Here is a 115343-nt window from a genome sequence, read left to right as displayed (position 1 = left end):
CTGATAATGCAATGAAAGAGCTTGTTAATCGTCCTTTTTCTCAGTTCGAAACAGTTGTTGTTAATGATGGCGTTGATTTTGGACAGGACGAACAGACTGGTGATGATCCGCTTGATGAAACTTCGGAAGATGCGACTGATGATGTTGAAGAAACTGTAGAGACATCTGTTGAGCAAAAAGAAGAGGAACAAGTTGAACAAAAAGATGAAGAGGTTGTTAAAACCAATGAAGATAATTCATCCGAGTCTTATGATAAAGAGATAGAAAAGCAAAAAATAAATAGCACGGTTAACGACGAAGTTAAGGATGTTGTAGATAGTATCGTTGGACAGAAAACTGAAGAAGCTATTGAACAGAACATAGAACTACCTGTTGAACCAGAAAAGGAAAGTGGAACTGTTGACATTAAAATAAAAGAAGTTACTCCTGAACCAGAGCCTGTTGTTGAAAGTGCTGCTGACAAGGTCTTAGAACATCATAATCAAAATGTGATTGAAACTTTAGAGGAAATTGACAGTAATGAAGAAAACTCTGATGAATCGGAACCTGTTAAGAATACCGCAGGGGTAAATAAACTTTTGATTATTTCAATATTTGCACTATTTATATTATCAGCTGGTGCATTGTGGTATATGTATAATGAAGTAACAGAACGCAACAGTCGTATTGAGAGTTTGATAAGTCGTTTAGAGGAACGCAAAGCTACGCCGAAAGCTAAACCTGTAAAATCTATGGCAGTTAAGCCTGCACCGGTTGTAAAGAAGTCAACGGAGAAAGCTAAGAGTCCTGATGTTATCACTAAAAATAATGTGAAGGTGGAGAGTAAACCTGCTGTCACAGATGAATATGCGGTAATGAATAATAGTGATGCACGTGTGCGCACTGGTGCATATAAAATAGTAGGAGTACAAAAGACACTAAAAGTAAAAGCAGGTCAGACATTGAGCTCTATCAGTAGATTGTATTTCGGTCCCGGAATGGAATGTTATATAGAGGTGATGAATGGCAAAAAGGAATTAAAGGAAGGTGAAATCATAAAGATTCCAGAACTTAAAAATAAACATTCCAGATAAAGTTACTGTAATTCGATGGCGGTAATATATTTCGATATATTAAAAAATTTGCTGAATTCGATTTTATATTGTAATTTTGTGCTCGATTTAAACATTTGAATATGATTCTTAAGAAGAAAAAATGGCATTGCCTGCCTGGTCAGCCAATTACTGAACTTGATAAGCAAGTGATGTCTTGGGAAAAAAAAGGCAAGGAAGTGCCTAGTCGTGATCTCATAAAAACTCCAGAGCAGATAGAAGGCATACGTAAAAGTGGTGTCATTAATACTGGTTGTCTTGATGAGGTAGCTAAGAATATTCATGTAGGTATGAATACGCAAGAGATTGATGATATTTGCATGGCTTATTGTAAGGAGCATGATGCCACACCTGCATGTTTGAATTATGAAGGCTATCCAAAAAGTGTTTGTACCAGCATAAATGAGGTAGTATGTCATGGTATTCCTAAAGAGGAGGATGTTCTTGAGGAAGGTGATATCATAAATGTAGACATGACGACGATTTTCAACGGATATTATGCTGATGCTAGCAGAATGTTTATCATAGGAAAGACTACTCCGGAAAAGGAACAGCTTGTAAGAGTTGCAAAAGAATGTCTTGAGATTGGTGCAGAAGCTGCAAAACCATATAGTTTTGTTGGTGATATTGGTCACGCAATACAAAAACATGCCGAAAAATATCATTATGGAGTCGTACGCGATTTATGCGGTCATGGTGTAGGGTTGGATATCCATGAGGAACCAGATGTAGTGCATTATGGACATAAAGGTTCTGGAATGTTACTTGTACCTGGTATGGTATTTACGATTGAACCAATGATTAATCAAGGCACATGGAAAGTCTTCCTTGATGCTGACGATCCTTATGAATGGGAGATTGTTACTGGCGATGAATTGCCAAGTGCTCAATGGGAACACACATTTGTTATGACAGAGCATGGAGTGGAAATCCTTACATACTAATAAATAATATAAATGAAATTCGAAATATATGGAGAATAAAGATATTTATATATTAGGTATTGAGTCTTCGTGCGATGATACCTCTGCTGCCGTGTTGAAAAATGGTGTGCTTCTTTCTAATGTTACTGCTTCACAGGATGTTCATAAAGCTTATGGTGGCGTAGTTCCTGAATTGGCTTCACGTGCACATCAGCAAAATGTAGTTCCTGTAGTTGATCAGGCTATAAAGCGTGCTGGTATTACAAAGGAAATGTTGAGTGCAATAGCTTTCACACGTGGTCCTGGATTGATGGGCTCTCTTCTTGTTGGTGTTAATTTCGCAAAAGGATTTGCACGGTCATTGGATATTCCTTTGATAGATGTTAATCATCTTCAAGGTCATGTTATGGCTCATTTTATTAAGGAAAGCGACGATGATATAACAGCTCCACCATTCCCATTTATCTGCCTATTGGTTTCTGGTGGTAATTCACAGATTGTTAAAGTAAATGCATATAATGATATGCAGGTTCTTGGACAAACTATTGATGATGCTGCTGGTGAGGCGATTGATAAATGCTCAAAGGTCATGGGACTTGGGTATCCTGGTGGTCCTATCATAGATAAGCTTGCTCGTCAGGGTAATCCTAAAGCATATAAATTTTCAGAACCTCATATTCCTGGATTGAATTATTCTTTTTCTGGATTGAAGACATCTTTTCTATATAACCTTCGTGAGTGGGTAAGTGAGGACCCTGATTTTGTAGAACATCATAAGCAAGATTTGGCTGCAAGTTTGGAATTTACAATTGTAGATATCCTTATGAAAAAATTGCGTAAGGCTGTAGAAGACACTAAAATCACTCATGTTGCAGTGGCTGGTGGAGTATCTGCCAACAATGGTCTTCGTAATGCTTTCCGTGAGCATGCCGATAAATATGGTTGGACAATATACATCCCTAAATTCAGCTATACAACTGATAATGCCGCTATGATAGCATGTGTAGGCAATTTTAAATATGAGGATAAGGATTTCGGCTCTATAGATATGCCGGCTTTCTCAAAAGTAACCTTTAAGTAAACGATATGGAATTAGAAAGTAAAGTATTAAGTAAAGAAATACAGCAATATTTGTATGATAATAACCTTACTCTCGGAACTGCTGAAAGTTGTACCGGTGGACGTATTGCAGAAGCTATAATCGCAGTACCAGGGGCTAGTAATTATTTCAAGGGAGGAATAATTAGTTATACAAACGAGATCAAAGAAAATCTATTGCATGTTTCTCATGATACATTGGAAGAGCAGACTGCTGTTTGTGAAGATGTTGCCAAGCAAATGGTTGCTGGAGCATGTGATGCACTGAATGTTGATTATGCTATTTCTGCAACAGGCGTAGCTGGACCAGCGGGAGGTACACCTTCCATACCAGTTGGTACTATATGGATAGGATATGGTTGCAAGGATGATATACGTACGTTTAAGTTGGAAGAAGACTTTGGACGAGATATAAATCTTGCTATTGCATCAAGAAAAGCTTTGAGATTATTTTTGGATTTTGTCAAAGAGAAAAATCCAAAAGAGTAACTCAAAACAAAAAAATACTTAAATAACAGTATTCTTTAGGGAAATATTTTGGAAAATTCAAAATTATTTGTAATTTTGCACCCTGTTTGGAATAAGTATCAAAAAACGAAAACAAAAATTAAAGATAGTAATGTCTAAGATTTGTCAGATTACAGGAAAGAAGGCACAGCTAGGTTGTAATGTGTCTCACTCAAAGCACCATACTAAGAGAAGCTTTGATGTTAACCTTTTCAACAAAAAATTCTACTATGTAGAAGAGAATTGTTGGATTAGCCTTAAGACCAGTGCTGCTGGTCTTCGTCTCATTAATAAAGTCGGTCTTGACGCTGCCTTGAAGCAGGCTGTTTCTAAGGGTTATTGCGAATGGAAAGACATTAAAGTAATAGGAGAATAATTATCATGGCAAAGAAAGCTAAAGGAAATAGAGTGCAGGTCGTTCTCGAGTGCACTGAAATGAAGAATAGCGGACTTCCAGGAACAAGCCGTTACGTAACAACAAAGAATCGTAAGAATTCTCCTGAGCGTCTTGAATTGAAGAAATTCAACCCAATCCTGAAGAAGATGACTCTTCATAAGGAGATTAAGTAATAACCCTTTTAAATTCATATAAGATATGGCAAAGAAAGCGGTCGCTACCCTCCATGAAGGTTCTTCGGAAGGTCGCGCATATTCAAAGGTAATAAAGATGGTAAAGAGCCCTAAGACTGGTGCTTATATATTTGATGAGCACATGGTTCCTAATGAGGCTGTTAAGGATTTCTTTAAGAAGTAATTCTATTAAGAACTAAATAAAAAAGGTTGTAAAGTTTAGCTTTACAACCTTTTTATTTTTGTATATTTTCATAAGTTGTTTATCAACTTATATATTCTAAAACCGCCACTTTCTGATGAAAGATAATAAGTCTCTCTTTTGATTAGCATTGCTATTTATATATAACTTGGCTGCTATTAATAGATAAGAACTTATAGCTTATGAATAGAACTAAATATAAGAATCAGCAAGTAAAATATTTGAAATATTTAAGTAGTTCCGGATAATCTACTAGTAATGATTATTTGAAAAACTTCGTATACTCGTTTTCAAAGTTTGGGGTGAAAATATTTTTGCCTATATTGGTTAATATTTCATCACGGCTCCAGAATTTTCCACCGTCTAATTCGTCTTTGCTTGGTTGTACCTTTCCATCGTATATTGTTTTGTGTACATAAACCAATTCTGTTTCACGCGCACTTTCAAAAATGTAGTGGCCCATATCCTGTGGTGTGAAATCTGTTATTCCTAGTTCTTCTCTTACTTCTCGTTTTAGTGCTGTTTTTACATCTTCTCCGAGATCTATATGTCCACCACATGCCGTATCCCATTTTGAAGGTTGGATATCTTTCCATGCAGGACGTTTCTGTAGGTAAAGATCTCCATTACTATTGAAAACATGCAGGTGTACTACAGGATGCAATTTTTTGCTTCCACTGTGTGCTTCTCCGCGACTTATTGCCCCGATAATGTTTCCTTGTTCATCGACAAGGGGAAACATCTCATTTTTATTATCTTTCATATTTATAATTTGGCTTTAAAAGTAAAGCAATCAGGGAACAGTCCTTCTAGTTCTTTAGGTTCCTCTTTGAACAGACCGTAAATAGAGCTTCCACTACCACTCATTTGAGCAAATACAGCGCCCTTATCATAAAGTTTGTTCTTGATGTTGCTTAGTTCAGGATGATTTGTGAATATTGATAATTCAAAATCATTAACCAACTGCTCTTTCCATGTATATATAGATTGGTGTACTATTTCTTTACAGCAAATTTTAGGAGTACGTGGTACAACGTTTGCATAAGCCTCTTTTGTAGAAACCGCTATATCTGGTTTAACTAGGAATATATAGTATCCATTAAGATTACCTTTCGGGTCGTCTGCTGGCATTAGCTCATCACCGATACCTGTAGCGTAAGATGGTTCGCAACCAATGAAGAATGCACAGTCAGCACCAAGTTTAGCTGCATATCTTTCCATTTCAGCATTACCTATGTTTAGTCTGAAACGTTCATCAAGAAGTTTAATCATGTGTGCTGCATCGCTAGATCCACCACCCAAACCAGCTTGTGAAGGTATGCGTTTATAAAGATGAGCATGTACTCGTGGAAGTTTATAATCTTCTGCTATTAAGTTGTAGGCTTTTACAACAAGATTATTGTTTTCATCACATTCGATAGCATTTCCGGTAACTTTTAAGTCGCAATCATTTTCAGATGGAAATTCCTCGTCCATATGTTTTATCTCCAAAGCATCATATAATGGAATAGGGTAGAATACCGTCTCCAAATTATGATAGCCATCGGAACGTTTGCTTACAATGTTCAGTCCAAGATTAATTTTGGCACATGGAAATATAATCATAGTTTTTTATTTTTAATTATGTACACAAAGATATTGCAAATGCGAGTATAATCATCAAACTTGTTTGAATGTTATGCTGAGTGCAGTTGTATCTTATTGCAAAAATACAAAAAATCTAATAACCATAATATTATATAAACAAAAAAATTATTACCTTTGTCACAAATCATTAATATATGGCAGAAAATAACAGTAATAATACTAAAAAACGTAAGACTTCTACCCCAATAGATACTACTTATGGTCATCTTCAACCACAGGCTACAGACATCGAAAGAGCGGTACTCGGTGCTTTAATGATAGACAAGGATGCATTTTCAATGATTTCAGAGATTATACGTCCTGAAACTTTCTACGAGCCAAGGAACCAAAAAATATATCAGGCTATTCAAAACCTGAACATGAGTGAGCGCCCTGTTGATATCATGACTGTTACCGAAGAACTGAAAAAGGAAGGTGCTATTGATGATATTGGTGGTCCTGGTTACGTGCTGGATATCAGTGCTCACGTGGCATCTTCTGCTAATGTGGAATATCACGCTCATATCTTAGCACAGAAATTTCTCGCTCGCCAGCTTATTCAGTTTGCTAGTAGGATTGAGGAAAAAGCTTTTGATGATACCGTTGACGTTGATGCATTGATGCAGGAGGCCGAAGGTACATTGTTTGAGATATCACAGAAGAATATGAAGCAGGACTATACTCAGATAGATCCTGTTATTCAACAGGCTATAGACATCTTGCAAAAGGCTTCAGCAAATACTGGTGGTTTGACTGGTGTTCCAACCGGATATACTCAGTTAGATGAAATGACAAGTGGATGGCAGAATAGTGACCTTGTAATTATAGCTGGACGTCCAGCCATGGGTAAGACTTCTTTCGCACTTAGTTTGGCAAAGAATATAGCTGTTGATTATAGAATTCCTATTGCGTTCTTCTCTCTGGAAATGAACAACGTTCAGCTTGTAAACCGTTTGATCTCTAATGCTTGTGAGATTGCGGGTAGTAAAATGCTGAACGGACAGCTTACTCCTGATGAATGGGAACGTCTTGACAAGAATCTTAGAAAGTTGACAGGTGCTCCAGTTTATGTGGATGATACCCCAGGTTTGTCAGTATTCGAACTCCGTACCAAAGCCCGTAGGTTAGCACGTGAAAAAGGGGTTAAGATTATTATGATTGACTACCTTCAGTTGATGAATGCTAACGGTATGAAGTTTGGTAGCCGTCAGGAGGAGGTTTCAACAATATCAAGATCATTAAAAGGATTAGCAAAGGAATTGAATATTCCAATTCTTGCACTTTCTCAGTTGAATCGTACGGTTGAAAATCGTGATGGACTTGAAGGTAAGCGTCCTCAGCTTAGTGACTTGCGTGAATCAGGAGCCATCGAGCAGGATGCCGATATGGTACTTTTCGTGCATCGTCCTGAATACTATCATATTTTCAATGATGAAAAGGGAAACGATCTTCGTGGAAAAGCTCAAATCATTATTGCAAAGCATAGAAAGGGTGCCACTGGTGACGTATTGCTTACATTTAAGGGTGAATATACTAGATTCCAGAATCCAGAAGAATCTTATGGCCTACCTCAGGGTGGTGGAGAGATTATTGGCTCGAAGATGAATAACGGTGATGCTGCTCCTCAAGACAATCCATTTGGTGATATGCCACCTATTCCTCAAGGCGATAACATGCCTTTCTAATTTGAAATTAATAATAAAAACGATTTAAAAAGTTACTAAAAGTAGCAATATGAAAGATTTTTAGATAAAAATGTTTTAATTCTTTTGTGTATTTAGAAAATATCATTACCTTTGCACCCATAAATACAAAATAGTATATGATTACATCTCTAAACATATTGAGCATTATTATTCGAATTCGACTTCAAAAAGTGAGTGGAAGTGGTAAGGTGCGCATATAGATGATGTAAAAAGATATTTAAAGCCTTTCTCACTTCCGTGTAAGTGTGAAAGGCTTTTTCATTGTGAAATAATTAAATATACAAATATATGAGTGACAGATTGTTTGTTTTTGATACCACTCTTAGAGATGGTGAACAGGTGCCAGGATGCCAGTTGAATACTGTTGAGAAAATACAGGTTGCTAAGGCTCTTGAGCAGTTGGGAGTAGATGTTATTGAGGCTGGTTTCCCTATATCATCTCCAGGTGATTTTAATTCTGTTGTTGAAATTTCCAAAGCTGTTACATGGCCAACAATATGTGCCTTGACAAGAGCTGTGCAAAAAGATATTGATTGTGCTGTTGATGCTCTAAAATATGCAAAACATAAGCGTATCCATACAGGAATAGGAACTAGTGATTCACACATCAAGTATAAATTCAACTCTAATAGAGAAGAGATAATTGAGCGTGCAGTTGCTGCTGTTAGCTATGCAAAAAAATACGTAGAAGATGTAGAGTTTTACGCAGAAGATGCAGGTAGAACAGATAATGAATATCTGGCAAGAGTGGTAGAGGCTGTTGTTAAAGCTGGTGCTACTGTTGTCAATATCCCTGACACAACAGGTTATTGCCTTCCTGATGAATATGGAAATAAGATTAAGTATCTTATGGAACATGTTAATGGTATTGATAAAGCTATACTTTCAACTCATTGTCATAACGATTTAGGTATGGCTACTGCAAATACACTTCAAGGAGTATTAAATGGTGCGCGTCAGGTAGAAGTAACAATAAATGGAATAGGAGAGCGTGCTGGTAACACTGCCCTTGAAGAAATTGCTATGATACTTAAGTGTCATAAGGGCATCAACATTGACACGAATATCAATACAAATAAGATTGTTCCAATGTCTAGAATGGTGTCTAGCTTGATGAATATGCCTGTGCAACCTAACAAGGCTATTGTTGGACGTAACGCATTTGCACATTCAAGTGGTATTCATCAAGATGGTATATTGAAGAATGTACAGACTTATGAAATAATCAATCCAAAGGATGTTGGTTTAGATGATAATTCAATAGTATTGACTGCTCGTTCAGGAAGAGCAGCTTTGAAATATCGTCTGCATGTAAATGGCATTGATATTGAAGACGAGGAAAAACTTGATAATTTATATAAGAAATTCTTACAGTTGGCTGATAAAAAGAAAGAGGTTAGCGATGAGGATGTTATGATGTTGGCTGGCGCAGACCAGACTGATTCTCATGGAGTTAAACTTGATTACTTACAGGTAACTACAGGTAAGGGCGTAAAGAGCGTTGCAAGCATTGGACTTGACTTATCTGGTCAGAAGTTTGAAGAAGCATCTTCTGGCAACGGTCCAGTAGATGCAGCTATCAAGGCTTTGAAGAAAATCATACAGAAGAAGATGACCCTGAAAGAGTTTACTATTCAGGCAATAGATAAGGGCTCTGATGATGTTGGTAAAGTTCACATGCAGGTAGAATACGACGGTCATGTATATTATGGTTTTGGTGCTGATACAGATATTGTAACTGCCAGTGTAGAGGCATACATAGATTGCATCAATAAGTTTAAGATTTGCTAATTTAGGTAATAATAATAAATACACATATTTATGAATACATTATTTGACAAGATTTGGGACAAACATGTTGTTCAGACCATTAAAGATGGTCCTACACAACTATATATAGATCGTCTTTATTGTCACGAAGTAACTTCACCACAGGCTTTTGCAGGAATGCGTGCAAGAGGATTGGAGTGCTTTAGATCTGACAAGATATATTGTATGCCAGACCATAATACACCTACTCATGATCAGGATAAACCTGTTGAAGATCCTATATCACGCAAACAACTTGACACGCTTGACAAGAACTGTGATGACTTTGGATTGAAAGAGTTTAAGATGAATACCAAAGATAATGGTATAATCCATGTGGTCGGTCCTGAGAAGGGACTCTCTTTGCCAGGAATGACAATCGTATGTGGTGATTCTCATACTTCAACTCATGGAGCAATGGGTGCTGTTGCTTTCGGTATTGGCACATCAGAGGTAGAAATGGTTATGGCTTCTCAATGTATTCTTCAGCAGAAGCCAAAGAGTATGAGGATAAACATCAATGGAAAACTCAGTCCTAATGTTGTAGCTAAGGATGTCGCTCTTTACTTGATGAGCAAACTTACTACTAGTGGGGCAACTGGTTATTTTGTAGAATATAGCGGTCATGTAGTGCGTGATATGTCTATGGAAGGTAGATTGACTTTATGCAATTTATCTATCGAGATGGGAGCACGTGGAGGTTTTGTCGCTCCTGATGAAAAGACTTTTGAATATATCAAAGGTCGTGAATATGCTCCAAAAGGAGAAGAATGGGACAAATCGTTAGCTTATTGGAAAACTTTAAAGAGCGGAGACGATGCTATATTTGATAAGGAATTGAATTTTAATGCTTCTGACATTGCACCACGTATAACTTATGGTACTAATCCTGGAATGGGTATTGCTATTGATGAAACAATACCGACTCTTGATACAATAGATGAGAAAGAGCAAGCTTCATTCATGAAGAGTCTTGACTATATGGGATTTGCTCCTGGTGAGAAACTTCTTGGTCATGCTATTGACTACGTTTTCCTTGGTGCATGTACCAATGGAAGAATTGAGGATTTCCGTGCCTTTGCGAATATTGTTAAAGGAAAGAAAAAGGCTGATAATGTAACGGCTTGGCTTGTTCCTGGTTCCTGGCTTGTTGATAAGCAAATTCGCGAAGAGGGTATTGACAAGATTGTTGAAGCTGCTGGCTTTGAAATTCGCCAACCTGGATGTTCTGCTTGCCTTGCAATGAATGATGATAAGATTCCTGCAGGAAAGTATTCTGTTTCGACAAGTAATCGTAACTTTGAAGGACGACAGGGACCTGGTTCACGTACAATACTTGCTTCTCCACTAATAGCTGCAGCTGCAGCTATAACGGGTAAAATAACAGATCCACGAACTCTTTAATATAATAATTATGAAACAGAAATTTAACGTTATAACATCAACTTGTATTCCATTGCCGTTAGAGAACGTGGATACTGACCAGATAATTCCGGCTCGTTTTTTAAAAGCAACAGATAAAGAAGGTTTTGGTGATAATTTATTTCGTGATTGGCGATATAATAAGGATGGTTCTATAAAGAAAGATTTTGTTTTAAACGATCCTAGATACAGTGGAGTCATACTTGTAGCTGGTAAGAACTTTGGTTCAGGTTCATCTCGTGAACATGCAGCTTGGGCTATTGCTGGATATGGATTCAGAGTCGTAATTAGTTCTTTTTTTGCTGATATTCATAAAAATAATGAACTTAACAATTTTGTGCTTCCTGTAGTTGTGTCAGAAGGCTTCCTTCAGGAACTTTTTGATAGCATAAACGAAGATAACAAAATGGAGGTGAAGGTAGATTTACCAAATCAGGTTGTTACTAATTTAAAAACAGGAAAGAGTGAGCGATTTGAAATAAACGGATATAAGAAACATTGTCTTATGAATGGTCTTGATGATGTAGACTTCCTTGTGGAGAATCGTGATAAGGTTGAATCATGGGAGAACGCAAACAAATAGAAATAATGGATTGCACGCTTCGTGATGGAGAACAGACCAACGGTGTGTCTTTTCTCCCTCATGAGAAGCTGATGATAGCTCGTGCTTTATTGTCTGATGTAAAAGTTGATCGTATAGAGATAGCTTCTGCAGGTGTGTCAGAAGGTGAAAAGGATGCTGTACGCATGATTTGCCGTTATGCCGAACTTAACGGTGTGCTCAATAAAGTTGAGGTTCTTGGTTTTGTTGATGGTAATAAGTCGGTTGATTGGATACATGATTGTGGTTGTCGTGTCATAAATCTTTTGGCTAAAGGTAGTTTGAAGCATTGCGAATTGCAGCTGAAGAAAACGATAGATGAACATGTTCATGATATAGTAGAAGTACTTGATTATGCCAAAAACTCTAATATGCAGGTAAATCTTTATCTTGAGGACTGGTCTTCAGGTATGAAGGATTCACCCGAATATGTTTTTAAGCTTATAGATTCTCTTCATGACAAGAATATATGTCGTTTTCTTTTGCCTGACACATTAGGAATATTGAGCCCTACTCAGACAATGGATTATATCAGTCAGGTAGTGGAACGTTATCCTGATGTGAATTTTGATTTCCATGCTCATAATGACTATGATCTGGCTGTTGCTAATTCACTTGCGGCAGTTAAGGCAGGAGTTAAAGGCTTGCATGTCACTGTAAATGGATTGGGTGAGAGATGTGGTAATGCTCCATTGTCGTCTGTGCATGTTGTATTGAAGGATATGTATGACTTCTCTACAAATATTGACGAGACATCCTTGGTGTATATTACTCATCTTGTAGAGGGATACAGTGGTATTGCTGTAGCACCAAATACTCCTATTGTTGGTGATAATGTTTTTACCCAGGTTGCTGGTGTTCATGCAGATGGTGACAATAAAGATAAACTATATTGTAATGATTTGGTTCCTGAAAGATTTGGACGTCATCGTGAATATGCCCTTGGTAAAAATTCTGGTAAAGCAAATATTACTCAGAATCTTAATGAACTAGGACTCGTGCTTACTCCGGAACAGACAAAGGCCGTGACTCAGCGCATAACTCAGCTTGGCGATAGAAAAGAATTAGTTACTCAGGAGGACTTGCCATATATTGTCTCTGATGTGTTGAAACATAGTATTCCTGATGAAAAAGTGAGATTGGTAAGTTACATGGTTTCAACTTCTTATGGCTTGCGGCCTATAGCAAGTCTTAAAGTGTCAATAAATGATGTTTGCTACGAAGCTGACTCTACTGGTGACGGACAATATGATGCATTTGTTAAGGCATTACGTAAAGTCTACAAGAATAATCTCAATAGAGATTTTCCGCTGCTGGATAACTATCAGGTAAGTATTCCTCCTGGCGGACGTACGGATGCTTTGGTGCAGACAATTATTACATGGATTAAAAGTGATGGTAAAATGTTCCGTACAAGAGGACTTGATGCCGATCAGACAGAGGCTGCCATTAAGGCAACTATAAAGATGCTCAATATGATTGAGAATCCAGAAAGTAGATAAATGAATTTTAAAATATAATATAATGAATTTAAAGATTGCAGTTTTGGCCGGTGATGGTATCGGACCGGAGATAATGAAACAAGGTGTTGCTGTATTAAATGAGGTAGCAGATAAGTTTAACCACAAGTTTACATATACTGAGGCTCTTTGCGGTGCTCATGCTATTGACGCAGTTGGAGATCCTTTTCCTGAAGATACGTTTAATGTTTGTATGGATGCTGATGCTGTTTTATTTGCTGCTGTAGGTGATCCTAAGTTTGACAATAATCCATCTGCTAAGGTTCGTCCAGAACAGGGTCTGCTTGCAATGCGTAAGAAGTTAGGCCTTTTTGCTAATGTGCGTCCTGTTGCTACTTTTGAGTGTCTTCTTCATAAGTCTCCTTTGAAGGATGAATTGTTGAAGGGGGCTGATTTTGTTGTAATTCGTGAACTTACTGGTGGTATGTATTTTGGTGAGAAGTATCAGGATAATGACAAGGCATATGATACAGACATCTATACACGCCCAGAAATTGAACGCATCTTGAAGGTTGCTTTTGATACAGCGATGAAGCGTAATAAGCACCTTACAGTTGTTGACAAGGCAAATGTTCTTGCTTCAAGTCGTCTTTGGAGATTGATTGCTAAGGAAATGGAAACATCTTATCCTGAAGTAAACACAGATTACATGTTCATAGATAATGCATCAATGCGTGTTCTTACAGAGCCTACTTTCTTTGACGTTATCGTAACCGAAAACACATTTGGTGACATTCTTACAGATGAAACAAGTTGTATTACTGGTTCTATGGGACTTCAGCCATCTGCAAGTCTTGGTGAGCATACTCCTTTGTTTGAACCTGTTCATGGAAGTTGGCCTCAGGCGACAGGCAAGAATATTGCTAATCCTATTGCTCAGATTCTTTCTGCTGCAATGCTTCTTGAGCACTTCGGACTTAACACAGAGGGACAACTTATCCGTAAGGCTGTAAATGCAAGTCTTGACGCAAATGTACGTACTCCTGAAATTCAGGTTGAAAATGGCAATACTTACGGAACTACAGAAGTTGGAAAATGGATAGCTGATTATATAAAGAATAATTAATAGATATATCTGTAAATATTTAATCGCCACAGTAGTGTAATAACTATTGTGGCGATTTGATTTTGTATATTTAGGCATTGTCCCTAGCGCTTTTCGCGTTTTTAGCTACGGAAAGCTCCGACATCTTTTATAAAGCCTTTAAACAGAGGGGGAAGGCGAGACATAGCTTGCAAAATTTAGCTTCGATGAGCTACGTCTTAGCCACGTCATCCATTTCTGCTTATATAATGTACGTGCACACACATTTCTTTGTTAGAATTAGGTTTGTTTGCACATTCAAAAAAGATAACTGTTGTGTGTGATAGTAGTTTCTATAAATATGATAACGTTAGAATTACATGTAAAAGATATGATATCCCATTATATAAAGCGCTAGATGAATTACTTTACAATGAAATAAAGTGATATTGGTAAACAGAAACTCGCTGATATTATTTCTTAATATATATTAGCGAGCTGTATTTTTTATTCATCATAAAGATGATATGTCTCATACGTATTCTTTATAGCGTATGCTTAGAGACAAACTTATTGAATTCACCTTTGTAGCCATTAAATACGTTTATATCGACCTTAGGATGTATTCCATTTACCTTTCCGTCAGGGCATAACTGCCAATATACCAAATGCACATCGGGTTTGTATTCTCCATATCTTGCTATCCATACAAGATAGTCCCTTTCTAAGTCTGGTGCTAATGGTAGGTATCTGTTTACAAATGATTGGCTTATGTATAGAATAGGTCTACTTCCTGTATTATGTTCTACAATTCTGAGCCATATCCTTATGTTCTTGAATAGTACACCTGCACCACCAATCTTATTTACCTGTGATGGTAAGGGTTCTACATCAAGTACCGGGGGAAGATCTCCCTTCCTAACATATGATCGTTTAAGAAAATTATATGCCTGTAGTCTTGCAGGTATACTAGGAGAAAAGTAATGGTAAGTTCCTGTATACAAGCCTCTAGCTTTGGCTGCATGATAATCTTTTTTGTAGTATGGATTGAAAAGTTTTTTCCCTTCTGTACTTTTTATATATATAAAGCTTATTGGGTAGTTGATTTTCCCCGTAATTCGCTTCTTACTTAAAGTCCCAAGACTCGTTATACGTAATTGGTTCCAGTTTATTTTATATCTTTTTCTGCCAACGATATGCTGGTATTTTGATATGTCGATTCCGTATATTCGTTCGCTTGTGTAGTAAGGACGCTCACCTTTGTATCTGTTGCTTTTCCATTCACCAATCTTTAGTTTGTTGTTGGAAAGTATAGCCATACCAAATCCATCTTTTTGGTCATCTTCCCAATGTCCTTCATATATGAAACCATCTTTAGACTTGTAAATACCATGTCCGGAAGCATTACCATTGGCATTAAGCTGTCCAATGTATATACCAGTTGAATCAATGCGGGTACCACTAGTTAATGTATCATTATGCCAGATACCAGTAAATGTTCGTTTAAGAGAATCCGTAAAGACTCCCTTACCATCTTTCTTACCTTTATTTATGATGCCCTTATATATAGAATGGTCTTGTTTAATGATTCCGTAACTAAACTTTTTACCAACATTCATTTCTCCACATGCAGCGCATAGTAGAGTAAATGACATCACTATATATATATGTAATTTTTTCAATTTTTATTTGTTATTAATAAAGGTATGTATTTGTTCTCTCCAAATAACGCCATTTGAAGTTTTTATTCCTGCAAATAATCCCTTGTGGAAGAGTGTCTCTGTATATATGGCAGAACCGTTATCAGCAATTTCTTCAGGACATGGAGTTTCGAATTTATAGCTTACAGCCATAATCTTTTTCTTCTTATCACTTTTCCATGGCATAATACTTACCGCATTTACGTCATGAGGCGTTGTCTGATTGTAATTACTTAACAACTGTATTCTGCTAGCTAAAGACTTCTTTATCAAATAGCAAACTTGCTTTATATTTTGTTTGTCCTTGTTTTTGTAAGTTGCTATATATTGATCTTTAATATATATCTTTATGTTATTAGATTTCTGTATTCCTTTAAGAATAGAGATTTCCTTGTTTATGGAGTCTTTATATGCGTGCATTCTTGTAGCATATTTAGCCACCATGTTGTAGCCTTCATCTTGAACTCCGTGAACTCTAAGATAGTATTTAAGTTCGCTTTGTTTCTGATTTATTTTTTTGTTCTCTTTAGTAAAATACTCGATCTGTCGCTCAACAATGCTCTTTGGGGCGATATCCTTTATTCTGATATCTGTTGTATCACTGATAGACGATATTATTTTTCCTTCGCATGAAGGATAGAGCCAGCTTTGATTTATCCAAAATCCTTCAGATTCGGTTTCGTTATTTATGATATTTCCTTTGTCCCATGTAAGTCCTTCCATAAGACTGTCTGCATTGATAAATGCAAAAAATAGACTGTGTCCATTTTTATCAGTTAAGACATAATGGCGCTTACAATCTATTTTAACCACTGAAGCCAATGAACTTTTATTATCATCTGGCCATATTCTTAAAATTGTCCATATAGCTAAAGCAGCCACAATGGCCGGCAAAGCTATATAGACAATAGTGCTTTTTATTTTCATTTTTATCTCAAGTCAATAATTTCAGCTTTTGGATAGTCCTTTGAATTGAAAGAGAATATATCGTCGCTCTGATTTCTTGCCTTAAAGTTTGTTATATTAATTATTGTCCAGTTCTTGCCTTGCAACATTCTAACATTACTAGGAGTATATGTTTTCTTGTTGATTGTAATGTAAAGTTCCTGAAGACTACGTTGCTTGTTTTGGGCAGTCATGTGTATTTGGTAAGAACCACCAACAGATTTCATGTTTAGATTATATCCAGTCTTATATATAGTAATGAACTTATATGGATTCATCTGAGCCTGTTTTGCTTCATTAGGATTTGTTACATTAACTTCGTTTGTTGTGTTCATGTATGTCCATTGTGTTTTTCCATTGAACCATACTGTGGTCTTTGGGGTGTGGGCATAAAACTTGTTACCTTTTATGGCAATAGTTCCTGATGCTGCGCCAAGGCTTTTGCCACTGACTGAAAAGTTAGCACTTGCGCCTCCTTTGCCTCCAACAACACTAGCTGTTTTGTCTAGTATTCTTGCTGCCTGAGCCGCGTTTTGAGCTGACACACATAAAGTGAGTAGCATCATTAATGAAATAAGAGCAATTTTTTTCATTACTTTTTTGTTTATTTTATGTTTTATGCAAAGGTATATAATATAAATAGGATTTAAATGATTCTGCAGAAATTTTATCTAACTTTTGAAACATTTAAATCCTATTTAATTTATTTATTCACTTCTTAGTTGAAGGAGTAGGGTGTTTAGTTGATTTTCGTCTTGGATTAAAACCTCACGAGGTTTACTTCCTTGAGCAGAACCGACAATTCCTACATGCTCAAGTTGATCCATCAATCGTCCTGCTCTGTTATATCCTATTGAGAAGCGTCTTTGTATCATACTTGTTGAACCTTGTTGGGAAAGTACAATCGCATGTGCTGCTTCCTCAAAATATGGATCTAGATTAGAAATATCAGTATTACCTGCGTTTATACTGCCATTATTACCGTCATCAACTGGCTCTGGCAATTCCATCGGTTCAACTGGACCAGGTTGTCCACATATGTACTCATTGATGTTCTCAATTTCAGGAGTGTCAACAAATGCACATTGCACACGAACAGGTTCGTTTCCATTAAGGAACAATAGGTCACCACGTCCTATAAGTTGGTTAGCTCCCGAACGGTCAAGGATGGTGCGTGAGTCAATTTGTGAACTTACACGGAAAGCCATACGTCCAGGGAAGTTGGCTTTGATATTACCAGTGATAATCTTTGTAGTAGGTCTCTGGGTTGCAATCACCATGTGGATACCTACTGCTCGAGCCAACTGTGCTATTCTGGCTATAGGAAGTTCTATTTCCTTTCCGGCTGTCATAATCAAATCGCCAAACTCATCAATGATCACAACTATATATGGCATGTACTCATGTCCCTTTGTGAGATCAAGCTTATGATTTACAAACTTAGCGTTGTATTCTTTTAAATTTTTTGCTCCGGCAATCTTTAGTAAATCATATCTGTGGTCCATAAGCCCACAGAGACTGTTAAGAGTCCTGACAACCTTCGTTACGTCAGTGATTATTGGCTCTTCGTCATTTTCAGGGAGACAAGCCATGAAATAGTCTGCTATCTTATGATATACACTGAATTCTACTTTCTTAGGATCCACAAGAACGAATTTAAGTTCGTTAGGATGCTTTTTATAGAGTAGGGAAGTAATGATGGCATTCAGACCAACAGACTTGCCTTGTCCAGTTGCACCAGCAACTAGTAAATGTGGTATCTTAGCCAAATCTACCATAAATACTTCGTTGGTAATAGTCTTACCAAGAGCAAGTGGTAATTCCATTTTCGTCTCCTTAAATTTCTTTGAATTCAGGATGCTTTCCATCGAAACTATCTGTGGCTTATTGTTTGGGACTTCAATACCAATAGTACCTTTTCCTGGAATTGGTGCAATTATACGGATTCCAAGCGCCGAAAGACTCAATGCTATATCATCTTCAAGATTTCTAATCTTTGATATTCTTACTCCTTCAGCAGGTGTTATCTCATACAATGTAATAGTAGGACCTACAGTTGCTTTAATCTCCTTTATAGAGACCCCGAAACTATTAAGAACTTCAACAATTCTTGCGTTGTTTGCCTTTATTTCTTCCATGTCAACATTTGGCTTGCCATCGTTGTCATATTTCTTTAGAAGATCAAGTGTAGGCTTCTTATATCTTGTGAAAGGCTCTAATGGGTCTATAGGTGTGCTTAATATTTGTTCAACATTGACTTCCTTTCCGTCAACTTTTTCTTCATCCTTAGCGATTTCAATTGTCAATTTGTTGGCACTGGCATCGTTATCATCTATTTTAGTAACTACAGCTGCTGGTGATACGCTTTCTGGCAAGTTGTCTGTCTTAGTACTTGTCACATTTCCAAAGTCTGTAAGATCAACAATAGGTGAAGGGATGTCCTCTGGCATATTTTCAGGTATGTCAATCGTATTTTGAGGCTCTTTTTCTACGTCAGCCTCATTATTACTTTCTGTGTCTATTTCTGTATTTTCAGTTTTAGGCTCGTGATTTGTTACAGTAAACTTAACTTTTGAAGTGAGATATTTCACCGGATTCATCGCTTTTCTTACCACTTGGATAGTCTCTGCACTAAGATATGTAAGGAAAGCAACTGCTGTAAAAAATAGTATTACAGTAAGTCCAGGAGGGCCCACAATATTTTCAAGATGCTGCACACAATAAAGTCCATGATTTCCACCAGGGTTGAAAACGAAATTACCCATAATAGGAGTCAAGAACTTAGCAAAAGTCACTGAACTCCAAATCATTACAAGCATTGTTCCGAAGAACCATTTCCATAGATTGATTTTATATATAGACATCATCTTCAATCCTGCAAGTATTATAAATGCAGGTATCAGAAAAGAAGGCAATCCAAAGTTAACATACATCAGCTCGTATGCTAAAATTGCACCTATGGAACTTCCATAATTTGCAAACTCTTTGTTTGTGTTAATCCATTCACCTGGACGCAAATTATCTAACAAGCTTTGATCGGCTTGACCAGTCGACAAATATGATACCATCACAATAATAGTATATATTGCCAATAACAACAAAACCAGGCCTAAAAGGAAGTCTGTTTTTTCACTGTTAAAAATATTTCTAAAGCCAACTGCTTCTCCTATGTTTTTTGGTTTGCGGTCAGATTTTTTTCTTGCCATGTGCTTTTATTATTGAATTTAATGCAAAATTAGCTGAAAAATCCGAGAAACGGCATGCTTTTCATAACTTTTTTTTAATTTTGCACTTAGATACGTATTTAAAGATGAAAAAAACTATTTATAGTAAATTTGACAAGAAACTTATATCTGATCTTCCTGCTGTTTTTTTTACTGGTAGGATAGTCACTATTATAAGTGAGGCTGATGCCGATAAAGCGGTGGATTACTTGCTCTCGTGCGATATTCTAGGTGTGGATACTGAAACTCGTCCAACATTTCGTAAGGGCGATCAACATAAAGTTGCCCTTCTTCAGGTGTCATCAAAAGACACTTGTTTTCTTTTCAGATTGAATTGTATTGGATTGACACCTTCAATCATTCGGTTATTAGAAGATAAAACGGTACCCAAAATTGGACTTTCATGGCATGATGATATACTTTCGTTGCATCGTAGAGCTAATTTTAATCCAGGATATTTTATTGATTTGCAGAATATTGTGGGTAAGGTTGGAGTCAAAGATTTAAGTTTGCAAAAGCTTTACGCAAATCTGTTCCATCAGAAAATCAGTAAGAGACAAAGACTCACAAACTGGGAAGCTGATGTGCTCAACGACAAGCAAAAACAATATGCAGCAACTGATGCGTGGACATGTATTAATCTGTATGAGGAGATTGTAAGATTGCATGTTTCTAAGGAATATGAGCTTGTTACTTTGGAAGAACCTGAGCCTGAAAATATTGCACAGGGCTTGGAAGTCGCATCAATGTAATTAAATTTAATTATACATATCGTGTAGCTTATTTTGCTTCATGTATATGTTTATTTATTAAAATAATAATAATATGTATAAATCAATATACCTTAAAAAAGGTAAGGAAGAGTCGCTGAAACGCTTTCATCCTTGGATTTTCTCAGGAGCCATTCATCACATGGATGATGGCATAAATGAGGGAGAAATAGTAAGAGTTATTACTGTTTCTGGTGATTTTATAGCTGTAGGACACTATCAGATAGGCTCTATTGCTGTGAGAGTGCTTTCTTTTAAAGATATAGAAATCAATCATGAATTCTGGTGTTCAAGACTGAAAAGTGCATTTGAGACACGAAAGGGCATAAGTATTGCTGATAATCCTTCAAATAATACTTATAGACTGGTTTATGGCGAAGGTGACAACTTGCCAGGATTGATTATAGATTGCTATGGAGAAACTGCTGTTATGCAGGCTCACAGTGTAGGAATGCATTTGAGCCGCAATGAAGTGTCAAAGGCGCTTATTGAAGTTATTGGCGATAGAATTAAAAATATTTATTATAAGAGTGAAACTACGCTTCCGTTTAAGGCGGATTTAGGACAGGAAAATGGATTTATCTACGGTTCCACCGATAATGATATAGCAGTTGAGAATGGATTGAAGTTCCATGTTGATTGGCTTCGTGGGCAGAAAACGGGATTCTTTGTTGATCAAAGAGAAAATAGAAGCTTATTGGAGAAATACGCAAAAGGGCGTAGTGTTCTTAATATGTTTTGTTACACAGGTGGTTTTTCTGTTTATGCTATGCGTGGTGAAGCTAAGTTGGTGCATTCTGTAGATAGCAGTGCAAAGGCGATAGAGCTTACAAATAATAATATAGAACTTAATTTTCCTGGTGACACCCGCCATGAGGCTTTTTGTGAGGATGCATTTAAGTATTTGGAGAATAATGATGATAAATATGATCTTATTATTCTTGACCCTCCAGCTTTTGCAAAGCATCGTGCTGCATTGCATAATGCATTAAAGGGATATACTAGATTGAATGTAAAAGGTTTCCAAAAAATCAAGCATGGTGGTATTCTTTTCACTTTTAGTTGTTCACAGGTCGTTACTAAAGATAACTTCCGTAATGCTGTGTTTACTGCCGCTGCACAAGCAGGACGTAAGGTTAGAATTTTGCATCAACTTCACCAACCGGCTGATCATCCAATTAATATTTATCACCCAGAAGGCGAGTACCTTAAAGGGCTAGTGCTATATGTTGAATAAATTTGCCCTGCGTGTTAAGCGATATGTCGAGATAAATCATTTACTTAGTGCTAATGGTCGTTATCTTGTAGCCCTGAGCGGTGGGAGTGACAGTGTAGCTCTTCTTCGTGTCATGATTGACTTGGGATATAGTGTTGAAGCCATGCATTGCAACTTTCATCTTCGTGGTGAGGAATCGGATAGAGATGAGAAGTTTTGTGAGAACTTATGTAATGAACAAAATATTCCATTTCATCGTGTTCATTTTGATACAAAGTCTTATGCTTCATTGCATAAGGTAAGTATTGAAATGGCAGCGCGTGAATTAAGATATGATTATTTTGAGAAGTTGCGTACAGATTTATCTGCTGATGCAATATTAGTAGCGCATCATCGTGATGATAGTGTAGAGACATTACTTATAAATCTTATTCGTGGAACAGGATTGCATGGACTACAGGGAATTTCATCTAAGAATGGCTATATTATAAGGCCACTCCTAGATGTTAGTCGCAACGATATTATTGATTACTTAAATTCTATTCAACAAAACTATGTTACCGATAGTTCCAATAATGTTGATGATGTTACGCGCAACAAGATAAGGCTTAATATAATTCCTCAATTGAATCAAATTAATCCTTCTGCAAGTGCTGATATTGCAAAAACAGCAAATAGAATTAGGCAAGCTGCCTGCATATTTGATGAAGCTATAAAGAAATGTGTCGATGAGGTCGTTGTGAAAAAAACAAGCTTGTGCATATATATAGATATAGATAGATTGAAATCAATGATTTCATCGGAGTATATTTTATATTCTATTATTCACAAGTTTTCATTTACTCCATCGCAAATCGAACAGATTTCTGAAAATCTAGATGCTCCATCAGGTAAAATCTGGACGTCAAAATCGCATAACTTGTTGATAGATAGAGGATTGATTATTATTAATAGTATAAATGTTGATGATAGTCAGAATAAGATTATGACGATTCCAGAGACGGGAAACTATTATTATAATGAAAACTTAGAATTTCGTTTTAGTGTTTCTGAAATTAATTCAGACTTTAAGCCAAGTAAAATAGCGGAAGTTGTTACATTAGATGCTGATAAAGTAAACTTTCCACTTGTTATTCGTCATATAAAAAATGCCGATAGATTCGTGCCTTTTGGAATGAAAGGTAGTAAATTACTTAGTGATTTCCTAACTGATAATAAGTTTACGCTTTTTGATAAGCAGAAACAGCTTGTTATAGAAGATAACGAAGGTAATATAGTTTGGGTTGCTGGACTTAGAACGGACAATAGATGTAGAATAATTAAAGGATCATTAAATTGTCTTAAGATAGAAATGCGTAGACATATTTGAATTTAAGCTATAGCATGCTGAGCTTAAATGTACAATAAAAAATAGTAGAAATATAAATCCCCATCATTTTAAATGATGGGGATCTTTTTATAAAGCTTCATCTTCAGGTTTCTGAATAGAAGTTTTCTTTATTTTCGTAAATTGCTTTTTCTTAAGCCATATTGCTTTCCGCTCTTCATAGTCGCGGCGCTTTCGCTCAAGATAATTGTCTGCCATAAGTGAATCTGTTATTTGAATTTACTGTATACAACAGTTAGTTTTATAGGTGTACTTCCTCCTACTAATTTAGTACTTTTAATTGACATGTCATGATAAATACCTGTAAGATATGTATTACTACTTATTGTCATTGTAGAAGTCGTAACAGGAATTATAACAACTTTATTCCAATTATCAGATATATTTCCACTTTGCTTGTTATCAGACATAGTCTTTATCATAGAACCTATGTTGTTGAAAGTATATGCATTTGAACTTAGGCTAGCTAAATATGAATTCTTGTTGTCAGCAACATCGTGATTCTTGAAGAAAGATGTGATGCTATCAGCTGGGATCATAAGCAATTGACTAGGTGCTCCCAAAGCATATTCGTTAGGATTCTCGTTGTTAATTCTCTGTAATGTTACCTTTGCTGTATTTATAGTATAGTTCTCTTTGCCTTTTACTATATCATCAACAGGAATTGTCATTTCTGTAAAAATTCCAGCAGGTGTCTTTACGTAGGTACAACTGTTGTCTTCAGCCATCTTCTTTATTGTGGCAGCATCGTTTTTAATGCTTGTTGTCTGCATTACTTCCTCTGTACCTCCAAATGTAGCCGCTACATTATATGTAGAATCGTTTGATGTGTATCTGAAGTGTACGTACATAATTGCATTATAGATGTTAGCCATAGCTCCAATTCCACTTGTTGATTTAAAGTAGAATCCTGGTGCAACATTATGTATGAAAGTATATGAGTTCTTAAAGTTATTTGGATTCTCATAATACTTGCGCATAATATATGTACCGTAGTTCTTATAAGTTTTTCCGTCTTTATCAGTATATTCTTTATTTAACGGAATGCGAATAGAGGCGTTATAATCGCTTGAAGAACGTTGAGCAATACTATAATTCAAATCTGCTAGGGTATAGGTCTTGTCTACTACAAGTCCATTCTGGCGTACATATCCTTCTTTTTCTGGATCAAAGTTTGAATAGTAATCCTCATCTTCTACTGGTTTCCCTAGTTCATAAGCTTGTAGCTTCATTGGTGCAAGAGAGTCTCCTATTGTATTTGAATGATATAGGCGAATTTCGCATGAGTCAGCATAAGCCAGACCGTCATTTTTGCTTATTATACTGTCAATTTTTGGAAAAGTGTAGTTTTCAAGTACACTAAATTGAGTCATAAAGTTGCTAGTAATATATGCACCAGTCTCAGGATCACGGAATTTTCCTAGGTATCCTGTAGTGTTGCGTGACAGTACAGAATCTGCTACAACGGATTTAGTACTAACAAAGAATGTGTCAGTGCTGATATCCAAGTTATCTCTGTTGTCGGTAAGTGATGTTCCAATGCCGTCAGTGGTATCATCACAAGAAATTATAGTGAATGATGCAAGTATAATGCATGCAAGACCAAGACTTTTAAGTTTCATATTGCTTTATAAGGGATAAAATTATTATTTCATTCTTCTGTTGGGCATATCTTTTCGTAAAGCTCATTATAAGCTCCAATGAAATCTTCACCTGGATAATCAAGAACAGGAATGCTCTTGTTGTTTGCATATTTCAGGAGTTCATTGTTTACATTCTTATTTGCCTCAATAACGCAGTCACTGTAGTCAAGTGCTAACTTACCTAATTCTATGAAATCAAACTTTTCGTTATAGCATTTCATAAGTTCAGGCTTGGCATCTCTAAAAGCTACGATATCACGGAATTTACTGCCGAGTTCGCCTTTTGGTTGTTCGTCAAATAGTGATGTTATAACCTTTGTCTTTGCAAAAGAAGGCTCATCGTGATAAGCTGTCTTTATATAAAGAGGTACAACAGCGCTCATCCATCCTTGACAATGTATAATGTCGGGAACCCAGCGCAGTTTCTTAACTGTCTCCAAGACTCCGCGTGCAAAGAAAATGGCGCGTTCACCGTTATCAGCATATTCATTACCTTCTTCATCAATTGTCATCTGACGCTTGGTGAAATAATCGTCGTTATCAATAAAGTAAACTTGAATTCTTGATTGAGGAATAGAAGCAACTTTGATAATCAGTGGATGATCAGTGTCATCGATAATAAGATTCATTCCCGAGAGACGTATTACTTCGTGAAGTTGTCCGCGACGCTCATTAATGTTTCCCCATTTTGGCATAAAAGTACGAATCTCTAATCCGGCTTCTTGTGCTTTTTGTGGTAGTTCTTTGCCCATAGTAGACATATTTGTCTCTGGTACGAACGGTGTAATCTCTTGGTTGATGAATAATACTTTCTTTGCCATGTTTATTTTCAAATTGAATAGTGCAAAGGTACAAAAAAACTATTGAAAATAAGCCATAAATGTAATAAAACAAATAAATATGGTCGTTTATTCGCATAATTTTATAATAATTCTTTCTTATTTAAGAAAAAAGTTGTTATTTTGCACACCAATTGGAATTAAAGAATAATGAAAGTTTTTAATAAGGTCGTAGATTTGCAGAATGAGCTATTTTATGCTCGTAAACAAGGTAAGAGTTTTGGCTTAGTGCCAACAATGGGTGCATTGCACGAGGGGCACGCTTCATTAGTGGAGCGTAGCGTTAAAGACAACGATATAACAGTCGTATCTATTTTCTTAAATCCAACACAATTTAATGACAAAGGAGATTTGGATCGATATCCAAGAACTTTGGATGATGATTGCAAGTTAATAGAAAAATGTGGTGCAGATTATGTATTTGCTCCGTCTGTTAAGGAGATGTATCCGTTAGGGGATAAACGCCATTTTGAATTTCCTCCTGTTTCTACCGTTATGGAGGGTGCTCGTCGTCCAGGACATTTCAATGGTGTCTGTCAGGTTGTTAGTAGACTATTCTATATAACACGCCCTAATTGTGCATATTTTGGAGAAAAAGATTGGCAGCAGATTGCTGTAATAAAACAACTAGTGAAATATATTGGAAGTGATGTAAAAATTATAGAATGTCCAATAGTTCGAGAAAGTGACGGACTTGCAAAAAGCAGTCGTAACGCTCTCTTAGCTACTGACGAGAAAGCTATTGCTCCTACTATTTTCAAATCTCTTAGTGCTAGTGTTGAATATGCTATGAGTCATAGTGTTTCTGATACTCGTGATAGGGTCATGAAGGAAATAAACGCAGTAGAAGGATTAAATGTTGAATATTTCGAAATAGTTGATGGTAATACTCTCCAGAATGTGAATGATTGGAATGACAGCGACTATGTAGTCGGTTGTATAACTGTCAATTGCGGAAAGACTCCTATTCGTTTGATAGATCATATTAAATATAAAGAACACAAGATTTGACGATGTATATTGAAGTATTAAAAAGTAAATTACATTGCGCTAAGGTTACAGAAGCCAATCTTAATTATATGGGCAGCATTACAATAGATGAAGATCTGTTGGATGCAGCAAATATGATTGCTGGTGAAAAGGTGCAGATTGTAAATAATAACAATGGTGAACGTTTTGAAACCTATATTATAAAAGGCGAAAGAGGTTCAGGGTGCATCTGTCTTAATGGAGCTGCAGCAAGGAAAGCATTGGTAGGTGACGTTGTGATAATTATATCTTATGCGTTAATGGATTTTGAAGAGGCTAAAACATTTGAACCTAAAGTCATCTTCCCAAAAGAAGGAAACAAACTCTAAAATATTATAGCCGTATTGTGCATAATTGTAATATGAAGCTTGAACTAAAAATAAAATACTCAAAAAAGCTTTGTTTTGTGCAATAATTGAGCTAACTTTGTAGGAAATTTCAAGATAGCTAATATGAAACAAACGAAAATTGTAGCCTCGATAAGTGATCGCAGATGTGATCAAGATTTCATCAGAAAATTATTTTTTGCTGGTATGAATGTTGTTCGTATGAACACTGCTCATGCCACGGAGGAAGGTATACGTACTATTGTAAAAAATGTAAGGGCTGTATCTCCTCATATTGGTATTATGATTGATACCAAAGGACCAGAAGTAAGAACAACAGGCGTTGATGAACCGCTTGAATATAAAACAGGCGATGTAGTTAAAATTTTTGGTCGCCCTGAAATGGATAGTTCTCATGATATTGTAAACGTTTCATATTCAGACATCACTAAGGATGTTAAGGTTGGCGATGATATCTTGTTTGACGACGGAGAATTAGATATGCAGGTCATTGAGAACGTTGGTCCAATGCTTATTGCAAAGGTTCAGAATGACGGAACTCTTGGCTCACATAAAAGTGTTAATATTCCTGGGGAGCATATTGATCTTCCTGCATTGACAGATCGTGATCGACATAATATACTTCTAGCTATTGAGTTAGATATTGATTTTATTGCTCATTCTTTTGTTAGAAATGCTGCTGATGTTATGGAGGTTCAGAAAATTTTGGACGAGCATAATAGTGATATCAAGATTATTTCGAAAATAGAGAATCAGGAAGGTGTAGATAATATTGAAGAAATTATTGACGCTTCTTATGGTATTATGGTTGCTCGTGGCGACCTAGGTATAGAAGTGCCTATTGAGAAAATTCCTGGTATTCAGCGTTCTATAATCCGCAGTTGTATTCAAAAGAAGAGACCTGTTATTGTAGCTACGCAAATGTTGCATACTATGATAAACAACCCTCGTCCTACACGTGCTGAAGTAACTGATATTGCAAATGCAATTTATTATAGAACTGATGCTCTGATGCTCAGTGGTGAAACTGCTAGTGGAAAGTATCCTTTGGAAGCTGTTCAGACAATGGCTCGTATTGCAGAACAAGCTGAAAAAGATAAATTGCGTGATAATGATATAGAAGTTTCAACTGATGGAGATTGTGATCTAAGAGAATTTTTGGCACATGCAGCTATTGAATCAACAAAGAGAGCTGGTGTAGCTGGAATAATTACTGATAGTGAAACTGGAAGAACTGCTCGTAATCTTGCCGCATTCCGCGGCCCAGTTCCTGTATTGGCTATATGCTATAAGGAAAAAACTCAACGATGGCTCAATCTTAGTTATGGAGTAACCCCAATATATCAGAGAGAGCAGGTTAGTTCTCAATATATGTTTTTTGCTGCATTGAGAATGCTTCGTCAAAAAGGATATATTAAGGATGAAAATAAGATAGCATACCTTAGTGGAAGCTTTGGTGAAGGTGGTGGCACAACTTTCCTTGAAATCAACAAGGTTAAGGAAGTCTTTGATAGAAGTTATCAATTCCATCTACCAGGAAGTACGAAAGTTGATGTAGACGAATAATATTTTTATTATATAATGGAATATGGGATAGCAAATAGCTTTCCCATATTTTTTTTGTATTAGTCCAAGCATGGATAAAATGAAAAAAGGAAGAAGACAATGTTGTCTTCTTCCTTTTTGTTTTCCTTATATCTATCTAAAGTTGAAAGGTTTTGAATAATGATTATTCAATAACAACCAAAGGATCCTCTTCAAGAACACTTTGACCAACTTTTACGCAGATAGCAGTAATCTTACCATCTTTTTCAGCCTCAATGTTGTTAGCCATTTTCATAGCCTCGAGAACAACAACGGCGTCACCAGCTTTAACTTCTTGACCAACTTCAACATTGATTGCTGTAATTGTGCCAGGTAGTGGTGCTTTAACAGCATTGTTTGTATTTACATTGGCTGCAGGAGTTGCCTCATCATCATTAGAGTTGTCGACAGGTTTGCCTAATACAACCTTCTTCTTCTCAGGCTCAGCTTCTTTTTCCATCTGAACGTTGTAGTCTTCTCCGTTTACACTAATACTAGCAACATTGTTCTCATCTATTTCGCCAATGGTAACGTTATATTCTTTACCATCGATAGTATATTTAAACTCTTTCATATCTTTTTATGGTTTCTTTGTTAATGATAGGAATTTAGCGTTCCAAAGTGTATGCTTTGGCTTAATCGTAATGATGCCCGGTTCCTTATCGTGAGCATTGTTGCCTGCAAACTCATAGAGAGCCATGGCAATTGCTGCATATACATTTTTGTCCATTTTATATAATGTTTAAATGTTTTACATTGGCATACATCCGTGCTTCTTGGCAGGAAGACTGTCGCGTTTTGTAGCTAGTTGAGCCAAACCACGGCATATGCGGAAACGAGTATTGCGAGGTTCTATGATATCATCAATATATCCGAATTGCGCTGCCTGATATGGGTTAGCGAATTTATCGGTGTATTCTTCTTCTTTCTCGGCAAGGAATACCTTAACATCTTCTCCTGCTTCTTTTTTAGCTTTTGCTTCTTTTGCACAAAGTATTGCAACAGCACCGCTTCCTCCCATAACTGCAATCTCTGCAGATGGCCATGCGAAGTTCAAGTCTGAACGAAGTTGTTTACATCCCATCACGATATGAGAACCACCGTAACTCTTACGAAGAGTTATTGTAATCTTTGGAACAGTTGCTTCACCGTATGCATAAAGTAACTGTGCACCATGCTGAATTACAGCATTATACTCCTGACCTGTTCCTGGAAGGAATCCTGGTACGTCAACAAGGCTGACGATAGGAATATTGAATGCATCGCAGAATCTAACGAATCTAGCTGCCTTGCGGCTAGCGTTTACGTCAAGTACACCTGCGTAAGCTGCTGGTTGATTGGCAACAACACCAACACTCTGACCATTGAAACGTGCAAAACCAGTAATAATGTTCTTTGCAAATTTAGGTTGAACCTCAAAGAATTCTCCGTTATCAGTTACTGCTGCAATCACCTTATACATATCATAAGCCTGATTTGGATCTTCAGGAATGATTTCGTTAAGAAGATCTTCCTTGCGGTCGATAGGGTCGTTGCATTCAGTTCTTGGAGCTTCCTCTGTATTGTTAGAAGGAATATAAGATAGAAGAGTCTTTATCAGTTCCATGCACTCTTCTTCACTTTTAGCTGTGAAATGAGTAACACCGCTCTTGCTTGCGTGTACGCTGGCACCACCAAGATGTTCAGCATCAATATCTTCACCAGTTACAGTCTTTACAACCTTAGGACCTGTAAGGAACATATAAGATGTGCCTTCTGTCATAAAGATGAAGTCTGTCAATGCAGGTGAATATACAGCACCACCGGCACAAGGGCCCATTATTGCACTAATCTGTGGTATAACACCACTTGCTAGAATGTTGCGTTCGAAAATTTCACCATAGCCAGCGAGAGAAGAAATACCCTCCTGAATACGTGCACCACCAGAGTCGTTCATGCAAATGAATGGAGCGCCCATCTTCATGGCCATATCCATAACTTTACATATTTTCTGAGCCATTGTTTCAGAAAGAGAACCTCCGTTTACAGTGAAGTCTTGAGCATATAGATATACGAGTCTGCCACAGATAGTTGCAGAACCAGCAACAACTCCATCACCGAGGTATTGCTTTTTTTCCATACCAAAATTGTGGCAACGATGTAGTTTGAACATATCATATTCCTCAAAGCTATCTTTATCCACCAACATTTCAATACGTTCGCGAGCTGTGTATTTGCCACGTGCATGCTGCTTGTCGATAGCCTTTTCACCACCACCAAGATAAGCCTGTTCGCGCTTTGCAATCAGCTCCTTGATTTTTTCTACTTGCTTACTCATAATTTATTTATTAATTTTGTTGTCTGTTTATTTCTGAATTAATGTATAATTCCACTTTTCAGCATGCAAAGATACTAATAAATATCGAAAACATAAAACTACTTATTGTAAATTATGTTATTAGTAAGTGAAAACAACAAGTATGTTTACTGATATTCGCCTTTTTGTATCTAATAACTTTTGATTCGTAGTCTTAAATATAAAATGGGTTGACAGCTTAACTGTCAACCCATTTTAGTTGTGTTATATTTGCTTCTTAATTTACAAATCTCTTAACGCAGCAAGTAAATCCTGATTTTCCGATTTTGTACCAATTGTTATGCGAAGACAATTTCCGCAAAGACTTATTCTTGTGCGGTTTCTTACGATTATACCTTTGTCAACAAGGTAGTCGTATGTTTTCTGGGCATCTTTCATTTTTGCCAAAAAGAAGTTGGCATCTGTGTTATAAACCTTTTCGCATATAGGTAAGTCTTTGAATGCTTGAATCATACGTAAACGTTCTTGCAATATTATTTTTACCCACTTGTCTACTTCATACGGATCCTTTAATGCTTCTAGAGCTTGCTTTTGCGTAAGGCTGTTAACATTATAAGGATATTTTACCTTGTTAAATATTGAGATAATATCTTTACTTGCAAAAGCCATTCCAAGACGTATGGCTGCGCATCCCCATGCTTTACTGAAAGTATTCAGTACAATCATATTAGGATGTCTGTCAAGTTCATCTCTCAAAGGCTTTTGCGAAGAGAAGTCAGAATAAGCCTCATCAACTATAACTAATCCATCGAAAGAATCAATCAGTTTTATAATCTCATCGCGGTTTATATTGTTACCTGTTGGGTTATTTGGTGAACATATCCATATAAATTTGGTATTTTCATCAGTAGCCTTTAATAGCTTTTCTGCTGTTATTTGATAGTTTTCATCAAGTAATACAGGTCTATATTCCACATCATTGATGTCAGCACACACCTTATACATACCATAAGTCGGTTCTATCGCTACGACATTGTCAATTCCTGGACGGCAAAAACAGCGATAGGGTAGATCTATTGCTTCATCACTACCATTGCCAAGAAAAATCTGCTCAGGGCTAACGCGTTTCACAACAGATAGCTTAGCTTTTACATCTTCTTGCAGAGGGTCTGGATAGCGATTGAGTGGCTTATTGTATGGATTTTCATTTGCATCAAGAAACACGTGCGCAGCATGACCGCTATACTCGTTTCTTGCACTACTATATGGAGCTAATGACCAAATATTTGGTCTTGTCAATTCTTCTAATGATTTCATTCTGCCTTATTTTTTAATGCTTGTAGACGAACTGTCATTGCATTTTTGTGAGCTATTAGTTGTTCGTTTTCAGCCATTATCTCTACAGCGGGTCCTATATTCTTTACACCTTCTTTCGTGAGGTGTTGGAATGTAACCTTACGGTTATAGCTGTCTAGATTTACGCCATTATATGCTAGTGCATAGCCATGCGTAGGTAGAGTATGATTTGTTCCGCTAGCATAGTCACCAGCACTTTCACATGCATATTGACCTAAGAATACACTACCGGCATTAATTACCATTTCTGATAATTCTTCATAATCATTTGTAGATATAATAAGATGTTCTGGAGCATAAGTATTACTTAACTCCATAGCTTCTTTTTTGTCTTTTACCAAAATAAATTTACTATTGTCTAAAGCTTTAGATGCTATTTCTTTACGTGGTAATTGCTTAAGTTGAACTTTAACCTCATCGTTGACTTTATTTAGGAAGCTTTCTGATGTTGTAATGAGAATAACTTGTGAGTCTGTACCATGTTCAGCTTGCGACAGTAGGTCGGCTGCTACAAAAACAGCATTACTTGTTTCGTCTGCAATAACGCAAACTTCCGAAGGACCTGCTGGCATATCTATTGCCACGTCATGTAGTGAAACCTGTTGCTTTGCAGCCATTACATATTGGTTACCTGGACCGAATATCTTGTAAACCTTTGGCACTGATTCTGTTCCGTAAGCCATAGCTCCGATAGCCTGAACGCCACCAGCTTTATAAATTTTGTTTACTCCAGCAATTTTTGCGGCAACCAATATTGCAGGATTAACTTTTCCTTCACGGTTGGGTGGGGTACATAGTATTATGTCGTCACACCCTGCAATCTTTGCAGGAGTAGCAAGCATTAATACTGTGCTGAATAGTGGTGCCGTTCCTCCAGGAATGTATAATCCCACTTTCTGTATTGGAACAGATTTCTGCCAGCATGTAACACCAGGTTGTGTTTCGATTTTAGAACCATCAAATTTCTGAGATACGTGAAATTTAGCAATGTTATGATGTGCTAGAACCAATGCATGATGAAGTTCGTCACTAATAAGTCTTTCAGCTTCGTCCATTTCTTCTTTTGAAACGACCAAAGATTGTAGATTAACATGATCGAACTTTGATTCAAACTCTATAACAGCAGCATCGCCTTCGCTCTTGATTTTTTCAAGTACGCTTTGCACGGTAACATTAAGTTGTGATACATCCAAATGCGGACGCTCCACAATAATACTCCATTCACTCCTCTTCGGATATTTGATAATGTTCATTTTCTTATAATATCATTTTTTCTATTGGAGTAACCAAAATTCCTTGTGCACCAAGTTCTTTTAGCTTTCCTATTATTTCCCAAAAACATTTTTCATCAAGCACAGTGTGTATTGAGCACCAGTTTTCATCAGCTAGCGGTATGATGGTAGGACTCTTGATGCCTGGTAATACAGCTGTGATTTCCTTAATCTTATCTTTAGGAGCATTCATCATGACATATTTCTTGTCTTGAGCAGAACGCACAGCTTCAAATCTGAACAGCATCTCGTTAAGAACTTTATGTTTCTCTTCATTCATGTTCCAATTACCAACAAGCAAAGCCTCGCTCTTCATCACTAGTTCTACCTCATGAAGGTTGTTGCTTACTAAAGTACTCCCAGAACTGACAATATCAAAGATACCATCTGCCAAGCCTATACCAGGACTAATTTCAACGCTGCCAGTTATTACATGAACCTCAGCATTTATGTTATGCTGTTTCATAAACTTGCGAAGAATACCTGGATAAGAAGTAGCAATTTTCTTTCCATTAAACCATTCCAGACCGGTATAGTTTATTTCTTTTGGAATTGCAAGTGACAGTCTGCATTTGCTAAATCCTAGTCTACTAATAATTTGAGCATTCTCATCACGCTCAACAAATTCATTCTCACCAACGATACCGATGTCAGCAACACCGCTAGCTACACTTTGTGGTATATCGTCATCCCTTAGATAAAGAATCTCCAATGGGAAGTTTGACGATTGCACCAATAACGTGCGCTTGCTGGCACTAACTTTGATGTCTGCCTCGGCAAGTAAGTTCATTGTGTCATCAAATAGACGACCCTTTGATTGTACAGCTATACGTAACATATAATTCTAATTTTCTTAAAAATGCAATGCAAAAATACTCTTTTTTAAGGATATCTGCAAATAATGTTGTAATTTTGTGACCCAAAGGCATATATGCCTCATAATTATAAAGAATTCACATTCGTATTATGCGATATTTATACATCCTTATATATATAATGTTCATGGGAGCTTGTGTTACTTCATGTAGTGATAAGAAGAAAGTCGAAATCACACCATGGGGAGAAGAAATCGGTAACGATTCTATTCAAGAAAATAAGAGTTTTACATTGAACGATATTGTCTCTAATGGTGAACTTATCATGCTTACAATGTCTGGACCAGAGACTTATTATGACTATCATGGTCATGGTATGGGGTTGCAATATATGCTGGCTGAGAAATTTGCTCAAAAGTTAGGAGTGTCTTTGCGTGTTGAAGTGTGTAAGGATACATTAGAAATGGTTAACCGATTGAAGGCGGGAGATGCTGATATTATAGCATTTCCACTTCCTAGAGGATATAAAGATATTGAATATTGTGGTATGAAGGCTGATTCTTTGCATGCTCAGTGGGCAGTGAAAGAAGGTAACAACGAATTGGCTGACTCGTTAAACAATTGGTTTAGACCAGGAATGATAGCCGCAATAAAGAAGGAAGAAAACTTTTTGCTCTCTACGAATAGTGTTGTCCGCCATGTATATTCTCCAATGCTGAGTAGGTCTGGTGGTGTAATATCTCGTTACGATAACCACTTTAAGACTTATGCACCTTTGGCTATGTTTGATTGGCGTTTGTTTGCAGCACAATGTTATCAAGAATCAACTTTTGATTCAGGTGCTCATTCTTGGGCGGGTGCATGTGGATTGATGCAGATTATGCCTGGAACTGCAGATCATATAGGACTTCCTCGTTCAGACATGTATGATCCTGAAAAAAATATAGCTGCTGCTGCAAAATATATTCGTGAACTCCATTCGCATTTTAGAGATATACCAAATCCTTTGGAGCGAAGTTATTTTGTTCTGGCTAGTTATAATGGTGGTTTTTTTCATGTTCGTGATGCAATGGCACTTGCACGTAAATTTGGTAAGAATCCATATCGTTGGGCAGATGTACAAGAATTTGTATTAAGATTGCGTGTTCCAGCATATTATAATGATCCAGTTGTAAAGCATGGCTATATGCGTGGTGACGAAACTGTGGATTATGTGGCTCGTATTTGTAATCGATGGGCACAGTATCGTGGTTTTGCACATTCTTTTGGTGGTGGATTCAGCGGTGGCTTTAGTGGCGGTTTTGAAAATATGACACCGTCAAGAGCAAAGCATAAAAACAGGTTTAAAATATAGGGATAAAAAAAGCGATGACCTTCTCAGGCAACCGCTCCAAATCTTCAATAGGTATTAGTTTCTTTTAAGGTAAAAAGATTGTTTTCAGGATAACGTTTGCAAAGATATAAGCAATTTTTTAAATTACCAAATAATTTGCAAACTTTTTTTAAAAATATCATTTGTGTGGGCACACACATCAAAAATAGTTCATTTTTTCTTATAATGCATGTCTTTTGTTTCTATTTGATAATTATCTTTTTCTTGTTTATAATATAAATACCCCTTTGAAGTGATGAATATGAATCCCCAACATACCGTCCATCAATAGTATAAATACGTGTTGTTTTATTGTTATCATCCGTATATATATTATTGATGTTTGTTGTGAAGTCGTTTATGTAATCGAATGTTATGACTCCATCTTTTTCCGTAATGTTTTTGATAGCTTTGTTCACCTTATAATATTTAGTATTAAATGTCGCTTTTTCACTACTTGTATCTTGCGTGTACCAATAAAAGTTTGGTAATCCAAGTGTATCATTTAGTACTGTTATATTGCTTGTTCCTGGAAATAAGTCACCTTTATGTTGATCTTCATAGGCAATTTCACTTGTTTTTAGATATGAAGACATTGAATTTCCGTCAGCAGGAACTATTCCCATACCAGGTTCTCCTAGTGTGTTGTTTAGATGTGTATTTATATATATGTAATTTTGATCATTGACATGATATATTTGCAGACCATGATACATGGCTCCAGAATTCCAACCTGTCTGTTGTATGTTTTCGATTAGGAAATATTCATTTGCATTTTTACTATTTGGTATTTTGTATGCTGGACCGCCTTCCTCTGTAGTCTTGTCCATAGTTATAGTTTTGTTGTCGTTAAGATTAATGATGTTTACATTCCAACCTATTTGCTTCTTTTCCCATGCAGTGTAGGGGGTAGGGGTATAGCTATTATTAGCATATTCACCACCGTCCATCAGATCCCATAATTCCATTTCCTGATTATCCGCTATCGCATTACTTGCAGTTGGGTATATATCTGGTAGTCCTAGAGCATGGGAAAATTCGTGGCAAGCTACTCCTATGCCGTTTATCTGTGCTATTTTCTGTGTTGCATTTACGTATGCTGGATATAACTCTGAAGACAGGCTGAACCAGCCAACATTTTTTCCACCGAAAGTTCCGCTGGTATTTCCTGTGCATGCCCATACGCAATTACCATTTCCACCATTGTTTTGTCCAAGATATGCAGATATAATACAGACGCAGTCAATATATCCGTCACCATCGGAGTCGTATTGGGATGCGTCTTTTATCGAATCGCTTAACTGTGCCAATGCATCTTTTACTAATTTGTCAATGTCTTCATCGCTATTAGAAGTAGTGTTGCTTCCTCCATAAACCTTCATTGAATCAGGTAGATTTATTGGACCGTGAACGTCAAATATAGGCGAAAAAGAATTCGAACTCATTTTTTCAAAATACTGTTTAATGCTTCCGTAATTCTGTTTATTGCCATTACCATAATCAGTAAACCCGTTTTCGCTATTAAAAAATTCGTTAAATGCTTTCTTTGGATAGTTTACGCTAAATGCTTTATCCTTAAAGTTTGCCAGTATAACTAGTATTTTAGGACTTCCATTATGGGGGGTATATGCTGGATTTGAATTTCCAATAGCTCTAGTATGAACATCGTAATACGAGTTTTTACGTGGCATAATTGAGTTAGCTTCAATGCTTCCATATACAGGCATTGGTATCATTTTTCCGTTACTTCCCATTATGGAGTCATTATCATGAGCCATTGTACTACATGCAATCATGGCTAATAAAGCAACGATAAAAAGCTTTTTCATATATTCTTTTCTATTTAAAAAAATATTGTCCCTTGCCACTTGTCCTTTTACCATATTCTATAGCATGTTTTGGGCAGTGATGATAGCAGGCAAAGCATGTCAGACACATATCGTTGTGTTTCCATTGTGGAATTTTTCCAAATCCACCATTTATATCATTTACGGGACATACGTTTGAACAAATGCCACATTTCACACATTTATCAGTGTCAACATGAAATGGCTTGTCTGTAATTAGCCATTTAACGAATATTTCGCCTAAAATCTTACTGTTTATCCATGGCCAGTGACTATGGTGCAATATGTTTATTCTACGTTCTCGATCATATATTTTTTCAGCAAAATCTTGTAGCATAATTGTTGCTTCTCTTTTCTTTTCAATCTCTTTTTCTTTAGGATCAACATCCATAAAAGGCAACCCAACATAGCTTTCGGGCATTTTTAGTGAGAAAGTGGAGTGGGTGCATAGTTCCTTTTCAGCAAGATCTTTGTTAAGGTATTCCATTGTCATTCCTATATCGTCTCCTGTAGTACACAATGCATAGCAATAATGCGATTGAAGATTATTGGATTGTATGGTCATCTTCTTTATAAATTCTCTTACTATTTTTGGTGGTCTCCAACCATGAACAGGAAAAACAAATCCAATCCTTTCATCTTCATGAATTGTATATTTGCATTCTCCGTTTATTTCAGTTGGTATAGAAAAACACATGTCACCAGTTATATTGGCAATTTTTCTCATTGCCCATAATGTGTTACCAGTACCTGAAAAATAGAATATCATATATTATAATTTTATATGTTGCTGAAATGTAGAACTTTGCAAAGATTATACCGTATGTGGCATCTATGAAAACCTTGCTTATGCAAAGATACTATATTTTTTCTATTGTTGCTTGATTTGATTAACAAAATTGACATAATAAGTTTAATATATTGATGTTTTAACGTCGTTAATTTTGATTATAATGTATCCTACAAACAATCAGCCAAATTCTATTAAATATATATATACCTTAATAAAAGTAGATTAATTATTTTCATATTCTTTCAAATTGTATTACCTTTGCAGAAAGAAAGTAGTGCTCCGGCTCTGCCGCTGGCATTTTATGCGAGAGGAAAGTCCGGGCAGCATAGAGCACTTCACTTCCGAAAATAGAAGCTATTGGTGACAGTAGGTGTTGACAGAAGAAAATAACCGCCTTTTTTGAAACTTGCAAGTCTCGACTTGTAATGTCGTTAAGGTAAGGGTGAGAAGGTGGTGTAAGAGACCACCAGATGGCGGGTGATCGTCATGCTGTGTCATCTGGAGGCTGCAAGTTCATGTATACCGCAGGCAAAGAGCTGCTCGCTCGATTAACTTTGGTTTACTGCGGAGGGTAGAACGCTTGAGCCATGAGGTGACTCATGGACTAGATAAATGACAGAGCTTCATATTTTTGTATGAATACGGAACCCGGCTTATCAGAGCACTACTTTCCTTTTATATAAATACCGAAAAATTAAAAATCTAAACAATATGGCATTTACTCTAAATGAAATGAATCGTGAAGTTGACGATTTACAGCAGATGGTATTTCGAAGAATAGAGATATGGGGCAATAATGTTGATTTTCCCCAAATGAATGACTATGGAATAAGCAAGGAGTCTCTTACGGACTATCTTTTTGACAAGCAAGCTATTATTGATACTATAGGTAGTGAGAGATTTCAATACACACTTTTAGGATTCTTTGTTGTTATTCCTATATTTATAGTTGCATGTTTCCCTGATTCAAAATTGCCATGGGGGATTAATACTGCATGGATAGCTGGTGCTGGTGGGGTAGTGCTATTTGGAATTTATCGGTTGATTATGAAAACGATAATCAATATTCGACTAAAGAAGATATATGATTCAAAGCATGAAAGCTACATCAACAAGGTGCTTTCATACAGATTATAATACATTTATTTTAATTTTACAGTATGGAACTACCTGATTTTTTATCTTACAAAGATAAGTTCTCAACCTCAGGATTTATCGAGAAAATTTCGAGAATAGCTAAAAGAGCTGGTGTAAAACTGGTATATTCAGCCTTTATTTTATATTATACTCTTCAGAGTGATAAAGTTAGTACTAAAGACAAGGCTATTATTATTGGTGCGCTTGGTTACCTTATCAGTCCTCTTGATCTTGTTCCTGATGCTATACCAATAGCTGGATTGAGCGATGATATGGCTGTCATATTTTATGTGATACATAAAGTGTGGGGGAATGTAAGCGAAGATGTTAAGTTGAAAGCTAAAGAAAAACTGTCAAAATGGTTTGATAATGATGAAATAGAGGCAATAAATCATTTATTTGACGAGGATCCAACTGATACTCCTGTGTAATATAAAATAAACATTATAAAAAAGAAAAAGGTTGAGAAATAAATCTCAACCTTTCTTTTGAGGTACCTAGCAGAGTCGAACTGCTCTGCACGGTTTTGCAGACCGTTACCTAACCGATCGGCCAAGGTACCATGCTTTTGTTTAGCGAGTGCAAAGGTAAGACAAAAAAATTATACCACCAAATTTTTCTTTTACTTTTTTTGCTTATTTCTGCATTTATCATAGAATGCGCAACCAGCGCATTTATAATCTTTGCATTTTATATTGTCATTAACCGATTTATAACTTCGCAGCACAGCATACAGTATTGCAGCGAAAATAACTATTCCTATTATAATGTATTGTAATATCATATGTTTTATTTCTTTGATATGTATAACACTGCAAATGATAGACAAGTATAATCAAATTTGATTGAATATCTCGTTGTATGCAGCTATCTTTTACAAAGATAAAAATAAAATTCCCAATAAAGAAACTATTATTAAAAAAGTTATAGATTTCTTTACCTGTAAGATTACATATTTTTAGCTACATTGCTCTACGCTTATTATCTGAAATGTTACTATTTAAAAGGCTATAGCGAAATAATATATATATTTCTAGCTACATCTTTCTACGTTATAATAGATGGTTTTAAGCAAAATAATAGGTGATTTTGTAACAAACAAGATGCACGAACATAAAAATGTAGTATTTCCTATATATAATGTACGCATGCACGCGCACTACAGGTTTTTCGTCTTTTTTAGTGTCTAAGTGTCGACGCACTGACTATCAGTTAATTAGAAACGGTTTCCGATGATGACTAGTTACGTGCAAGTGTTGGTAAAACTTGTGTTTCTACGATGAAATGCAAATGATGATTTGTTTTATAGCTGATTTTATTATAGGTGACATTTATTCGACACTGTAAAAGTATAAAAAAGCATTATAACTTACTGATAATCATGATAGAGTCACTTAGACGCTTGTATTTTCGAAAAACCTATGTAGGGAATTAATTATTATAGTTATATAGATATGTAATTATTCATAATGTCCTAGTAAATAAATAATAAGTTTTGTTTGTTTAAATGCCAATATTTTAAGACATATAATTTGTATTATCAATTCGGGAATGCGTTTCTACGATACAAAGTTTGCGCTTCATCGATCAAACGTTTGCGTTTCTACGATACAAATTTTACGTTTCATCGATCAAACGTTTGCGTTTTATCGTTATAAAGTTATTTTAATATTAAAGGTACTTTATATTTAAGCATAATAATGCTAATTTTGTTGTAGCTAGAACGCATATTTTGTCGCAGCTAAAATTATATTTATTTCTCCGTGGGCCCTTAAGATAGAGACTTTGCATATTCAAACGTAGCTACTAGCTAAAAACTGATGAATCAGTATTGGACACCAGTGTTTATTCTGTCTGGTAATTCCTTATAAAAATAAATATAATCAGGATTATGATAAATAGATATTATTATTATGTTTATCTTAATCTATTTCAAGCTCTTCTTGTTTTAAAAATACCTGCTATGGATGCATTCTGAGGGTAATGTTTGGTTGTACCCTCACTTGTGCAATGCTGAACTTATTACATTGCTATACTTTATAAGTCGCATATTATGTTGGGTAGCTTTTAAAGATAAATATAATATATCCTATTTACATGATAAACAAAATTATCTCAATATGCTTAAAAATAAATTAGTAAAATGATTGGATTCAAATGCTTATCATGAGATTTATAAATGCTCAAAGCCGATTAAAATAAGAATATTGTTAATGACCTAAGCATTATAAATTGGCTACATCTATTAACAAAAAAAATTGATTGTCTCACGACAACCAATCTTTTCTTAACCTTAATAATCTAATACCATGAAAAACACGATGCAAAGGTAATAATTGTTTTGTTACCTGCAAATATTCGCATGATATTTATAATGATTTCGGTGTATATTTAACACTTTTAGTGTTCCATTTTAATGTTGTTAACGATTTTGCCGCATTTTTATCATCATTTTCTTCAATAAATACCTTTGGTTGTAATTGTATTACTAAAATATCAGATGATGAAATTTGTTGTTGCAAGACGATGTTTTTATTATTATTTTGAATAGGCAGATCAACGTCTATTTTTATAGGTTCCCATTTGGAATTAAAGAAACATATACTACTCTCTTTTTCATTACCGGCTGTATATGTGCGAACCATGCAAATCAGACTATCGTTGTCATCAACTGGCAATTTTTTAATTGTTAGTTTCATCGCAGAACTCAGTGTGGCTGATATAAAATCGTTGGTTATAGTATCAACAGTTGATGTCTCACCTAGCATATTTTTAACGTCACTTTTTACTTTCATCTCTAGATAATCCAAAGATTCTATGCGACTGTTCTTATCCATATATCCGATAACAGAGTCAGGCATGTTTATCCACAGACTGCGCATGCTTTGTGCATTGATATTATCAAAGATAGATAACATCAAAAGTAAACATATTGTAGTTTTTCTTATCATAATAGTTGCAATATTACCTATTTTTTTCCAAATGTGCAAATGGGTGAAGGATGTTTTTAATATTTAACTAGATTTTATGGGTTTTATCTTTAATGTATCAAATATTATTGTTATTTTTGCATAAGGATATAATAAATTAAATCAAAATAAAGAATATGGCATTATCAAAACAAGACATCAGTCAAATTGAAGCTCACGGAATTAGCGAAGAACAGGTTTATTTTCAGCTTAAACAGATAGAAAAAGGTTTCCCTTTTCTTAAATTGGAATCTGCTGCGTCAATAGATAAAGGAATTATAGCTCCAAAAGAAGATGAACAGGATAAATATGTAAATATATGGAATGATTATAAAAACGAAGGCCATAAAATAGTTAAATTCGTTCCTGCCAGTGGTGCTGCAAGCCGTATGTTTAAGAATATGTTTGCTTTTCTTAGTGCAACATATAATGTTCCTACAACAGATTTTGAAAAGGAATTTTTTGATAATATTAAGAAGTTTGCATTTAAAAAAGAACTTTGTGATAAATGCAAGGCTAATGATGATCATTGTATTACTAAGTTAATGGAAGAAGGCAAATATAAGAATATTGTTGCCAATATGCTTAATGAGAATGGACTTAACTATGGTAGTTTACCAAAAGGACTACTACTCTTCCATAATTACGAAGACGGTCCTAGAACTCCAATGGAAGAACATCTTGTTGAAGCTGCTTTATATGCAAGCAGTAAGGGTAAGGCAAATGTACATTTCACAGTAAGTCATAGTCACTTAGAATTGTTTAAGGCTAAAGTTGCTGAAAATATAAACAAGTATTCTGAGAAATTCGGAGTTGAATATAATATTACTTTCTCTGAACAAAAGCCAAGTACAGATACTATTGCTGCAAATCCTGATAATACACCTTTCAGAAATGAGGATGGTAGTTTGTTGTTCAGACCAGGTGGCCACGGCGCATTAATCGAAAATCTTAATGAGATAGATGCCGATATAGTTTTTGTTAAGAATATCGACAATGTTGTTCCTGATAGATTAAAGGATGAAACGGTGAAATATAAGCAGATATTGGCTGGAATATTAGTTGATTTGCAAAATAAGACATTTGAATATCTCAGACTACTTGATTCTGGAAAGTACAATCATACTAAACTTGAAGAAATTATAAGATTTGTACAACGTGATCTATGCTGCAGAAAGCAGGATATAAAGGATTTGGAAGATGCTGATTTGGTTATTTATTTAAGAAAGAAATTAAATAGACCAATGCGTGCTTGCGGCGTTGTAAAAAATGTAGGTGAACCAGGTGGCGGTCCATTCCTGACATATAATCAAGATGGTACTGTAAGTCTACAGATATTGGAAAGTTGCCAGATTGATACAAATAATGCAGAATACATGGATATGTTCAAGAATGGTACACATTTCAATCCTGTTGACTTAGTATGTGCAATTAAAGATTATAAGGGAAATGATTTCAATCTTCCTGAATATGTTGACAGAAATACTGGTTTCATAAGCAGCAAGAGTAAGAATGGAAAAGATCTTAAAGCTTTGGAATTGCCAGGATTATGGAATGGAGCAATGAGTGATTGGAATACCGTTTTTGTAGAAGTTCCTTTGGAAACATTTAATCCTGTAAAGACCGTTAACGACTTGCTCAGAGATCAACACCAATAAATTATATATAATAAATTGGTGGCTCGGTTTAGTTGTTACGCAAAATATGAAATCGAATAATGGCAGAAAAATTTGAATTTACACAATCAGAGCTGGATGAGACACGAGACATCATGTCTCATCTGAGGGAAACAATAGGCGACACTTTGAAATCTGATGACGAAGATAAAATTATAAAGCATCTAAAAAAAGCAATATATGATAACCAGATACAAAGAGACGTATTTGGCTTAAATCCTATATTGCATGCTTTAAGAACAGCACAGATTGCTGTTGATGAAATCGGACTAAAAAGAGACGGAGTGCTTGCTACCCTACTTTATACACTTGTCGTAAACAATTACTCTACAATAGAGGAAATGCAAGATAAGTTTGGAGAGAGTGTAGCTCATGTAATACGCGGATTGGTAAGAATACAAGATTTGTATAAACGAAATCCAATTATCGAAAGTGATAATTTCAGAAATTTACTTATTTCGTTTTCTGAAGATATGCGCGTAATACTTATCATGATTGCCGACAGGGTGAATCTGATGAGACAAATTCGTGACACCAATGCTGTTGATGAAAAGCATCAGGTGAGTGAGGAAGCCAGTTATCTGTATGCCCCACTCGCCCATAAACTTGGATTGTACAAGTTAAAGAGTGAGCTTGAAGACTTGAGTCTGAAATATCTTGAGCACGATGCTTATTATATGATTAAGGAATCGCTTAACGCAACAAAAGCAGCTCGTGACGCATACATTAAGAGATTTGTTGGACCTATAAACGAAAAACTTACATCTAGCGGATTGAAATATCATCTTAAAAGTCGTACTAAAAGTATTCATTCCATCTGGCAAAAGATGAAAAAGCAAAAGTGTGGTTTTGATGGTATATATGATTTGTTCGCAATAAGAATTATAGTTGATACTCCTATTGAAAAGGAAAAAATGCAATGCTGGCAGGTCTATTCAATAATCACAGATATGTATCAGCCTAATCCTAAGCGACTACGTGACTGGTTAAGTGTACCTAAAAGCAATGGTTATGAAAGTTTGCATATAACAGTTCTTGGACCAGAAAACAAATGGGTAGAAATCCAGATCAGAACTGAGCGTATGGATGAAATAGCCGAACATGGACTTGCTGCTCACTGGCGTTATAAAGGCGTAAAAAGTGAAGGCGGAATTGACGATTGGTTGGCAAACATAAGAGCTGCATTGGAAAACAATGATGACCTGCAACTGATGGATCAGTTTAGGATGGATTTGTATGAGGATGAAGTCTATGTGTTTACTCCTAAAGGTGATTTGCTTAAATTCCCTAAAGGTGCGACTATTCTTGATTTTGCTTATTACATACATTCAAACATAGGTAATACCTGTGTGGGTGGAAAAATAAATAGTAAGGTTGTTAGTTTCAGACAGGTTTTGCATTCTGGAGATACAGTTGAAATACTTACACAGAGCAACCAAAAGCCAAAAAGGGATTGGTTGAATATTGTGAAAAGTTCTAAGGCTAAGGCGAAAATACGCCTTGCATTGAAGGAAACACAAGCTAAAGATGGCTTATATGCCAAGGAACTGATAGAGAGAAGATTTAAGAATAAGAAAATAGAAATCGAAGAAAGTATAATGTCTCATGTGATTAAAAAGATGGGATATAAGGAAAATTCTGATTTCTATAAGGATATTGCTGACGAGAAACTTGACCCGAATGTTGTAATAGACAAATATATAAAGACTCGTGATCATGATCAAAATGTAAATACTGCCAAATCTACGGAAAGTGCAGAAAACTTCGCTTTTGAAAATCCAAACGAAGAACTTGCATATAAAAATGATGACGTACTTGTAATTGATAGAGACCTGAAAGGTATTGATTATAAGTTAGCGCAATGCTGTCATCCTATTTATGGTGATGATATATTTGGATTTGTTACAGTTACTGGTGGAATAACTATTCACAGAAAATCATGTCCGAATGCACCTGAACTTAGAAAAAGGTTTGGATATAGAATAGTAAATGCTAAATGGAGCGGAAAAGGTTCTAATCAATACATTATAACATTACGCGTAATCGGTAATGATGATATAGGTATAGTAAGCAACATAACTAACATTATTTCTAAAGAAGATAAACTTACGATGAGATCTATAAATATAGACTCTCACGATGGTTTGTTTAGCGGAAATCTTGTCTTGATGATTGAAGATACTGGTAAACTTAATTCGCTTATCAAAAAGCTAAAGACCGTAAAAGGTGTCAAACAAATTATAAGAATATAAGTATTATGAAAAAAGTTGTCGTTGGTTTGTTCTTGCTTCTTTTTGCTTGCCAATTAAATGCTGTAAGTTATACGAAGGCTGATAGCATAAAAGTAACAAAATTGCTAGCTGAAGGATTACGCCAAAATAAGAACACCAACATGATGATTTATTTTGCACGTAGACTAAAAGGAGTGCCTTATGTAGCAAAGACTTTGGAAGTAAATCCTACAGAACAGTTGATTATAAACTTGCGTCAGTTGGATTGTACTACCTATGTGGAAAATGTATTGGCATTGACACAATGTGTAAAGAAATCATCGACTAGTTTTAAAGACTTTTGTCGAAATCTTCAAAAAATAAGATATGAGAGGGGCAATGTGGAATATACCTCTCGCCTACATTATTTTTCTAATTGGATCGCTAATAATACAAGAAATGGTTTCGTCATGGAAATTCAAAAGAATAGTTCGCCTTTTACTGCTATTCAGATAGTGAATACAAACTATATGACAAATCATGTTGGAAGTTATCCTATGCTGATGGAACATCCTGAATGGAGAGGAAGCATAAGTGCTATGGAAAAAGAACTTTCTGGTAAAAAATATAGATATATTCCTAAGAACATGATTTCTAGCACAAATTTGTGTAGAAGTACAATTAAGGATGGTGATATCATCGCCATATTAACATCAAAGGCTGGACTTGATACAAGTCATATAGGCATTGCGGTATGGCATAATGATGGACTGCATCTGCTAAATGCGAGTCAGATTAGAAAAAATGTAGTTGAAGAATCAATGACGCTGCATGATTATATGAAAAAGCATCCATTGCAAATAGGAATAAGAGTTATAAGAGTAAGGTAAGTGTTAGCTTTTCTTGTGACCAAAGTTGAATCCTATATAAAAATTCAGACTTCCAAATACGGTGTTTGTGTAGAAATTTGATTTATGGTAGTTATATGCATGTAGGATGGCACTTGATCCAATATACCATTTAGTATTATTCCAAACGATTCCAAAACGTGATACTCCATCAATATTGAAATTATCAAAATTGAAATCATGGAAAGTAAAATTCCTATGGTCAGAATCTCCACTTGAATGTTTATATGCCAAAGCCAATGAGAGTGATGCATTAAAAAGACAGTTTCTTGCAAAAACCCAATTATATCCATATCCAACTTGCAATGCCAAATCATCGTAATTCACTTCTCCTTTAACAAGTGAGCTATCGAAAACAGTTTCTGTCAATTCTTTACCAAGATATTTATTCATTGTTTCTGCTAAAGCCCCCCAATCAACACTAAGTTTTTGACTCGTAAATCCAATACCGAAAAGTAGTGAACCAGCACTGATACGCTGACATGTGCTTTGGCTATATGCTGCTGGATATGAGAACTTATGATGATTCGTTATATAATAAAGATTAAATCCTCTTATACTTGATTTCAGACCACTAAAAGGTGCACCATCAATATTTCTTGTATTATCTTTTTTATCGAGGGTCAAATTACTAATGTGATAGTCGTTTCCTGATGTTCTATAAAATACATCTAATCCTATTTGATTACTATAAAGGCTTACGTCAAATTCGTGTTTGTTGTTTGAGCCGCCTATATGTGATACGTCTAGAGTATAACCAAGGAAAATCCAACGCCATCCAAAATATGGTCCAAACTTTACACTCAAATCAGGCTTAAACGTCACCGTCATATTTCTACCAGTTTGTAACCTATATATCTCATAGGTGTTGGTGTTTTGGAGCATGAAGGCATAGTTATAATGTTGCGGTTCAATATAATTAGTGTCAATACGAGAAAAATCTTTTGCTATATCATAAAGGCGATCAAGAAAACTATTCTTTAAATGCTTTCCACATCTTTTTTCAGGCAGTTGTGTACTGTCTGAAAAAATAGAGTCAGGAATGTTATGCCCGTTGTTGTCGGCATAAATTTGCTGGACTTGCAGAATGAAGAAAGCAAATATAAATATATATTTTCTCAAAGCCAAAATATGGTTTAAAGTTTTCCTAATATTCTATCCATAACCCAATTAACAGGAGTAGCACTCACACTTGTACATGTGCACGCCCCAAAACCTTGAAGATCTTCTATGACAGATTTGATAATAGGTAATTGAACATAGGGAGGATTTGGAACAACGATATTCATGTTTCCTTCACTTGTTACTAATCTTATTGGATCATAGTTGAATACTGAAAAAGATACAGACCCTTTGTCTCCTATTATTTCAATACAGTCTTCTTTGGCACTTTGATGCCCTACGAAACACCATGATCCACTACCTGGCAGACCGCTCTCAAACAAGAAGCATGCACTGATCGTATCTTCAGCTTTGTATAAATGCGCACGATTAGCACAATAACCATGCGCACGGATAATTACTCCGAATAACTCTTGGAGAATATCCAATTGATGAGGAGCTAAGTCATAAAAGTATCCACCTCCTGCAATATCAGGCTGTAAACGCCAAGGAAGTGACTCATGACTATTATAGTCTAAATAGCGTGGTGGAACAGAAAACCTAACCTGTACATTCGTTACTTCACCTATTATGCCATTGTTGACAATATCTCTTACGCGTTGAAAATATGGTAAATAGCGACGATAATATGCTACGAAACATGGCACTCCTGTCTGCTCACTGATTCTGTTTATACGTGCACAGTCCTCATAACTCGCAGCAAGTGGCTTTTCTACATATACAGGTTTGCCTGCTTTCATGGCCATAATAGCAAATGTAGCATGACTTGAAGGAGGTGTAGCAATATAGATTGCATTGATGTTCGGGTCATCCACCAGCTCCTGTGCATCAGTATACCATTTTGGTATATTATGTCTTTCTGCATAAGAACGAGCTTTTGACTCACTGCGACTCATAACAGCTTCGACATGTGAACCTTCAACTTCATTGAAAGCTGGTCCCGATTTTTTCTCGGTAACCTCACCACAACCAATAAATCCCCAACTTATTAACTTCATATATAATGCTATTTAAGATGCAAAGATAATATTTTTTATTATCTTTGCAAACAAAAAAGAACCCCAATATGGAAATAAAGAAAGCAGAATTCGTAATATCAGCACCATTAGTGAGCAAATGTCCTAAAGATGATAAGCCTGAATACGCATTTATCGGAAGATCGAATGTCGGAAAATCAAGCCTCATAAACATGCTTTGCAATAACAAAAAGCTTGCTAAGACGTCATCTACTCCAGGTAAGACATTGTTGATAAACCATTTTATTATCAATAATGAATGGTATATTGTTGACCTGCCAGGTTATGGATTTGCAAAACATTCAAAATCGATAACGCAGAGATTGGAGAAAATGATTTCGTCATATATATTGCAACGTGAACAATTGGTAACTGTTTTTGTACTTATTGATATAAGGCACGAACAGCAAAAAATTGATCGTGAGTTTATTGATTGGCTTGGTGAAAGTAATGTGCCTTTTACTATAATATTTACAAAGGCAGATAAGTTGGGGCCAGGAAAGGCAAGACAGAACGCACAGGATTGGATGAACAAGTTGACAGACAGATGGGAAACTCTTCCGCCATATTTCATAACATCTTCTGAAAAGAAAAATGGAAGAGATGAAGTACTTGATTACATTGACGGAATAAATAAAAATCTATAAATGGCACAAATACCATATCTTGACGTACAGAACTTGACTAAGAGTTTTGGTTCGCAAGTGTTGTTTGATAATATATCATTTTCTGTAAGCGAGGGTCAGAAGGTTGGACTTGTTGCAAAAAACGGAACTGGCAAGTCTACCCTATTGTCAATATTGACGGATAAAGAAGGTAAGGATAATGGAAGTATAATCTACAGGAATGATCTTAAGATTGGTTATCTGGAGCAGAGTCCTAAATTCAATAATGATGAGAGTGTAATTGAAGCTTGTTTTAATCATGAAAATTCTGAAGAAAAGATAATTAAATACAAGCAGATTCTTACGCAATTAAAGATTAAGAATTTTGAGCAACCGATGGGACAGCTTAGTGGAGGACAACAAAAACGTGTTGCCTTAGCTAACGTGCTCATCACAGAACCGAATTTCATTATAATGGACGAACCAACTAACCATTTGGATCTTGAAATGATTGAATGGTTGGAGGGATATTTGAACAGAGGCAATAAAACTTTGTTAATGGTTACCCATGACCGATTTTTCCTTGACAGAGTATGTAATACGATATTGGAATTAGATAATCAGCAGATTTACGTATATCGCGGAAATTATAGCTATTATCTTGAAAAAAGACAAGAGAGAATAGATAATACAAGGAGCGAAATAGCCAGAGCCAATAATCTTTATAAAAGTGAGTTGGAATGGATGAGAAGGATGCCACAGGCTCGTGGGCATAAAGCGAAATATCGTGAGGATGCTTTCGATGATTTGCAGGCTAAGGCTAAACAGCGTATTGAAGAGCGTCAAATAAGATTGAAAGCTGGCAATGTCTACATAGGCTCAAAGATTTTTGAATGTCAATATGTAAGTAAGGCATGGAATGAGAATGAAGTAATTCTAAAGGACTTCTATTATAATTTCGCACGATTTGAAAAAATGGGAATTGTCGGTAATAATGGTACAGGCAAATCTACATTTATTAAGATGCTTCTTGGTGAAGTCAAACCTGATAGTGGAAAATTTGATATTGGTGAGACTGTGAGATTTGGATATTTCTCGCAACAAGGAATGGTATTTGATGATCAGCAAAAAGTAATTGACGTCATCACAGATATAGCTGAAGATATAGATCTAGGTAAAGGCCGTCACATGACTGCGAGCCAATTCTTGCAATATTTCATGTTTACACCCGAACAGCAACATAATTATGTGTATAAGCTTAGTGGTGGTGAAAGACGAAAACTGTATTTGTGTGAGGTGCTTATGACAAATCCAAACTTCTTGGTGTTGGATGAGCCAACAAATGATCTTGATATTCAGACTTTGCAAATATTTGAAGAATATCTTCAAGACTTTCCTGGATGTGTTATCGTTGTAAGTCATGATAGATACTTTATGGACAAGGCTGTCGATCATTTACTAGTTTTTAAAGGCAATGGCGTGGTTAAGGATTTTCCAGGAAATTATACTCAATATAGAGAATGGGAAAGTCTGAAAGCTAAAGAAGATGATAAGTCTGAAAGCAAAAATAAAGAGCAAAAATCAGATTATCACAATGTTACTAAGCGTAAAATGAGTTTCAAGGAAAATATGGAATTCAAATGTCTTGGCGAAGAGATTGAACAGTTGGAGAATGAACAAAAACAATTGGAAGAAGAACTTTGTTCAGGTACTCTTAGCGTGGACGAACTAACAGAAAAGAGTAAGCGTTTACCAATCATAAAAGATGATCTTGATGAAAAAGGAATGCGCTGGCTTGAATTGTCAGAACTCAGCTAAAAAATACAAATAAAATAGAATAATATAATTGAGCGGCGAGAATATAGATTATATATATTGGAGCCGCTTTTTTTATGCCTTCACACATAACCGTAAATAGGCCTGAAATAGAAGTAATTCGTCCTACGGATATTGAATATGTTGCAGATATTACTAATATTGCGAATGATATATACGATATCATGCATATAAGAAAGTTAGTGCTTAATATATGTCCGTCAATGTTTAATAGCACAGCATGTGGAACTATTGTCAAAAGTAATATGGCGACTATAAAAATGATAACCTCTAATGATGCAAGACGTATAGCCAACCTTTGTCGTATATCCATATGTAGCTTGATGCCCAGCAGTCCTGATGTAACCAAGCATCCATAAGCAATGCTGGCTACAGTAATCAAAGCTAAGATTGGTGATGCAATGTTATATGTGAATTGTCCCATAAACCATCTTATGCCTTCACTGCTTAATAGAGAATGCATATTTAAATCTGGTATCGCAGCCGTTATGAACCACGAAACCAGAATGAGTAATAACTGACATGATGCCAATACTACTGCAGAATAACTTGTTATTTTTAGTAATCGATTATTCCTCATCAGGGTGAATATTGTCTATATCTATAATTCTTAATTCGATAGCACGAACAACAAGGCGAGTTGCATTCACTCCAACCCTACCATTGCCATTAGGAAATAATTTCTGCACTAATTCGTTTTGACGTTTTTCCAAACTTTTCACTCCAAAAGGCATTCCATGTAAGTTGGTTATCTGTTCTTTAGTATATCCAAGTGCAAGGTGGCGTAGAAAACGTTCATCGTATTCGTCAATTTCATAATCAACAAATGCTTCTTGTCTCATGATTTGATTTTTCACACTTTCCATGAATTTTGAAACAATCTTTTCAAGTATTGGCTGATTAAAAACGAGTTTTTTGCCATTCATTACGCTAGCTACGTCTCCCCTAGTAAGAAGTTCGCCACTTTTTAGGATAATTCCATCGCATCCTGCGTCTAGAACGTCAACCCATAGCTTTTCGTTAAGTATTTCACCTGTGAAAATAAGGACCTTTATGTTCGGATAAGTTTCTTTTGTGTGTCGGCAAATTTCAACTCCAACAGTTGTACTTCCACCTAATCCTAGATCCAAAAGAACCAAATCAGGAATTTGTACTTTAAGAAGCTTCCAATAAGTTGCCTCATTTTCAGCCGTACCAATAATCTGAGCCTCAGGAATATCATTACGAATAATACCTTCTGTACCTTTTAGTTCAAGAGGCACATCCTCAACAATTATGATTTTAAAATTATCCATATTTTTTTATATAATGTTCAGTTTAGATGGGAGTTCTAACTCTATATCTACTCCACCAGACACGCTATTAGAAGCCTGTATTCCACAACCGCGCAAATTGCTTGCTTCTCCAATTTCTCTGACAATCTGTCGGCATATCATGTATTCAATATTAACAGATGCTGGAGTAAACAATTCTGCACATTGTTTAGCGTCAAGCTGCAAAGATAGCAATGTGATTTTTATACTAACGTAGTTTTTGTCCCTACTTGATATATTTTTTTCAAATGTTTTTTCACCACTAAGTTTTTTTAACAGATCGAACAGATATTTTATTAGTGCTTCATCAATTTTAATATTAGCATCAATCTGCCTCATGGCTTGTAAACTAAGCAGAGTATATAACTGTCTGTAATAGTTTGCTGTCTCACTTATAGCATTGAGATTGTCTTCTTGAGAGTCTACAAGTTGCCTTATTCTGGAAGGGTAATACATCGTTTCATGTTTCAAGGTTGAAAGACAGTTATCAAGAACATTATTACTGATATGCAAACGTTCATTCTCGTACTCTAACTTGCGTAGTTCGTCAACAGCGGCCTCAGTACTAACAGTCTGTTTTTTGTCTTCCTCAAGACTTGTTAGTAATGCGCTTTCTATCTTTTTAACAACATCATTCAACTGCGAATCAGAAGTCTTCAAAAGTTTATTTGCGTCATTCCATATCTTAATGATCTTTTCTAGTTTATTCGAAGAATCTATATCAGAAAGCAGAACATTATTTATATTATTGACTTTCTCTAGACATAATCGATAGTAAAGCCGATGCCGATAATACAGAAAATAATAAGCAGGGAATATAGATATGAGCATTATTATAAGTAATATTATCGCAACATTTTTGTTGTTTTCTGATTTTTGCATCACTATTACATATTCTCCTAAAGTGTTGTCTGCGGAGCGTTCTCTGAATAGTTGTGTATATAATCTATTGTTATAATGATATACATCCCATAAATGCAAAGCTAAAGCTGCAACAGCCGTTTCGTTTCTTATATCTAGAATCACGTCATAGTTAGTCTTAAGATGTGAGCGAAACCATGCTATTTCTGCAGGAATGGTCTCACTACCAATATATTTCATGGTATCTTTTCCGTTGATATATTTCGATTTGTAATATTTGTTTAAGTAATGCCTACATAAGTTAGAATATATCAATGTTTTGGTATAAGTCCTTTTTATGTTACTATAATAGGCACTGTCAGCATATTTTTCAGCAACAGCTAGATTTGCGTTTTTAGCCGCGAAAGAAGATAGAGAACCAAAGCATATACAGATTAGTAATAATGTGCGCATCATGCCTTTAGGTAGTCTAAATGCGAAGCGGCTCCCCTGCCCTTTCTTGCTCTCTGCGTAAATGGAACAAACAGAAAATATTTGACTAATTTTGTAATACCGTTCAATTATACCTTTGCAATTCATCAATCCAAAACCATGCGACATTTCTGCTTTTTGACTATCGTCCAATTTCTCATCAATAATTGTTTTGTGTTCAAAAATTTTAGCAGTCTCCTCCTCTGTCATACCTTCCCCTGTATCGAGTATTGATATTTCTACATATTCATCATGCTCTTCACCAGCTATAATAACCTTACCAGTTGGCGGTGTAAATTTTCTAGCATTATCGGCAAGAGTGTTAATCATAAACAAAGTTAGAATTTTGTCTGCTTTAACAACAGCTTCTGTAGGCTTGATAATTAAATCAATGCCTTTAAGATTGAATCCCATACTTCCGTTACTCACAATATCAAATAACGACTGCAGTCTAAAACTTTCAATATGCATGCTAAGTTGACCTTGGCGGAGTTGTATCCAATGTGTAAGGATATTATTGTAGTCAATAATTTTATCTGTTAATTCGCTGATATATGAATATCTATATTTACGTATTTCTTCAGACTCTTCACGAGATTCAAGGCATTTTATCTCATTTATTATTCTGTTGATGAATGGTAAAATGCTGTTTACCAATGATACTTTTGCGCGCTGTTCAAGATTACGTTTAATATTGTTTGAAAGGTGTAAATTTTCAATTTGAATTTTTTCTGAGATATCCTCATAGTCCTCTTTTCGTTGTCTGATACTTTGTTCTTCATCATATTGCCATTGACGTAATGGCTTAAGCAGGCTATCAATAGAAAAATTCTTATCAGTTTTTTGACGCATCCTGTCAAATATAAATAATAGAACTAGTACAAGAATAATCATCATTACAACGGCTAAAATCATTATATTCAGGGTTGAAGACGATTTATCAAGTTGCTCAGCGCGAGCTTCTAATAGCCTATCTTGGCGTGTCTTTTCTTGTATGTCAAGGTATATGTTTCTGTTATAATCACTTAATGGCTTATTATCAATAGCTGAATATGCTAGAGACAATTGTTCTCTGATAGATGATACTAAATCCGGGGCTCTTTCAATAATAGGGTTTATATACAATGCATTATTTAGGCATGTAATGGCCGAATTATAATCTTTTATTTGCCAATAACATTGAGCTAATGTCCTATATGAACCGGCAATTTGGTAAACATCACCATATTTAGAAAAAATGTTTAGAGAACGTTGTGCCAAATTTCCTGCTAAAAGAGAATCTGACATGTAATCTGTATTGACGAATTTAATATCTGGAAGATTATTTGCAATAAGATAATCTCTTGTTTTAGACTCTTGTAGATGCTCACTTATTGCTTGCATAGAGTTTGCTTCCCAAAATGGATAATGATATCTTTTTGATAGGATATAACAGCGCATTAAGTAGTCAAATTCTTCTTGACTGATGTCTTTGCTAGTACCTTTTGTTATAATTCCTCCTGATCCAATATTATAAAAATATGATAATAATTGTGCGGTATCTTTTTGTATCGGACCGAATGGATCTATTTTCTTCAGAGCATCTGCAGATTGATTTTTTAATCCTACATAGTAGAAGTAAGTTGAATTGATAATATGAAATTCTGTTGTGGCATAAGTAAGACGCATAATCTGGCGATCTGTCAATTCTTTCTTTTCTTCCTCAATTCGCCCCATTTTGCGCAATGCACTTTCGCGATATGAATAAAAATCCTTATTACGTGACTGTCTTTGACAAAGGCGCATGCATTGAACATCTGCAACTAGTAACTCTATTTGATTGTCTGTATAACCTGCTATGTTTTTTAGTAGTTTGTACGCTCCGCTGTAATTCATACGGATCGTACTAACGAAAGCTAAATTATTCAAAGCTTCAGCTTTACCTTCAGGATAACCGTCTGAAAGTAAAAAAGCTTTTCGTGCGTAAGTATATGTTGAGTCTAGATTTCTGTAATGAAATGCGTAAGATTTTGCATTCAGCATATCTACCTCGTCCTTATTTGACGGTGAACATGCTGAAAAACAGAAAAGGCTTCCTATGCATATAAGCATTAAGAAGCCTTTTACAATGTTATATTTAATTTCTTGCCTTTGCAATATATCCTAATGATTCTTTACATTTGTCTGTTATGGCTTGCCAGTTTCCTGATGCTATGGTTTCTTTTGGGAACAATTTAGAGCCCATACCCACACAAAGCACACCAGCTTTAATCCATGATGTCAGATTTTCCTCATCTGGAGATACAGCACCTGTAACCATGATATTGCTCCAACGTAGTGGACCAAGTACATTCTTTACAAATGAAGGACCACCAACATTACCTGCTGGAAATACCTTTGTTACATCACATCCTGCAGCTTGAGCATTACTCATTTCGCTTACGCTTCCGCAACCAGGAGAATAAGGAACTAGGCGACGGTTACATACTGGTGCTATTTCTGGATTGAAATTTGGTCCAACAATGAAGTTTGCACCAAGTTGCATATATAATGCTGCTGTTGCTGCATCAAGAATGGTGCCAGCACCAAGGATAAGTTTTGGACAATCTTTTGATGCCCATTTTACTAACTCACCAAATATCTCATGTGCGAAGTCACCACGATTAGTGAATTCGAAAACACGAACACCACCTTCGTAACAAGCCTTTATTACGTTTTTACATATATTAATATCACTATTATAGAATACTGGAACCATACCAGTTTCTTTCATAGCGCAAATAACTTGTACTTTATTAAATCTTGCCATTATATTTTTTGTTATAAGTTCTTAGTTTAGCGTTGAACACGACCGTTAGCATTTCCACCGGCAAGACTTTCTACTTCTGCCAAAGATACCTGATTAAAATCTCCAGGTATAGTATGCTTCAGTGCACTTGCAGCAACTGCGAATTCCAAGGCTTTAGCTTGATCCTTATATGTTAGCATTCCATGAATTAAACCACCAGAGAACGAGTCACCACCGCCAACACGATCTATAATAGGATTAATATCATAATGTTTGCTTTGGTAGAATTCTTTTCCGTCGTAAATCAAAGCTTTCCAACCATTATGTGTAGCAGACAGACTTTCACGAAGTGTTGAAACAACATACTTGAATCCAAATTCTTTCATCATTCCCTTGAAAATGCCATAGTATCCCTCAGCATCAGTCTTTCCACCTTCTACGTCTGCATCTGGTTTGAAACCAAGACAAAGTTGTGCATCCTCTTCATTGCCAATACAAACATCGACATATTTCATAAGAGGTTTCATTACTGATATCGCCTTTTCAGAAGTCCATAATTTCTTTCTGAAGTTCAAGTCTACAGATACGGTTACATTATGACGCTTAGCAGCTTCACATGCTAATTTAGTTAGTTCTGCAGCTTTGTCACTTATTGCTGGTGTTATACCACTCCAATGAAACCAATCTGCACCTTCCATAATAGCATCAAAATCAAAATCAGATGTTTCTGCTTCAGCAATAGCACTGTTGGCTCTGTCGTAAATGACTTTAGAAGGGCGCATGCTAGCTCCTGTTTCTGCGTAATAAAGACCTACTCTATCACCACCTCTTGCAATAAAATCAGTATTAACTCCATAGCGACGAAGTGCGTTTACTGCAATCTGACCGATTTCGTGTTTTGGAAGTTTTGATACGAAATATGTATCATGACCGTAATTAGCTAAACTAACGGCAACATTGGCCTCACCGCCTCCAGGTATAATTCTGAAAGAATCAGTCTGGACGAAACGATAATTGCCTTCAGGTGAAAGGCGAAGCATAATCTCACCTAATGTAACGATTTTACCCATTTTAATCTTTAATTTAATTGTTTGTTATAGATTAATTATAACTTGTTTGTCATCGCAAAAATAACTATAATTTTGCAATTTAGAAAATAAAATGAAAAAAAAATGAGGTTTTAGCTAAAATAAATGGTTGTGCGCACGCACAATTCAATATTTATTACTATATTTGCCAACAATAACACCTACTCGTGGGCGCACACAGCCCTTATTATATAAGGTATAATGCGTTTGCGGTTATTACTTAAGACTATGACTGAAAAAATAAGAATTAAAGACATCGCCGAAATGGCGGGAGTTTCTGTCGGGACAGTAGACCGTGTTCTGCACAATCGTCCTAATGTGTCACCTCCAGCTAGAGAAAAAGTGGAGAAAGCTCTCAAGGAGATGAACTATCAGCCTAATATGTATGCTAGTGCATTAGCATACAACAAGTCGTATACCTTCTATCTTTTCATTCCAAATCATGAACAGGAAACGTATTGGGAAGAAATAGAAGAAGGTGCCAACAAGGCTATGGAGTCAAGACGTGACTTCAATATTGATGTCAGAATAATGTATTATGAAAGATTTAGCGATGAGTCTTTTACTGAAAAAAGCGAAGAATGTCTGGCTAATAATCCTGATGGTGTTATTGTTGTTCCTGCGGAACTAGATATAACTCGTCTGTTTACAGATAAGTTGCATGAGTCTAATATTCCTTTTATAATGCTTGACTCTTATATGCCAGACCTATTGCCGCTTTCATTCTATGGTCAGGATTCTTTCAGCAGTGGATATTTTGCTGCAAAAATTATGATGATGGTTGCTGCAAATGATACTGAAATTATGATTATGAAACAGATGAAATCAGGTAGGGTTGTTAGTAAGCAGCAGGCTAACCGTGAAGTTGGTTTCAGACATTATATGAGAGATCACTTCCCTGATATAAAAATATTAGAGGTTAACTTGTCACTTGATAACAGCAAGACAGAATATGATACTATACTTGATGATTTCTTTAATGAGCATCCACAATTGCATCATTGCATAACGCTTAATTCAAAAGCTCATATTGTTGGTGAGTTCTTGCTTAGAACAAATCGACGTGATGTTCAAATTATGGGATATGATATGGTCGGAAAAAATGCAGAGTGCCTAAGACAAGGTAGTATTTCGTTCCTTATAGCACAGCATGCATACCAACAAGGATATAGTTGTGTTGAAGCTCTTTTTAAAGCTATTGTGCTGAAGAAAAAAGTTCAACCTGTAAATTATATGCCTATAGAATTACTATTGAAAGAAAATGTTGACTTCTATCGTAGAACTCAATTATAAATACTACATAACAAATGAAACAAACTACTGTACTGAAAATTAATAAGGCTGACTCTGTTGTTGTCTGTCTTAGACCTCTTCAAAAAGGAGAGATTATTAATGTTGATGGTGAGGATATCACTATATTGCAAGATACTCCATCTGGTCATAAAATCCTAATTCATGATACAGAAGAGGGTGTTGATATCATTAAATACGGTTACCCTATTGGTCATGCTAAAGTCAATTTAAAAGCTGGAGAATGGGTAAACGAAAATAACTTGAAGACGAATTTAGCTGGTACTTTAGAATATACATATTCGCCTGTCAATGAAGAACTTAATGTAAAAAATGAGAACAAAAAGTTTAAGGGGTATATACGTAAGAACGGTGAAGTAGGAACACGAAATGAAATATGGATTGTACCTACTGTAGGATGTGTAAATGGAGTCGCTGAAAAATTGGTCGAAAAATTAAAACAAGAGACTAAATTGGAAGGCGTTGATGCTATACACGCATGGCATCACAATTATGGTTGCTCGCAGTTAAGTGGCGATCATGAGAATACTCGTAAGATATTACGTGATATTTGTCTGCATCCAAACACTGGTGGTGTATTGGTTCTTTCTTTAGGCTGTGAAAACAACCAACCTGACGCGTTCATGGAAATGCTTGGCGATTATGATAAAGACCGCATCAAGCTTCTTGTTACCCAAAAGGTAAAAGGCGATGAAATTGAAGAGGGTATGAAAATATTGAGAGACCTCTACTCTTTGGCTAAGGATGATAAACGCGAGGATGTACCACTTAGTAAGTTGCGAATTGGACTAAAATGCGGAGGAAGTGATGGCTTTAGTGGTATAACAGCAAATCCACTTGTTGGAGAATTGTCTGACTGGTTGGTCGCACAGGGAGGAACAAGTGTTCTGACAGAGGTTCCTGAAATGTTTGGAGCTGAGACAATTTTGATGAACAGATGCAAAACTCCTGAGTTGTTTAGCAAGACGGTTAGTTTAATTAATAACTTTAAGGAATACTTTATCAGTCATGGTGAACCAGTTGGCGAAAACCCTTCACCAGGAAATAAGGCTGGTGGAATTTCAACATTGGAAGATAAGGCTTTGGGATGTACACAGAAATGTGGTCGTGCTAAAGTAAACGGAGTCTTGGAATACGGTGATCGTTTATGCGATGAAGGACTAAACTTACTTTCAGCTCCAGGAAATGACTTAGTCGCATCTACAGCTTTAGCTTCAGCTGGTTGCCAATTAGTGCTATTTACAACTGGACGTGGCACGCCATTTGGTACATTCGTTCCAACAATGAAGATAAGCACAAACTCTACCCTATTTAACAACAAGCCAAATTGGATTGATTTCAATGCTGGCGAACTTATTGAAGGTAGCGATATGAAAGATGTTCTTAATAAGTTTATTGACAAAGTCATTTCTGTGGCTAGTGGAGAACTTGTTAGAAATGAAATTAATGAATACAGAGAAATCTCTATATTTAAGAATGGTGTTACTTTATAAATAAAAATAACAATTGAGCAATAAAAAAGGATTACTGGCCCTATCGCCTTTATTTGTTTTGATAGTATTCATAGTCATGTTTACTATTTATTCAGTAAATAAGACAGACAAAGAACCAAATCTGTCACTAAGTGTAGCTTTTATGATTTCAAGCATTTATGCTGTAATTATTTCAGGCGGTATCCCTGTAAAAAAGAGGATAGATACATTTAGTAAAGGTGCTGGTGCTAGCAATCTAATGCTCATGCTTTGGATATATGTACTAGCGGGGGCATTTGCGGCTTCTGCAAAAAGTATGGGAGCTATTGATGCTACAGTTAATATGGCTCTCAATTTTTTACCGGCAAGTTTAGTCTTGCCAGGTTTATTTTTGGCAGCATGCTTTATCTCTATTTCTATAGGTACAAGTGTTGGAACAGTTGTTGCATTGGTGCCAATAGCTGCTGGAATTGCCCATTCCACTGGTTCAAATGTTCCGCTAATTACTGCAATTGTTGTTGGTGGAGCATACTTTGGTGATAATCTTTCATTTATTTCTGATACTACTGTTGTGGCGACGCAGACTCAGAATTGCAATATGTCAGACAAGTTCAAGGTTAATGCTATTATTGTGGCACCAGCGGCAATAATAGTTTTGGCTATATATGCTTTTATGGGAGCTGATTTCAATGCGCCGGCACATGTTGGGCAAGTTGAATACTTGAAGGTAATACCATATATAGCTGTTTTGATAACAGCTGTAATGGGTATTAACGTCATGGGCGTTTTAACAATAGGCTTATTTCTATGTGGCATTATAGGCATTTTTGATGGTGATTATAATCTTTATGGTTGGTTTGGTTCAATGGGTAATGGAATCTTGAGTATGGGAGAGCTTGTTATAATAGCGATGTTGGCTGGTGGTATGCTTGAAATCATAAAAGCAAATGGCGGAATCGATTATATTATAGAAAAGATAACCAACAAGATATCTGGTAAAAGAGGTGCTGAATTTTCTATTGCAGCGTTAGTCTCTTTCGTGAATTTATGTACAGCCAATAATACAGTTGCTATATTAACTGTGGGAGGAATATCTAAGAAAATTGGTGATCGCTTTGGCGTTGATAACCGAAAAGCTGCAAGTATATTGGATACTTTTTCTTGTTGTGTTCAAGGCATCATCCCATATGGTGTTCAGATGCTTCTTGCTGCTGGATTGGCAAATCTTAATCCTATGCAAATAGTGCCATATCTATACTACCCTATAGCAATTGGATTGGCAGCTACATTGGCGATTATTTTCAGATATCCTAAAAAGTATTCTTAATAAATTATAGTTATGAACATTATACACCGGAATCTATTTGCTAAATTGAGAATTGATAACTTCTCTACAAAAGAATCTCTTGAACCTATGTCTAAGTTTAAGATGAAGAAACTAATGGGCTTGATGAAAAATATTGCAGAAATGCCTGCTGGAGAAGTTACAATGTCAAATCCTATTTTGAAAGCAAGATTAAAGAAAATTCAGGAGGAAGAACGTCATGCTATTGATACATCTGTAGAAACAATCTACTTATTAAGAATTATTGCAAGTAATGTAAACGCAACAATGAATCATGGTATTCCTGTCAGGGGCATCATCCAATTAGGACAATACCTAAGAACACGAGGTAATAGTGTTGATTTTGTAAAACTTGACAATTGGTTATCAAAATTGCATATTTCAAGATTTGCACAGCTTCAAGGAAGCATTTTGATAAGTTTGTTTGGATTTGAAGCGAAAGAACTTCCTTTTGTAAAGCAACAGGAGAAGAGTGCTGTGCTTTACACACTAAGGTCAATAGAAAATGTTGAAAAAGACACAGAAGATTGGCATTTTAGGCAGGGAAATCGCGTTTTTGTGCACAATAATCAAAAAGTACTTAGAAAGAATTTGCGTCGTAGCCTTAGATATGTTGATTACGCCCCAATAGAAACGACGAGTAATTTCATATCTAATTTCTCCCATAGCCTGTCTGAAATAGAAGAATAAGCAAAATAACATTAATTTATTTTGCAGTTAAAGTCTTTTACTGTACTTTTGCATTTATGGAAATGTTTAAAAAAATATATCTATACTTGTTATTATCAATATCTACAACCGGTGGTGTTAATGCTCAAAACTATGTTCAATGTGAAGATACATGCACACATGTACATGGCATAGATTTAAGTCATTATCAGGGAAATGTATTTTGGGAGACAGTTGGTGATAATTCTAAAATGGCTTATGTCTACCTGAAGGCAACTGAAGGTGGAAATAAAATAGATGATAAATATGAGCGAAATGTTGAACTAGCTCACAAATACGGATTAAAAGTAGGATCATATCATTTTTTCAGACCAAAGGCAGACTTGAATAGTCAGTTATTGAATTTTATGACTCAATGTAGGCCTTCTGAACAGGATTTGATTCCAATGATTGATATTGAAACCAAAAGTGGAATGGGAACAGAAGAGTTTTGTGATTCTTTGTTCAAATTTCTAGATATGGTAGAGAAAGCTTACAGACAGAAACCTTTATTATACACTTTTGCAAGTTTCTATGATCATTGTTTGCTAGGAAATGTAAATGGCTACAAACTTATGATTGCTCAATATACAAAACGTGAACCTGTATTAAGTGATGATCGTGACTTCATAATGTGGCAATATACTGGTAAAGGTAGAATAAATGGTGTAAATGGATTTGTGGACAAGAGTCGTTTCATGGGACGACATGGTCTGCGAGAGATAAAATTCAGACATTAAAACAAACTTTAAATATATTATTTTATGGCTATTATAAAATGTCCAGAATGTGGGCACCCTGTCAGTGACAAAGCACCGACATGCCCTAACTGTGGAGTTGAAATCGCTGGTAAGGTAGACCTCAATGTACCACAGCAAAATATCAAGGAAAATACCAATACTCCTAAAAGTGAAAATCCAAAACCAAAACCAAAGAAGGGAATAAATAGAGTTCTTATCGTAAGTTTTGTTATTGCTTTGATTACATGTGGTGTTGTATTCTATTTTTATCATGATGCACAGACAAGTAAGGAACAAGAAGCTTATGAATATGCAATGAAGAGTACAGACCCTGCGGTTCTTCAATCATATCTTGATACTTATACAGATGCCCCTGAGGCTCATATTGATAGCATTCAAGCCCATCTTAATAGCTTTCAACAAGTTGATAAAGATTGGACCAATGCACTTGTAAGTAATTCAAAGTCTGCTTTACAGGATTATTTGGATAAGCATCCAGACTCTCCTTATAAGGCTGTTGCTGAACATAAAATTGATTCAATTGATTGGACACTTGTTTCTACAACAAATACAAATGATGCTTATAATAAGTATCTTGAAGATCATCCTAACGGAGAGCATGTAGATGAAGCTAAAGATGGAATAAAGAATCTTAACGCAAATACAGTACAACCTGAAGAGCGCGTTATAATTAATGGTCTATTCCGCAATTTCTTCCAAAGCATTAACTCTCGTGATGAACAAGCTCTTATGAGTACATGTGAGGGATTACTTACTTCTTTCCTTGGAAAGAATGATGCCACAAAGAGTGATGTTGTAACTTTCTTGAATAAAATCTGGAAAGACGATATGACAAACATGAATTGGCATATTAATAACGATTACAAAATAGATAAGAAAGAAGTTGGTGATGGTGAATACGAATACACCGTAACATTCTCTGCCATTCAAAGTAAGGAGTTTAATGATGCTTCAAAGAACGGCAAGTCTAAATTCCGTATAAGTGCAAAAGTTAGTCCTAATGACAGAATCAGTTCATTCAATATGACTAAGATCATTGAATAGTATTTTTTTAGTGATGCTTTTACGTCCAACTACCTAGGAAGAATTAGTAGTTGTGAATTAAATAAAATAATGGAGGTGAAATTTCACCTCCATTATTGTTTATATAAACTAATGCCAATCTTTTGTTGTTTGGTTTATACAAAATGAAAAACTTGTTATGTTTAGAAATCCAGATTAAGCATCTTTCATTTGTCTCAATAGTTCTTTTTGTCTCTGACTTAAGCCTGTTGGCAATTTTACATTATAGACAATAATCAAATCACCATAAGTTCCATCACCACGGCTGTAGCCTCTACCTCGCACTCTGACTTTTGTGCCATTTTGCGTTTCTGGTTTTACTTTAAGTTTAATCTTTTGATTATTGTTTAGTTGGATGATAATCTCTCCACCTAACAATGCAGTATAAATATCAATGCTAACCTTAGCTTCCATCTGTCCACTGTCCTGATGTCTACCGGCAGAACTAAATTTATCCGCATTGCGGAATCCACCACCGCCAAATAAGTCCTTGAAGAAACTAGAGAATCCTCCTCCTTGTCCAAAGCTGCCGAAATCAAAGCCTTCAAACGGATTTCCGTTAGACTGGAATCCACTACCGGCGCTATTATATTGGTCAGCTTGTTTCCACTGTTCCCCAAATTTATCATATTTAGCTCTTTTATCGCTATCTCCAATCACATCGTATGCCTCATTTAAAGCCTGAAACTTAGCTTTAGCTTTCGGGTCATTGGGATGTAAGTCTGGGTGAAAGAGTTTTGCGCGCTTCCTGTAAGCTGCGCGTACATCTTTTTGAGGTATATTCCTATCAACACCTAAAATCTTGTAATAATCTATAAATGCCATAAAATGTCCTCCAATTATATATTGTTTTTTGTAAAACTAATATGCAAAAATCATGCCGAATATGTTTGCTCTCTTATTTTTTTGGCACGCACTTTGCACTATATCCGCAAAAAGAAATATAGTTGAAGTCTTAAATTATAATTTCTCTGTTTGTTACAATATAATATTGTTGTAAAAGTTTTGAGATTAGCCACAAAACAATTACATTTGCAATAGGGGAGTTAATTAAAGGATAAAAGGAGATTTAAATATGACAAGTCAATTTTCACCAAAGGTTTCCGAAATACTGGCATTCAGCCGGGAGGAAGCGACACGCCTCGCAAGTCGATATGTAGGTCCAGAACATCTGGTGCTTGGCATATTGCGTGAAAAGGAAAATCCGTTGCAGAATTTGTTTAAACGAATGAATATTGACGAGCAAAACGTAAAGTTTGAGCTTGAGAAGAAAGTTCGTGAAGATGAACTCTCTGAACCGATAATCACTTCAGAACTGGTACTGAATGAGCAAGCAAGTAACATATTGAAACTTGCTGTGCTTGAGGCTAGATTGCAACATACACAGATGGTTGACGTGCAACATTTAATATTGGCGATTTTGCATGATCAAGTTAACAATGGTGCCAAGGAAATATTAGAATTAAACAACATGAATTACGAAGATACACTATCATACTTGCAGGTTCAGAGAAGTAATTCACCCGTGCAGAATGGGCTTGAACTACCTGATGAGGATGATGAAGATGAGTTTGATGCCAAACCTTCAGGAGGGCGTCAGGCAGAATCATTAAAAGTAAAGAATAACAGTAGTAAAACACCGATACTTGATAATTTTTCAACAGATCTTACGCAAGCTGCTCTTGACGGTAAACTAGATGTAGTTGTTGGACGTGAGAAGGAAATACAGCGAGTGACAGAAATACTTTGTCGTCGCAAGAAAAATAATCCTATTTTGATAGGTGAACCAGGCGTTGGCAAAAGTGCAATTGTAGAGGGGCTTGCTCAACTTATAGTTCAGCACAAGACATCGCCACTACTTTTTAACAAGCGGGTGGTAAATCTCAATATGACAGCTATTGTTGCTGGAACAAAGTATCGCGGACAGTTTGAGGAACGTATACGTGATCTCATAAAAGAACTTGAGCGAAACAGCGATATTATTGTATTTATTGATGAAATACATACAATAATCGGTGCAGGAAGTACACCTGGAAGTATGGATGCTGCAAATATAATGAAACCAGCTTTGGCTAGAGGTGCTATTCAATGTGTTGGAGCAACGACTCTTGATGAATACAGACAGAGTATTGAAAAAGACGGCGCCCTTGAACGCAGATTTCAGAAAGTATTGGTTGAAGCCACTTCTGCAGATGAAACATTGTCTATATTGAATAATATCAAAGACAGATATGAAGAGCATCACCATGTGACATACACTGACGAAGCTTTAAAGGCATGTGTCAATCTGACAGAAAGATATATCACTGATAGATGTTTTCCAGATAAGGCTATTGACGCTCTTGATGAGGTCGGTTCACACATCCATTTGCAGCATGCAGAAGTTCCAACAGAAATCACTGAGAAGCAGAAAGAACTCGAGGAAACTATAACTAAGAAGAATGTTGCTGTTAAAAATCAGAACTTTGAACTTGCTGCAGGATACCGTGACTATCAGTCAAAACTGGAAGCTGAGATAAAAGATCTTAATGAAAAATGGAGCAAGGGTGAGAATGGAGACAGACACATTGTCACTGATACAGATGTCGCTGATGTTGTTTCTACAATGGCAGGTATACCTGTGCAAAGAATTGCGGAAAAAGAAAATATACGATTGAAGAATATGGCTAAAGTGCTGACTGAAAATGTTATTGCACAGGATAAGGCTATAGAAAAAATGGTAAAAGCCATTCAGAGAAATCGTGTTGGAATAAAAGATCCAAATCATCCGATCGGAGTTTTCATGTTTCTAGGGCCTACTGGTGTCGGCAAAACATATTTGGCAAAACAGTTGGCAAATTACATGTTTGGTTCTTCTGATGCATTGATACGTATAGATATGAGTGAATATTCCGAAAGTTTCAACACGTCTCGTCTTGTTGGAGCCCCTCCGGGATATGTAGGATATGAGGAAGGCGGACAGTTAACTGAAAAAGTGCGTAGACATCCCTACTCTATTGTATTGCTAGATGAAATCGAGAAGGCTCACGGTAACGTGTTTAACATGTTACTTCAAGTCCTAGACGAAGGTAGACTCACTGATGGCAACGGTCGTTTAGTTGATTTCAGAAACACTGTTATCATAATGACATCCAATTCAGGAACTCGCCAATTAAAAGAATTTGGTCGTGGTGTTGGTTTTAATGCTGGTGGAACTCTAGGTTTAAGCATTAATGACAAGGATAAGGAATATGCACGTAGCATCATTCAAAAAAGTCTTAGCAAACAGTTTGCTCCTGAATTCCTTAACCGTCTTGATGAGATTGTAACATTCGATCAGTTGGACCTAACTGCAATAAAAAAGATCATAGATATAGAGCTCAAAGAACTTTTTGCTCGCATTGAGTCTTTAGGTTATAAATTGTCTATAACAGATAAGGCTAAGGAATTTGTTGCTACCAAAGGATACGATGTGCAATTTGGTGCCCGTCCATTGAAGCGTGCCATTCAAAACTATATTGAAGACGGTGTATGTGAACGTATTCTAAGCGGTGATATTAAGGAGGGGGGCACTATAAATATCGGCAAAAATCCAAACAAGGATGAGTTGACATTCAAATAGTCTTTGTAGAAATGCAAACTCCACTTTGCAAAGCGTATTTATAATGCGTTATCGATAAAGTACTGAATAAAAAAAACATTAAATGAGGAAAAAGCATACCAAGAAATAGGTATTTTTCCTCATTTTTTTGTAATTTTGCGGTCAAACTCAATAGAAATTCTATTATACATATTTAATAATCAATTTAGTGAATATGATTTATTCTAAAGAAGTCGACAACATGTGTGTTGTTGCAAAGGGCCCAAATCATGGTCCAGCCCCAATTCCTGAAGAAGGAAAATGGATTCAGGCTAAAGAGATTAAAGACATCTCTGGTTATACTCACGGTGTGGGTTGGTGTGCTCCTCAGCAGGGTGCTTGTAAGCTATCTTTGAATATCAAGGATGGTATTATTCAGGAAGCTCTTGTTGAGACAATAGGTTGTACAGGTATGACTCACTCTGCTGCTATGGCATCAGAAATCCTTCCTGGAAAGACTATTCTTGAAGCTCTTAATACCGACTTGGTTTGTGATGCTATCAACACAGCAATGCGTGAACTTTTCTTGCAGATTGTATACGGTCGTAGTCAGAGTGCATTCTCTGAGGGCGGTCTTGTTATCGGTGCAGGTCTTGAGGATCTTGGTAAAGGTCTTCGTAGCCAGACAGGTACACTTTACGGTACAGTAGCTAAGGGTACTCGTTACCTTGAGTTGACTGAAGGCTATATCACAAAGCAGTTCCTTGATAAGGACAGTCAAGTTTGTGGTTATGAGTATGTTCAACTTGGCAAGATGATGGAAGCTATCAAGAATGGCGTGGACGCTAACGAAGCAGTTAAGAAGTTCACAGGTTCTTATGGTCGTACTACTGCTGAGCAGGGTATTGTTAAAGCTATTGATCCACGTAAAGAATAAGGAGATACAGATATGATAAGAAAAGTAATTTTTGAAAGCCAAGAGCGCCGTATAGACAAAGTGCTTGCAACTCTTAAGGAAAACGGTATTAATAGTATCGAAGAGGCTAATGAAATTTGCGATAAAGCTGGTGTTGATCCTTATTTGATGTGTGAGGATACACAGCGTATCTGCTTCGAGAATGCGAAGTGGGCTTACGTTTGTGGTACAGCTATCGCTGTAAAGAAAGGTGTAAAGAATGCTGCTGAGGCTGCTGAGGCTATTGGTCTTGGTCTTCAGAGTTTCTGTATCCCTGGTTCTGTTGCTGACGATCGTAAGGTTGGTCTTGGCCATGGTAACCTTGCTGCTCGTCTTCTTCGTGAAGAGACAGAATGTTTCGCATTCTTGGCTGGTCACGAGTCTTTCGCAGCAGCTGAAGGTGCTATCAAGATTGCAGAAATGGCAAACAAGGTTCGTGTAAAGCCTTTGCGTGTCATTCTTAACGGTCTTGGTAAAGATGCAGCTATGATCATCAGCCGTGTTAATGGTTTCACATACGTACAGACAAAGTTCGATTACTATACTAGTGAAGTAAAGGTAGTTAAGGAAATCGCTTATTCTGATGGTGCTCGTGCTAAGGTTAAGTGCTATGGTGCTGACGATGTACGCGAAGGTGTTGCTATCCTTTGGAAAGAGAACGTTGATGTTTCTATCACCGGTAACTCTACAAACCCAACACGTTTCCAGCATCCAGTAGCCGGAACTTACAAGAAAGAGCGCCTTGCTGCAGGCAAGCCTTATTTCTCAGTAGCTTCAGGTGGTGGTACAGGTCGTACTCTTCACCCAGACAACATGGCAGCAGGTCCTGCTTCTTATGGTATGACAGATACTATGGGTCGTATGCACTCTGATGCTCAGTTCGCAGGCTCTTCATCAGTTCCAGCTCACGTTGAGATGATGGGATTCCTCGGTATGGGTAACAACCCAATGGTTGGTGCAACTGTAGCTATTGCTGTTGCTCTTGACCTTGCTATGAATAAGAAGTAATTCTAGAATTAGCAATATATATGCTCCTGTAACTCAAAAGGTTACAGGAGTTTTTTTATTCAATAATAGTATACATGGCATATAACATGATAAATGATATCATTGTGCCGAATATTACTTTTATTGAAGGTTTATATCCAAATGCATAATGCGTATAAACAGTGACGAAAAGTAATTCCATGAAAGCTGAAATCGAAGTTCCGATACCAAGTCCAATTAAACCATCAATATGATAACCCAATATTGAACTTGTTAAGAGTAATATTGCTGAAACAGATTCCTGAAATAAATATAATAAAGATTTACCTTGAGCTAAAGCGACATATTCTATTGGTAAATATACTGCTCTTGCGATTACCCCAAACAATGCTACTTTCACGAATGGTATTGCTCCCATGAACTTATGGCTAAACAATATCGGTAATATATGTGAAACCAATGGCATAAAAACTAGTAATAATGGCAAAGCGATAAACAAATTCGATATTATTTGTCTGTTGATAAGCCCCATCATGCTCCCCATTGTATTATTTCTTGCAAGTTGAGGAAAATAATCAGCCTCCAAAGCAGAAAAAGCTACGCCTGAATAAGTCATAGTTATCATAAATCCAGCATTGTATAGTCCAACAATCTCCAATGATGCATTCGTACTTAGAAATGAACGTATGATATATTCTGTTCCGCTGCCAGCCAAGCATGCTAAAGAAAAAGCAATACCTAACTTTAATAATGACATATCGCTCTTTAAGCAATTTAATATATCATATATTGATGGTAAATTACTAAAACGCATACCTGTTGCGTGGCAGCATAACAAGTATGTGAAAAGTGTTGATAAAACTAAAGAAGGAACAATAGCCTTTGCTCCAAAAGCATAAAGCAGAGGAATGCTCACTATCAATGAAATTACAGTCCCCGCAATCATTAGCTTTGCCAGTTTTGATTGCTTTCCTGTACCTTTAAGTATTGCAATTTCGCCTCCAGAAAGAGTTGTCAGCGACACTGCAAAAGGAATGAAAATCAATTCAAATAAATGGTTACCAGATTTGCCAAATGATATGTAATTAAATAGTGGTGACATTACTAATGTAATTATAAAACCACATAAGGCTGCAAAAAGGCTCCATGACCTTACCGATATTATAGATTTAGCTAGTTTTTCATTGTCTTGTTCGTAGAAGTTGGATATTTTTTTCACTCCTGAAGTTTGTATCCCCAATCCAGTAATATCACCAGCCATTCTTGCTATTGAATTATAAATGGAAAACATACCGAAACCATTAGTACCCAATAATAAAGCTACAAATTTCGTCTTTAACAGACCTATGATGATGTTTATTATTTGTACACCACCAAAAAGACCTGCTGATTTTATGTTTCTAATGTATGTACCACGTCTGGAATTCATAGTTTGCAAAGATAAGCAAACTTTTCATCTTACCAAAGAAAAAGGAATATCAAATTGGATGTTGTATATTTTGATACAAATCGTGCTAATGATATTTGTAGGTCATTCAAACTTTCCGTACCTTTGCATCATATTATTTTCACAGGTGATGGTCAAAAAGAGAAAAAAGAAAAACAAAAGCGGAAACAGATTATTGAAATTGATTATTATATCATGCAGTATTCTGTTTTTGCTATGGTATTATATGCCATGGCAGATGCATAATACTGCAAATTATGATAAGAATTGGCCATATAAAGATATTGATGCACCGTTTTCTGGTGACTATGATGGAATTGATATTTCTAAACATCAGGGAAAGATACATTGGGACATCCTTTCTAAAAACAAGCATATTAAATTTATCTATATAAAAGCTACCGAGGGAATATACAATGAAGATCCATGCTATGAACGCAATGTTTCTGAAGCTAAGAAACATGGTCTTTTAATTGGCTCTTATCATTTCCTTTCTAAAAATTTTTCAGGTAGAAGGCAGTTCAATCATTTTAATGATGTTGTTGATAAGGAGCAACAAGATTTATTGCCAGTAGTAGATGTAGAGGATGATGGAACTCTTGGTTGGAGCAAAGAAAAAATACAGACTGAATTAAACGATTTCATTGATGCATGCAAAGAAGAATATGGAAAGGCTCCAATAATATATTGCAGTGAGTCATATTTTAAAGATAATCTTTCACCAGAGTTTGATAACTATATCTTGTTTATCGCTAACTATACAGGTACACCATTATTGCCTGGTAAACCAGTATATGATATGTGGCAATTCAGTAAAAAAGGGCATGTACCAGGAATTTGGAATTGGGTTGATTTAGACAAACTATCGCCAAATGCAAGTATTGATAACTTAAAGTTACCTAGCAATACTGACTAAAACATTTATAGTCGTCACTAAGAAGTAATTCGTCAAGGGTAACGCCTTTGTTGTCGTTCATGTAGCTTTCAACAGCATCAATAAATTTAGTAGTGAACACTTTATATCCCATAATCTTGTTAACAGCATACATAACTTTTCCCATGTGCAAATCCTTTTCTTGTTGGCTGCGGTGGTCGAAGTTAGACATCTGATAAATACTCAAAAGATAAAAACTCAGACAGTCTGGAACAATATATTCCCTAGACATTGTCTTGCATTGATTCTTTGAATAATATTTTGTATATAAAGGGTAATCTTCACCTAGATATTTATCAAGACAAATACCTACAGTCTTATCTCCTACTATGATACTTTGGTCAAGAGCACCTATCTGTGCATAAACTTTCGGAGTCTTAAAACGTGAGAATTTTTTTTCTGCTTTACCGAATGCAGCTGATAGCTTTTTGTTGATATCGTCAATACTTGCGTATTGCGTTTCTGCATCTGTAATAAGTGTTTGTAGTGTTGTATCTTGATAGAAATTAAGGAAACGACTGTTAATGTCGGGTTCGTAAACAGCTCCTAATTTTAGTACATTTTCAACTAATGTTCGAGTTTCTATCGGGTACTCAGTATTCATTTCTTGAAGAGCTGAAAAATCGCCCGTTGTAAGATATCTGCTCTCGATACGATCATAGCGCAATATCTCAACGTGGCTCTCCATGTCACTGTTTGGCTTTAATTTTAATTCACAAGCCACACAGAGTAACATTACAGCAAATAATATGTAATAAATCTTCTTCAAATGAATAGTCTCCCTTAAAATTCAACAACGCAAAAGTACTAAAAAATATTTTTTAATGCAAGTATTTTGCTAAAAAAATTAAATTTTATGGTCAAATATAACACTTTTAACTCAAAATTAGTAAAAAACTCCAATGAAAATAAAAAATATTTATTAAGCCGAACATTTATAATTATATTTGCATTAACAAACTGAAATATAAACAATGATTAAAACAAGTTTTATTACATTTGCGCTATTTTTAGCTGCAAATAATTGTGTGGCTCAAAATTCACTGAGTGTTGATGTCACTAATCCTAATAACATCGAGATGAGTGATGCTCCTATCGTCATCAGTCTAAAGAATTACCCTTTAACAACGTCATCTATTGTAACATGTAATGGAGTTGAAATTCCTTCTCAGGTTGACGATCTTGATGGCGATGGAAATAGCGATGAGTTATGCTTTATGACAGATATCAAGGCTAAAGGAGTAAAAACATTCAAAATATTGCTTGATAATAAGTCGGACCAAAAGCAATATAAGAACCTTACATTTGCAGAACTGTTATTGAGAAATCCAAGTGTGAAGGATAAAAATAAGCACAATTTGTATTTATCACAGATTGCAGCTACTGATGAAATGAAAGATCAGTATCACCTACTTCATCACCACGGTGTGGCTTTTGAAAACGAACTGATATGCATGAGATTTTATTTTGATGAGCGACAGACTCTTGATTTATATGGTAAATTCCAAAAAAGACTGGAACTTAAGGATACTCAGTTCTATACTTCTAAGGAACAAAAGTTGAATGGATATGGCGATGACGTTCTTTGGGTAGGAGACACTTTCGGCTTCGGTGCTCTTCGTGGTTGGAACGGTAGTGCTTCTACAATGATGAGTGACGTTAAGTCTAGAGGACAACGCATAGTTTGTTATGGTCCTGTTCGCACAATCGTTGAACTTACCGATAACGGATGGAGATATAAGGAAGGATTACCGCGTATTTCTTTAACAGAACGATATACATTATATGCAAATCATCGTGATGTTGATGTAGAGGCATGGACTAACCGTGATTCAAAGAATATGAACTTCTCTACAGGGTTGATAAATATGAAGAACTCTTTGGAGTATTCAGATCATAATGGTCTTCGAGGACTTTGGGGAACAGATTGGCCTGCAGGTAACGATACTATAAACTGGAAGCGTGAGACAATTGGAATGGGTATATATATTCCACAGAATTATCGTATCAAGGAATTGCCTGCTGATAAAGATAATTATGGTTATGTAATTCGTATGGTCGACGGAAAGCTTAATTATAAAATTACATATTCAAGCGCTGATGAGTCTTTTGGATATCACGACTCAAAGTCATGGTTTGAATATCTCAAGGAATGGAAGAAAAATATTAACCTACGCCCGATTATTAAAATCAAGCGTGGTTAATAATATTAGTGAATGTCTTCCTGCCGTGAACATAATATTGCCATAGCAGGGAGATATTTATTCTATCATTTTTGCATCTGTCTACCCTATTCTTCTGTATTAAGTCTCGGTCTGGCTTAAAGTCTTTTCGCCATTTTTTGAATGCTCGGCGAGCTTTGTATATAGCCTTAAAGTCACCAATATTTTTATCAACGATTAAGGTCTTCCATGCTGCTGTATAGTCAAGTATCCATCTTAAACGCATAGCAGACTTCAATTCTTCTTCAGGAAGATTCTTATATAGCATTGTAAGGTTATTGCGAAAGTTAAGATAAGTTTTCATCGGATTGCTCTTTGGTAATGTACCGCCTCCAACATGATAAACTTTGCTTTCTGGAATGCATACAATCTTATGACCGTACAGATTAAGTCGCCAACATAAATCTATTTCTTCGTTATGCGCAAAAAAACGACCGTCTAAGGCTCCGACGTTCCAATAGTCTTTAGAGCGAATCATCAAGCAAGCACCTGTTGCCCATGAAACCTCAGTAACATCATCATATTGTCCTTTGTCTTTTTCTACGGTGTTGAAAACTCGTCCACGGCAGAAAGGATATCCTAGCTTGTCGATAAATCCACCTGAAGCACCAGCGTATTCAAACGAGTCTTTATCGAATATGGATAAAAGTTTCGGTTGACATGCTGCTACATCTTGATGTTTATCCATGTATTTCAATAGTGGTTTCAGCCAATTTTCAGTAACTTCCACGTCAGAATTCAATAGCAGATAATATTCGCTATCTACTTGTTTTAGAGCTTGATTATAACCTTCGGCAAATCCATAGTTCTTGTCAAGTGTGATAATCTCAACCTCGGGAAAGTCCTTCTTCAGCATTTCAATTGAATCGTCAGATGACGCATTATCTGCAACGATAACTTTTGCATCTTTTTGGGAATGTTTAATCACCGTTGGCAGATATTTCTTCATCATATCACTGCCGTTCCAATTCAGTATTACTATTGAAAGTTTCATATATCTCAAATTATTTCCGCTTTGAGTGCTGATCCGTCATGATTAAAATCACCCAACTTTACGCGGATAATCTCATTGTCATACTCAATGCGAGCACTTGAAGCCGGAAGTTCTACACGGATATAATTATCTGTAAATCCATGCATTGCTTTTCCTCGTGGAGCTTTTTCAAAAAGCACATCCATTTCCTCACCTATATATTTGGCATAGAAGTCATGTGTTTTTTGATCGCTAAGTTCAAGCAGTCTCTTTGAACGCTTTTTCTTTTCCTTCTCTTCAACAACGTAAGGTATTGAGAGAGCACTAGTTCCTGGGCGCTCACTATATGGGAATACGTGTAACTGTGTAACAGGTAGTGATTTCAAGAAGTCGTAACATTCTTGAAAACATTCAGGTTTCTCACCACGGCATCCCACCATAACGTCAACACCAATGAAAGCGTCAGGCATTTTCTCTTTTATAAGATTTATCTTATGTGCGAACAGGGCACTGTCATATCGTCTGTGCATCAACTTCAACACTTCATCACTTCCACTTTGCAATGGTATGTGAAAATGAGGCATGAATGCACGGCTATGTGAACAATAATCTATCAGTTCGTCTTCCAACAAATCAGGTTCCAAACTGCTAATTCGGAATCTTTCTATACCCTTGACATTGTCAAGAGCTTTCACTAAATCTATAAATTTTTCGTGTGTAGTTTCGCCAAAGTCACCAATATTTACACCTGTAAGAACAATCTCTTTGCCACCCTCTGCAGCAGCTTGCTCAGCCTGCTCAACAAGTGAGGCTATTGATGGATTTCTAGAGAATCCACGTGCGTAAGGTATCGTGCAATATGTGCAGAAGTAGTTACATCCGTCTTGCACTTTAAGGAAATATCTTGTCCTATTTCCTCTTGAACAAGATGGTTGGAAAGTCTTGATATCCTTTGTTTTAACAGAATGGAACTGATGCAATGCTTCCTTGTCATCACCTTCTGTAAAGGCATTACTTAAATATTGAATAAGGTTAGCCTTTTCGTTAGAACCAAGTACGAGGTCTACCCCATCAATCTTACTAACCATTTCAGCTTCAAGCTGTGCATAGCAACCAGTAACGACAATAAAAGCACCTGGATTTTCACGTGTCATTCTGTGTATAGCCTGTCTGCATTTATGATCTGCTACTTCTGTAACAGAACATGTGTTTATAATGCATATATCAGCTTTCTCACCTTTTTCAGCTGTTACAACACCCATTTCGGAAAGCATTTTTCCGAAAGTGGATGTTTCTGAGAAATTGAGTTTGCACCCTAATGTATAATAAGCCGCTTTCTTACCTTGAAAAGCTGAACTATCTATCATATATATTTATTGAATCTTTAATTATTTACAGACCAAGAATCTTGCAGATCTTATCAATTATACCGTCTGTACTGTCAGCAGCCTGATTGAGTTTCTCGCTAAGTTTCTTGTCTACTTTATCCTGAACTTTCTTGCTTACTTTATCTACGATCTTATTAGCAGCCTTGTCTAAAGCATCATCAGAATTATCTTTTGAATCTTTGGCATCCTTTGAATCGTCTTTTGCAGATTCGCTCTGGCTGTCTTCACTATCATCGTCGTCGTTTACTTCCTCTTTATTAGAAGAACTATTCATCGTATTCTCATAGCATCTCACGATATCATCAGCATTAACTGTATATACATGTCCCAAGAAACCATAAGAAACATTATGTTCACGGCCATCAAACTTTACATCACTTACAGAATAAATAATGTAGCTATGATAATTAAGCATATTGTCTAGAGTAGAATCTACAGTATTGTCATCCAATATCTTTGTGATAATGCTCAATCCCATAGACAGCAAATCATCGCTATGACCATCTTTCTCATTAATCTTGTCCATAGCCTCAGTAAGTTCTTTCTTGATAGCATTCTTATGGCTATCCTTACTTGGGTTTGCTATTGCTAATATAATAATGATGGCTACAGCAACAATTGCGACAGTCTTCCAAATAGGTTTCTTTTCTTTCTTTTCTTCTTCTTTTGGTTCTGTCTCCTGATTATTTGCATTGTTAAGATATGGAGGAACAGGAGGAGGAGTTTGTTGTACTTGTGTATTAGCCTGTAACATTATTCTCAACTCTTCAACTTGCCATGCTGGTGTCCAATCTGCAAAACCGTCAGCCCAAACAAGAGTTTCTGCTGTTATATTCTTATTCTTTACAAGAATTTCGGCACTAAAAGGTCCTACCTGTAGGCCGTTTTCGATAATAAAATAATTCATATAGTCTAATTTATTTTGAAATATGCATGCAAAGTTAGAAAAAGTTTTGATAAAATTTGCATATATCGGAAGAAAAGATTACTTTTGCACCCGATTTAAAGATCAATGGTTCCGTAGCTCAGTTGGATTAGAGCAACAGCCTTCTAAGCTGTGGGTCCTGGGTTCGAATCCCAGCGGAATCACTTAGAATCAGAAAAAGGGACATTTTTATGTCCCTTTTTTGTTTTATATCTCCTAATAATATTTTAATCTATAAATTATACATTTTATTTATCAATTCTTTTACTCTATTAAGTAATGTAATTCATAGAGTATACATACACAATAATATATATGGGTTCTTCGTCAATTTAGGGGGGATAAATGGACTTGTATAGTCAACCAGAAAAATTTATTTTAATGTCACTGATGTCATAATGTCACAAACCCTTTGTTTATAAGGGCTGAGCGAGTGACATTATCGGTATAAAAGTGACATTATCCCCTCGAGTACACCTGTTTTTAGCGTTTATTTTGCAATTATGCTATATGCAAAATAGTTATTTTTACTGATGAAGCTCCTTCAAACGTATTGGTATAATAGGGACTCCAGTAAGTATATCCTTAAGAAGTAGCACAGTGGCATCATCAACCGCTTAAGTTATTGAATAATAATTCGTTACAAAGAAAGTGGAGGACATTTCAATAATTACACAATAATAATAATTCTTTATCAATTTAGGGGATGATAGAAATGCATAGTGATAAGACCCTTATCACTCCACGTTGTTTCGTAAACTACAGAGTAATAAGGGCCTTATCACTCTGTAGTATTTCATGATAGTTTGAATACTTTGTTTTCAAATATATTTGCATACCTTCTAATACACTGACTGTTAATCTGCCGCATGCACCTGTTTGCACTTTCCACTAAATTCAGTGAAGTCAATGCGTATAATGTTTACTCTATGAAATGACTTTTGAGAGTACTTAGCACCAAGTTCCTTGAAATCCGACGATAACTTATCTACTAGTGTTAGCAAAGCAGCCATGCGCTCTTCTGGGGTCAAGTTAATATGTGCAACGCCTTTTAAAAGTACACTCTCATACTCTGTTGTGAATTTATCTGGTAGAAGATTTACATTACCGACAATGCAAAAACTCACGTTGGGATATTTCTCAAGACCATTGAGCTTATGTCCCTCGGGGGCGCAATGAATATATATAGAACTGTTACCATCCCATACATAGTTTAGTGGTATTCCATATGGTAAGCCATTCTCATCTATCATGCTTAAGACGCCATATTCACTATTTTTGAGTAGTTCCATTGCCCTATCCTCATCCATGAGTCTATCTCTACGGCGCACATTGTCATTATTATAGGTCATAATCTAATCTGTTATATTTTATTTAGTGCAAATATAATATATTTTGATATTATGCTTGTATCAAATATCAAGATTCCTAGTTAAATTAACAAAATAAGGCGACTGAATTACAGTCGCCTTCCAATATTATTTGTTGCTATTTCTTCTTCTCTGGAATTACCAATGAAAGCCCTATACTTAAAGTGATAACAGCTAAAATAAACACCAATGATGCTATCGTCCCGATTTCAACATATTTATGTATAAGAAGTTTCACGCCAATAAACACAAGAAGTACACATACTCCAGGTTTGAGATAGCGGAAACGATCAGCAACACCAGCTAAAAGGAAGAACATTGCTCTCAATCCTAATATCGCAAATATGTTCGAGAAGAACACAACATAAGGATCTAATGACACGGAGAACACAGCAGGAATACTATCAAAAGCAAATATTAAGTCGCTGAACTCAATAAATATCACAGTAACCATTAACGGCGAAATGAATGGGAAATATTTCCTAAGCAGTTTTACTATCGGGTGATGCTCAACATCAACATGACTTTCATCTTTGTTTCTGTCGATAAACATTTTCACACCACTATAAAGTAAGAAACCACCAAAAACTATTAGTATCCAGTCGAATTGTCTTATTACTGCAGCACCTAAGAATATGAAGATAAATCTCATGACTATTGCACCAAGAATACCCCAGTTCAATACCCTTTGATAATCCTTCTTTTTTACTCCGAATGATGTAAATATCATCATCATAACAAACAGATTATCAAAAGAAAGAGTCTTCTCTATTAAATAACCAGTTATATATGAAATTGTCATGTGCTGGCGGTACATCTGCACAGAACCTTCAAAATCATTAGGGTTGATTTTCATATGATCTGCATATCTGGAAACAACCAGTTGTAGATCAGACATGTTGTGTATGCCATGCACTAAATCGCCATGAAACCACAAAAAAGCAGAAAAAGCCAACGCTAAGGTTATCCATACAGCGGTCCAAGTTCCAGCCTCTTTCATCGAAACTTCATGAGCTTCTTTGTCGATAATCAGAAGATCGAGCAATAGAATACCGACAATGAATGCTATAAAACATCCAAAAAATATTATCTCTGAATAATGCATTATTAATTTGTATTTTAGATAAAATGCGAGTAAGATACAAAACTAAGCATATCTATATGAATAAAAAAATAATATCAGTTACAATTTCGTTACAACACGAATAATCATAATCTATAAAATCGCTTTTTGCTTAACGACAATCACTCGTATCTTTTGATCATTTCCAGGATTGTTTACCTTTGCGATGTGCCAGTCTCTAGGAAAGAAAATAAAGAATTCATCAGGCTTACTGTCATAAAAACGTGTACGATCTGCTTTGTAATTATAATGTATGACATCTTTGCGAGCGTCATATTTACAATTAGGAGTACTTGTGTAATGGTCTAAAATGCCAAATCTCTCTACTCCACTTACAACATACTGAAAATCAATATGATGATAATGGCTTTCACTGTTTTGTTTCTCCAAAGGTCTGTTTTCGCTGTCCTCTACACTTACAACTAAATCAGTACCCTCAATTTCATGTCTGCCGGCAGGAATGGCTAGTAAATCATGAGTAGCCAACCAGCGGAACATAGCTTGCCATGCTTTAGGATTGCGCTGATACTGCTGGTAGAAGTCGATAACGTTAACACTGCTGTGAGGAGCTGCACCATTAAAACCTTGTCTCCACTCTCCTGATTCTACCCATGTTTTTGCTTGCTTCAATAGTTCGGGGTTATTATAGTATTGCGTATAATAACCATTATGCTGACCATGCGCACATAAAGTGCACATGAGCAGCATCAATAGAATAATTTTTTTCATCGAAAATATAATGTTGTTGTCTTTATTGTTTGTTTAATTGCTTCATCGTTTGTCAATTGGCTGATATTCTTTCTGCCCTTGTATATTCTTATATGCTGGACGAATGATTCTTCTTCCATCATAATTCAATTCTTCGATGCGGTGAGCTGTCCATCCAACTATGCGCGCCATCGCAAATATTGGTGTGTATATTTCTTGTGGCAGACCAATCATCTCATAGATAAATCCACTGTAGAAATCAAGGTTTGCGCAAATAGGTTTCTTAGTCTTTCTGAATGCTGAAACGCTTTTAACACCTTCTTGTTCAAGCAAACACAAGAAATCATATTCTTCTCTACGCCCCTTCTCTGTAGCTAATTCACCTGCAAGTCTCTTTAATTCAACAGCACGAGGATCACTCATTGTATAAACAGCGTGGCCGATACCGTAGATAAGTCCTGTATTATCATACGCTTCCTTATTAAGCATACGGTTCAGATATGTGTCTATTTCATCCGTATTTTTCCAATCCTTTATATGTTCTTTCAAGTGGTGGAACATGTTGATAACCTTGATGTTAGCACCACCATGCAACGGACCTTTCAAAGAACCAATACCCGCAGCAATACTTGAATAGGTATCTGTACGAGTTGATGATGTCACACGAACTGTGAATGTAGAGTTGTTACCACCACCATGTTCTGCCTGAATGATCAACAGAAGGTCAAGTGTTCGCGCATCTAGTTCTGTATACTGATTATGCTTCAGCATAAATAAGAAATTCTCTGCAATACTAAGATTCTCCTTCGGGTAACGTATATGCAAGCTTTGTCCCTGAACGCTATGTCTGTATATATTATATGCGTAAGCTATAATTGTAGGGAATTTAGCAATAAGTTCAATGCTCTGTCGCATAAGGTTATCACGGCTTATGTCATCAGGATTTGGGTCAAATGTGTACATTTCTAACACGCATCTTGCCAATATATTCATGATATTTGATCCTTCAAGATCAATGATATGAACTATTGTACGATGATCAAGTGGCATGTTGTCATTCAGCAGTTCACGGAATGCTGCCAATTCTTCCTTATCAGGCAATTCACCAGAAAGTAATAGAAAGGCTATTTCCTCAAAACCGAATCTCTTTTCTTTTAAAAGCGGAGATACCAAGTCGTCAACTTCATAGCCACGATAGAACAGTTTTCCTGCACATGGCTGGAGTTTGCCGTCTTTATCACGATCATATCCCACAACATTACCTATATTGGTAAGTCCAACAAGGACACCGGAACCGTCTTCGTTGCGAAGTCCTCTTTTCACGCCATATTCCTGGAAAGTTTCCTGTGGAATCTTGCACGTGTTCTTAACTGCATCAGACAGTTTGTAAATTAAATATTCCTTCTTCATAATCAATAAAGTAAAAAAAGTAAAGAGATAAAAAGTAAAATCCTTAGATTAATTACCCTAATCTTATTTGTTTAATCTTGCATAATTAAGAGCGCTTCCGGCTTTAAACCATGCTATTTGCGTATCATTATAAGTGTGTTCAACCTCTATCTCATCTGTCAAACCGTCATTGTGTTTCAATATCACAGTCAGATGTTTGCCTGGTGCGAAACCAGTCAACCCAGAAATAGAAATGCGATCATCTTCTTGCACCTTGTCATAATCATCTTTGTTTACGAAGGTAAGCGCTAGCATACCTTGCTTTTTAAGATTCGTCTCATGTATACGTGCGAAACTCTTTGCCAATATAACCTTTACATTTAGGAAACGTGGTTCCATTGCTGCATGTTCGCGGCTTGAACCTTCTCCATAATTGTCTTCAGCAATGACGATAGAGTCTATATTATTCTGCTTATAGTCTTTAGCAGCACTGGATACTTCCTTATATTCTCCGTCTAGTTGGTCTTTCACACAATTACTTTCATCATTGAAAGCATTAACTGCGCCCATAAGAAGATTATCAGATATGTTTTGCAGATGTCCACGGAATTTAAGCCATGGTCCTGCCATAGATATATGGTCAGTTGTGCATTTTCCTTTCGTCTTTATGAGTAAAGGCATATCTTTGTAATCTTTACCACTCCATTCTGCAAACGGTTCCAACTTTTGGAGTCGATCAGATTGTTCTGATATAATTATTTCTATATCACTGTTGCTTTCTGACGGTGCGATAAATCCATTATCCTCTACTGTGAATCCCTTTGGAGGAAATGTATATCCTGTTGGCTCATCAAGCTTCACATAGTTTCCGTCTTTATCGCAAACCATATCTGTTGCTGGATTAAAGTCTAGCCTGCCAGATATTGCTATCGCCGTTGTGAGTTCTGGACCGGCAATAAAAGCGTATGTATTTGGATTACCGTCTGCACGGCGTCGGAAGTTACGATTAAATGATGTGACTATGGCGTTCTTACGATTGTTATCATTAGTATGACGTTTCCATTGGCCTATACATGGTCCGCAAGCATTTGTCATTATCACGGCTCCGATTTTCTTCAAGTCGTCAAGAATACCATCACGTTCTGCAGTACATCTAATCTGTTCTGATCCTGGATTTATAATTAGTTGTGCCTTAACTGGAATATTTTGTTTATATGCCTGTCGGGCAACACTTGCGGCACGTGCCAAATCCTGATAGCTGGAGTTGGTGCAACTTCCTATCAAAGCCACCTCTACATCCATTGGATAGTCATTGGCTGGTCCCTTAACCTTCATCTGTGATATAGGTGTCGCTGCATCAGGAGTGAATGGTCCATTAAGATGTGGCTCAACTTCATTCAGGTTGATATCAACAATCAGGTCGTAATACTTTTCTGGTGTAGCATAGACCTCATCGTCTGCACGAAGATTCTTTATATTGTTTTTTGCGAAAATTGCAACTTCTTCACGTCCTGTATTTCTAAGATATTCATCGGCATTATTGTCATAAGGAAATATAGAGCATGTAGCTCCCAATTCAGCTCCCATATTACAGATAGTGGCTTTGCCTGTTGTTGAGATAGATTCAAGTCCGTCACCAAAGTATTCCAATATAGAATTTGTACCCCCCTTTACAGTAAGTATACCCAATATCTTCAAAATAACGTCTTTAGGACTAGCCCATCCTGATAATTTGCCGTGAAGTCTAACTCCAATAAGTTTAGGCATCTTTAGTTCCCATGGTTGTGCTGTAAGCACATCCACAGCATCAGCACCTCCTACACCCACAGCAACCATACCCAAGCCACCGGCATTAGGAGTATGAGAGTCTGTTCCGACCATCATGCCACCAGGGAACGCATAGTTCTCTAATACAACCTGATGAATGATACCAGCTCCAGGACCCCAAAAACCAATATGATATTTTTTAGATACAGACTTTAAGAAATCATAAACTTCTTTATTTGTAGCAGTGGCTGAAGGTAAATCTTTCTCTACACCAATATCAGCACGGATAAGATGATCACAATGCACTGAAGCCGGAACAGCAACTTTATCTTTTCCTGCATTCATAAACTGCAACAAAGCCATCTGTGCTGTCGCGTCTTGCATTGCTACTCTGTCAGGACGAAAATTCACATAATCAACACCCCTTTTAAATGGTTTAAGATCTGAATTTTCATACATGTGTGCAAAAAGCACTTTCTCGGCATACGTGAGCGGGCGCTTGATCGTTTCTTTAGCTTTATCTACGCTTTCTGAATATGAAGCATAAAAACTTCGTAACATTTCTGTATCCAGTATCATATCTTATTTTACCTTTAATGTATTAACTTGCATGCAAATATACTAAATAATTGCGCAACTGTAACATTTTCGAGCGGTTATTTGTCTATTTGCAACTATTTTTTAATAAAATAGTTATTTATGGTGTAAATAAATTGCATAAAAGGATAAATAACTGCATAATAATTTAAAAGTCGGAGCTAAATATGAATTATCATTCAAGTGAAGGGTCTGCTTCAGGGATTGGAAGATTAGCACTTTCTTTTGCTCCCAACAGCTTCAAGTCGTTTGCTTTTTGCACGATGCTCTGTCTTCCAGTATGAGCCTTTTTATATGCCTCGTCGTAATCTTTGTGTATGGTTTCTATATCCTTTCCAACCTTATCAAATCGCTTAATGAATTCCCCTACTCGTTTAAGTAGTTCGTCAGCCATGTCGAATACACGTTTCTGATTTTCAGACTGTGTGTACTGTCTCCATGCAATCTGTATGATCTTTAGTATAGCCATAAGGTTTTGCTGGCTAGTGATAAACACGTGTTTTTCAAATGCATCATGCCACAATTTAGGATCAGATGCTAAAGCCAGTTGCAAAGCTCCCTCATAAGGAATATACATAATGACAAAGTCGATGGCACACCTAGGAGCTTTCACATAAGCACTGTAATCCTTCTTTGAAAGTTGCGTGAACTGAGTGCGTATGCTCTTAACAACATCATCGGTATACTTCTTCTTTGCAATTTCGTCTTCTGCATTCATGTAATTAGCATAGGCATCAATCGTCATCTTTGAATCGATAATGACATCTTCGTTGTTTGGATAATGCAGTACAACGTCGGGAATCATTTTCTTTCCGCTTTCATCATTGATAACAGCATTACCTTTTTCGTCAGTTATAGTCTGCTGCACATCATAATCTATTCCGAGTCGGAGCCCTTGACTGTCAAGAAGATTCATCAATGCAAGTTCTCCCCAATTACCCTGTACTTTATTTGCACCACGCATCACATTTGTAAGTCTTGTAGCTGATTGGTTAATCTTATCAGTCTGCGCGGCCATCGTCTTTAGTTGTTCAGATAGTGATGCTGTATTCTTTGCAGTCTCATTATTTGTTTTACTAATGGCATCTTGGAGTTGAACAATATTCTGTTTCAGTGGTTTGGTAATATTGTCTATCGATTCAATATTATCAGTCTTTAGTTTAGCTGTAGTCTGTTCCAATACTCGTGTTGCAAGATTTTGGAATTGTTCCTTGATTGTATTAAGTTGTTCGTTGAATTGTTGCTGGCGCATTGCATTCTCTTTAGAATTCTGCTCATTACGCAGTTCCAGTTCGTGTTCGTATTTATCCTTTAATGCATTAACATCATTCTCATGCAATCTCTTTTCGGCATTGAGTTGTGTTTCCAAACTTCCATAAGCAACTTTGGCCTGTGTCAGTTTACCATTTAAAAACATATAGGCACCACCACCACCGAGTATTAAGCCTACCAAAACATATAATATAATCATAATTGAACTATTTTAGATTTTACCTTATTTAATAATGTTTGTTGAATAACTCCACGCATCAATAAAAATAATATGAAAGCTATCCATAATGCATGATTTCCAAATCTAGACTCCAAGGAAAAATACACCGAATAGAAACATATTGTAGCTATGAATGATGAAATCAACATATATTGCGTGGCAGTAGAACCGATGTAGATGCCATCGAAAACAAATGCCATAAATCCACATATTGGTATGAGTATTGCCCATAACATATAAGGTGAAGCGGCGGCGATAACATCTTTATTATTGGTTATTAACGTCAAAAAATTATTTCCACCACATATGTATAATAATGTAAATGCGATTGCCATATATAATCCCCAACGCATGAGTCGGCTTACAGTAAGACTAAATTTAGCTTTATCTTGTTCGCCGTATGCTTTACCACATAATGCTTCGGCAGCAAATGCAAAGCCGTCCATGATATATGAAAATATAGTGAAGAAGGTCATTAATAACGTGTTTACAGAAAGTATTATATCGCCATGACGAGCTCCGACTGCAATAAACGAGAGATTCACCGAAACCAAAAATAATGTTCTTATAAATATGTCACGGTTTACACTAAATATATCCATCCATTTCAGGGCTATATGTGTCTTGCCGAAACCTTTAATGAATTTAACCCGCTTGATAACAAAGAACATAGCTATAGCCCACCCGCTCCATTGTGCAATCAATGCGCCATAGGCAACACCCTCTATTTTCATTTTGAAAACCAAAACAAACAACAGGCTGAAAATTACATTGATTATATTCTGCAAAATAGCTACATACATTGGTATCTTTGTATTCTGCATACCGATAAACCATCCATTCAAACCATATAAGGATAATACAGCAGGCGCACCCCATATACAGATATTAAAATATACAGCTGCAAGAGATATTACATCTTTAGACGGACCGATTGCCCAGATAGCCAATTCACGTAACGGATGCTGCAATATAATCAGTGCTAATCCTATAGAAACAGCAATTATCATAGAGCGCACTAGAAGTTGTCTTAAAGTTTTATTATCCCTACGTCCTAATGCCTGTGATGCCATACCACTATTACCCATTCTCAAAAATCCGAACATCCAATATATGACATTGAATATCATTGTTCCAACAGAAATAGCACCGATATATGATGCTGATCCTATATGTCCAATTATCGTTAGATCTACCAGTCCGATAAGCGGTACGGTAATATTTGATATTATCGAAGGTATTGCAAGCTTTAGTATGTTTTTATCTATAGGAATCATTAATGCAAAGATAATGCAAGACTGACGTAATTCAAAATAAAAACTTGTTTTTTTATTATATTGTCGTTTGAAATTCATGTTCACCTATCTATTATAGTATATATCTATACTCATAGAAATCTTTTGAGGCGTACTAATCATAAATGTAAAAGGAGCAATCGTGCATATCAAATACAGACATAATAAATTAACTATTGTTTTTACAACTCTTGTATTATAATTAAGAATAAGGAATTATCTATTTTTGGTTTTTTATCAATAATCATTTAAACTGGTCATTAATAAGTTTAAAAAATATATTTAGCACGTTTAAGAGCCGTTAAAGTGTTAAATATAAGTGTTAAAATCGAATAAAGGATTAAACAAAAATACTTCTTTTACGATTATTGCTTATATATTTGCAACCAATTGATAATTGAAAGTATAAACTAGAAAAATATTAGATTATGAAAAATTACGGTAATCGTGTTTATGTCACCGCGTGCATAATTGCACTTGGTCTCTCAGCGGGTACATTTGTAAGTGCAAATGCTGCACCTGCTATTATGAATGCTGCTCCGGCTCAGCCTGTAGACTTGACTTATGCAGCCGAGAAAGCTGTTCCTGCCGTTGTACATATTAAATACGTACAGAACTCAAAGGTACAGACCGTTGATGCAGGAGAAGGCGATCCTTTTGATTTCTTCGATCCATTTGGATTCTTCGGGAATCCAAATCAAAACAATGGAGGGAGTCAGAAGCGTCAGATGCAGACTCCAAAGAGAGAAGCTACAGGAAGTGGTGTTATTATTAGCGAAGACGGATATATTGTAACAAATAATCATGTTGTTAATGGTGCCGATGAACTTACCGTTACCTTGAACGATAACAGAGAGTTTTCTGCAAGAATTGTGGGTACAGACCCAAATACAGATTTGGCACTTATAAAAATAAATGCAAAGAATCTCCCTACTCTTCCTGTTGGTGACAGTGATAACCTTAAGGTAGGTGAATGGGTCCTAGCTGTAGGAAATCCATATAATCTTAGTTCTACTGTTACTGCAGGAATCGTAAGTGCGAAAGCCCGCTCTATTGGTGGCGGAGGTGGCGAAGGCCCTTCTATTTCAAGTTTCATACAGACAGATGCTGCAATCAATCCTGGAAACTCAGGAGGTGCGTTGGTAAATACTCGTGGAGAACTTGTTGGTATCAATGCTATGCTTTATTCACAGACGGGCTCATATAGCGGTTATGGTTTTGCAATTCCAACAACAATTATGAATAAGGTTATTAGTGACTTGAAACAATATGGTACTGTTCAACGCGCCGTACTTGGCATTCAGGGTGGTGATGTACTTAATTATATCAATAGCCAAAAAGACGATCACAAAGATGTTGACCTAGGCACGAACGAAGGTGTTTATGTAGCAGACGTTGTTGAGGGTAGTTCTGCCGCTGCAGCAGGTATCACTAAGGGTGATGTTATTATCAATGCAGACGGTAAGAAGATAACAAAAATGTCGGAACTTCAGGAACTATTGTCAAAGAAGCGTCCTGGTGATGAAATAAACATTGTTTATCTTCACAATAAAAATAAAAAGTCAAAGACCATAGAGCTAAAGAATGCACAAGGTAATACTAAGGTTGTCAAGACTGCAGACCTTGATGTATTGGGAGCTAGCTTCCGCCCTATTAGCGAACAGCAGAAGAAGGATTTGGATATTAGCTTCGGCCTTGAAGTAACCAAAGTTAGCAAAGGTTCAATTAAAGATGGCGGCATAGGTGAAGGATTTATTATGCAGTACGCTAATGACACACCTTTGAAGAGCATCAGTGACCTTCAGGATTTGGTAAAGAGTGCTTCAACAAGCAAGGATCCTGTTTTGATTATTAAGGGTGTTTGGCCAACAGGAAAACGTGACTATAAAGTGGTAAAACTTTCTGAGTAATAGCAAACAATATAATTTTACATGGTGGGCAGAGATGTCCACCATTTTTTTTGTATGTGCTTGTCTTTCAATTTGTTGGCATTCAATATAAAAAAACAACAAAATATTTGCATAAGAAATATAAAAACCGTATTTTTGCCACGCACATAATAAATTTAACGCTTAATGAGACAACTGAAAATCACAAAATCAATAACTAATCGAGAAAGTGCATCGCTCGATAAATACTTACAGGAAATAGGTCATGAAGATTTGATTTCTGTTGAGGAAGAAGTTGAACTTGCGCAACGTATTAAAAAAGGTGACCGCATTGCTCTGGAGAAACTTACAAAAGCTAACCTGAGATTTGTGGTTTCTGTGGCAAAACAATATCAAAATCAGGGACTAAGTCTGCCAGATTTGATTAATGAAGGAAACTTGGGATTGATAAAAGCTGCCGAGAAATTTGATGAGACTAGAGGATTCAAGTTTATTTCTTATGCGGTGTGGTGGATTAGGCAAAGTATTTTACAGGCCATAGCTGAACAAAGCAGAATTGTCAGATTGCCATTGAATCAAGTTGGGTCTGTGAATAAGATAAATCGGATGCTGAACAAATTTGAACAAGAAAATGAACGTTATCCGAGTATAGAGGAGATTGCTGACAAAATAGATTTACCAGAAGACAAGATAGCTGATGCTATGAAGGTTAATGGTAGACATGTGTCTGTAGACGCACCTTTTATTGATGGAGAAGATAATAGTCTTTTAGATGTGCTTCCAAACAATGATGCAACAATGGCTGACAATGAACTTATTCTGGAATCGTTGCGTGATGAGATATCAAGGGCTTTAAAAACCCTTAATGATAGAGAACGTAGTATTGTAGAAGCGTTTTTCGGTATAAACCAGTCAGAAATGACATTGGAGGAAATTGGAGATAAATATGGTCTTACTCGTGAACGTGTCAGACAAATAAAGGAGAAAGCCATACGCCGTCTTCGACATAATACTAAAAATAAATATCTAAAATCTTATCTTGGACAATAATACAATTAACAATACGTTATAACAGAATATACAATAATAAATCAAAGGTAAATGAGATTGAGGAGATTAATAATTGCGGCTTTGGCATCTGTAGCCATGCAGCCTGTTTTCGCTGGAAATATAAGCAAAGTTTATATGTATGGATTTGGTGCATCATTCAATGATTCCACAGTATATTTCACTGATATTCAAGAAGTTGATTCTGCTTGGATAGAAAAGCAAGGATTTTTGTATAGTCGTGACAACTATTCATATCAACTTCGCGATTATCTTGTGAAATTGCATATGGAGCATGCTACATGTGTAACTATATGGAGTAAAGATCGTAAAGATTTGGAAAAGAAGTTGCTATATATGAAAAAGAAGTATTCATTTACGAATGTAAAGAAAAAGAGCAAGTTCCGTTATTTGATAAAAGATATATCTGCTAGTGAATTTCAATATAAGGGCATTTACCCTGATGATGAAACTGCGAAGAAGATTGAGAAGAATGCCGAAGAGGCTAAGAAAAATAATAAAAAACGCGAACGCATGGCACCTAAAGGCGAAAAACCTAATCAAAGAAAAGGTGGCATGATGGGTGGTCATAGCAATGGCGGTATGATGGGTGGTCAAGGAAATGGTGGTATGAACTGATATAGACTATAAAATACATAGTTTTATGAATTCATATTATAGGATCGCTGACCATATAATAAATATCTATAATGATGGCAATGTACTTAATTTTTTAAGTTTGTTGCCATCATTTATTCCATTTAAGTGTGAGAAACCTGTCAACGAAGAATTATTGTTCAAACTCACAATAGATGAGTCCATTGAACTTATCGATGGTGATAGAGTTCACAGGATAAGAGCTTTTGATACAGGTAATGGTGACACTGTTGTTGACTTACTTGATGACGGTGGATATCAATTTATTATCAAGAATATCAAGGATGAAGACTGCGTTCTTTTGGTTACAAATAAGGATTTCTCGGATTGCAGATGCAGACTATATGGTACACGCACGATGCAAAGTTTTGGCTTAAACAACGCATTAATGCTTATTATGGCTTTTGCGGGAAGCTCTAAAGACACTATTCTTGTGCATGCTTCATTGGTTAGACACAATGGCTATGGTTATGCTTTCGTAGCAAAAAGCGGTACAGGTAAAAGTACTCAGGTAAGCTTGTGGCTGAGATATATACCAAATTGTGACCTAATGAATGATGATAATCCAGTAATAAGGCTAATAAATGGTAGTCCATATATATATGGTAGTCCTTGGAGCGGTAAGACTCCATGTTACAGAAATGTGAAGGCACCACTCGGAGCAATTACACGTATTGACAGAGCAAAATCAAATAGTATAGACAGATTATCACCAGTTGAATCATTTGCATCGGTATTACCATCGTGTTCATCAATGAAATGGGATAAGGATATATTTAATAATATATGCAACGTGATAAGTAGAATAATTGAAAAAGTATCTATTTATACTTTGCATTGTACGCCTGAAAAAGAAGCTGCAGAAATATGTCAAAAGACGATATCGAAACAATAAAAAAGACTTTTAGCAATGCATTACTATTGCCTGAAATTGCTAACATTCTAAAAGAAGGACATACTGTAACCCTTATACTTAGAGGATATAGCATGCGCCCTTTTTTAGAAGACAACCGCGATAAGGCTTTATTGAAAAAGACTGACCGTATAAAAGTTGGTGATGCTGTACTTGCCGAAATATTACCACATAAATTTGTATTACATCGAATTGTAAAAATAAACGATGATGCAATAACACTCAGAGGTGATGGTAATCTTAGTGATGAGCATTGCCTTAGAAGTGATATATTAGGAAAAGCAATTGGATTTTACCGAAAAGGAAATAAAAGAGTTGACAGTACAGGCGGAACGAAATGGAAAGTGTATTCGTTCATTTGGATGAGCTTATACCCTATCAGACGCTATTTGCTTGCGTTTTATAGGAGAATTTGGATAAAAATATTTGGAACATTATAATAATATAATAAACAGATGAGAACAAAAAATGGATTTAATCTTCGCCAGATATGTGGTGAGAATGTGATTGTCGCCGAAGGTGAAGAAAATATAGATTTTAGCAACATCATTAGTATGAATGAAAGTTCAGCCTATCTTTGGAAAAATATTCAGGATAAGGATTTCTCTGAAGATGAACTTGTTAAACTACTGACAGAAGAATATGATGTAGATGAGATTACAGCTAAATCAGACGTTAATAGTTTAGTTAAGTCTTGGCTTAATGCTGGAATAATAGAATAAAAAAATAATGGGCAGGAATTAAATTTCCTGCCCATTTTGTTATTTAAGGTGTTCTGTAAACCAAGTTGTTATTTGTCTTAGCAAATGGTTTCTAGTGTTTCCACCACTTATACCATGATTTCTATTCGTATAGAAATTCTCCTTAAAATCTTTGTCAGCCTGAACTAACGCCTCAGAATATTCTATGGTGTTTTGTGGATGAACATTATCATCTGCAAGACCGTGACATATAAGTAATGCACCATGAAGATTATTTGCACGTTCTATTGGATTTGTTGCATATCCATTTGAGTTTTCCTTTGGTGTTCTCATATAGCGCTCGGTATATATTGTGTCATAGAAATGCCAGTTTGTTGGTGGGGCTACCGCAACTCCGGCTGCAAATACAGGAGTTCCTTCACTCATTGACATCAATGTATTGAACCCTCCAAAACTCCATCCCCAGATGCCAATCTTGTTTTTATCTACATATTCTTGTTTGCCCAACCATAGTGCTGTTTCAACTTGATCTTTAGATTCCAATTCGCCCATTTTAAGATAGGTGCATTTTTCAAAATCAGAACCTCTACCGCCAGTACCACGGCCATCAACACATACAATAATAAATCCTTGTTGTGCTAAATATTGGTCAAATGCACCCCCGTTTCCCATAGAACCTGCACTCCATGAATTTAAAACCTGTTGGCTTCCAGGACCACTATATTGGAACATTATCACAGGATACTTTTTGTTCTTATCAAAATTAGTAGGCTTAACCATCCAACCGTCAAGTTTTACGCCTTCTGATGTAGTGAATGAGAACTCTTCACGTGGTGTGAAACCATATTCCTTTATCTTTTCTTTTAGTTCATTGTTGGTAACAGGAGTTGATATGATTTTTCCATCATTATTTCTAATCGTGAAAACATAAGGTGTATTGTAATTACCCCATGTATTCAAGAAATATTTATAATCGCCAGAGAAAATAGCTGAGTTGTAACCATCTGCATCTGTCAGTCTTTCTATTTTGCCGTTCTTTTTTGAAACATATATCTGCCTGTCATGTGGGTTAAGAGCAGCTGCCTGATAATACACATCACCTGATAATTCGTCAAATCCATAAACGCTTGTTATATCATAATTTCCATTACCAATTTTGCGTAGCAAACTGCCATTCATGCTATATTGGTATAGGTGCATATAACCATCACGATCACTTGGGAATATTATAGAATTCTTACCAATGATAATATCTTCCATCGCCTCTTCCTTGACATACTTATCTGTTTTTTCTTTTATCAAAAGCTGTGATGTCGTAGTGCGTGGATTTACACTATACAGATTCAGTTCATCTTGATGACGATTCATTGTGAAAACAATAATCTTCTCTGCTTCTGTTGTTGGTTTGATTCTTGGTATATATCCGTCAGAATTTAAAGGAACTTGAAGTTTGTTCGTTTTATGACTACTAATATTATAACTCCAAACAGATACTAAAGAATTATCTTCTCCTGCTTTTGGGTATTTATATGAATATATACTAGGATAAACAGAATTGCTACCAATGCTTGGGGCTTCTCCTTTATAAAATTCCAATGGATATTGTTTTACTCTACTTTCATCATATTTCACCCAGCATATCATCTTGCTGTCAGCAGTGAAGCATAAAGATTTATTTGTAGAAAACTCTTCTTCGTTTACCCAATCAGGTACGCCATTGATTATCTCGTTAAATTTTCCATCCTTCGTAATTTGACTTTCAGCGTTTCCGTATAACAGTTTTACAAGGAAAATATTATTATCTCTTACAAATGCTATCTGTTGTCCGTCAGGTGACCAAGTAGGAATTTGTTGCGGACCACCGTCTGAAAGCTTTTCAAGTTTGCGACTTGCCACATTATATATATAATATACAGCCGTAAAAGAACGTCTGTAAATTTTACGAGTATCTGTCTGAATAAGTAAATACTTTGAATCTGGTGATAATATATATCCATCAAAGTCATTTATTTTTTCACCCTGAGTGTTATTCACATCAAACATGATTCCTGTTTGCTTTCCGTTTTTGAAAGAATAAGTAAGAATCTGCTTCTTGTTTTCACTAATATTAGCGTATTGATCTGTTCCTGGAAGTGGATTTACGCCTGTAACATACTCTGGTGAAAAGGTGTTTCCTGTAACATCTTTCAGTGTTATGATCTTATTGGCATTCATTTGGGATGAAGCTAAAAGTAAAGATATACACATTACAAAAAATTTCTTCATAAGATGAAAATTAAGTGTTTAAAATTTGAATACAAAATTAATGAAAAAATATCTATTATAAGCTTGCAATGACTAAAAACAAAACAAATAATTTATAATATTCGTATTTTTGTTACAGAATAGCAGCAAAATAAAGTAAAAGTAATAATACATGGACTTTTTTTTCATATCTTTGCAGCATGAATGGATATTATAATGATTTTTCTACTTGGATAAAAACAGTATTACCATATAAAGTACAAAAAATAAGTATTGATGCTGGCTTTTCATGCCCAAACAGAGATGGTAGAATAAGCTATGGAGGTTGTGTGTTTTGTGATAACAAAACATTTAATCCATCATATTGTAATCCTAAAAAAACTATATCTCAGCAGATAAAAGAAGGTAAAGAATTTTTTAGGAGTAAGTATCCTGACATGAAATATTTAGCATATTTTCAAGCTTTTACAAATACTTATGCACCGATGGACGAGTTAAAGAAAATGTATCTTGAAGCTTTGGAAGTAGAAGATGTCGTGGGAATTGTAATTGGTACTCGTCCAGACTGCGTTAGCGATGAATTACTTGATTTTCTTGAAGAACTAAAAGAACGTACTTTCGTTATAGTTGAATATGGTATTGAGAGTGCGAACGATAAAACTCTTAAGAATATAAATAGAGGACATGACTTTGAATGTAGTTGTAAAGCTATACAGCGTACACACGAACATGGAATACTATGCTGTGGTCATGTAATATTAGGATTGCCTGGTGAAGATGCTCAGGAATGCTTGAAGCAAGCCAGAACGATTTCACAACTTCCAATAGATATTCTTAAAATTCATCAGTTACAAGTAATAAAAGGAACCAAACTAGCAACACAGTATGCTGAAAAACAGTTTAAAGTTTACAGTGTTGATGAATATATACAATTATTAGCAGAGTATATTCGTAATCTCAATACAAATATTGTATTGGAACGCTTTGTTAGTCAGTCACCGGCAGATATGCTTATAGCGCCAAAGTGGGGTCTGAAAAATTATGAGTTTACAAACCTTTTTGTGAATTATCTAAAGGAAAAAAACATTAAGCAAGGAGATTCCTATTTAACCGTTATATGAAAACATCCTTGATGAACTTCATATTTGATGTGGCAGCGATTTTGCTCGCGCATATCATTGAGAACTTCACTTAAAACCCATTTCAAGGTATCGTTTCTTACTTTGCGCCTATTCTCCCCTGGTGCTTCTACAGTTTTATATCTGTTGTAACATACGTCAACAGTAGTTCCATAAAGGTGACAACTATTTTGTGTAGCGTTACCATTGTGGCTTCTTAATTTTTGAACATCAGACTTTGAACGCATCGCACTAGTAATAATAATTTTATGTAGTGGAATCCTTTTAACTTGCAGTGAATCAAAGAAGTTACGTGCAATGTCTTGAAGTAAAACTGCAGCACGTGGTACAAGGTATGGAATACTTGATTTCAGATTGTCAACATAATAATATGGATTACTACCAATATAAACAAGTTCGCTAATACGTTGTCCTGCTTCATCGCGATTCTGAACAGGATTTACTCCATATTTTCTTGCAGAAATTAATTGAACGTCATTTTGATCAGGGAAAGCAATCCCAAAATTAGGGACACTATATATCTTATTTTTCACTAACGAGCCATCTTTATTGAAGAATTTAGATGCTACTGGTATTTTTTGTGAATACTCATCTGCATTTTCAATAGATTTATTGGCAGTTTTATGGCATGAACTATCAGGTTTTAATATACTTATATGTGTTTTTACAACATTCGGAAACGTGCATCTTATTATGCCAAGTAGCACAACAATAATACCAAAACCCTGTAAAAATCTATTCTTTGATATCTTCATGATTCTATAAACTTCATTTTTAGTCATGCAAAGATATACTAAATATTTGGTAATCTCAAAAAAAAACAATAATTTTGCACCTAAAATTTAAGTATCTCACACTTTGATAGAGAAGCATATAGTTTTGGAAGAAATTGACCCTGTAGTCTTCTATGGTGTCAATAATAGTCATTTACAGATGATTAAATCGCTATTCCCCAAACTCAGAATCGTTGCACGTGATAATGTAATAAGGGTTTTAGGTGATGAGGAGGAAATGGCTAAAGTCGAAGAAGATATTGAAATTATGCGTCTGCATGTTTTGAAATACAATTCAATTACAGACGAAGATATCCTTGATATTATAAAAGGAAAGAAAACCAAGGCAGAAGCAACTAAGGATGTATTAGTTTATAATATATCTGGTCGCCCTATCAAAAGCCGTTCTGAGAATCAACAAAAACTTATTGACGCATTTGAGAAGACCGATATGACATTTGCTGTTGGTCCTGCAGGAACTGGTAAAACCTATCTCAGCATAGCTTTAGCAGTAAAGGCATTGAAAGAAAAAACAGCAAAGAAGATTATCTTGAGTCGCCCTGCTGTTGAAGCTGGAGAAAAACTTGGTTTCCTTCCTGGTGATATGAAAGATAAGATTGATCCATATTTACAACCTCTGTATGATGCTTTGGAAGATATGATTCCTGCTGCAAAATTACAGGATATGATGGAAAAACATATAATACAGATTGCTCCTTTGGCTTTTATGAGAGGTAGAACTCTAAGTGATGCAGTTGTAATTCTTGATGAGGCACAAAACACAACATCTCAACAGATAAGAATGTTTCTGACCAGAATGGGCGCTAGCACAAGAATGATTATAACTGGAGATGTTACTCAGATAGACTTACCTCGAGACCAAAGAAGTGGACTCAAGGAAGCACTGAAGATTCTTGAACATGTTGAGGGCATTAGTATTGTAAATCTTACCCAAAAGGATATTGTCAGACATAAACTTGTTACTCGCATTGTGAATGCTTATGACAAATATGATAAGGCAAAGGAAAAAGAGAAGGAAGAAAACAATATTAAGAAAGCACAACGACGTGAACACTTTAATGATGATGAAGAGTTTACGCTATTTGAAAAGATTGACAACGATATTAATTAATATTTAAAATGAAGGCTTTAACTAAAACGGATTTCCATTTCGATGGACAGAAGAGTGTTTACCACGGCAAAGTTCGTGACGTTTACAACATTAATGATGACCTTATGGTCATGGTTGCAACAGACAGAATTTCGGCTTTTGACGTAGTCCTGCCAAAAGGTATTCCTTTCAAAGGACAAGTGCTAAACCAGATAGCTGCAAAATTTCTTGATGCAACTAGTGACATCTGTCCAAACTGGAAACTTGCTACACCAGACCCAATGGTTACAGTAGGACTTAAATGTGAAGGATTTCGTGTTGAAATGATTATTCGCTCTATTCTTACAGGAAGTGCATGGCGTTCTTATAGTGAAGGATGCAGAGAACTTTGTGGAGTAAAACTTCCAGACGGAATGAAAGAAAATCAGTATTTCCCAGAACCAATCGTTACCCCTACTACAAAAGCTGACGAGGGTCATGATATGAATATCTCAAAAGAGGAAATCATCTCTCAAGGTATTGTTTCTGAAGAAGATTATGAGGTAATGGAAGACTACACTAAGAAACTATTTAAGCGTGGTCAGGAAATTGCTAAAAAACAAGGACTTATTCTTGTTGATACAAAATATGAATTCGGAAAGCGTGATGGTAAGGTTTATTTGATTGATGAGATTCATACTCCTGATTCAAGCCGTTACTTTTATGCAGATGGATATGAGAGAAAATTCAATGCTGGAGAACCACAGAAACAACTTTCTAAAGAGTTTGTTCGTCAATGGCTTATCGAACATAATTTCATGAACGAGCCAGGTCAGACAATGCCTGAAATTACTGACGAGTATGCAGAAAGTGTTAGTCAGAGATACATTGAACTTTATGAGCATATTACTGGTGAGAAGCTTGACAAGACAGGAGATTCTGATGATATCGCTGCAAGAATTGAGAAGAACGTATCTGATTATCTTAAAATAGCAAAACACTAAATAGCTTAAAAATAGATAGTGGTGTACACAATACTAAATGATGTATAAACAAGAAAAGATAAAGCCTTATGGCAAAGACGATGATAAGGGTAAATTAGTTGAACAGATGTTTGACAATATTGCCCCGACTTACGACACTCTGAATCATAGACTCTCATGGGATATAGATAAAGGATGGCGCAAGAAAGCTATAAAGCAGTTGGCGCCATTCAAACCTATGAATATTTTAGATATAGCAACAGGAACCGGCGACTTTGCAATTTTATCTGCAAAGATGCTGGAGCCTGAAGCTCTTGTTGGAGCTGATATTTCAGAAGGAATGATGAATGTTGGCAGACAAAAAGTCTTAAAGGAAGGATTGCAAGATGTTATTTCATTTAAAAAAGAAGATTGTTTAAACCTTTCTTTTGAGGATAATACATTTGATGCTGTTACTGCATCTTTTGGAATTCGTAATTTCCAGGACTTAGACAAAGGTTTATGCGAAATGTATAGAGTTCTAAAAAAAGGTGGACATTTGAGTATTGTTGAACTTACACAACCTGTTGGTTTCCCAATGCATCAATTATTTAAAATGTACTCACATACTATTCTTCCGACTTATGGCAAGTTAATCTCCAAAGATTGTAATGCATACGAATATTTAACAGCAACGATAGAAGCTTTCCCGCAAGGAGAAGTGATGTTGAAAATATTACATAAGGCCGGTTTTGAAGAAGCTAGTTTCAAGCGATTAACATTTGGCATATGCACAATGTATTTCGCTACTAAATAAAAGCTATTATTATTTTCTTAAACATCACAATATGGATAAATACGGATTAATAGGTATGCCATTGGGGCATTCGTTCTCTATTGGCTATTTCAATGAAAAGTTTGAGAACGAAAAAATCAATGCTAAGTATATCAATTTTGAGATACCTAACATTGAAACAATGCCTGAAATTATAGCAACTAATCCAGAGCTGAAAGGACTAAATGTAACAATCCCTTATAAAGAGAAAGTTATCAGTTATCTTGATGAGATTAGTCCTGAAGCAAGGGCTATAGGTGCTGTAAATGTTATCCGCATTTCACATAAGGGTAAGAATACTATTCTAAAAGGGTTTAATAGTGATGTTATTGGGTTCACAAGGAGTATAGAGCCTCTAATTGAGAAATGTCATAAGAAGGCATTGATTCTTGGAACTGGAGGCGCATCAAAGGCTATTAATTATGGATTAAAATCCTTAGGGCTTGAAACACTTTTTGTAAGTAGAAGTGAACGTCCTGATGCTATTCAGTACAATAAGATTACACCAGAACTGATTAAAGAATATAATGTAATAGTGAATTGTACACCATGTGGAATGTATCCACATGCAGATGAATGTCCTGATTTGCCATACGAGTATATGGATAATCATACTTTATTGTATGATCTCATATATAATCCAGACATGACACTGTTCATGCAAAAAGGGGCGAAACAGGGTGCAACAGTGAAAAATGGTTTAGAAATGCTTTTATTGCAAGCCTTTGCTAGTTGGGAATTTTGGAACGAAGATAGATAAATACTATAAAAATATTATGGATAATAGATATATGATGCGCGGTGTATCCGCTGCAAAAGAGGATGTGCATAATGCGATCAAAAATATAGATAAGGGAATTTTTCCACAGGCATTCTGTAAAGTAATACCTGATATACTCGGTGGAGATCCTGAGTATTGCAATATTATGCATGCTGATGGAGCTGGTACAAAATCGTCGCTTGCATACATGTATTGGAAAGAAACAGGAGACTTGGATGTTTGGAAAGGCATCGCACAAGATGCAATAGTAATGAATACAGATGATTTACTATGCATTGGTGCTGTAGACAACATTCTAGTGTCAAGTACAATTGGAAGAAACAAGATGTTGATTCCTGGTGATTTGATATCTGCTATTATAAACGGTACTGATGATCTTTTAGCAGAAATGCGTAATATGGGCATCGGTATTTATCCAACCGGAGGTGAGACTGCAGATGTTGGCGATTTAGTAAGAACTATTATTGTTGATTCAACAGTAACTTGCAGAATGAAGCGTAGCGATGTTATTGACAATGCTAATATACGCCCTGGAGATGTTATTGTTGGATTGAGTTCTACTGGCCAGGCAACTTATGAGAAAAAGTATAATGGCGGTATGGGTAGTAATGGACTTACTAGTGCTAGACATGATGTTTTTTCAAAGTATCTTGCTAAAAAATTCCCAGAGAGCTATGACCATGCTGTCCCTGAAGAATTAGTTTTCAGTGGAAAGTATAAATTAACTGATTCTGTAGATGGTAGTCCTTTAAACGCTGGAGAATTAGTACTCTCTCCTACCCGTACTTATGCGCCAGTTATTAAGAAAATACTTGATAAGTTACGTCCAGAAATTCATGGTATGGTACATTGTACAGGTGGTGCACAAACCAAAGTATTACATTTCGTAAGCGATAATTGCAGAGTTATTAAGGATAACATGTTCCCTATTCCACCATTATTTAAGGCAATAAAAGAATGCTCTGGTACTGATTGGAAAGAAATGTATCAAGTTTTCAACATGGGACATCGAATGGAAATATACGTTAAACCAGAATTTGCTGATGAGATTATCAAGATAAGCAATGAGTTTAACATTGATGCACAAGTTATAGGTCGTATTGAAGAAGGAAAGAAGAGTCTGACAATTAAGTCAGAATTCGGAACTTTTGAATATTAAAGTAAGGGTTGCAAAACTTTTAGGATAATATGTCACAAAAAAGATAACAACTAACATACATATATGCCAGAAAATAATAGCATACTAGAGAAATTAGACGGACTTGAGAACCGTTTCGAAGAAGTCAGTACACTTATCACTGATCCTGATGTTATAACAGATCAGTCACGATATGTAAAACTCACAAAGGAATGGAAAGACCTTGGTGACATTATGAACGCACGTAAGGAATATCTTGCATGCCTGAATTCAATCAAGGAAGCAAAAAATATTCTTACAAATGAGAACGACGCTGACATGAAAGAAATGGCTCGTGAGGAATTACAAGAAAATGAAACTCTACAACCACAAATTGAAGAGAAAATCAAAATGCTTTTAGTTCCTAAAGATCCTGAAGACGCTAAAAATGTCCAAATGGAAATTAGAGCCGGTGCTGGTGGTGATGAAGCTGCACTATTTGCAGGTGATTTATTCAACATGTACAAGAGATATAGTGATATAAAGGGTTGGAATCTTAGTATTACTGATATCTCTGAAGGTGCTGTCGGTGGATACAAAGAAATCGATTTTGTTATCAGTGGCGCTGATGTTTATGGCACAATGAAATATGAAAGTGGTGTGCATCGTGTACAACGTGTGCCATCTACTGAATCTCAGGGTAGAATGCAGACAAGTGCAGCTACTGTTGCAGTGTTGCCAGAAGCTGACAAATTCGAAGTTAACATAAATGAAGGCAACGTCAAATGGGATACATTCCGTTCTAGTGGTGCTGGTGGTCAGAATGTAAACAAGGTGGAATCTGGAGTAAGATTGCGCTATCCTTGGAAAAATCCAAATACAAACGAAGTAGAAGAGATCCTTATTGAATGTACTGAGACACGTGATCAGCCAAAGAATAAGGAACGTGCTTTAAGTCGTTTGTACACTTTCATCCATGATCGTGAACATCAAAAATATGTAGATGATATTGCTAGCAGAAGAAAAAGTCTTGTATCAACAGGTGACCGTTCTGCAAAAATTCGAACATATAATTTTCCACAGGGACGTGTTACAGATCATCGTATCGGTTTTACAACCCATGACCTACAGGGATTTCTTGGTGGAAACATTCAAGAGATGATAGATGCCTTAACAGTGGCTGAAAATGCCGAGAAACTTAAGGCAGAAAGTTTGTAAACATAAGAATCAAAAGAGTTACTTATTATGAATAGAACGGATTTAGTAAAGCAGATATTCAATAAAAAAAATTTTTTGTGTGTTGGACTTGATGTTGATATCAATAAAATACCTAAACATTTATTGAAAGAAGAAGATCCGATATTTGCTTTTAATAAAGCCATTATTGATGCTACTGCTAAATATTGTGTAGCATATAAACCAAATTTGGCTTTTTACGAATGCTATGGTATTAAAGGAATGATTGCTTTTGAACGCACCATAAGTTATTTAAAATCAGCATATCCTGAACATTTTATTATAGCAGATGCTAAACGAGGTGATATAGGTAATACTAGCACAATGTATGCTAAAACATTTTTTGAAGAATATAATTTAGATGCTTTGACAGTTGCTCCATATATGGGTGAAGACAGTGTTAAACCATTTCTAGAATATAAAGACAAATGGGTTATATTATTGGCTCTTACTAGTAATAAGGGAAGCCATGATTTTCAACTTATTGAGGATAAAAATGGTGAAAGACTCTTTGAAAAAGTATTGAGTAAAAGTCAGGAATGGGGAAATGAAAATAATATGATGTATGTTGTTGGTGCAACACAAGGAAAGATGTTTGAAGACATTCGCAAAATTGCACCTAATCATTTTCTGTTAGTTCCTGGTGTCGGTGCTCAAGGAGGTAGTTTGCAGGAAGTATGCAAATATGGAATTATTAAGGATTGTGGATTGCTTGTAAATTCTTCACGTGGTATAATTTTTGCCAGTAATGGTGATGATTATGCAGATGCAGCTGCAGCAAAAGCTCATGATATTCAGCTAGAAATGGCTAATGAATTATCAAAGCTTGCTTAAACTCATCTTCAGTCATAGTACAATGTGTATTCTATGACTATTCACAGCATTTAAAATCAAATAATATCTTAGTTATTAACAATAACTGAATAAAATTTGCTATATTTGCAAAATTATTATAGAATTTGATATATAAATATGGAATTTACAGCAAAACAAGTAGCCCAATTTATTCAGGGTAGTATTGAGGGTGATGAAAACGTAACAATCAATACATTTGCAAAAATAGAGGAAGGTGTACCGGGAGCAATCTCGTTCCTTTCGAACCCCAAATATACTCATTACATTTATGAAACAAAGTCATCAGTAGTTCTTGTTGATGAAACCTTGATATTAGATAAGCCTGTAGAAGCCACTATAATTCGTGTAGCTAGTGCTCGTGATTGCGTTGCAAAGCTACTACAGATGTACGACGCAGCTATGCGCCCTAAGAAATGTGGTATTGATTCTTTAGCTTTCATATCTTCAACGGCTCAAATTGGTAAGGACGTATATATTGGAGCCTTTGTATGTATTGGTGACGGAGCTGTCATTGGCGACGGATGCCAAATATATCCTAATACAGTCATTGGAGACAATGTGAAATTGGGCAATGATTGTATAATATATCCAAATGTTACTGTTTACATGGGATGTAAATTTGGCAATAGGATAACAATTCATTCTGGTAGTGTTATTGGTGCAGACGGTTTTGGCTTTGCTCCTAATGGAAAGGATGGATATGACAAAATCCCACAAATAGGAATAGTAACTATCGAGGATGATGTTGAAATTGGCGCTAATACATGTGTAGATCGCTCTACTATGGGCAGTACTATTATACGCAGAGGTGTCAAATTAGACAATCTTATACAAATAGCACACAATGTTGAAGTTGGTGAAAATACTGTAATGTCAGCACAGGTTGGTATTGCAGGAAGCACAAAGGTTGGCCAATGGTGTATGTTTGGAGGTCAAGTTGGTATATCTGGACATATTGAGATTGGCGATAAAGTATTTTTAGGTGCTAAAAGTGGTGTTATTGGTAATCTTAAGAGTAACCAAACTCTTATAGGTACTCCTCCAGTGGGTAAACTTTCTTATTTCAAATCACAAGCTTTAGTTCAGAAATTACCTGAGATATATAGAGAATTAGAGGCTTTAAAAAAGGAAGTTAAAGAACTTAAAAAATAAAAATAACGATAAGATATGGAAACTACAAAGCAAACAACTCTAAAGGGTAGTTTTTCTCTCTTTGGCAAAGGATTGCATACAGGATTAGATCTTACGGTAACGTTTAATCCTGCTCCAGAAAATACCGGATATAAAATTCAGCGCATAGATGTTGATGGACAACCAATTATTGATGCTATAGCTGAAAACGTGGTTGATACTCAAAGAGGTACAGTCCTTGCAAAAGGTGGCGTAAAGGTTTCTACAATAGAGCATGGTATGGCTGCTCTTTATGCTTCAGGTATAGACAATTGCCTTATTCAAGTAAATGGACCAGAATTTCCTATTTTAGATGGTTCTGCAGCAATGTACGCAGAGAAAATTAAGGAAATTGGCGCTATAGAGCAGAATGCTGCTAAAGATTATTACATCATTCGACATAAAATAGAAATAAAGGATGAAGAAAGTGGCTCTGTCATTACTATTCTTCCTGATGATCAGTTTAGTTTAACAGCCATGTGCTCGTTCAACTCAAAATTTATCAACAGTCAATTTGCAACACTTGATAATACAAGCACATTTTATGAAGATATAGCTGCTGCTAGAACTTTTGTTTTCGTACGTGATATTGTTCCTTTACTTGAAGCTAATTTAATTAAAGGCGGCGATTTAGATAATGCTATTGTTATATATGAGCGTGAAGTTAGTCAGGAAAAACTTGATCGACTTGCTGACGTATTGAAAGTTCCTCACATGAATGCTACTAAAGTTGGTTACATCCAGCATAAGCCGCTTATGTGGGAAAACGAATGTACACGTCATAAATTGCTTGATATTATTGGTGATATGGCTCTTATTGGTAAACCAATAAAGGGCAGAATCATAGCAACAAGACCAGGTCATACTATCAACAATAAGTTTGCTAGACTCATGCGTAAAGAAATACGCAAACATGAAATTCAAGCTCCAATTTATAATCCTAACGAAGATCCTGTTATGGATAATATTCGTATTCGCGAATTATTGCCACATAGGTATCCTATGCAGTTAGTTGATAAGATCACCTCTATTGGTTCAACAAGCATCGTTGGCGTAAAAAATGTAACTGCAAATGAGCCATTTTTTACAGGTCACTTCCCTAATGAACCAGTAATGCCAGGTGTTTTAATGATTGAGGCTATGGCTCAATGTGGTGGTTTGTTGGTTCTTAGCCAGCTCGAAAATCCGGAAAGTTATTCCACATATTTTTTAAAAATAGACGATGTAAAATTTCGCCAAAAAGTTGTCCCTGGAGACACTTTACTATTTAGAGTTGAACTTTTAAGTCCTGTGAGGCATGGAATTAGTTCAATGAAAGGATATATGTTTGTTGGAGACCAAGTTGTTTCCGAAGCAACATTTACAGCACAAATAGTAAAAAATAAGTAATTTATATATGAATCAAATTAGTCCACTTGCCTTTGTACATCCTGAGGCAAAATTAGGAGATAATAATATTATTGGACCGTTCTGTTATATTGACCGTGATACAGTCATTGGTGATAACAATGTATTTCAGAACAGTGTAACATTAAGTGTTGGTGCACGAATTGGTAATGGAAATGAAATTTTCCCGGGTGCCAGCATTTCAACAAAACCGCAGGATTTAAAGTTCAGAGGAGAAATAACAACGTGTGAAATTGGTGACAACAATAGTATACGTGAAAATGTAACAATTTCAAGAGGAACAGCCTCAAAAGGAACCACAAAAGTTGGAAGCAATAATCTGTTTATGGAAAATATGCATGTTGCTCATGATTGTGTGCTAGGAAATGGATTGATAATTGGAAATTCTACAAAATTGGCTGGTGAAGTTACTATTGATGACAATGCCATTATAAGTGCTGAGGTTTTATGCCACCAGTTCGGTCATATAGGTGGATATGTAATGGTTCAAGGTGGAAGTCGTTTCTCTCAAGATATCCCTCCATATATTATAGCAGGAAAATTTCCTGTAAAATATTGTGGATTAAATCTTATTGGACTTAGAAGAAGAGGATTTAGCAATGAGTTGATAGAGCATATTCATTCAGCTTACAGATTGCTATATTCAAAAGGTATCATAGCTGAAGGTATTAGCGAGATAAAGAATAACCTAGAAATCACTCCTGAAATCCAATATATTATAGATTTTGTAGAGACCTCTAAACGAGGCATTATCAGATAGATGAAAACTCTCGTTGTTGTTCTTGGACCAACTGGCGTTGGGAAGACTGAATTATGTCTAACTATAGCCAAACATCTAAAATCACCTATTATAAATGCTGATTCTAGACAGATTTTTGCAGAGATGCCTATTGGTACAGCGGCTCCAACCAAAGAACAACAACGTGATGTTTTACATTATTTTATTGGTAATCATAGTGTTACTGATTACTACAGTGCAGCCATGTTTGAAGTGGATTCTATAAATATTATAGATGAACTTTTCAAAGAAAAACATGATAGTTTATTGATGTCAGGTGGTAGTATGATGTATATCGATGCTGTTTGTAAAGGCATTGATGATATCCCCACTGTTGATGAAAGTACCAGAGAAAAATTAAAGCATGATTTTGAAATAAACGGGTTGGATAAACTCGTTGATAAGTTAAAAGTATTGGACCCTGAGCATTGGAACATCGTTGATAAAAAAAATCCACGCAGGGTTATACATGCTTTAGAAATTTGTCTGATGACCGGGAAAACATATACATCTTTCAGAAGAAACACAAATAAAAACCGACCATTTAATATTTTAAAAATAGGATTAAACCGAGATCGAGAAGAGTTATATAATAGAATCAATAAGCGCGTTTTAAATATGATTGACGCTGGGCTTATTGATGAAGTTTCTAAACTATATAACTTCCGCGATTTGAATTCTCTTAATACTGTAGGCTATAAGGAAATCTTAGATTATTTGGACGGACTTCTAACTCTGGATGAAGCTATAAGACAAATTCAATCAAACACAAGAAGATACATGCGTAAACAACTAACATGGTTTAAGCGTGATGATACGATTAAATGGTTTAACCCGGACAACGTTGAAGAAATTTTAAATTACATAGATAAAAGCGTGTAAATATTAAATTATTTATTACATTTGCATCATAAAAAGATAATTATAGAATTATGAATAAGATAAAGAGATTATTTAAATGGAGTCTGCGTCGTGCTCACGATTTCTGGCCGTGGTACAAATCCCTATATAAAGGGCGCGCTTGGTATACTAAGACAATGGTAGGCTTCCTTTCATGTATTGTAGCTTTTATTATCTATCTTGGTTTGGTAGATATGAACTTTCTATGGTTGTTTGGTAAATCACCAGGCTATTTTTCTGGTATCCTAGATCCACAAACCAGTGAAGCTTCTGAAATTTACAGTGCAGATGGTAAACTTATCGGTAAATATTTTAATGAGAATCGAACTCCAGTTAAATATGAAGAAGTAAATCCTAAATTCTTTAAGGCTTTAATTGACACAGAGGACGAGCGTTTCTACAAGCACATGGGTATAGACCCAATTGGATTATTTGGTGCTATGAAAGATGCTATACTACATCATGATGGTCGTGGAGCATCTACTATTACTCAGCAGCTTGCCAAAAATATGTTCCGTGTGAGATCACAATACTCTGCTGGACTTTTGGGAAGAATACCAGGATTGAAAATCCTTGTTGTTAAGAGCAAGGAATGGATTATTGCAACGAAGCTGGAGACGGTATATTCTAAGAAAGAGATTATCACAATGTATGCAAATACAGTTGATTTCGGATCAAATTCTTATGGAATCAAGACTGCTGCCAAAACATACTATAACACTACACCTAGAAATCTTAGCACTGATCAAGTTGCAGTATTGGTAGGAATGCTGAAAGCAACATCATACTATAATCCAAAGACTAATCCTGAGAATTGTCTTAAGAGACGTAACACAGTGCTAAACAACATGGTAACTCATGGTGATTTAAGTCGTACTGAAATGGATTCTTTAAAGGAATTACCAATAAAGCTTGACTTTAAAATTGAAGAAAATTATGATGGTCAGGCAAAGTACTTCCGTGAGGCTATTGCAACTTATCTAAAGAGTTGGTGTACTGAAAATGGTTATGACCTCTACTCTAGCGGTTTAAAGATATATACTACAGTTGATTCACGTATGCAAAAATATGCTGAAGAGGCTGCCCAAAAGCAGATGAAACAAGTTCAGCAGAATTTTAATCACCATTGGGATATATATCGCAATCAAACTTCCAATTGGATGCGTCAGGAACCTTGGCAAGATGAAAATCACAAGGTTATTCCTAATTTTATACAGAACATAGCGCAGCATCAACCATTTTATAAAGCTTTGTTGGCACGTTTTCCGCATAACCCAGACTCTGTAAACTACTATTACAAAGAATGGAGACATCCAGTGAAAGTATTTGATTATGATAAGGGAGAAGTTACTAAGGTTATGACTTCTGAAGATTCAATCAAATATATGACAACATTTATGCATTGTGCATTTGTTGCTATGGAGCCTCAGTCTGGTGCTGTAAAAGCATGGGTTGGTGACATAAATTTCAACTCTTGGAAATATGACAAGGTTACTGCCATGCGTCAACCTGGTTCTACATTTAAGCTATTTGTTTATACCGAAGCTATGAATCAAGGACTTACACCATGTGACAAGCGCAGAGACGAATACATTTCCATGCAAGTATATGATAAGTTAAAGCACAAGGTTGTTACTTGGACACCAGGCAATGCTGATGGTTCTTTCAGTGGTGATTCTATGCCTCTAAAGAGTGCTTTTGCAAAAAGTGTCAATTCAGTCGCAGTACGTCTGGGACAAGAAATGGGCATTAAACGAATCATTGAAACTGCCAAGAAAATGGGTATAAATAGCCCTCTTGATGAAACACCTTCGTTAGCATTAGGATCAAGTGATGTGAATCTTCTTGAAATGGTCAATGCATATTGCGTTGTAGCTGATAATGGTAAACATCATGATCCTGTCTTGGTTACAAGAATTGTTGATAAAGATGGCAATGAGGTTTATGTTGGACCAACAAAGAGCGAGCAAGTTATACCATATAAGAGTGCTTTCTTGATGCAGCAGATGTTGCAGGGAGGTATGCGTGAACCAGGAGGTACATCACAGTCTCTGTGGGGATATGTTGGTGACTATCGAGATACTGAATTTGGTGGTAAAACAGGAACAAGTAACAATCACTCTGATGCATGGTTTATGGGTGTAAGTCCTAAACTTGTTGTTGGTGCATGGGTTGGTGGTGAGTATCGATGTATCCACTTCCGAACTGGAGCTTTGGGACAAGGATCACGAACGGCCTTGCCGATTTGCGGCTATTTCTTACAAGCACTATTTAAAGATCCTGCATTCCGGCGATATCACGGCAAGTTTGATAAACCGCATGATGAAGACATCACTAGAGGTATGTATACATGTCAGAGTTATACTCAACCTGTCAAGAAAGATACAGTACGACGCGATAGCGTGATTACTAATGAGGAAGTACTTTTAGATGAAAATGGAAATCCAATTACTGGAAATTCAGAATCAGATGACGAAGGTACAACACCAAAAACAAGTAAGTCAACTGAGAAAGCTGTTAAATCAGTCGAGCCTAAAAAGAAACATAAGGCTACCGAACAGCAAGTGAATCTTGACAACTTGTAATTAATTTATTCAAGATAAAAAATATCGAGAACATAGATATAAATAATCTGGAGTTGCAGAATGCGCTCCAGATTATTAATTTTACCCATCGCTCACTTTTCTTAACAGGAAAGGCAGGGACGGGTAAATCTACTTTTTTGCGTTATATTGCTAATACTACAAAAAAGAAACATATAATACTTGCACCCACAGGAATAGCAGCTATAAATGCAGGAGGAACAACCCTTCACAGCTTTTTTAAGTTACCATTCTATCCCTTGCTTCCTGATGATGTTAAGTTTTCTATAAGAAATATACGTAATACGTTAAAGTATAATTCCGAGAAAATAAAACTTATACAAGAGGTTGAACTAATCATTATTGATGAAATAAGTATGGTTAGATCTGATATCATCGATTTCATTGATAAGGTTTTACGCATATACTGTAGAAATATGAGAGAGCCGTTTGGTGGAAAACAAATGCTCTTTGTTGGTGATATATATCAGCTAGAACCTGTTTTAAAAGAAGATGAATGGAAAATATTACAACCCTATTATCCATCGAAATTTTTCTTTGATGCAAAAATATTCCGTAGATTCCAACTAATATCTATTGAATTAAAAAAAGTATATAGACAAACTGATCCATTATTTATTGATATTCTTGATCGTATCCGCACTTCAAATATTAATAAAGCCGACTTGGATGTCTTAAACAAGCGAGTAGGAAAAGAACTTGATGAAAAAGATTCTAGCCTTGCTATTACTTTATCAACTAGAAGAGACACTGTAGATTTCATCAATAACGAAAAGCTGAAGCTAATAGATGAAGAACCTACTATGTTTTATGGTATCATTAATGGTGAGTTTCCTCAAAGTAGCCTCCCCACTCCAATTGAACTTGAACTTAAACTTGGCGCTCAAATTCTGTTCGTAAAAAATGATATTAAGAAACGTTGGGTAAATGGCACATTAGGTACAGTTATTGGACTTGACAGTGCTGAGGACGGTTATATCTTGATCAGAACAGAGAATGGTGACGATGTTGAGGTAGAACAGGAAATTTGGAGTAACGTAAAATATACCTTTAATGCTAAAGAAAAGAAAATTGAAGAAGATGAAATTGGCACATATAGACAATTTCCACTTAGACTTGCATGGGCTATAACGGTACACAAAAGTCAAGGATTGACATTTTCCCGAGTAAAGATTGATTTTACGGGTGGCGTGTTTGCTGGTGGCCAAGCTTACGTTGCGTTATCCAGATGTACATCAATGGAGGGTATTAGTCTTAAAGAACCTATAAGGTGGGAAGATATTTTCATTAGAAAAGAAGTTGTTAATTTTGCTAAGGGATATAATGATGATGTTGTACTTAATACGGCATTAAAACAAAGTAAAGCCGATAAACAATATCATGATACCGTAATGGCTTTTGATAATGGAAACATGCAGTCTGCACTAGATAACTTTTTCCTAGCAATCCATAGTAGATATGATATAGAAAAGCCTTCAGTCATGAGGTATATTCGCAAAAAGTTGAATATAATCAATGAATTGAGAAAACAAAATGAGATATTAGCAGAAAACATAAAAAAGAGAGATAAATTTCTCATGAAACTTGCCGCAGAATATGTAATCATGGCTAAGGAATGTGAAGCTGCAAATATGAAAGAAGCTGCTATTAAAAATTATCAAAAAGCTCTTGAACTATATCCGAGTCTATCTGAAGCTAAGAAAAAAATGAATAAATTAATGAAGGAATAAAAAATAAGGTCAAAAAAATTTTGATATATCTTTCCTTTCTCTTACCTTTGCTAACAATTAAATTATCAAATATGAAACCAACAGAACAAACCACTCAGCAGATCGAGAGATTCATTAATAAAATTGCTCATAAATTTCCTGAGAATGAAGATCCGTCATTATTAACTGATATACACATTATTGTCAGTCAGGATAGTGGTGAAATGCTTGCCTTTGATGATGATGAAGTGGAGATTACTCGTTGTATTGTTGAGCAATGGATTGATAATAAAGATGATGATTTTTATGATCAGATAACTAAGATCTTTCGCTCAATTTTACATGATAATAGTAAAATTGTTGATAAGTTTGGTATATTGAAGCCATATAGCTTTGTGCTTGAAAATGATGACAATGAAAACATAGCAGAACTATACCTTGCTGATGATGAAACTGTTATTCTTGGTGGAGATTTGATGGAAGGTTTAAACCAAGATTTGGATGACTTCCTTGATAATTTGATTAAAGAAAGTAATTAAAGGTTGATTTGTTATTTAAAAATTTTAACGATACCTTTTTCTTTTTGACGATCTCCATTCACATCATGGCTGTTGGTCGTAATCCAATCACTTTGTGCATTAAAAAATTCTTCGATTAAGAAAAAGGAGGCACCTGCAGTTCTCGAAATCTCTAGTCTCCCCCTATCAATAGGTGCTAGCAATATTATAGTTAATATTAATTTGTATACTTTTATTGTGTCAATTAAATACTTAATACTTCGCTATTAAAGTAGCTTACGAGGCTGAAAGCTACTTTATTAAATAAAAAGATTCATCATCAATTTAACAGGTTTACCCTCCCTAAATTGAAAAAGTTTCAAAAAAAAAAATAACCTACATTACCTACATTTTTGCTTAAACCATTAACAGTCAACAGATTAAAGTATGTATGAGAATGCCGTTTCCTACATATTTCATACATGATTCCTACATTATTAGCACGAATTTGCACGCAAAATGGTGAATTTTCTCCCAATCACAATACGAAAGTCGCTTTTGTTTCTTTGACCATTAGGTCACGTTTTCATCAGTAATGCAAATCAAAATGGTGCCTCTCATGATAATAGTAAATATAGAAATCCCATTTATTTTTGTAAATGAAATATAGAAGCCAAGCTTATCTGTAAATACATTTCACCATATATCTTTTCAGTAAAGGATTTCAGAATATGTAAAGGCTATCAGTAGCTGTTTTTAGAAATGTATAGTGTTTCAGTATGCATAACTACGAATATGTATACAGATTCTGTCGTAGTCAAAATGCACAAAGCGCAGCGAGAATAAAATCACCTTTTTCGGAATGCATTTGAGTAATTAGGCCCTAATCACTCGGTAAAGCATGTAGGACAATAGAGTGATTAGGGCCTAATCACTCTCTAAAATGTATGAGAACGGACTCTCATACATAAGCTAACGTATTGTATAACAATACGTTTCGCTAAAACATGTAGGAAACAGCACTAAAAACTTGCATTTTTTTGTTAATGTAGGGAGGGGCTATTAATGCTTTATTGTTGCTAAATACATCTCAAAATAGTGATATTTAACACATTTATTAATATGAAATCATTATAAGGATATGTATGCTAACATTGTGTTCACAAGGGTGTATCTTTTTGAGTCATCCAACATTTAAAGTGATAAAATGATTTTAAAAGAAGAAAGCTATTATGTTATTTAGTATATTTGAATAACAACAAACAAAAATACAATTATGAATGACAGCTTTTTATAACATGGATGGCACACAGGACAGGTATACACTTGTTCGGCATGATAGCCACTTATCAAAAGGAAAAGTGAAAGGTGCCAACTATAAGATAAAAATGATGAAAAGAAATGCATATGGCTTCAGGACGAAAATATTTCTAACTTAGACTATATGCACTTCATAACGTCACATCACTCGGGTACGTCAACTGAACTGTGTCATAGTATCTGATTTCTTTAGTCCTTAACCTCAGATGGGGGATGCGATTTTTAATCGCATTTCACAGATGAGGAGAAAATCACGGCAGCAAAGTTACATAATCTGAAACCTATCACCAAATTTTATAGCTAGTTGTTGCGCACTCTGTCCCCAATTTACCAATGGTCTTATCCATTTCTTCTTTATATTTCGGTATGCCAGATACACTAATTTCTCCAATGCTGCATCACTAGGAAACACACCTTT

Annotated in this window: 101 protein-coding genes, 2 tRNA genes, 1 other RNA gene and 1 pseudogene (1 of these 105 running past the window's edge); 64 read left to right on the top strand and 41 right to left on the bottom strand. The window is 35.8% G+C overall.

The genetic code is table 11. The features are described from left to right. The 7 genes from B045_RS0100520 to B045_RS14995 form a co-directional block, all read left to right on the top strand. On the top strand, nucleotides 1-1073 hold the 3' portion of the coding sequence (locus B045_RS0100520) for an HU family DNA-binding protein (protein WP_238311970.1). It extends 244 nt beyond the left edge of the window; the window shows 1073 of its 1317 coding nt (coding positions 245-1317); the start codon falls outside the window, past its left edge; the stop codon is at nucleotides 1071-1073. Between the two features lie 101 nt (nucleotides 1074-1174). Then, nucleotides 1175-2035, top strand: a complete 861-nt coding sequence (gene map / locus B045_RS0100515; RefSeq protein WP_018462306.1) for a type I methionyl aminopeptidase — start codon at nucleotides 1175-1177, stop codon at nucleotides 2033-2035. A 28-nt stretch (nucleotides 2036-2063) separates the two neighbouring features. Next, on the top strand, nucleotides 2064-3095 hold the full coding sequence (tsaD, locus tag B045_RS0100510) for a tRNA (adenosine(37)-N6)-threonylcarbamoyltransferase complex transferase subunit TsaD (protein ID WP_018462305.1): 1032 nt from the start codon (nucleotides 2064-2066) through the stop codon (nucleotides 3093-3095). Nucleotides 3096-3100: 5 nt separating this feature from the next. Continuing rightward, complete coding sequence (locus B045_RS0100505; protein WP_018462304.1) at nucleotides 3101-3601, top strand: CinA family protein; 501 nt, start codon at nucleotides 3101-3103, stop codon at nucleotides 3599-3601. A gap of 130 nt (nucleotides 3602-3731) precedes the next feature. Continuing rightward, nucleotides 3732-3995, top strand: coding sequence for a 50S ribosomal protein L28 (rpmB, locus tag B045_RS0100500; protein WP_018462303.1), 264 nt, complete (start codon nucleotides 3732-3734; stop codon nucleotides 3993-3995). A 5-nt stretch (nucleotides 3996-4000) separates the two neighbouring features. Next, nucleotides 4001-4189, top strand: a complete 189-nt coding sequence (gene rpmG / locus B045_RS0100495) for a 50S ribosomal protein L33 (protein ID WP_018462302.1) — start codon at nucleotides 4001-4003, stop codon at nucleotides 4187-4189. Nucleotides 4190-4214: 25 nt separating this feature from the next. Then, nucleotides 4215-4373 (top strand): DUF4295 domain-containing protein, encoded by a 159-nt coding sequence (locus B045_RS14995; RefSeq protein ID WP_018462301.1) that lies wholly within the window; start codon nucleotides 4215-4217, stop codon nucleotides 4371-4373. A 280-nt stretch (nucleotides 4374-4653) separates the two neighbouring features. Here B045_RS14995 and B045_RS0100485 read toward each other — a convergent pair whose 3' ends face one another. After that, a complete protein-coding gene (locus tag B045_RS0100485; RefSeq protein WP_018462300.1) occupies nucleotides 4654-5154 on the bottom strand; it encodes an NUDIX hydrolase in 501 nt (166 codons plus the stop codon). 2 nt (nucleotides 5155-5156) lie between these two features. After that, nucleotides 5157-5996 carry a 4-(cytidine 5'-diphospho)-2-C-methyl-D-erythritol kinase gene (gene ispE, locus B045_RS0100480; protein WP_018462299.1) on the bottom strand — a complete coding sequence of 280 codons (840 nt, stop codon included), beginning with the start codon at nucleotides 5994-5996 and terminating at the stop codon, nucleotides 5157-5159. 176 nt (nucleotides 5997-6172) lie between these two features. Between ispE and dnaB the strand changes: the two genes are divergently transcribed. From dnaB to leuB, 6 genes are all read left to right on the top strand, one after another. Further along, entirely contained in the window at nucleotides 6173-7702 is a 1530-nt protein-coding gene (dnaB, locus tag B045_RS0100475; protein WP_018462298.1) for a replicative DNA helicase, read from the top strand. Nucleotides 7703-8011: 309 nt separating this feature from the next. Further along, complete coding sequence (locus B045_RS0100470) at nucleotides 8012-9514, top strand: 2-isopropylmalate synthase (protein WP_018462297.1); 1503 nt, start codon at nucleotides 8012-8014, stop codon at nucleotides 9512-9514. 30 nt (nucleotides 9515-9544) lie between these two features. Beyond that, on the top strand, nucleotides 9545-10936 hold the full coding sequence (gene leuC, locus B045_RS0100465) for a 3-isopropylmalate dehydratase large subunit (RefSeq protein ID WP_018462296.1): 1392 nt from the start codon (nucleotides 9545-9547) through the stop codon (nucleotides 10934-10936). Nucleotides 10937-10946: 10 nt separating this feature from the next. Continuing rightward, nucleotides 10947-11537 (top strand): 3-isopropylmalate dehydratase small subunit, encoded by a 591-nt coding sequence (gene leuD / locus B045_RS0100460; RefSeq protein ID WP_018462295.1) that lies wholly within the window; start codon nucleotides 10947-10949, stop codon nucleotides 11535-11537. Continuing rightward, on the top strand, nucleotides 11516-13057 hold the full coding sequence (locus tag B045_RS0100455; RefSeq protein WP_018462294.1) for an alpha-isopropylmalate synthase regulatory domain-containing protein: 1542 nt from the start codon (nucleotides 11516-11518) through the stop codon (nucleotides 13055-13057). The genes leuD and B045_RS0100455 overlap by 22 nt, the downstream gene beginning before the upstream one ends. 22 nt (nucleotides 13058-13079) lie before the next feature. After that, nucleotides 13080-14141, top strand: coding sequence for a 3-isopropylmalate dehydrogenase (gene leuB, locus B045_RS0100450; protein ID WP_018462293.1), 1062 nt, complete (start codon nucleotides 13080-13082; stop codon nucleotides 14139-14141). Nucleotides 14142-14644: 503 nt separating this feature from the next. Here leuB and B045_RS0100445 read toward each other — a convergent pair. The 4 genes from B045_RS0100445 to B045_RS0100430 form a co-directional block, all read right to left on the bottom strand. Continuing rightward, on the bottom strand, nucleotides 14645-15781 hold the full coding sequence (locus tag B045_RS0100445; protein ID WP_238311968.1) for a GH25 family lysozyme: 1137 nt from the start codon (nucleotides 15779-15781) through the stop codon (nucleotides 14645-14647). Between the two features lie 3 nt (nucleotides 15782-15784). Next, the gene (locus B045_RS14060) at nucleotides 15785-16726 is read right to left on the bottom strand and encodes a hypothetical protein (RefSeq protein WP_018462291.1); all 942 of its coding nucleotides are present in this window, start codon (nucleotides 16724-16726) and stop codon (nucleotides 15785-15787) included. Nucleotides 16727-16728: 2 nt separating this feature from the next. Then, the gene (locus B045_RS0100435; RefSeq protein ID WP_018462290.1) at nucleotides 16729-17337 is read right to left on the bottom strand and encodes a LolA-like putative outer membrane lipoprotein chaperone; all 609 of its coding nucleotides are present in this window, start codon (nucleotides 17335-17337) and stop codon (nucleotides 16729-16731) included. A 114-nt stretch (nucleotides 17338-17451) separates the two neighbouring features. After that, the gene (locus tag B045_RS0100430) at nucleotides 17452-19950 is read right to left on the bottom strand and encodes an FtsK/SpoIIIE family DNA translocase (RefSeq protein WP_018462289.1); all 2499 of its coding nucleotides are present in this window, start codon (nucleotides 19948-19950) and stop codon (nucleotides 17452-17454) included. A gap of 104 nt (nucleotides 19951-20054) precedes the next feature. On the opposite strand from B045_RS0100430, the gene B045_RS14055 reads away from it, so the two are divergent. The 3 genes from B045_RS14055 (at nucleotide 20055) to tilS (ending at nucleotide 23323) form a co-directional block, all read left to right on the top strand. Next, nucleotides 20055-20720, top strand: coding sequence for a 3'-5' exonuclease (locus tag B045_RS14055; protein ID WP_025882923.1), 666 nt, complete (start codon nucleotides 20055-20057; stop codon nucleotides 20718-20720). 73 nt (nucleotides 20721-20793) lie between these two features. Continuing rightward, the gene (locus B045_RS0100420; RefSeq protein WP_018462287.1) at nucleotides 20794-21975 is read left to right on the top strand and encodes a class I SAM-dependent rRNA methyltransferase; all 1182 of its coding nucleotides are present in this window, start codon (nucleotides 20794-20796) and stop codon (nucleotides 21973-21975) included. Next, entirely contained in the window at nucleotides 21965-23323 is a 1359-nt protein-coding gene (gene tilS, locus B045_RS0100415; protein WP_018462286.1) for a tRNA lysidine(34) synthetase TilS, read from the top strand. The genes B045_RS0100420 and tilS overlap by 11 nt, the downstream gene beginning before the upstream one ends. A gap of 87 nt (nucleotides 23324-23410) precedes the next feature. On the opposite strand, the gene B045_RS0100410 is transcribed toward tilS, so the two are convergent. Genes B045_RS0100410 through B045_RS0100400 form a run of 3 tightly spaced genes read right to left on the bottom strand, consistent with a single transcriptional unit; the run spans nucleotide 23411 to nucleotide 25805 of the window. Beyond that, complete coding sequence (locus B045_RS0100410; protein ID WP_018462285.1) at nucleotides 23411-23539, bottom strand: hypothetical protein; 129 nt, start codon at nucleotides 23537-23539, stop codon at nucleotides 23411-23413. An 11-nt stretch (nucleotides 23540-23550) separates the two neighbouring features. Continuing rightward, nucleotides 23551-24963 (bottom strand): DUF4270 domain-containing protein, encoded by a 1413-nt coding sequence (locus tag B045_RS0100405; protein ID WP_018462284.1) that lies wholly within the window; start codon nucleotides 24961-24963, stop codon nucleotides 23551-23553. A 29-nt stretch (nucleotides 24964-24992) separates the two neighbouring features. After that, a complete protein-coding gene (locus tag B045_RS0100400) occupies nucleotides 24993-25805 on the bottom strand; it encodes a glycogen/starch synthase (RefSeq protein WP_018462283.1) in 813 nt (270 codons plus the stop codon). A gap of 168 nt (nucleotides 25806-25973) precedes the next feature. On the opposite strand from B045_RS0100400, the gene panC reads away from it, so the two are divergent. The 3 genes from panC (at nucleotide 25974) to pyk (ending at nucleotide 28765) form a co-directional block, all read left to right on the top strand. Then, nucleotides 25974-26834 (top strand): pantoate--beta-alanine ligase, encoded by an 861-nt coding sequence (gene panC, locus B045_RS0100395; protein WP_018462282.1) that lies wholly within the window; start codon nucleotides 25974-25976, stop codon nucleotides 26832-26834. A 2-nt stretch (nucleotides 26835-26836) separates the two neighbouring features. Next, complete coding sequence (gene panD, locus B045_RS0100390) at nucleotides 26837-27181, top strand: aspartate 1-decarboxylase (protein ID WP_018462281.1); 345 nt, start codon at nucleotides 26837-26839, stop codon at nucleotides 27179-27181. 123 nt (nucleotides 27182-27304) lie between these two features. Continuing rightward, nucleotides 27305-28765: a pyruvate kinase gene (pyk, locus tag B045_RS0100385; protein ID WP_018462280.1), complete on the top strand. Its 1461-nt coding sequence runs from the start codon at nucleotides 27305-27307 to the stop codon at nucleotides 28763-28765. 163 nt (nucleotides 28766-28928) lie between these two features. On the opposite strand, the gene B045_RS0100380 is transcribed toward pyk, so the two are convergent. The 6 genes from B045_RS0100380 to hisG all read right to left on the bottom strand — a co-directional run bounded on the left by B045_RS0100380 (nucleotide 28929) and on the right by hisG (nucleotide 34544). Further along, nucleotides 28929-29357 carry a biotin/lipoyl-containing protein gene (locus tag B045_RS0100380; protein WP_018462279.1) on the bottom strand — a complete coding sequence of 143 codons (429 nt, stop codon included), beginning with the start codon at nucleotides 29355-29357 and terminating at the stop codon, nucleotides 28929-28931. Between the two features lie 6 nt (nucleotides 29358-29363). Continuing rightward, the gene (locus tag B045_RS15390) at nucleotides 29364-29513 is read right to left on the bottom strand and encodes a hypothetical protein (protein WP_018462278.1); all 150 of its coding nucleotides are present in this window, start codon (nucleotides 29511-29513) and stop codon (nucleotides 29364-29366) included. Between the two features lie 21 nt (nucleotides 29514-29534). After that, nucleotides 29535-31100 carry an acyl-CoA carboxylase subunit beta gene (locus B045_RS0100370; protein ID WP_018462277.1) on the bottom strand — a complete coding sequence of 522 codons (1566 nt, stop codon included), beginning with the start codon at nucleotides 31098-31100 and terminating at the stop codon, nucleotides 29535-29537. 261 nt (nucleotides 31101-31361) lie between these two features. After that, nucleotides 31362-32396, bottom strand: coding sequence for a histidinol-phosphate transaminase (gene hisC / locus B045_RS0100365; RefSeq protein ID WP_018462276.1), 1035 nt, complete (start codon nucleotides 32394-32396; stop codon nucleotides 31362-31364). After that, the gene (hisD, locus tag B045_RS0100360; protein WP_018462275.1) at nucleotides 32393-33688 is read right to left on the bottom strand and encodes a histidinol dehydrogenase; all 1296 of its coding nucleotides are present in this window, start codon (nucleotides 33686-33688) and stop codon (nucleotides 32393-32395) included. Before hisD ends, hisC begins: the two co-directional genes overlap by 4 nt. Nucleotides 33689-33692: 4 nt before the next feature. Beyond that, entirely contained in the window at nucleotides 33693-34544 is an 852-nt protein-coding gene (gene hisG / locus B045_RS0100355; RefSeq protein WP_018462274.1) for an ATP phosphoribosyltransferase, read from the bottom strand. Between the two features lie 158 nt (nucleotides 34545-34702). Between hisG and B045_RS0100350 the strand changes: the two genes are divergently transcribed. Continuing rightward, the gene (locus B045_RS0100350) at nucleotides 34703-35875 is read left to right on the top strand and encodes an MltF family protein (protein ID WP_018462273.1); all 1173 of its coding nucleotides are present in this window, start codon (nucleotides 34703-34705) and stop codon (nucleotides 35873-35875) included. Nucleotides 35876-36096: 221 nt separating this feature from the next. On the opposite strand, the gene B045_RS0100345 is transcribed toward B045_RS0100350, so the two are convergent. Next, nucleotides 36097-37722 carry a M6 family metalloprotease domain-containing protein gene (locus B045_RS0100345; RefSeq protein WP_025882913.1) on the bottom strand — a complete coding sequence of 542 codons (1626 nt, stop codon included), beginning with the start codon at nucleotides 37720-37722 and terminating at the stop codon, nucleotides 36097-36099. 10 nt (nucleotides 37723-37732) lie between these two features. Next, the gene (locus tag B045_RS0100340) at nucleotides 37733-38509 is read right to left on the bottom strand and encodes an EFR1 family ferrodoxin (protein ID WP_018462271.1); all 777 of its coding nucleotides are present in this window, start codon (nucleotides 38507-38509) and stop codon (nucleotides 37733-37735) included. A gap of 295 nt (nucleotides 38510-38804) precedes the next feature. Here B045_RS0100340 and rnpB point away from each other — a divergent pair. The 3 genes from rnpB to B045_RS0100330 all read left to right on the top strand — a co-directional run bounded on the left by rnpB (nucleotide 38805) and on the right by B045_RS0100330 (nucleotide 40101). Continuing rightward, nucleotides 38805-39205: RNase P RNA component class A (gene rnpB, locus B045_RS14790), an RNA gene on the top strand. A gap of 39 nt (nucleotides 39206-39244) precedes the next feature. Continuing rightward, nucleotides 39245-39670, top strand: a complete 426-nt coding sequence (locus tag B045_RS0100335) for a hypothetical protein (protein WP_018462270.1) — start codon at nucleotides 39245-39247, stop codon at nucleotides 39668-39670. A 23-nt stretch (nucleotides 39671-39693) separates the two neighbouring features. Next, nucleotides 39694-40101 (top strand): YkvA family protein, encoded by a 408-nt coding sequence (locus tag B045_RS0100330; RefSeq protein WP_018462269.1) that lies wholly within the window; start codon nucleotides 39694-39696, stop codon nucleotides 40099-40101. A gap of 60 nt (nucleotides 40102-40161) precedes the next feature. On the opposite strand, the gene B045_RS15220 is transcribed toward B045_RS0100330, so the two are convergent. Both B045_RS15220 and B045_RS14050 read right to left on the bottom strand, forming a co-directional pair. Next, nucleotides 40162-40232 (bottom strand) — tRNA-Cys (locus tag B045_RS15220). 1807 nt (nucleotides 40233-42039) lie between these two features. After that, nucleotides 42040-42621: a DUF3256 family protein gene (locus B045_RS14050; RefSeq protein WP_018462267.1), complete on the bottom strand. Its 582-nt coding sequence runs from the start codon at nucleotides 42619-42621 to the stop codon at nucleotides 42040-42042. Between the two features lie 155 nt (nucleotides 42622-42776). Here B045_RS14050 and B045_RS0100315 point away from each other — a divergent pair, with 155 nt between their 5' ends. From B045_RS0100315 to B045_RS0100305, 3 genes are read left to right on the top strand one after another with little or no spacing between them, the layout of a single operon-like run. Then, nucleotides 42777-44297, top strand: a complete 1521-nt coding sequence (locus tag B045_RS0100315) for a DUF4301 family protein (RefSeq protein ID WP_018462266.1) — start codon at nucleotides 42777-42779, stop codon at nucleotides 44295-44297. 59 nt (nucleotides 44298-44356) lie between these two features. Continuing rightward, the gene (locus B045_RS0100310) at nucleotides 44357-46567 is read left to right on the top strand and encodes a RelA/SpoT family protein (RefSeq protein ID WP_018462265.1); all 2211 of its coding nucleotides are present in this window, start codon (nucleotides 44357-44359) and stop codon (nucleotides 46565-46567) included. 5 nt (nucleotides 46568-46572) lie between these two features. Then, a complete protein-coding gene (locus B045_RS0100305) occupies nucleotides 46573-47415 on the top strand; it encodes an N-acetylmuramoyl-L-alanine amidase-like domain-containing protein (protein ID WP_018462264.1) in 843 nt (280 codons plus the stop codon). Between the two features lie 3 nt (nucleotides 47416-47418). Here the strand turns inward: B045_RS0100305 and B045_RS0100300 are convergent, their stop codons facing one another. Then, nucleotides 47419-48555 (bottom strand): DUF4421 domain-containing protein, encoded by a 1137-nt coding sequence (locus tag B045_RS0100300; protein WP_240470527.1) that lies wholly within the window; start codon nucleotides 48553-48555, stop codon nucleotides 47419-47421. 14 nt (nucleotides 48556-48569) lie between these two features. Continuing rightward, nucleotides 48570-49553, bottom strand: a complete 984-nt coding sequence (locus tag B045_RS0100295; RefSeq protein ID WP_018462262.1) for a Gfo/Idh/MocA family protein — start codon at nucleotides 49551-49553, stop codon at nucleotides 48570-48572. Nucleotides 49554-49621: 68 nt separating this feature from the next. Here B045_RS0100295 and yihA point away from each other — a divergent pair, with 68 nt between their 5' ends. The 3 genes from yihA to B045_RS15215 all read left to right on the top strand — a co-directional run bounded on the left by yihA (nucleotide 49622) and on the right by B045_RS15215 (nucleotide 52371). Further along, nucleotides 49622-50218, top strand: a complete 597-nt coding sequence (gene yihA / locus B045_RS0100290; protein WP_018462261.1) for a ribosome biogenesis GTP-binding protein YihA/YsxC — start codon at nucleotides 49622-49624, stop codon at nucleotides 50216-50218. After that, on the top strand, nucleotides 50219-51994 hold the full coding sequence (gene abc-f / locus B045_RS0100285; RefSeq protein ID WP_018462260.1) for a ribosomal protection-like ABC-F family protein: 1776 nt from the start codon (nucleotides 50219-50221) through the stop codon (nucleotides 51992-51994). Nucleotides 51995-52068: 74 nt separating this feature from the next. Continuing rightward, nucleotides 52069-52371: a hypothetical protein gene (locus B045_RS15215; protein ID WP_154650068.1), complete on the top strand. Its 303-nt coding sequence runs from the start codon at nucleotides 52069-52071 to the stop codon at nucleotides 52369-52371. Between the two features lie 210 nt (nucleotides 52372-52581). Here B045_RS15215 and B045_RS0100275 read toward each other — a convergent pair whose 3' ends face one another. Genes B045_RS0100275 through B045_RS0100260 form a run of 4 tightly spaced genes read right to left on the bottom strand, consistent with a single transcriptional unit; the run spans nucleotide 52582 to nucleotide 58494 of the window. Further along, nucleotides 52582-53307 carry a DUF5932 domain-containing protein gene (locus tag B045_RS0100275; protein ID WP_018462258.1) on the bottom strand — a complete coding sequence of 242 codons (726 nt, stop codon included), beginning with the start codon at nucleotides 53305-53307 and terminating at the stop codon, nucleotides 52582-52584. A 6-nt stretch (nucleotides 53308-53313) separates the two neighbouring features. Next, the gene (locus tag B045_RS0100270) at nucleotides 53314-56748 is read right to left on the bottom strand and encodes a sensor histidine kinase (protein WP_018462257.1); all 3435 of its coding nucleotides are present in this window, start codon (nucleotides 56746-56748) and stop codon (nucleotides 53314-53316) included. A gap of 25 nt (nucleotides 56749-56773) precedes the next feature. Next, entirely contained in the window at nucleotides 56774-57445 is a 672-nt protein-coding gene (locus B045_RS0100265) for a bifunctional 4-hydroxy-2-oxoglutarate aldolase/2-dehydro-3-deoxy-phosphogluconate aldolase (protein ID WP_025882907.1), read from the bottom strand. A 26-nt stretch (nucleotides 57446-57471) separates the two neighbouring features. Continuing rightward, on the bottom strand, nucleotides 57472-58494 hold the full coding sequence (locus B045_RS0100260; protein WP_018462255.1) for a sugar kinase: 1023 nt from the start codon (nucleotides 58492-58494) through the stop codon (nucleotides 57472-57474). A gap of 246 nt (nucleotides 58495-58740) precedes the next feature. On the opposite strand from B045_RS0100260, the gene B045_RS0100255 reads away from it, so the two are divergent. From B045_RS0100255 to B045_RS0100230, 6 genes are read left to right on the top strand one after another with little or no spacing between them, the layout of a single operon-like run. Next, a complete protein-coding gene (locus tag B045_RS0100255; protein ID WP_018462254.1) occupies nucleotides 58741-59805 on the top strand; it encodes a LacI family DNA-binding transcriptional regulator in 1065 nt (354 codons plus the stop codon). A gap of 14 nt (nucleotides 59806-59819) precedes the next feature. Further along, nucleotides 59820-61316 carry a UxaA family hydrolase gene (locus B045_RS0100250; protein ID WP_018462253.1) on the top strand — a complete coding sequence of 499 codons (1497 nt, stop codon included), beginning with the start codon at nucleotides 59820-59822 and terminating at the stop codon, nucleotides 61314-61316. 13 nt (nucleotides 61317-61329) lie between these two features. Beyond that, nucleotides 61330-62622 carry a Na+/H+ antiporter NhaC family protein gene (locus B045_RS0100245; RefSeq protein ID WP_026234280.1) on the top strand — a complete coding sequence of 431 codons (1293 nt, stop codon included), beginning with the start codon at nucleotides 61330-61332 and terminating at the stop codon, nucleotides 62620-62622. A gap of 12 nt (nucleotides 62623-62634) precedes the next feature. After that, nucleotides 62635-63330, top strand: coding sequence for a hypothetical protein (locus tag B045_RS0100240; RefSeq protein ID WP_025882904.1), 696 nt, complete (start codon nucleotides 62635-62637; stop codon nucleotides 63328-63330). Nucleotides 63331-63386: 56 nt separating this feature from the next. After that, nucleotides 63387-64088 (top strand): glycoside hydrolase family 25 protein, encoded by a 702-nt coding sequence (locus B045_RS0100235; protein WP_018462250.1) that lies wholly within the window; start codon nucleotides 63387-63389, stop codon nucleotides 64086-64088. 24 nt (nucleotides 64089-64112) lie between these two features. Continuing rightward, nucleotides 64113-65153, top strand: a complete 1041-nt coding sequence (locus tag B045_RS0100230; protein ID WP_018462249.1) for a zinc ribbon domain-containing protein — start codon at nucleotides 64113-64115, stop codon at nucleotides 65151-65153. A gap of 174 nt (nucleotides 65154-65327) precedes the next feature. Here B045_RS0100230 and B045_RS0100225 read toward each other — a convergent pair whose 3' ends face one another. Continuing rightward, nucleotides 65328-65996, bottom strand: a complete 669-nt coding sequence (locus tag B045_RS0100225; protein ID WP_018462248.1) for a DnaJ domain-containing protein — start codon at nucleotides 65994-65996, stop codon at nucleotides 65328-65330. A gap of 250 nt (nucleotides 65997-66246) precedes the next feature. On the opposite strand from B045_RS0100225, the gene B045_RS0100220 reads away from it, so the two are divergent. The 3 genes from B045_RS0100220 to B045_RS0100210 all read left to right on the top strand — a co-directional run bounded on the left by B045_RS0100220 (nucleotide 66247) and on the right by B045_RS0100210 (nucleotide 70693). Beyond that, nucleotides 66247-68772 carry an ATP-dependent Clp protease ATP-binding subunit gene (locus B045_RS0100220; protein ID WP_018462247.1) on the top strand — a complete coding sequence of 842 codons (2526 nt, stop codon included), beginning with the start codon at nucleotides 66247-66249 and terminating at the stop codon, nucleotides 68770-68772. A gap of 193 nt (nucleotides 68773-68965) precedes the next feature. After that, nucleotides 68966-69667, top strand: coding sequence for an iron-sulfur cluster assembly scaffold protein (locus B045_RS0100215; protein ID WP_018462246.1), 702 nt, complete (start codon nucleotides 68966-68968; stop codon nucleotides 69665-69667). A gap of 12 nt (nucleotides 69668-69679) precedes the next feature. Further along, complete coding sequence (locus B045_RS0100210) at nucleotides 69680-70693, top strand: GGGtGRT protein (protein ID WP_018462245.1); 1014 nt, start codon at nucleotides 69680-69682, stop codon at nucleotides 70691-70693. A gap of 55 nt (nucleotides 70694-70748) precedes the next feature. On the opposite strand, the gene B045_RS0100205 is transcribed toward B045_RS0100210, so the two are convergent. Further along, entirely contained in the window at nucleotides 70749-72101 is a 1353-nt protein-coding gene (locus B045_RS0100205) for an oligosaccharide flippase family protein (RefSeq protein WP_018462244.1), read from the bottom strand. 54 nt (nucleotides 72102-72155) lie between these two features. Between B045_RS0100205 and B045_RS15210 the strand changes: the two genes are divergently transcribed. Then, nucleotides 72156-72365 carry a hypothetical protein gene (locus tag B045_RS15210; RefSeq protein ID WP_018462243.1) on the top strand — a complete coding sequence of 70 codons (210 nt, stop codon included), beginning with the start codon at nucleotides 72156-72158 and terminating at the stop codon, nucleotides 72363-72365. Continuing rightward, on the top strand, nucleotides 72358-73035 hold the full coding sequence (locus B045_RS0100200) for a glycoside hydrolase family 25 protein (protein ID WP_018462242.1): 678 nt from the start codon (nucleotides 72358-72360) through the stop codon (nucleotides 73033-73035). The genes B045_RS15210 and B045_RS0100200 overlap by 8 nt, the downstream gene beginning before the upstream one ends. On the opposite strand, the gene B045_RS0100195 is transcribed toward B045_RS0100200, so the two are convergent. After that, nucleotides 73019-73822 carry a gliding motility protein GldB-related protein gene (locus B045_RS0100195; protein ID WP_018462241.1) on the bottom strand — a complete coding sequence of 268 codons (804 nt, stop codon included), beginning with the start codon at nucleotides 73820-73822 and terminating at the stop codon, nucleotides 73019-73021. The two genes, B045_RS0100200 and B045_RS0100195, sit on opposite strands and share 17 nt — an antisense overlap. Nucleotides 73823-74027: 205 nt before the next feature. Between B045_RS0100195 and B045_RS0100190 the strand changes: the two genes are divergently transcribed. After that, the gene (locus B045_RS0100190; protein WP_018462240.1) at nucleotides 74028-75257 is read left to right on the top strand and encodes a DUF4861 domain-containing protein; all 1230 of its coding nucleotides are present in this window, start codon (nucleotides 74028-74030) and stop codon (nucleotides 75255-75257) included. On the opposite strand, the gene B045_RS0100185 is transcribed toward B045_RS0100190, so the two are convergent. From B045_RS0100185 to B045_RS0100175, 3 genes are read right to left on the bottom strand one after another with little or no spacing between them, the layout of a single operon-like run. Further along, nucleotides 75244-76269 (bottom strand): glycosyltransferase family 2 protein, encoded by a 1026-nt coding sequence (locus B045_RS0100185; RefSeq protein WP_018462239.1) that lies wholly within the window; start codon nucleotides 76267-76269, stop codon nucleotides 75244-75246. The genes B045_RS0100190 and B045_RS0100185 overlap by 14 nt on opposite strands. A 5-nt stretch (nucleotides 76270-76274) precedes the next feature. Then, nucleotides 76275-77615: a tRNA (N(6)-L-threonylcarbamoyladenosine(37)-C(2))-methylthiotransferase MtaB gene (mtaB, locus tag B045_RS0100180; protein ID WP_018462238.1), complete on the bottom strand. Its 1341-nt coding sequence runs from the start codon at nucleotides 77613-77615 to the stop codon at nucleotides 76275-76277. A 25-nt stretch (nucleotides 77616-77640) separates the two neighbouring features. Beyond that, nucleotides 77641-78543: a DUF4339 domain-containing protein gene (locus B045_RS0100175; protein ID WP_018462237.1), complete on the bottom strand. Its 903-nt coding sequence runs from the start codon at nucleotides 78541-78543 to the stop codon at nucleotides 77641-77643. A 107-nt stretch (nucleotides 78544-78650) separates the two neighbouring features. Between B045_RS0100175 and B045_RS0100170 the strand changes: the two genes are divergently transcribed. Then, nucleotides 78651-78725, top strand: a tRNA-Arg gene (locus B045_RS0100170). Between the two features lie 693 nt (nucleotides 78726-79418). Here B045_RS0100170 and B045_RS0100165 read toward each other — a convergent pair. From B045_RS0100165 to B045_RS0100135, 7 genes are all read right to left on the bottom strand, one after another. Next, nucleotides 79419-79913 (bottom strand): pyridoxamine 5'-phosphate oxidase family protein, encoded by a 495-nt coding sequence (locus B045_RS0100165; RefSeq protein WP_018462236.1) that lies wholly within the window; start codon nucleotides 79911-79913, stop codon nucleotides 79419-79421. Nucleotides 79914-80049: 136 nt separating this feature from the next. Further along, a complete protein-coding gene (locus B045_RS0100160) occupies nucleotides 80050-81036 on the bottom strand; it encodes a TerC/Alx family metal homeostasis membrane protein (RefSeq protein ID WP_018462235.1) in 987 nt (328 codons plus the stop codon). 111 nt (nucleotides 81037-81147) lie between these two features. Next, nucleotides 81148-81783, bottom strand: coding sequence for a YhcH/YjgK/YiaL family protein (locus B045_RS0100155; protein WP_025882896.1), 636 nt, complete (start codon nucleotides 81781-81783; stop codon nucleotides 81148-81150). 42 nt (nucleotides 81784-81825) lie between these two features. Then, nucleotides 81826-83172, bottom strand: coding sequence for a citrate/2-methylcitrate synthase (locus tag B045_RS0100150; protein WP_018462233.1), 1347 nt, complete (start codon nucleotides 83170-83172; stop codon nucleotides 81826-81828). A 63-nt stretch (nucleotides 83173-83235) separates the two neighbouring features. Continuing rightward, nucleotides 83236-85497: an aconitate hydratase gene (locus tag B045_RS0100145; RefSeq protein ID WP_018462232.1), complete on the bottom strand. Its 2262-nt coding sequence runs from the start codon at nucleotides 85495-85497 to the stop codon at nucleotides 83236-83238. Nucleotides 85498-85690: 193 nt separating this feature from the next. Continuing rightward, nucleotides 85691-86986, bottom strand: a complete 1296-nt coding sequence (gene rmuC, locus B045_RS0100140; RefSeq protein WP_018462231.1) for a DNA recombination protein RmuC — start codon at nucleotides 86984-86986, stop codon at nucleotides 85691-85693. Next, nucleotides 86983-88284, bottom strand: coding sequence for an MATE family efflux transporter (locus B045_RS0100135; RefSeq protein ID WP_018462230.1), 1302 nt, complete (start codon nucleotides 88282-88284; stop codon nucleotides 86983-86985). Before B045_RS0100135 ends, rmuC begins: the two co-directional genes overlap by 4 nt. A gap of 446 nt (nucleotides 88285-88730) precedes the next feature. On the opposite strand from B045_RS0100135, the gene B045_RS0100130 reads away from it, so the two are divergent. From B045_RS0100130 to B045_RS0100105, 6 genes are all read left to right on the top strand, one after another. Further along, on the top strand, nucleotides 88731-90212 hold the full coding sequence (locus B045_RS0100130) for a trypsin-like peptidase domain-containing protein (protein ID WP_018462229.1): 1482 nt from the start codon (nucleotides 88731-88733) through the stop codon (nucleotides 90210-90212). 165 nt (nucleotides 90213-90377) lie between these two features. After that, nucleotides 90378-91241, top strand: a complete 864-nt coding sequence (locus B045_RS0100125) for a sigma-70 family RNA polymerase sigma factor (RefSeq protein ID WP_018462228.1) — start codon at nucleotides 90378-90380, stop codon at nucleotides 91239-91241. Between the two features lie 57 nt (nucleotides 91242-91298). Continuing rightward, nucleotides 91299-91877: a hypothetical protein gene (locus B045_RS14045; RefSeq protein WP_202900283.1), complete on the top strand. Its 579-nt coding sequence runs from the start codon at nucleotides 91299-91301 to the stop codon at nucleotides 91875-91877. Between the two features lie 25 nt (nucleotides 91878-91902). Then, entirely contained in the window at nucleotides 91903-92790 is an 888-nt protein-coding gene (locus B045_RS0100115) for a hypothetical protein (RefSeq protein ID WP_018462226.1), read from the top strand. Continuing rightward, nucleotides 92763-93248: a S24/S26 family peptidase gene (locus B045_RS0100110; RefSeq protein WP_018462225.1), complete on the top strand. Its 486-nt coding sequence runs from the start codon at nucleotides 92763-92765 to the stop codon at nucleotides 93246-93248. Before B045_RS0100115 ends, B045_RS0100110 begins: the two co-directional genes overlap by 28 nt. Before the next feature lie 15 nt (nucleotides 93249-93263). Beyond that, nucleotides 93264-93530 carry a PqqD family protein gene (locus tag B045_RS0100105; RefSeq protein ID WP_018462224.1) on the top strand — a complete coding sequence of 89 codons (267 nt, stop codon included), beginning with the start codon at nucleotides 93264-93266 and terminating at the stop codon, nucleotides 93528-93530. A 39-nt stretch (nucleotides 93531-93569) separates the two neighbouring features. Here B045_RS0100105 and B045_RS0100100 read toward each other — a convergent pair whose 3' ends face one another. After that, nucleotides 93570-95774 carry a S9 family peptidase gene (locus B045_RS0100100; RefSeq protein WP_025882883.1) on the bottom strand — a complete coding sequence of 735 codons (2205 nt, stop codon included), beginning with the start codon at nucleotides 95772-95774 and terminating at the stop codon, nucleotides 93570-93572. Between the two features lie 179 nt (nucleotides 95775-95953). Between B045_RS0100100 and B045_RS0100095 the strand changes: the two genes are divergently transcribed. Further along, entirely contained in the window at nucleotides 95954-96874 is a 921-nt protein-coding gene (locus tag B045_RS0100095; protein WP_018462222.1) for a TIGR01212 family radical SAM protein, read from the top strand. Here B045_RS0100095 and B045_RS0100090 read toward each other — a convergent pair. Then, on the bottom strand, nucleotides 96856-97647 hold the full coding sequence (locus B045_RS0100090) for a DUF5715 family protein (protein WP_018462221.1): 792 nt from the start codon (nucleotides 97645-97647) through the stop codon (nucleotides 96856-96858). The genes B045_RS0100095 and B045_RS0100090 overlap by 19 nt on opposite strands. A 103-nt stretch (nucleotides 97648-97750) precedes the next feature. Here B045_RS0100090 and B045_RS0100085 point away from each other — a divergent pair, with 103 nt between their 5' ends. The 15 genes from B045_RS0100085 to B045_RS15820 all read left to right on the top strand — a co-directional run bounded on the left by B045_RS0100085 (nucleotide 97751) and on the right by B045_RS15820 (nucleotide 115044). Continuing rightward, nucleotides 97751-98797 (top strand): PhoH family protein, encoded by a 1047-nt coding sequence (locus B045_RS0100085; protein ID WP_018462220.1) that lies wholly within the window; start codon nucleotides 97751-97753, stop codon nucleotides 98795-98797. Nucleotides 98798-98805: 8 nt separating this feature from the next. After that, complete coding sequence (locus B045_RS0100080) at nucleotides 98806-99759, top strand: phosphoribosylaminoimidazolesuccinocarboxamide synthase (RefSeq protein ID WP_018462219.1); 954 nt, start codon at nucleotides 98806-98808, stop codon at nucleotides 99757-99759. Between the two features lie 40 nt (nucleotides 99760-99799). Continuing rightward, a complete protein-coding gene (gene ubiE / locus B045_RS0100075) occupies nucleotides 99800-100534 on the top strand; it encodes a bifunctional demethylmenaquinone methyltransferase/2-methoxy-6-polyprenyl-1,4-benzoquinol methylase UbiE (RefSeq protein ID WP_025882879.1) in 735 nt (244 codons plus the stop codon). A gap of 31 nt (nucleotides 100535-100565) precedes the next feature. Next, nucleotides 100566-101312 carry a shikimate dehydrogenase family protein gene (locus B045_RS0100070; RefSeq protein ID WP_025882877.1) on the top strand — a complete coding sequence of 249 codons (747 nt, stop codon included), beginning with the start codon at nucleotides 100566-100568 and terminating at the stop codon, nucleotides 101310-101312. Nucleotides 101313-101328: 16 nt separating this feature from the next. Further along, nucleotides 101329-102492 (top strand): AIR synthase-related protein, encoded by a 1164-nt coding sequence (locus tag B045_RS0100065; RefSeq protein WP_018462216.1) that lies wholly within the window; start codon nucleotides 101329-101331, stop codon nucleotides 102490-102492. A gap of 63 nt (nucleotides 102493-102555) precedes the next feature. Continuing rightward, complete coding sequence (prfA, locus tag B045_RS0100060) at nucleotides 102556-103668, top strand: peptide chain release factor 1 (protein WP_018462215.1); 1113 nt, start codon at nucleotides 102556-102558, stop codon at nucleotides 103666-103668. 27 nt (nucleotides 103669-103695) lie between these two features. Next, a complete protein-coding gene (gene pyrF / locus B045_RS0100055; RefSeq protein WP_018462214.1) occupies nucleotides 103696-104520 on the top strand; it encodes an orotidine-5'-phosphate decarboxylase in 825 nt (274 codons plus the stop codon). 138 nt (nucleotides 104521-104658) lie between these two features. Beyond that, entirely contained in the window at nucleotides 104659-105693 is a 1035-nt protein-coding gene (gene lpxD / locus B045_RS0100050; RefSeq protein WP_018462213.1) for a UDP-3-O-(3-hydroxymyristoyl)glucosamine N-acyltransferase, read from the top strand. 15 nt (nucleotides 105694-105708) lie between these two features. After that, complete coding sequence (locus B045_RS0100045) at nucleotides 105709-107100, top strand: bifunctional UDP-3-O-[3-hydroxymyristoyl] N-acetylglucosamine deacetylase/3-hydroxyacyl-ACP dehydratase (protein ID WP_018462212.1); 1392 nt, start codon at nucleotides 105709-105711, stop codon at nucleotides 107098-107100. A 7-nt stretch (nucleotides 107101-107107) separates the two neighbouring features. Next, entirely contained in the window at nucleotides 107108-107878 is a 771-nt protein-coding gene (lpxA, locus tag B045_RS0100040; RefSeq protein WP_018462211.1) for an acyl-ACP--UDP-N-acetylglucosamine O-acyltransferase, read from the top strand. Further along, nucleotides 107879-108778 carry a tRNA (adenosine(37)-N6)-dimethylallyltransferase MiaA gene (gene miaA / locus B045_RS0100035; RefSeq protein WP_018462210.1) on the top strand — a complete coding sequence of 300 codons (900 nt, stop codon included), beginning with the start codon at nucleotides 107879-107881 and terminating at the stop codon, nucleotides 108776-108778. Between the two features lie 50 nt (nucleotides 108779-108828). Then, nucleotides 108829-111381 (top strand): transglycosylase domain-containing protein, encoded by a 2553-nt coding sequence (locus tag B045_RS0100030; protein WP_018462209.1) that lies wholly within the window; start codon nucleotides 108829-108831, stop codon nucleotides 111379-111381. Nucleotides 111382-111434: 53 nt separating this feature from the next. Further along, nucleotides 111435-113129, top strand: a complete 1695-nt coding sequence (locus tag B045_RS0100025; RefSeq protein WP_018462208.1) for an ATP-dependent DNA helicase — start codon at nucleotides 111435-111437, stop codon at nucleotides 113127-113129. Between the two features lie 71 nt (nucleotides 113130-113200). Further along, nucleotides 113201-113647: a hypothetical protein gene (locus tag B045_RS0100020; protein ID WP_018462207.1), complete on the top strand. Its 447-nt coding sequence runs from the start codon at nucleotides 113201-113203 to the stop codon at nucleotides 113645-113647. 1238 nt (nucleotides 113648-114885) lie between these two features. Continuing rightward, nucleotides 114886-115044, top strand: a complete 159-nt coding sequence (locus B045_RS15820; RefSeq protein WP_018462205.1) for a transposase — start codon at nucleotides 114886-114888, stop codon at nucleotides 115042-115044. Between the two features lie 146 nt (nucleotides 115045-115190). Here the strand turns inward: B045_RS15820 and B045_RS14985 are convergent. Beyond that, nucleotides 115191-115343: pseudogene (locus B045_RS14985) on the bottom strand (IS256 family transposase); the annotation flags it as partial.

Origin of the sequence: Segatella paludivivens DSM 17968 = JCM 13650 (assembly GCF_000373185.1) — a bacterium.
In the GTDB taxonomy this organism is placed as follows: domain Bacteria; phylum Bacteroidota; class Bacteroidia; order Bacteroidales; family Bacteroidaceae; genus Prevotella; species Prevotella paludivivens.
This window is presented reverse-complemented; position numbering and strand designations above follow the sequence as displayed.

Coding starts and splice junctions, on each gene's coding strand:
- B045_RS0100260 (WP_018462255.1), bottom strand. CDS start 58,494: ATGGGTAAAATCGTTACATTAGGTGAGATTATGCTTCGCCTTTCACCT.
- leuD (WP_018462295.1), top strand. CDS start 10,947: ATGAAACAGAAATTTAACGTTATAACATCAACTTGTATTCCATTGCCG.
- B045_RS0100275 (WP_018462258.1), bottom strand. CDS start 53,307: ATGGATAATTTTAAAATCATAATTGTTGAGGATGTGCCTCTTGAACTA.
- B045_RS0100185 (WP_018462239.1), bottom strand. CDS start 76,269: ATGAAACTTTCAATAGTAATACTGAATTGGAACGGCAGTGATATGATG.
- B045_RS0100220 (WP_018462247.1), top strand. CDS start 66,247: ATGACAAGTCAATTTTCACCAAAGGTTTCCGAAATACTGGCATTCAGC.
- B045_RS0100145 (WP_018462232.1), bottom strand. CDS start 85,497: ATGATACTGGATACAGAAATGTTACGAAGTTTTTATGCTTCATATTCA.
- lpxD (WP_018462213.1), top strand. CDS start 104,659: ATGGAATTTACAGCAAAACAAGTAGCCCAATTTATTCAGGGTAGTATT.
- B045_RS0100335 (WP_018462270.1), top strand. CDS start 39,245: ATGGCATTTACTCTAAATGAAATGAATCGTGAAGTTGACGATTTACAG.
- B045_RS0100205 (WP_018462244.1), bottom strand. CDS start 72,101: ATGAATTCCAGACGTGGTACATACATTAGAAACATAAAATCAGCAGGT.
- B045_RS0100240 (WP_025882904.1), top strand. CDS start 62,635: ATGAACATTATACACCGGAATCTATTTGCTAAATTGAGAATTGATAAC.
- B045_RS0100190 (WP_018462240.1), top strand. CDS start 74,028: ATGATTAAAACAAGTTTTATTACATTTGCGCTATTTTTAGCTGCAAAT.
- B045_RS0100210 (WP_018462245.1), top strand. CDS start 69,680: ATGATAAGAAAAGTAATTTTTGAAAGCCAAGAGCGCCGTATAGACAAA.
- B045_RS0100215 (WP_018462246.1), top strand. CDS start 68,966: ATGATTTATTCTAAAGAAGTCGACAACATGTGTGTTGTTGCAAAGGGC.
- ispE (WP_018462299.1), bottom strand. CDS start 5,996: ATGATTATATTTCCATGTGCCAAAATTAATCTTGGACTGAACATTGTA.
- B045_RS0100100 (WP_025882883.1), bottom strand. CDS start 95,774: ATGAAGAAATTTTTTGTAATGTGTATATCTTTACTTTTAGCTTCATCC.
- B045_RS0100430 (WP_018462289.1), bottom strand. CDS start 19,950: ATGGCAAGAAAAAAATCTGACCGCAAACCAAAAAACATAGGAGAAGCA.
- B045_RS0100150 (WP_018462233.1), bottom strand. CDS start 83,172: ATGAAGAAGGAATATTTAATTTACAAACTGTCTGATGCAGTTAAGAAC.
- B045_RS0100080 (WP_018462219.1), top strand. CDS start 98,806: ATGAAGGCTTTAACTAAAACGGATTTCCATTTCGATGGACAGAAGAGT.
- B045_RS0100125 (WP_018462228.1), top strand. CDS start 90,378: ATGAGACAACTGAAAATCACAAAATCAATAACTAATCGAGAAAGTGCA.
- ubiE (WP_025882879.1), top strand. CDS start 99,800: ATGTATAAACAAGAAAAGATAAAGCCTTATGGCAAAGACGATGATAAG.
- B045_RS0100330 (WP_018462269.1), top strand. CDS start 39,694: ATGGAACTACCTGATTTTTTATCTTACAAAGATAAGTTCTCAACCTCA.
- B045_RS0100090 (WP_018462221.1), bottom strand. CDS start 97,647: ATGAAGATATCAAAGAATAGATTTTTACAGGGTTTTGGTATTATTGTT.
- B045_RS0100455 (WP_018462294.1), top strand. CDS start 11,516: ATGGGAGAACGCAAACAAATAGAAATAATGGATTGCACGCTTCGTGAT.
- panD (WP_018462281.1), top strand. CDS start 26,837: ATGTATATTGAAGTATTAAAAAGTAAATTACATTGCGCTAAGGTTACA.
- B045_RS0100295 (WP_018462262.1), bottom strand. CDS start 49,553: ATGAAGTTAATAAGTTGGGGATTTATTGGTTGTGGTGAGGTTACCGAG.
- B045_RS0100130 (WP_018462229.1), top strand. CDS start 88,731: ATGAAAAATTACGGTAATCGTGTTTATGTCACCGCGTGCATAATTGCA.
- B045_RS15390 (WP_018462278.1), bottom strand. CDS start 29,513: ATGGACAAAAATGTATATGCAGCAATTGCCATGGCTCTCTATGAGTTT.
- hisG (WP_018462274.1), bottom strand. CDS start 34,544: ATGTTACGTATAGCTGTACAATCAAAGGGTCGTCTATTTGATGACACA.
- B045_RS0100160 (WP_018462235.1), bottom strand. CDS start 81,036: ATGCATTATTCAGAGATAATATTTTTTGGATGTTTTATAGCATTCATT.
- B045_RS14050 (WP_018462267.1), bottom strand. CDS start 42,621: ATGATAAGAAAAACTACAATATGTTTACTTTTGATGTTATCTATCTTT.
- panC (WP_018462282.1), top strand. CDS start 25,974: ATGAAAGTTTTTAATAAGGTCGTAGATTTGCAGAATGAGCTATTTTAT.
- B045_RS0100380 (WP_018462279.1), bottom strand. CDS start 29,357: ATGAAAGAGTTTAAATATACTATCGATGGTAAAGAATATAACGTTACC.
- yihA (WP_018462261.1), top strand. CDS start 49,622: ATGGAAATAAAGAAAGCAGAATTCGTAATATCAGCACCATTAGTGAGC.
- B045_RS0100235 (WP_018462250.1), top strand. CDS start 63,387: ATGGAAATGTTTAAAAAAATATATCTATACTTGTTATTATCAATATCT.
- prfA (WP_018462215.1), top strand. CDS start 102,556: ATGCCAGAAAATAATAGCATACTAGAGAAATTAGACGGACTTGAGAAC.
- B045_RS0100410 (WP_018462285.1), bottom strand. CDS start 23,539: ATGGCAGACAATTATCTTGAGCGAAAGCGCCGCGACTATGAAGAGCGG.
- B045_RS0100305 (WP_018462264.1), top strand. CDS start 46,573: ATGAAAAAAGTTGTCGTTGGTTTGTTCTTGCTTCTTTTTGCTTGCCAA.
- B045_RS14995 (WP_018462301.1), top strand. CDS start 4,215: ATGGCAAAGAAAGCGGTCGCTACCCTCCATGAAGGTTCTTCGGAAGGT.
- B045_RS0100505 (WP_018462304.1), top strand. CDS start 3,101: ATGGAATTAGAAAGTAAAGTATTAAGTAAAGAAATACAGCAATATTTG.
- mtaB (WP_018462238.1), bottom strand. CDS start 77,615: ATGATAGATAGTTCAGCTTTTCAAGGTAAGAAAGCGGCTTATTATACA.
- B045_RS0100020 (WP_018462207.1), top strand. CDS start 113,201: ATGAAACCAACAGAACAAACCACTCAGCAGATCGAGAGATTCATTAAT.
- B045_RS0100110 (WP_018462225.1), top strand. CDS start 92,763: ATGTCAAAAGACGATATCGAAACAATAAAAAAGACTTTTAGCAATGCA.
- B045_RS0100470 (WP_018462297.1), top strand. CDS start 8,012: ATGAGTGACAGATTGTTTGTTTTTGATACCACTCTTAGAGATGGTGAA.
- B045_RS14055 (WP_025882923.1), top strand. CDS start 20,055: ATGAAAAAAACTATTTATAGTAAATTTGACAAGAAACTTATATCTGAT.
- B045_RS0100225 (WP_018462248.1), bottom strand. CDS start 65,996: ATGGCATTTATAGATTATTACAAGATTTTAGGTGTTGATAGGAATATA.
- B045_RS0100135 (WP_018462230.1), bottom strand. CDS start 88,284: ATGATTCCTATAGATAAAAACATACTAAAGCTTGCAATACCTTCGATA.
- B045_RS0100045 (WP_018462212.1), top strand. CDS start 105,709: ATGGAAACTACAAAGCAAACAACTCTAAAGGGTAGTTTTTCTCTCTTT.
- miaA (WP_018462210.1), top strand. CDS start 107,879: ATGAAAACTCTCGTTGTTGTTCTTGGACCAACTGGCGTTGGGAAGACT.
- B045_RS0100175 (WP_018462237.1), bottom strand. CDS start 78,543: ATGAATTATTTTATTATCGAAAACGGCCTACAGGTAGGACCTTTTAGT.
- B045_RS15820 (WP_018462205.1), top strand. CDS start 114,886: ATGACAGCTTTTTATAACATGGATGGCACACAGGACAGGTATACACTT.
- B045_RS0100435 (WP_018462290.1), bottom strand. CDS start 17,337: ATGAAAAAAATTGCTCTTATTTCATTAATGATGCTACTCACTTTATGT.
- B045_RS0100230 (WP_018462249.1), top strand. CDS start 64,113: ATGGCTATTATAAAATGTCCAGAATGTGGGCACCCTGTCAGTGACAAA.
- hisC (WP_018462276.1), bottom strand. CDS start 32,396: ATGAAATCATTAGAAGAATTGACAAGACCAAATATTTGGTCATTAGCT.
- B045_RS0100155 (WP_025882896.1), bottom strand. CDS start 81,783: ATGAAAAAAATTATTCTATTGATGCTGCTCATGTGCACTTTATGTGCG.
- pyk (WP_018462280.1), top strand. CDS start 27,305: ATGAAACAAACGAAAATTGTAGCCTCGATAAGTGATCGCAGATGTGAT.
- B045_RS0100270 (WP_018462257.1), bottom strand. CDS start 56,748: ATGCTTATATGCATAGGAAGCCTTTTCTGTTTTTCAGCATGTTCACCG.
- B045_RS0100310 (WP_018462265.1), top strand. CDS start 44,357: ATGGCAGAAAAATTTGAATTTACACAATCAGAGCTGGATGAGACACGA.
- B045_RS0100255 (WP_018462254.1), top strand. CDS start 58,741: ATGACTGAAAAAATAAGAATTAAAGACATCGCCGAAATGGCGGGAGTT.
- B045_RS0100265 (WP_025882907.1), bottom strand. CDS start 57,445: ATGGCAAGATTTAATAAAGTACAAGTTATTTGCGCTATGAAAGAAACT.
- leuC (WP_018462296.1), top strand. CDS start 9,545: ATGAATACATTATTTGACAAGATTTGGGACAAACATGTTGTTCAGACC.
- B045_RS0100095 (WP_018462222.1), top strand. CDS start 95,954: ATGAATGGATATTATAATGATTTTTCTACTTGGATAAAAACAGTATTA.
- map (WP_018462306.1), top strand. CDS start 1,175: ATGATTCTTAAGAAGAAAAAATGGCATTGCCTGCCTGGTCAGCCAATT.
- B045_RS0100345 (WP_025882913.1), bottom strand. CDS start 37,722: ATGAAAAAGCTTTTTATCGTTGCTTTATTAGCCATGATTGCATGTAGT.
- dnaB (WP_018462298.1), top strand. CDS start 6,173: ATGGCAGAAAATAACAGTAATAATACTAAAAAACGTAAGACTTCTACC.
- B045_RS0100420 (WP_018462287.1), top strand. CDS start 20,794: ATGTATAAATCAATATACCTTAAAAAAGGTAAGGAAGAGTCGCTGAAA.
- rpmG (WP_018462302.1), top strand. CDS start 4,001: ATGGCAAAGAAAGCTAAAGGAAATAGAGTGCAGGTCGTTCTCGAGTGC.
- rpmB (WP_018462303.1), top strand. CDS start 3,732: ATGTCTAAGATTTGTCAGATTACAGGAAAGAAGGCACAGCTAGGTTGT.
- hisD (WP_018462275.1), bottom strand. CDS start 33,688: ATGAACATTATCAAATATCCGAAGAGGAGTGAATGGAGTATTATTGTG.
- B045_RS0100400 (WP_018462283.1), bottom strand. CDS start 25,805: ATGGCAAAGAAAGTATTATTCATCAACCAAGAGATTACACCGTTCGTA.
- abc-f (WP_018462260.1), top strand. CDS start 50,219: ATGGCACAAATACCATATCTTGACGTACAGAACTTGACTAAGAGTTTT.
- pyrF (WP_018462214.1), top strand. CDS start 103,696: ATGAATAGAACGGATTTAGTAAAGCAGATATTCAATAAAAAAAATTTT.
- leuB (WP_018462293.1), top strand. CDS start 13,080: ATGAATTTAAAGATTGCAGTTTTGGCCGGTGATGGTATCGGACCGGAG.
- rmuC (WP_018462231.1), bottom strand. CDS start 86,986: ATGATTATATTATATGTTTTGGTAGGCTTAATACTCGGTGGTGGTGGT.
- lpxA (WP_018462211.1), top strand. CDS start 107,108: ATGAATCAAATTAGTCCACTTGCCTTTGTACATCCTGAGGCAAAATTA.
- B045_RS0100070 (WP_025882877.1), top strand. CDS start 100,566: ATGGATAAATACGGATTAATAGGTATGCCATTGGGGCATTCGTTCTCT.
- tilS (WP_018462286.1), top strand. CDS start 21,965: ATGTTGAATAAATTTGCCCTGCGTGTTAAGCGATATGTCGAGATAAAT.
- B045_RS0100030 (WP_018462209.1), top strand. CDS start 108,829: ATGAATAAGATAAAGAGATTATTTAAATGGAGTCTGCGTCGTGCTCAC.
- B045_RS0100340 (WP_018462271.1), bottom strand. CDS start 38,509: ATGATATTCTATTTTTCAGGTACTGGTAACACATTATGGGCAATGAGA.
- B045_RS0100370 (WP_018462277.1), bottom strand. CDS start 31,100: ATGAGTAAGCAAGTAGAAAAAATCAAGGAGCTGATTGCAAAGCGCGAA.
- B045_RS0100485 (WP_018462300.1), bottom strand. CDS start 5,154: ATGAAAGATAATAAAAATGAGATGTTTCCCCTTGTCGATGAACAAGGA.
- B045_RS0100115 (WP_018462226.1), top strand. CDS start 91,903: ATGAATTCATATTATAGGATCGCTGACCATATAATAAATATCTATAAT.
- B045_RS0100165 (WP_018462236.1), bottom strand. CDS start 79,913: ATGACCTATAATAATGACAATGTGCGCCGTAGAGATAGACTCATGGAT.
- B045_RS0100065 (WP_018462216.1), top strand. CDS start 101,329: ATGGATAATAGATATATGATGCGCGGTGTATCCGCTGCAAAAGAGGAT.
- B045_RS14060 (WP_018462291.1), bottom strand. CDS start 16,726: ATGAAAATAAAAAGCACTATTGTCTATATAGCTTTGCCGGCCATTGTG.
- B045_RS15215 (WP_154650068.1), top strand. CDS start 52,069: ATGCCTTCACACATAACCGTAAATAGGCCTGAAATAGAAGTAATTCGT.
- B045_RS0100200 (WP_018462242.1), top strand. CDS start 72,358: ATGCATAATACTGCAAATTATGATAAGAATTGGCCATATAAAGATATT.
- B045_RS0100350 (WP_018462273.1), top strand. CDS start 34,703: ATGTTCATGGGAGCTTGTGTTACTTCATGTAGTGATAAGAAGAAAGTC.
- B045_RS0100105 (WP_018462224.1), top strand. CDS start 93,264: ATGAGAACAAAAAATGGATTTAATCTTCGCCAGATATGTGGTGAGAAT.
- tsaD (WP_018462305.1), top strand. CDS start 2,064: ATGGAGAATAAAGATATTTATATATTAGGTATTGAGTCTTCGTGCGAT.
- B045_RS0100315 (WP_018462266.1), top strand. CDS start 42,777: ATGGCATTATCAAAACAAGACATCAGTCAAATTGAAGCTCACGGAATT.
- B045_RS0100250 (WP_018462253.1), top strand. CDS start 59,820: ATGAAACAAACTACTGTACTGAAAATTAATAAGGCTGACTCTGTTGTT.
- B045_RS0100405 (WP_018462284.1), bottom strand. CDS start 24,963: ATGAAACTTAAAAGTCTTGGTCTTGCATGCATTATACTTGCATCATTC.